109 protein-coding genes, 3 tRNA genes, 1 other RNA gene and 1 pseudogene (2 of these 114 only partly in view) are annotated in these 112,312 nt (G+C 67.2%); 63 read left to right on the top strand and 51 right to left on the bottom strand.

Annotation, left to right across the window (positions count from 1 at the left end; genetic code table 11):
* Positions 1-306: the 5' end (the start) of an aminopeptidase P family protein gene (locus tag ACYVDN_RS06945; protein WP_460569767.1), read on the bottom strand. The gene continues 1,245 nt to the left of window position 1, outside the view; 306 of the gene's 1,551 nt are visible here — the first part of the coding sequence; the start codon lies at positions 304-306; its stop codon lies off the left edge, out of view.
* A 72-nt stretch (positions 307-378) separates the two neighbouring features.
* On the opposite strand from ACYVDN_RS06945, the gene ACYVDN_RS06940 reads away from it, so the two are divergent.
* Positions 379-1,257 (top strand): PHP domain-containing protein, encoded by an 879-nt coding sequence (locus ACYVDN_RS06940; protein ID WP_460569765.1) that lies wholly within the window; start codon positions 379-381, stop codon positions 1,255-1,257.
* On the opposite strand, the gene ACYVDN_RS06935 is transcribed toward ACYVDN_RS06940, so the two are convergent.
* Positions 1,254-2,708: a DEAD/DEAH box helicase gene (locus ACYVDN_RS06935; protein ID WP_460569763.1), complete on the bottom strand. Its 1,455-nt coding sequence runs from the start codon at positions 2,706-2,708 to the stop codon at positions 1,254-1,256. The genes ACYVDN_RS06940 and ACYVDN_RS06935 overlap by 4 nt on opposite strands.
* A 142-nt stretch (positions 2,709-2,850) precedes the next feature.
* On the opposite strand from ACYVDN_RS06935, the gene ACYVDN_RS06930 reads away from it, so the two are divergent.
* Positions 2,851-3,567, top strand: a complete 717-nt coding sequence (locus ACYVDN_RS06930; protein WP_460569761.1) for a ferritin family protein — start codon at positions 2,851-2,853, stop codon at positions 3,565-3,567.
* Positions 3,568-3,745: 178 nt separating this feature from the next.
* On the opposite strand, the gene ACYVDN_RS06925 is transcribed toward ACYVDN_RS06930, so the two are convergent.
* Complete coding sequence (locus ACYVDN_RS06925) at positions 3,746-4,057, bottom strand: hypothetical protein (protein ID WP_460569759.1); 312 nt, start codon at positions 4,055-4,057, stop codon at positions 3,746-3,748.
* Positions 4,058-4,138: 81 nt separating this feature from the next.
* Positions 4,139-4,363, bottom strand: a complete 225-nt coding sequence (locus tag ACYVDN_RS06920; protein ID WP_460569757.1) for a DUF3107 domain-containing protein — start codon at positions 4,361-4,363, stop codon at positions 4,139-4,141.
* A 243-nt stretch (positions 4,364-4,606) separates the two neighbouring features.
* Here ACYVDN_RS06920 and ACYVDN_RS06915 point away from each other — a divergent pair, with 243 nt between their 5' ends.
* Positions 4,607-7,681, top strand: a complete 3,075-nt coding sequence (locus tag ACYVDN_RS06915; RefSeq protein ID WP_460569755.1) for a PD-(D/E)XK nuclease family protein — start codon at positions 4,607-4,609, stop codon at positions 7,679-7,681.
* Positions 7,674-10,991, top strand: coding sequence for a UvrD-helicase domain-containing protein (locus ACYVDN_RS06910; protein WP_460569753.1), 3,318 nt, complete (start codon positions 7,674-7,676; stop codon positions 10,989-10,991). The genes ACYVDN_RS06915 and ACYVDN_RS06910 overlap by 8 nt, the downstream gene beginning before the upstream one ends.
* Before the next feature lie 136 nt (positions 10,992-11,127).
* Here the strand turns inward: ACYVDN_RS06910 and ACYVDN_RS06905 are convergent, their stop codons facing one another.
* Positions 11,128-12,210: a protein kinase family protein gene (locus tag ACYVDN_RS06905; protein WP_460569751.1), complete on the bottom strand. Its 1,083-nt coding sequence runs from the start codon at positions 12,208-12,210 to the stop codon at positions 11,128-11,130.
* A 103-nt stretch (positions 12,211-12,313) separates the two neighbouring features.
* Between ACYVDN_RS06905 and nudC the strand changes: the two genes are divergently transcribed.
* The gene (gene nudC, locus ACYVDN_RS06900; protein ID WP_460569749.1) at positions 12,314-13,282 is read left to right on the top strand and encodes an NAD(+) diphosphatase; all 969 of its coding nucleotides are present in this window, start codon (positions 12,314-12,316) and stop codon (positions 13,280-13,282) included.
* A complete protein-coding gene (locus ACYVDN_RS06895; RefSeq protein WP_460569747.1) occupies positions 13,279-15,018 on the top strand; it encodes an ATP-dependent helicase in 1,740 nt (579 codons plus the stop codon). Before nudC ends, ACYVDN_RS06895 begins: the two co-directional genes overlap by 4 nt.
* An 849-nt stretch (positions 15,019-15,867) precedes the next feature.
* On the opposite strand, the gene ACYVDN_RS06890 is transcribed toward ACYVDN_RS06895, so the two are convergent.
* Positions 15,868-17,253 carry a zinc-dependent metalloprotease gene (locus ACYVDN_RS06890; RefSeq protein ID WP_460569745.1) on the bottom strand — a complete coding sequence of 462 codons (1,386 nt, stop codon included), beginning with the start codon at positions 17,251-17,253 and terminating at the stop codon, positions 15,868-15,870.
* A 177-nt stretch (positions 17,254-17,430) separates the two neighbouring features.
* Here ACYVDN_RS06890 and ACYVDN_RS06885 point away from each other — a divergent pair, with 177 nt between their 5' ends.
* The 3 genes from ACYVDN_RS06885 (at position 17,431) to ACYVDN_RS06875 (ending at position 22,526) form a co-directional block, all read left to right on the top strand.
* Positions 17,431-18,603 carry a YlbL family protein gene (locus ACYVDN_RS06885; RefSeq protein ID WP_460569743.1) on the top strand — a complete coding sequence of 391 codons (1,173 nt, stop codon included), beginning with the start codon at positions 17,431-17,433 and terminating at the stop codon, positions 18,601-18,603.
* Positions 18,604-18,772: 169 nt separating this feature from the next.
* Positions 18,773-21,742, top strand: coding sequence for a UPF0182 family membrane protein (locus ACYVDN_RS06880; RefSeq protein WP_460569741.1), 2,970 nt, complete (start codon positions 18,773-18,775; stop codon positions 21,740-21,742).
* A gap of 16 nt (positions 21,743-21,758) precedes the next feature.
* On the top strand, positions 21,759-22,526 hold the full coding sequence (locus ACYVDN_RS06875) for an SDR family NAD(P)-dependent oxidoreductase (RefSeq protein WP_460569739.1): 768 nt from the start codon (positions 21,759-21,761) through the stop codon (positions 22,524-22,526).
* Between the two features lie 6 nt (positions 22,527-22,532).
* Here ACYVDN_RS06875 and ACYVDN_RS06870 read toward each other — a convergent pair whose 3' ends face one another.
* The 3 genes from ACYVDN_RS06870 to helR all read right to left on the bottom strand — a co-directional run bounded on the left by ACYVDN_RS06870 (position 22,533) and on the right by helR (position 28,174).
* The gene (locus ACYVDN_RS06870; protein ID WP_460569737.1) at positions 22,533-23,480 is read right to left on the bottom strand and encodes a cytochrome b/b6 domain-containing protein; all 948 of its coding nucleotides are present in this window, start codon (positions 23,478-23,480) and stop codon (positions 22,533-22,535) included.
* A gap of 34 nt (positions 23,481-23,514) precedes the next feature.
* Positions 23,515-25,902 (bottom strand): excinuclease ABC subunit UvrA, encoded by a 2,388-nt coding sequence (locus ACYVDN_RS06865; RefSeq protein WP_460569735.1) that lies wholly within the window; start codon positions 25,900-25,902, stop codon positions 23,515-23,517.
* A gap of 94 nt (positions 25,903-25,996) precedes the next feature.
* Positions 25,997-28,174 (bottom strand): HelD family protein, encoded by a 2,178-nt coding sequence (helR, locus tag ACYVDN_RS06860; RefSeq protein ID WP_460569733.1) that lies wholly within the window; start codon positions 28,172-28,174, stop codon positions 25,997-25,999.
* Between the two features lie 120 nt (positions 28,175-28,294).
* Here helR and ACYVDN_RS06855 point away from each other — a divergent pair, with 120 nt between their 5' ends.
* Entirely contained in the window at positions 28,295-28,792 is a 498-nt protein-coding gene (locus tag ACYVDN_RS06855; RefSeq protein WP_460569731.1) for a hypothetical protein, read from the top strand.
* Between the two features lie 66 nt (positions 28,793-28,858).
* Here ACYVDN_RS06855 and ACYVDN_RS06850 read toward each other — a convergent pair.
* The 3 genes from ACYVDN_RS06850 to ACYVDN_RS06840 form a co-directional block, all read right to left on the bottom strand.
* Positions 28,859-28,935 (bottom strand) — tRNA-Met (locus tag ACYVDN_RS06850).
* Positions 28,936-28,996: 61 nt separating this feature from the next.
* Positions 28,997-29,578, bottom strand: a complete 582-nt coding sequence (locus ACYVDN_RS06845; RefSeq protein WP_460569729.1) for an NADPH-dependent FMN reductase — start codon at positions 29,576-29,578, stop codon at positions 28,997-28,999.
* Positions 29,575-30,393, bottom strand: coding sequence for an IclR family transcriptional regulator domain-containing protein (locus ACYVDN_RS06840; protein ID WP_460569727.1), 819 nt, complete (start codon positions 30,391-30,393; stop codon positions 29,575-29,577). The genes ACYVDN_RS06845 and ACYVDN_RS06840 overlap by 4 nt, the downstream gene beginning before the upstream one ends.
* Before the next feature lie 154 nt (positions 30,394-30,547).
* Here ACYVDN_RS06840 and ACYVDN_RS06835 point away from each other — a divergent pair, with 154 nt between their 5' ends.
* From ACYVDN_RS06835 to ACYVDN_RS06810, 6 genes are all read left to right on the top strand, one after another.
* On the top strand, positions 30,548-31,765 hold the full coding sequence (locus tag ACYVDN_RS06835; protein ID WP_460569725.1) for a CaiB/BaiF CoA transferase family protein: 1,218 nt from the start codon (positions 30,548-30,550) through the stop codon (positions 31,763-31,765).
* Complete coding sequence (locus ACYVDN_RS06830; protein ID WP_460569723.1) at positions 31,762-32,577, top strand: citrate synthase family protein; 816 nt, start codon at positions 31,762-31,764, stop codon at positions 32,575-32,577. Before ACYVDN_RS06835 ends, ACYVDN_RS06830 begins: the two co-directional genes overlap by 4 nt.
* Positions 32,578-32,579: 2 nt before the next feature.
* The gene (locus ACYVDN_RS06825) at positions 32,580-33,443 is read left to right on the top strand and encodes a class III extradiol ring-cleavage dioxygenase family protein (RefSeq protein WP_460569721.1); all 864 of its coding nucleotides are present in this window, start codon (positions 32,580-32,582) and stop codon (positions 33,441-33,443) included.
* Between the two features lie 30 nt (positions 33,444-33,473).
* Positions 33,474-33,848, top strand: a complete 375-nt coding sequence (locus ACYVDN_RS06820; RefSeq protein ID WP_460569719.1) for a hypothetical protein — start codon at positions 33,474-33,476, stop codon at positions 33,846-33,848.
* A 76-nt stretch (positions 33,849-33,924) separates the two neighbouring features.
* Positions 33,925-35,388: an amidohydrolase family protein gene (locus tag ACYVDN_RS06815; protein ID WP_460569717.1), complete on the top strand. Its 1,464-nt coding sequence runs from the start codon at positions 33,925-33,927 to the stop codon at positions 35,386-35,388.
* A gap of 24 nt (positions 35,389-35,412) precedes the next feature.
* Positions 35,413-36,240 carry a carbon-nitrogen hydrolase family protein gene (locus ACYVDN_RS06810; protein WP_460569715.1) on the top strand — a complete coding sequence of 276 codons (828 nt, stop codon included), beginning with the start codon at positions 35,413-35,415 and terminating at the stop codon, positions 36,238-36,240.
* A gap of 4 nt (positions 36,241-36,244) precedes the next feature.
* On the opposite strand, the gene ACYVDN_RS06805 is transcribed toward ACYVDN_RS06810, so the two are convergent.
* A complete protein-coding gene (locus ACYVDN_RS06805) occupies positions 36,245-37,447 on the bottom strand; it encodes a pyridoxal phosphate-dependent aminotransferase (protein ID WP_460569713.1) in 1,203 nt (400 codons plus the stop codon).
* Between the two features lie 112 nt (positions 37,448-37,559).
* Here ACYVDN_RS06805 and ACYVDN_RS06800 point away from each other — a divergent pair, with 112 nt between their 5' ends.
* From ACYVDN_RS06800 to ACYVDN_RS06770, 7 genes are all read left to right on the top strand, one after another.
* Positions 37,560-38,063, top strand: a complete 504-nt coding sequence (locus ACYVDN_RS06800) for a hypothetical protein (RefSeq protein ID WP_460569711.1) — start codon at positions 37,560-37,562, stop codon at positions 38,061-38,063.
* Positions 38,064-38,127: 64 nt separating this feature from the next.
* Positions 38,128-38,667, top strand: a complete 540-nt coding sequence (locus tag ACYVDN_RS06795; protein ID WP_460569709.1) for a hypothetical protein — start codon at positions 38,128-38,130, stop codon at positions 38,665-38,667.
* A 281-nt stretch (positions 38,668-38,948) separates the two neighbouring features.
* Positions 38,949-39,422 (top strand): PKD domain-containing protein, encoded by a 474-nt coding sequence (locus ACYVDN_RS06790; protein ID WP_460569707.1) that lies wholly within the window; start codon positions 38,949-38,951, stop codon positions 39,420-39,422.
* A 121-nt stretch (positions 39,423-39,543) separates the two neighbouring features.
* Positions 39,544-41,355 (top strand): S1C family serine protease, encoded by a 1,812-nt coding sequence (locus tag ACYVDN_RS06785; protein WP_460569706.1) that lies wholly within the window; start codon positions 39,544-39,546, stop codon positions 41,353-41,355.
* A gap of 112 nt (positions 41,356-41,467) precedes the next feature.
* Entirely contained in the window at positions 41,468-42,523 is a 1,056-nt protein-coding gene (locus ACYVDN_RS06780) for a glycosyltransferase family 2 protein (RefSeq protein WP_460569704.1), read from the top strand.
* Between the two features lies 1 nt (position 42,524).
* Entirely contained in the window at positions 42,525-43,334 is an 810-nt protein-coding gene (locus tag ACYVDN_RS06775; protein WP_460569702.1) for a CDP-alcohol phosphatidyltransferase family protein, read from the top strand.
* Positions 43,331-44,209, top strand: a complete 879-nt coding sequence (locus ACYVDN_RS06770; RefSeq protein WP_460569700.1) for a glycosyltransferase family 2 protein — start codon at positions 43,331-43,333, stop codon at positions 44,207-44,209. Before ACYVDN_RS06775 ends, ACYVDN_RS06770 begins: the two co-directional genes overlap by 4 nt.
* Before the next feature lie 134 nt (positions 44,210-44,343).
* Here the strand turns inward: ACYVDN_RS06770 and ACYVDN_RS06765 are convergent, their stop codons facing one another.
* Positions 44,344-45,144 carry a hypothetical protein gene (locus ACYVDN_RS06765; RefSeq protein WP_460569698.1) on the bottom strand — a complete coding sequence of 267 codons (801 nt, stop codon included), beginning with the start codon at positions 45,142-45,144 and terminating at the stop codon, positions 44,344-44,346.
* 80 nt (positions 45,145-45,224) lie between these two features.
* Here ACYVDN_RS06765 and ACYVDN_RS06760 point away from each other — a divergent pair, with 80 nt between their 5' ends.
* The 3 genes from ACYVDN_RS06760 (at position 45,225) to ACYVDN_RS06750 (ending at position 46,746) form a co-directional block, all read left to right on the top strand.
* Positions 45,225-45,821: a tetratricopeptide repeat protein gene (locus ACYVDN_RS06760; RefSeq protein WP_460569696.1), complete on the top strand. Its 597-nt coding sequence runs from the start codon at positions 45,225-45,227 to the stop codon at positions 45,819-45,821.
* A gap of 229 nt (positions 45,822-46,050) precedes the next feature.
* Positions 46,051-46,356 carry a helix-turn-helix domain-containing protein gene (locus ACYVDN_RS06755; RefSeq protein WP_460569694.1) on the top strand — a complete coding sequence of 102 codons (306 nt, stop codon included), beginning with the start codon at positions 46,051-46,053 and terminating at the stop codon, positions 46,354-46,356.
* Positions 46,357-46,446: 90 nt separating this feature from the next.
* On the top strand, positions 46,447-46,746 hold the full coding sequence (locus ACYVDN_RS06750; RefSeq protein WP_460569692.1) for a helix-turn-helix domain-containing protein: 300 nt from the start codon (positions 46,447-46,449) through the stop codon (positions 46,744-46,746).
* Between the two features lie 8 nt (positions 46,747-46,754).
* On the opposite strand, the gene ACYVDN_RS06745 is transcribed toward ACYVDN_RS06750, so the two are convergent.
* The 4 genes from ACYVDN_RS06745 to ACYVDN_RS06730 form a co-directional block, all read right to left on the bottom strand.
* Positions 46,755-47,060 (bottom strand): hypothetical protein, encoded by a 306-nt coding sequence (locus ACYVDN_RS06745; protein ID WP_460569690.1) that lies wholly within the window; start codon positions 47,058-47,060, stop codon positions 46,755-46,757.
* A gap of 85 nt (positions 47,061-47,145) precedes the next feature.
* Positions 47,146-47,898, bottom strand: a complete 753-nt coding sequence (locus ACYVDN_RS06740; RefSeq protein WP_460569688.1) for an ABC transporter ATP-binding protein — start codon at positions 47,896-47,898, stop codon at positions 47,146-47,148.
* On the bottom strand, positions 47,898-48,710 hold the full coding sequence (locus ACYVDN_RS06735) for an ABC transporter permease (RefSeq protein WP_460569686.1): 813 nt from the start codon (positions 48,708-48,710) through the stop codon (positions 47,898-47,900). Before ACYVDN_RS06735 ends, ACYVDN_RS06740 begins: the two co-directional genes overlap by 1 nt.
* A gap of 114 nt (positions 48,711-48,824) precedes the next feature.
* Positions 48,825-49,523, bottom strand: a complete 699-nt coding sequence (locus ACYVDN_RS06730) for a phosphocholine cytidylyltransferase family protein (protein ID WP_460569684.1) — start codon at positions 49,521-49,523, stop codon at positions 48,825-48,827.
* Positions 49,524-50,182: 659 nt separating this feature from the next.
* On the opposite strand from ACYVDN_RS06730, the gene ACYVDN_RS06725 reads away from it, so the two are divergent.
* The 3 genes from ACYVDN_RS06725 (at position 50,183) to ACYVDN_RS06715 (ending at position 53,780) form a co-directional block, all read left to right on the top strand.
* A complete protein-coding gene (locus ACYVDN_RS06725; protein ID WP_460569682.1) occupies positions 50,183-51,850 on the top strand; it encodes an ABC transporter ATP-binding protein in 1,668 nt (555 codons plus the stop codon).
* Positions 51,826-53,409, top strand: a complete 1,584-nt coding sequence (locus ACYVDN_RS06720) for a hypothetical protein (protein ID WP_460569680.1) — start codon at positions 51,826-51,828, stop codon at positions 53,407-53,409. Before ACYVDN_RS06725 ends, ACYVDN_RS06720 begins: the two co-directional genes overlap by 25 nt.
* Positions 53,410-53,486: 77 nt before the next feature.
* The gene (locus ACYVDN_RS06715; RefSeq protein ID WP_460569678.1) at positions 53,487-53,780 is read left to right on the top strand and encodes a DUF3039 domain-containing protein; all 294 of its coding nucleotides are present in this window, start codon (positions 53,487-53,489) and stop codon (positions 53,778-53,780) included.
* Positions 53,781-53,804: 24 nt separating this feature from the next.
* Here ACYVDN_RS06715 and ACYVDN_RS06710 read toward each other — a convergent pair whose 3' ends face one another.
* A complete protein-coding gene (locus tag ACYVDN_RS06710; protein ID WP_460569676.1) occupies positions 53,805-55,145 on the bottom strand; it encodes a nicotinate phosphoribosyltransferase in 1,341 nt (446 codons plus the stop codon).
* Positions 55,146-55,200: 55 nt separating this feature from the next.
* Here ACYVDN_RS06710 and murI point away from each other — a divergent pair, with 55 nt between their 5' ends.
* The 4 genes from murI (at position 55,201) to ACYVDN_RS06690 (ending at position 58,442) form a co-directional block, all read left to right on the top strand.
* Positions 55,201-56,037: a glutamate racemase gene (murI, locus tag ACYVDN_RS06705; RefSeq protein WP_460569674.1), complete on the top strand. Its 837-nt coding sequence runs from the start codon at positions 55,201-55,203 to the stop codon at positions 56,035-56,037.
* A gap of 62 nt (positions 56,038-56,099) precedes the next feature.
* The gene (rph, locus tag ACYVDN_RS06700) at positions 56,100-56,852 is read left to right on the top strand and encodes a ribonuclease PH (RefSeq protein WP_460569672.1); all 753 of its coding nucleotides are present in this window, start codon (positions 56,100-56,102) and stop codon (positions 56,850-56,852) included.
* Positions 56,849-57,475: a non-canonical purine NTP pyrophosphatase gene (gene rdgB, locus ACYVDN_RS06695; protein WP_460569670.1), complete on the top strand. Its 627-nt coding sequence runs from the start codon at positions 56,849-56,851 to the stop codon at positions 57,473-57,475. Before rph ends, rdgB begins: the two co-directional genes overlap by 4 nt.
* A gap of 55 nt (positions 57,476-57,530) precedes the next feature.
* The gene (locus ACYVDN_RS06690) at positions 57,531-58,442 is read left to right on the top strand and encodes a cation diffusion facilitator family transporter (RefSeq protein ID WP_460569668.1); all 912 of its coding nucleotides are present in this window, start codon (positions 57,531-57,533) and stop codon (positions 58,440-58,442) included.
* A 15-nt stretch (positions 58,443-58,457) separates the two neighbouring features.
* Here ACYVDN_RS06690 and ACYVDN_RS06685 read toward each other — a convergent pair whose 3' ends face one another.
* A complete protein-coding gene (locus ACYVDN_RS06685) occupies positions 58,458-59,228 on the bottom strand; it encodes a DedA family protein (protein ID WP_460569666.1) in 771 nt (256 codons plus the stop codon).
* Positions 59,229-59,396: 168 nt separating this feature from the next.
* Positions 59,397-59,478: transfer RNA gene (locus tag ACYVDN_RS06680), tRNA-Leu, on the bottom strand.
* Between the two features lie 122 nt (positions 59,479-59,600).
* On the opposite strand from ACYVDN_RS06680, the gene ACYVDN_RS06675 reads away from it, so the two are divergent.
* From ACYVDN_RS06675 to ACYVDN_RS06645, 7 genes are all read left to right on the top strand, one after another.
* Positions 59,601-60,824, top strand: a complete 1,224-nt coding sequence (locus ACYVDN_RS06675; protein WP_460569664.1) for a CpaF family protein — start codon at positions 59,601-59,603, stop codon at positions 60,822-60,824.
* Complete coding sequence (locus ACYVDN_RS06670; RefSeq protein WP_460569662.1) at positions 60,821-61,684, top strand: type II secretion system F family protein; 864 nt, start codon at positions 60,821-60,823, stop codon at positions 61,682-61,684. The genes ACYVDN_RS06675 and ACYVDN_RS06670 overlap by 4 nt, the downstream gene beginning before the upstream one ends.
* Positions 61,681-62,619 (top strand): type II secretion system F family protein, encoded by a 939-nt coding sequence (locus ACYVDN_RS06665; RefSeq protein ID WP_460569660.1) that lies wholly within the window; start codon positions 61,681-61,683, stop codon positions 62,617-62,619. The genes ACYVDN_RS06670 and ACYVDN_RS06665 overlap by 4 nt, the downstream gene beginning before the upstream one ends.
* A gap of 82 nt (positions 62,620-62,701) precedes the next feature.
* Positions 62,702-62,884 carry a hypothetical protein gene (locus ACYVDN_RS06660; protein WP_460569658.1) on the top strand — a complete coding sequence of 61 codons (183 nt, stop codon included), beginning with the start codon at positions 62,702-62,704 and terminating at the stop codon, positions 62,882-62,884.
* 1 nt (position 62,885) lies between these two features.
* A complete protein-coding gene (locus tag ACYVDN_RS06655) occupies positions 62,886-63,272 on the top strand; it encodes a TadE/TadG family type IV pilus assembly protein (RefSeq protein ID WP_460569656.1) in 387 nt (128 codons plus the stop codon).
* On the top strand, positions 63,247-63,711 hold the full coding sequence (locus ACYVDN_RS06650) for a hypothetical protein (protein WP_460569654.1): 465 nt from the start codon (positions 63,247-63,249) through the stop codon (positions 63,709-63,711). Before ACYVDN_RS06655 ends, ACYVDN_RS06650 begins: the two co-directional genes overlap by 26 nt.
* Positions 63,708-64,169: a pilus assembly protein TadG-related protein gene (locus ACYVDN_RS06645; protein WP_460569652.1), complete on the top strand. Its 462-nt coding sequence runs from the start codon at positions 63,708-63,710 to the stop codon at positions 64,167-64,169. Before ACYVDN_RS06650 ends, ACYVDN_RS06645 begins: the two co-directional genes overlap by 4 nt.
* Positions 64,170-64,185: 16 nt before the next feature.
* On the opposite strand, the gene ACYVDN_RS06640 is transcribed toward ACYVDN_RS06645, so the two are convergent.
* Together ACYVDN_RS06640 and ACYVDN_RS06635 are read right to left on the bottom strand one after the other, a co-directional pair.
* Positions 64,186-65,592, bottom strand: a complete 1,407-nt coding sequence (locus ACYVDN_RS06640) for a right-handed parallel beta-helix repeat-containing protein (RefSeq protein WP_460572268.1) — start codon at positions 65,590-65,592, stop codon at positions 64,186-64,188.
* Between the two features lie 81 nt (positions 65,593-65,673).
* Positions 65,674-66,945, bottom strand: a complete 1,272-nt coding sequence (locus tag ACYVDN_RS06635) for an MFS transporter (protein WP_460569650.1) — start codon at positions 66,943-66,945, stop codon at positions 65,674-65,676.
* Positions 66,946-67,193: 248 nt separating this feature from the next.
* Between ACYVDN_RS06635 and prfB the strand changes: the two genes are divergently transcribed.
* The 4 genes from prfB to smpB all read left to right on the top strand — a co-directional run bounded on the left by prfB (position 67,194) and on the right by smpB (position 71,026).
* Positions 67,194-68,300 carry a PCRF domain-containing protein gene (prfB, locus tag ACYVDN_RS06630; protein WP_460569648.1) on the top strand — a complete coding sequence of 369 codons (1,107 nt, stop codon included), beginning with the start codon at positions 67,194-67,196 and terminating at the stop codon, positions 68,298-68,300.
* A 75-nt stretch (positions 68,301-68,375) separates the two neighbouring features.
* The gene (gene ftsE, locus ACYVDN_RS06625; RefSeq protein ID WP_460569646.1) at positions 68,376-69,482 is read left to right on the top strand and encodes a cell division ATP-binding protein FtsE; all 1,107 of its coding nucleotides are present in this window, start codon (positions 68,376-68,378) and stop codon (positions 69,480-69,482) included.
* Positions 69,479-70,393, top strand: coding sequence for a permease-like cell division protein FtsX (gene ftsX / locus ACYVDN_RS06620; protein WP_460569644.1), 915 nt, complete (start codon positions 69,479-69,481; stop codon positions 70,391-70,393). The genes ftsE and ftsX overlap by 4 nt, the downstream gene beginning before the upstream one ends.
* Before the next feature lie 156 nt (positions 70,394-70,549).
* Positions 70,550-71,026 (top strand): SsrA-binding protein, encoded by a 477-nt coding sequence (smpB, locus tag ACYVDN_RS06615; protein WP_460569642.1) that lies wholly within the window; start codon positions 70,550-70,552, stop codon positions 71,024-71,026.
* 111 nt (positions 71,027-71,137) lie between these two features.
* On the opposite strand, the gene ACYVDN_RS06610 is transcribed toward smpB, so the two are convergent.
* Positions 71,138-71,674: a DUF2017 family protein gene (locus ACYVDN_RS06610; protein ID WP_460569640.1), complete on the bottom strand. Its 537-nt coding sequence runs from the start codon at positions 71,672-71,674 to the stop codon at positions 71,138-71,140.
* Positions 71,671-71,982, bottom strand: a complete 312-nt coding sequence (clpS, locus tag ACYVDN_RS06605) for an ATP-dependent Clp protease adaptor ClpS (protein ID WP_460569638.1) — start codon at positions 71,980-71,982, stop codon at positions 71,671-71,673. Before clpS ends, ACYVDN_RS06610 begins: the two co-directional genes overlap by 4 nt.
* Positions 71,983-72,115: 133 nt before the next feature.
* Between clpS and ssrA the strand changes: the two genes are divergently transcribed.
* Positions 72,116-72,509: a transfer-messenger RNA gene (gene ssrA, locus ACYVDN_RS06600) on the top strand.
* 109 nt (positions 72,510-72,618) lie between these two features.
* Here ssrA and ACYVDN_RS06595 read toward each other — a convergent pair.
* Positions 72,619-74,748 (bottom strand): AAA family ATPase, encoded by a 2,130-nt coding sequence (locus ACYVDN_RS06595; RefSeq protein ID WP_460569636.1) that lies wholly within the window; start codon positions 74,746-74,748, stop codon positions 72,619-72,621.
* A gap of 257 nt (positions 74,749-75,005) precedes the next feature.
* Positions 75,006-76,025, bottom strand: a complete 1,020-nt coding sequence (locus tag ACYVDN_RS06590; RefSeq protein ID WP_460569634.1) for an aldo/keto reductase — start codon at positions 76,023-76,025, stop codon at positions 75,006-75,008.
* Between the two features lie 133 nt (positions 76,026-76,158).
* Between ACYVDN_RS06590 and ACYVDN_RS06585 the strand changes: the two genes are divergently transcribed.
* Positions 76,159-77,046: a helix-turn-helix transcriptional regulator gene (locus ACYVDN_RS06585; RefSeq protein ID WP_460569632.1), complete on the top strand. Its 888-nt coding sequence runs from the start codon at positions 76,159-76,161 to the stop codon at positions 77,044-77,046.
* 4 nt (positions 77,047-77,050) lie between these two features.
* Here ACYVDN_RS06585 and sigJ read toward each other — a convergent pair whose 3' ends face one another.
* The 3 genes from sigJ to ACYVDN_RS06570 are packed head-to-tail and all read right to left on the bottom strand — an operon-like array spanning position 77,051 to position 80,249.
* On the bottom strand, positions 77,051-78,061 hold the full coding sequence (sigJ, locus tag ACYVDN_RS06580; RefSeq protein ID WP_460569630.1) for a sigma-70 family RNA polymerase sigma factor family protein: 1,011 nt from the start codon (positions 78,059-78,061) through the stop codon (positions 77,051-77,053).
* Positions 78,058-79,239: an NAD(P)/FAD-dependent oxidoreductase gene (locus tag ACYVDN_RS06575; protein WP_460569628.1), complete on the bottom strand. Its 1,182-nt coding sequence runs from the start codon at positions 79,237-79,239 to the stop codon at positions 78,058-78,060. Before ACYVDN_RS06575 ends, sigJ begins: the two co-directional genes overlap by 4 nt.
* Before the next feature lie 44 nt (positions 79,240-79,283).
* Entirely contained in the window at positions 79,284-80,249 is a 966-nt protein-coding gene (locus ACYVDN_RS06570; protein WP_460569626.1) for an ion transporter, read from the bottom strand.
* A gap of 130 nt (positions 80,250-80,379) precedes the next feature.
* Here ACYVDN_RS06570 and ACYVDN_RS06565 point away from each other — a divergent pair, with 130 nt between their 5' ends.
* The 4 genes from ACYVDN_RS06565 to ACYVDN_RS06550 all read left to right on the top strand — a co-directional run bounded on the left by ACYVDN_RS06565 (position 80,380) and on the right by ACYVDN_RS06550 (position 82,967).
* On the top strand, positions 80,380-80,835 hold the full coding sequence (locus tag ACYVDN_RS06565) for a DUF6325 family protein (RefSeq protein WP_460569624.1): 456 nt from the start codon (positions 80,380-80,382) through the stop codon (positions 80,833-80,835).
* Positions 80,836-80,837: 2 nt separating this feature from the next.
* Positions 80,838-80,987, top strand: coding sequence for a hypothetical protein (locus ACYVDN_RS06560; protein ID WP_460569622.1), 150 nt, complete (start codon positions 80,838-80,840; stop codon positions 80,985-80,987).
* Positions 80,988-81,099: 112 nt separating this feature from the next.
* Positions 81,100-82,560, top strand: a complete 1,461-nt coding sequence (locus tag ACYVDN_RS06555; protein WP_460569620.1) for a DUF1254 domain-containing protein — start codon at positions 81,100-81,102, stop codon at positions 82,558-82,560.
* Positions 82,561-82,655: 95 nt separating this feature from the next.
* Positions 82,656-82,967, top strand: a complete 312-nt coding sequence (locus ACYVDN_RS06550) for a YciI family protein (RefSeq protein WP_460569618.1) — start codon at positions 82,656-82,658, stop codon at positions 82,965-82,967.
* Positions 82,968-83,037: 70 nt separating this feature from the next.
* Here the strand turns inward: ACYVDN_RS06550 and ACYVDN_RS06545 are convergent, their stop codons facing one another.
* The 4 genes from ACYVDN_RS06545 to ACYVDN_RS06530 all read right to left on the bottom strand — a co-directional run bounded on the left by ACYVDN_RS06545 (position 83,038) and on the right by ACYVDN_RS06530 (position 86,228).
* On the bottom strand, positions 83,038-83,412 hold the full coding sequence (locus ACYVDN_RS06545) for an SHOCT domain-containing protein (RefSeq protein ID WP_460569616.1): 375 nt from the start codon (positions 83,410-83,412) through the stop codon (positions 83,038-83,040).
* Between the two features lie 2 nt (positions 83,413-83,414).
* Positions 83,415-83,921 carry a DUF6325 family protein gene (locus ACYVDN_RS06540; protein WP_460569614.1) on the bottom strand — a complete coding sequence of 169 codons (507 nt, stop codon included), beginning with the start codon at positions 83,919-83,921 and terminating at the stop codon, positions 83,415-83,417.
* 21 nt (positions 83,922-83,942) lie between these two features.
* Positions 83,943-84,317 (bottom strand): SHOCT domain-containing protein, encoded by a 375-nt coding sequence (locus ACYVDN_RS06535; protein WP_460569612.1) that lies wholly within the window; start codon positions 84,315-84,317, stop codon positions 83,943-83,945.
* Positions 84,318-84,386: 69 nt separating this feature from the next.
* Positions 84,387-86,228 carry an alkyl/aryl-sulfatase gene (locus ACYVDN_RS06530; protein ID WP_460569610.1) on the bottom strand — a complete coding sequence of 614 codons (1,842 nt, stop codon included), beginning with the start codon at positions 86,226-86,228 and terminating at the stop codon, positions 84,387-84,389.
* A 175-nt stretch (positions 86,229-86,403) separates the two neighbouring features.
* Here ACYVDN_RS06530 and ACYVDN_RS06525 point away from each other — a divergent pair, with 175 nt between their 5' ends.
* Positions 86,404-87,858, top strand: a complete 1,455-nt coding sequence (locus ACYVDN_RS06525) for a phytoene desaturase family protein (RefSeq protein WP_460569608.1) — start codon at positions 86,404-86,406, stop codon at positions 87,856-87,858.
* A gap of 26 nt (positions 87,859-87,884) precedes the next feature.
* On the opposite strand, the gene ACYVDN_RS06520 is transcribed toward ACYVDN_RS06525, so the two are convergent.
* From ACYVDN_RS06520 to ACYVDN_RS06505, 4 genes are all read right to left on the bottom strand, one after another.
* Entirely contained in the window at positions 87,885-88,271 is a 387-nt protein-coding gene (locus ACYVDN_RS06520; RefSeq protein WP_460569606.1) for a TraR/DksA family transcriptional regulator, read from the bottom strand.
* Positions 88,272-88,286: 15 nt separating this feature from the next.
* Positions 88,287-89,573, bottom strand: a complete 1,287-nt coding sequence (locus tag ACYVDN_RS06515; RefSeq protein ID WP_460569604.1) for an Nramp family divalent metal transporter — start codon at positions 89,571-89,573, stop codon at positions 88,287-88,289.
* Positions 89,574-89,722: 149 nt separating this feature from the next.
* Positions 89,723-90,103, bottom strand: coding sequence for a PLDc N-terminal domain-containing protein (locus ACYVDN_RS06510; RefSeq protein WP_460569602.1), 381 nt, complete (start codon positions 90,101-90,103; stop codon positions 89,723-89,725).
* Positions 90,104-90,117: 14 nt separating this feature from the next.
* Complete coding sequence (locus ACYVDN_RS06505) at positions 90,118-90,504, bottom strand: SHOCT domain-containing protein (protein ID WP_460569600.1); 387 nt, start codon at positions 90,502-90,504, stop codon at positions 90,118-90,120.
* 182 nt (positions 90,505-90,686) lie between these two features.
* Between ACYVDN_RS06505 and ACYVDN_RS06500 the strand changes: the two genes are divergently transcribed.
* A complete protein-coding gene (locus ACYVDN_RS06500; RefSeq protein ID WP_460569598.1) occupies positions 90,687-93,236 on the top strand; it encodes a helix-turn-helix transcriptional regulator in 2,550 nt (849 codons plus the stop codon).
* Between the two features lie 92 nt (positions 93,237-93,328).
* The gene (locus ACYVDN_RS06495) at positions 93,329-93,529 is read left to right on the top strand and encodes a hypothetical protein (RefSeq protein WP_460569596.1); all 201 of its coding nucleotides are present in this window, start codon (positions 93,329-93,331) and stop codon (positions 93,527-93,529) included.
* Between the two features lie 21 nt (positions 93,530-93,550).
* Here ACYVDN_RS06495 and ACYVDN_RS06490 read toward each other — a convergent pair whose 3' ends face one another.
* The 4 genes from ACYVDN_RS06490 to ACYVDN_RS06475 all read right to left on the bottom strand — a co-directional run bounded on the left by ACYVDN_RS06490 (position 93,551) and on the right by ACYVDN_RS06475 (position 96,988).
* Complete coding sequence (locus ACYVDN_RS06490; RefSeq protein WP_460569594.1) at positions 93,551-94,222, bottom strand: GAP family protein; 672 nt, start codon at positions 94,220-94,222, stop codon at positions 93,551-93,553.
* An 87-nt stretch (positions 94,223-94,309) separates the two neighbouring features.
* Complete coding sequence (locus ACYVDN_RS06485; RefSeq protein ID WP_460569592.1) at positions 94,310-95,107, bottom strand: FIG domain-containing protein; 798 nt, start codon at positions 95,105-95,107, stop codon at positions 94,310-94,312.
* A 137-nt stretch (positions 95,108-95,244) separates the two neighbouring features.
* Complete coding sequence (cspE, locus tag ACYVDN_RS06480; protein ID WP_460569590.1) at positions 95,245-95,448, bottom strand: cold-shock protein; 204 nt, start codon at positions 95,446-95,448, stop codon at positions 95,245-95,247.
* Between the two features lie 421 nt (positions 95,449-95,869).
* Entirely contained in the window at positions 95,870-96,988 is a 1,119-nt protein-coding gene (locus ACYVDN_RS06475) for a fatty acid desaturase family protein (RefSeq protein WP_460569588.1), read from the bottom strand.
* Positions 96,989-97,146: 158 nt separating this feature from the next.
* On the opposite strand from ACYVDN_RS06475, the gene ACYVDN_RS06470 reads away from it, so the two are divergent.
* Positions 97,147-97,323, top strand: a complete 177-nt coding sequence (locus ACYVDN_RS06470) for a hypothetical protein (protein WP_460569586.1) — start codon at positions 97,147-97,149, stop codon at positions 97,321-97,323.
* Between the two features lie 28 nt (positions 97,324-97,351).
* Here the strand turns inward: ACYVDN_RS06470 and ACYVDN_RS06465 are convergent, their stop codons facing one another.
* Positions 97,352-98,137, bottom strand: coding sequence for a nucleotidyltransferase domain-containing protein (locus ACYVDN_RS06465; RefSeq protein WP_460569584.1), 786 nt, complete (start codon positions 98,135-98,137; stop codon positions 97,352-97,354).
* Positions 98,138-98,186: 49 nt separating this feature from the next.
* On the opposite strand from ACYVDN_RS06465, the pseudogene ACYVDN_RS06460 reads away from it, so the two are divergent.
* From ACYVDN_RS06460 to ACYVDN_RS06450, 3 genes and pseudogenes are all read left to right on the top strand, one after another.
* Positions 98,187-98,252: pseudogene (locus tag ACYVDN_RS06460) on the top strand (DUF503 family protein); the annotation flags it as partial.
* A gap of 43 nt (positions 98,253-98,295) precedes the next feature.
* Positions 98,296-98,634 carry a hypothetical protein gene (locus tag ACYVDN_RS06455; RefSeq protein ID WP_460569582.1) on the top strand — a complete coding sequence of 113 codons (339 nt, stop codon included), beginning with the start codon at positions 98,296-98,298 and terminating at the stop codon, positions 98,632-98,634.
* Positions 98,621-99,202 carry a carboxymuconolactone decarboxylase family protein gene (locus ACYVDN_RS06450; RefSeq protein WP_460569580.1) on the top strand — a complete coding sequence of 194 codons (582 nt, stop codon included), beginning with the start codon at positions 98,621-98,623 and terminating at the stop codon, positions 99,200-99,202. The genes ACYVDN_RS06455 and ACYVDN_RS06450 overlap by 14 nt, the downstream gene beginning before the upstream one ends.
* Before the next feature lie 30 nt (positions 99,203-99,232).
* On the opposite strand, the gene ACYVDN_RS06445 is transcribed toward ACYVDN_RS06450, so the two are convergent.
* Entirely contained in the window at positions 99,233-99,394 is a 162-nt protein-coding gene (locus ACYVDN_RS06445; protein WP_460569578.1) for a hypothetical protein, read from the bottom strand.
* Between the two features lie 95 nt (positions 99,395-99,489).
* On the opposite strand from ACYVDN_RS06445, the gene ACYVDN_RS06440 reads away from it, so the two are divergent.
* The gene (locus tag ACYVDN_RS06440) at positions 99,490-100,164 is read left to right on the top strand and encodes a Rossmann-fold NAD(P)-binding domain-containing protein (RefSeq protein ID WP_460569576.1); all 675 of its coding nucleotides are present in this window, start codon (positions 99,490-99,492) and stop codon (positions 100,162-100,164) included.
* Between the two features lie 48 nt (positions 100,165-100,212).
* On the opposite strand, the gene ACYVDN_RS06435 is transcribed toward ACYVDN_RS06440, so the two are convergent.
* Together ACYVDN_RS06435 and ACYVDN_RS06430 are read right to left on the bottom strand one after the other, a co-directional pair.
* Positions 100,213-100,288: transfer RNA gene (locus ACYVDN_RS06435), tRNA-Lys, on the bottom strand.
* A gap of 147 nt (positions 100,289-100,435) precedes the next feature.
* Complete coding sequence (locus tag ACYVDN_RS06430) at positions 100,436-101,176, bottom strand: class I SAM-dependent methyltransferase (protein WP_460569574.1); 741 nt, start codon at positions 101,174-101,176, stop codon at positions 100,436-100,438.
* A 189-nt stretch (positions 101,177-101,365) separates the two neighbouring features.
* Between ACYVDN_RS06430 and ACYVDN_RS06425 the strand changes: the two genes are divergently transcribed.
* Both ACYVDN_RS06425 and ACYVDN_RS06420 read left to right on the top strand, forming a co-directional pair.
* Positions 101,366-101,950 (top strand): cysteine hydrolase family protein, encoded by a 585-nt coding sequence (locus ACYVDN_RS06425; protein WP_460569572.1) that lies wholly within the window; start codon positions 101,366-101,368, stop codon positions 101,948-101,950.
* Positions 101,951-102,086: 136 nt separating this feature from the next.
* The gene (locus tag ACYVDN_RS06420) at positions 102,087-103,181 is read left to right on the top strand and encodes a chitinase (RefSeq protein WP_460569571.1); all 1,095 of its coding nucleotides are present in this window, start codon (positions 102,087-102,089) and stop codon (positions 103,179-103,181) included.
* Positions 103,182-103,241: 60 nt separating this feature from the next.
* Here the strand turns inward: ACYVDN_RS06420 and ACYVDN_RS06415 are convergent, their stop codons facing one another.
* Both ACYVDN_RS06415 and ACYVDN_RS06410 read right to left on the bottom strand, forming a co-directional pair.
* Positions 103,242-103,970: a VIT1/CCC1 transporter family protein gene (locus tag ACYVDN_RS06415; RefSeq protein WP_460569569.1), complete on the bottom strand. Its 729-nt coding sequence runs from the start codon at positions 103,968-103,970 to the stop codon at positions 103,242-103,244.
* A 46-nt stretch (positions 103,971-104,016) separates the two neighbouring features.
* Positions 104,017-105,849, bottom strand: coding sequence for a glycoside hydrolase family 15 protein (locus ACYVDN_RS06410; protein ID WP_460569567.1), 1,833 nt, complete (start codon positions 105,847-105,849; stop codon positions 104,017-104,019).
* Positions 105,850-105,880: 31 nt separating this feature from the next.
* Between ACYVDN_RS06410 and ACYVDN_RS06405 the strand changes: the two genes are divergently transcribed.
* The gene (locus tag ACYVDN_RS06405; protein ID WP_460569565.1) at positions 105,881-107,257 is read left to right on the top strand and encodes a glucose-6-phosphate dehydrogenase; all 1,377 of its coding nucleotides are present in this window, start codon (positions 105,881-105,883) and stop codon (positions 107,255-107,257) included.
* 54 nt (positions 107,258-107,311) lie between these two features.
* Entirely contained in the window at positions 107,312-108,835 is a 1,524-nt protein-coding gene (locus ACYVDN_RS06400; RefSeq protein ID WP_460569563.1) for an ATP-dependent DNA ligase, read from the top strand.
* A 154-nt stretch (positions 108,836-108,989) separates the two neighbouring features.
* Here the strand turns inward: ACYVDN_RS06400 and ACYVDN_RS06395 are convergent, their stop codons facing one another.
* From ACYVDN_RS06395 to ACYVDN_RS06385, 3 genes are all read right to left on the bottom strand, one after another.
* Positions 108,990-109,640 carry a hypothetical protein gene (locus ACYVDN_RS06395; RefSeq protein ID WP_460569561.1) on the bottom strand — a complete coding sequence of 217 codons (651 nt, stop codon included), beginning with the start codon at positions 109,638-109,640 and terminating at the stop codon, positions 108,990-108,992.
* A gap of 134 nt (positions 109,641-109,774) precedes the next feature.
* Complete coding sequence (locus ACYVDN_RS06390; protein WP_460569559.1) at positions 109,775-109,960, bottom strand: hypothetical protein; 186 nt, start codon at positions 109,958-109,960, stop codon at positions 109,775-109,777.
* Between the two features lie 92 nt (positions 109,961-110,052).
* Complete coding sequence (locus ACYVDN_RS06385; RefSeq protein WP_460569557.1) at positions 110,053-110,892, bottom strand: sugar phosphate isomerase/epimerase family protein; 840 nt, start codon at positions 110,890-110,892, stop codon at positions 110,053-110,055.
* Between the two features lie 259 nt (positions 110,893-111,151).
* On the opposite strand from ACYVDN_RS06385, the gene ACYVDN_RS06380 reads away from it, so the two are divergent.
* Positions 111,152-112,312, top strand: the 5' portion of a protein-coding gene (locus tag ACYVDN_RS06380) for an alpha,alpha-trehalose-phosphate synthase (UDP-forming) (RefSeq protein WP_460572266.1). It continues 354 nt past the right edge of the window; only the first 1,161 of its 1,515 coding nucleotides appear in the window; its start codon is at positions 111,152-111,154; its stop codon lies off the right edge, out of view.

The following is a 112,312-nucleotide window of genomic DNA, read 5'->3' as shown; positions in this document are numbered from 1 at the left end:
GAACGGGTAGTCGGTGTCGTTCGAGCGCTGCTTCAGGCGACCGGCCGGCACGATGAGACGCTCGCCTGCGTGCTTCGCCGAGATCGCTGCCCTGTTGGCGGCGGCCGGTGCCGCGGCATCCCGGGCGGGGGGAACGGTGTCGGTGCGCTCGGCCCAGCCCGAGCCGATGTACTCGGCGAACGACGATGACGCCGGGGTGGTGGAGCGGTTCTGCGTCGCGCGCGGCTTCGGCTGTCCCGTCACGTCAGCGGCTGCTGCCGATCCCGACGCGGGCGATGCGGTGGCTGTGGAGTCGATGTCGTCCATGCGTTCCATTCTCTCCCGTTCCGCGGCCACGGTTCCCCATGGTCGAGTCGCGAGCGGCAATACGATGGAGGGATGTCCGATCCCCGCGCATTCCGTGCACCGATCGACCTGCATACGCACTCGAGCGTGTCGGACGGCACGGAGTCGCCCGCCGAGCTCGTGAGGGCTGCGGCCGGTGCGGGCCTCGGAACCGTCGCGCTCACGGATCACGACTCGACGGGCGGGTGGGAGGATGCCGCCGCCACCGCGTCGGAGGTCGGTCTCACGTTCATCCCCGGCATGGAGCTGTCGACCCGCTACGGGTGGAAGAGCGTGCACATGCTCGCCTATCTATTCGACCCCACCGACGAGCCGCTGACGGCGGAGCTCGAGCGCATCAGGGATGCCCGACGCAGCCGTGCAGAGACGATGGTCGCCCGGCTGGGAATGGACTACGACCTGTCGTGGGACGACGTTCTCGCACACACGGCGCCCGGCGCGACGGTGGGACGCCCGCACATCGCCGACGCCCTGGTGTCGCGCGGGGTGGTGCCGGACCGCTCCGCGGCGTTCGCCACCCTGTTGCATCCGCGTGGCGGGTACTACGAGCCGATCTACGCACCGACACCGCTCGACGGCGTGCGGCTCATCAGGGGAGCGGGCGGCGTTCCCGTGCTCGCTCACCCCGCTACCCGCGGGCGCGACGGCATCATTCACGACGTCTACTTCCGGAGGCTCGTCGACACCGGCCTCGCAGGCCTCGAGCTCGACCATCGTGAGAACACCGAGGACGGCAAGACGGCCATCCGGGAGCTCGCCGATCAGTACGGTCTTATCCTCACGGGATCGAGCGACTACCACGGCGCAGGCAAGCCCAACCGGCTCGGGGAGAACACGACGCCGCCGGAGTCGCTGGAGCGCATCCTCGACGAGTCGGCGTTCCTGGCGCACTCCGGCGCGTCGTCCGCCTAGCCCTGAGCCGGCGCGCTTCCGCTCGACGGGCGACGGCGACGCCGGCGACGCGGTGCGCTGTTGCCGTCGTGGTGCTGGTGTCCCTGGCCGTCGTGGGTGCCTGCGGCGACCTTTTCGGCCGAAGCTCCGGCATCCTGAGCGGGTGCCTGGCCAGTCGAGCCGGAGCCGCTGCGAGTACGCCGACGGTTGCGGCTGCTCGACGCGCCCGAGCCCTGTCGCTCTTCGGAACCACCATCTGATGCCTGGCGCTCGGCCTTGACGGCGGGCGTCGGCTTCAGGCGGCCCTTGGCATCGATCGGAATGTTCAGGTCGCTGTAGAGGTGCGGCGACGAGGAGTACGTCTCCGTCGGCTCCGGCTGGCCGAACTCGAGCGCGCGGTTGATCAGCGCCCACTTGTGCAGGTCGTCCCAGTCCACGAATGTGACGGCCGTGCCCTGCTTGCCGGCGCGTCCGGTACGGCCGACGCGGTGCAAGTAGGCCTTCTCATCCTCGGGAATGGTGTGGTTGATGACGTGGGTGACGTCGATCACGTCGATTCCGCGAGCTGCGACATCCGTGGCGATCAGCACGTCGCGTTTGCCGCTGCGGAACGCGTTCATGGCGCGCTCGCGCTGCTCCTGGCTGAGGTCGCCGTGCACGGCGGCTGCGTTGAAGCCGCGGTCGCCGAGCTCCTCGACGAGCTTGGCCGCCGCACGCTTGGTGCGGGTGAAGATCACCGTCTTGCCTCGCCCCTCGGCCTGCAGGATGCGCGCGATCACCTCGTCCTTGTCGAGAGCGTGTGCGCGGTAGATGACGTGGTTGATGTTCGCCTGCGTCAGACCCTCATCGGGCTCGGAGGCCCTGATGTGGATCGGACGCGTCATGAACCGCCTCGCCAGCGCGACGATCGGTGCGGGCATGGTGGCCGAGAACAGCATCGTGTGCCTGGTCGCAGGCGTGAGGGAGAACAGCTTCTCGACGTCGGGCAGGAAGCCGAGATCGAGCATGCGGTCGGCCTCGTCGAGCACCATCTCCCGCACGTGGGAGAGGTCGAGCAGTCGCTGGCCCGCGAGGTCGAGCAGACGTCCCGGCGTGCCGACGACGATCTGGGCGCCGGCCTTGAGCTGCTCGATCTGCCCGTCGTACGCCTTGCCGCCGTAGATGGAGACGATGGTCGTCGGTCGTCCGGAGGTGGCCAGCTCGAGGTCCTCGGCGACCTGGATCGCCAGCTCACGGGTGGGAGCGACGACGAGCGCCTGCACTCCGGGCTCCGGGTTCGGGCCGAGGCGCTGGATGAGCGGCAAGCCGAATCCGAAGGTCTTACCCGTTCCGGTCTTGGCCTGGCCGATGATGTCTTGGCCGCTCATGGCGAGCGGAATGGTCTGCTGCTGGATGGGGAAGGGGTCCGTGATGCCCTGGGCGGCGAGTGCCTGCACCATGTCGGCATCGATGTTCAGATCGGAGAACGTCACGTGGTCTGCCTGTCGAAAGAGATGCGGATCCGTTGAGGATCGCGGATGGCCGCGCCCGCACGGTCGTCACATCTTCCGGGGCGCAGGGCCGTCGATCCTGTGCCGACGGCACGCCCATTCTACCGGGATAGGCTTGCTTACCGTGGCATCCTGGTTCACCCGCAAGTCGGCCCCCGTCGATGCGCCGAAGCTCAAGCCGAGGCGAGAACAGCCATCCGCCGTCCGGGTGGATCTGCACGAGATCGCGCCCGACCTGCTTCCCTACCTCGGCCAGGTCGCATACCTGCAGCTGCAGGCCTTCGAGACCCTGTCGCGCGTCGTGCAGCAGGTGCCGTCGCTGACCAGCAAGGAATCGGTGGCGCTCGCCGCGGGTGCCGCGCTGAGCCGTCATCAGGCCGTGCTCGCGGAGATCCGCAGACACGACGCCGAGCCCGCCGCCGTCATGGCGCCGTTCGCGTTGGCCGTCGACGGCTTCCAGGCGATCACGATCGGGCGTGACTGGCAGGAGACCCTGCTCGGCGTCTACGTGACCGACGGCCTGCTCGGCGACTTCTTCATGCGCCTCGCGCAGGGGCTGCCGGGGGATGTCGGACCGCGGGCCGCCAGCCTGCTGGGCTCCCAGACCGGCACGGACCAGCTCGCGGCCATCCTCGCCGTAGAGATCGCTGAGGATGGCACGCTCGGCTCGCGCCTGGCGATGTGGGGTCGAAGGCTCGTGGGCGACACGCTGCTGGTCGCGCGTTCGGCGTTGAAGCTGTCGGGCAACCAGCGATCCGACGAGGAGCGCATCGACCCGGTCTTCACCGAGATCATCGGTGCGCACACGCGTCGAATGGACGCGCTGGGCCTCACAGCCTGATCGCCCCACGGCTTGTCCGCCTAGCGCCCCTGTCCGCCTCACGGCCTGATCGGCTGCCTGAGACTTCGACCTATCGAGTGAGACTTGGGCCACGCGATGAGACTTCGCGAATAGGCAGAAGTCTCATCTCATACCCGAAGTCTCAGGTTGATGAAATCAGGCGCAGTCCCGGCCAGGCTCAAGCTCCCGTGGAAGGAACGCCCGTGTGGGTGAGGCGGCGCAGTCGCGAATCGTCCGCGCGGTTGCGGAGTGTGCCGAACAGAAGATCGACGCCGACCGTGATGATCGCCGTACCGATGATGGTGATCCACCAGATCCAGCCGGCGTTCCACTTGAAGCCCGCCCAGGTCAGGCCGACCCAGAGCACCGCGGAGACCACGGCTCCTACCGCGGGAATCAGCACGCTGCCGTGCTCGTGCCGATACGGCAGGGTGTAGCGGGCGATCAGTCCGATGATCGCGCCGCCGAGGGTGATGAAGAGAAGCTCCATGGGCCGTGCCTTCGTGGTTCGCGGAATGTGCCGTCGGCGGGCCGCCGTGCCGTTGCCGGCAGTCTGGCCCGCCGGGCCAGGTTACGCGACGAAGCCGACGCGGCGCGATTCCTCGCTGCCGACCTGGATGTAGGCGATGCCGGCCGTCGGCACGATGTAGAGGCTGCCGTGCTCATCGCGCAGCTGAAGGGTGCTCTCGCCTCCGCCGAGAGCGGCGCTCACAGCCGCCTCGATCTCCGCGGCCGACTGGCCTGACTCGAAGCTGAGCTCACGGGGGGCGTTGACGATTCCGATGCGAATTTCCACGAAGGGCCTTCCGTTGTGTCGTGCGAGGGATGCCCGCCCCGTCGTCTTCTCTCGTCGGCGCCGGCTGAGCATCCGTCAGTCACACTACGGCAGGCGCTCGACACGGTCCGAGCAGTTCACTGACGGCAGAAAACGCCGATTCGGAACCGAACGCCGCCGGCATGATCGGCGGCCGCACACGGAGTGACGCGATGCCAGAGGGTCGCCCCCGCGATGTCGGAGGCCGCCCCTATCGTGAAATCCGTGCCACAGCAGCAACCCGAACTCGACGCATCGCAACGTGCGGTTCTCGCACTCGATGCCTCCGAATCGGCGCTGGTCGTCGGCGCACCGGGAACGGGAAAGACCACGACTCTTGTCGAGCTGGTTGCCGATCGAGTGCATCGCCTCGGATTTCCCGCAGAGTCGGTGCTCGCGCTCGCGTTCGACCGGGCGAGCGCGACCCGCTTGCGCGACCGACTGGGCCTGCGCGTCGGCGAAGCCGTCAACGGTCCACTCGCACGCACGGTGTCGTCGCTCGCGTTCGACATCGTCGCCCAGGCAGCCATCGAGGCCGGCGGCGAGCCTCCGACTCTGTTGACGGGTGCCGAGCAAGACGCGGACGTCGCGGCCCTCCTCGCCGGCCAGGTCGAAGACGGTGTCGGGCCCGGCTGGCCGGAGCCTCTGAACGAGGCGGTGCGCGGCCTCCGATCATTCCGCACCGAGCTGCGCGAGCTCATGATGCGGGCGACGGAGCACGAGATCACGCCGGAGCGCATGCGAGTGCTCGGCGTCGAGCACGGGCATCCCGAGTGGATCGCGGCGGCCGACTTCATCGACGACTACCTCGGCTCGATCACGAGCGCCCGGCCCGACCAGCTCGACGCGGCCGAGCTCGTGCGCTACGCCGTCGCCGCGGTCGAGCGGGGCGACGTGAGCGACGCCGTCGATCGCGTGCGGCTCGTCGTCGTCGACGACCTCCAAGAGGCGACGGAGCTGGGACTCGGCCTGTTGCGTGCCCTCGAATCCCGCGGCGTGTCCGTTGTGGCCTTCGGCGATCCGGATGTCGCGACGAGCGTCTTCCGCGGCGGCTCCGCTGACGTGGTCGCGCGCTTCGGCGGCAGGATGTCCGTGCACTTCCTGCGCGTCGCGCATCGACAGCCCGCCCCGCTCCGCGACCTCACACGCTCCATCACCGAGCGCATCGGTACGGCCGGAATCGTCGGACACCGGGGCGCACTGCCTGCTCCGGTCGACGGTGACGGCTTGTCTCCCCTTCTCACGATCGAGGCGCCGACGTCGGCGCGCGAGTGGTCGGCGATCGCTGGTCTGCTGCGCGAACGGCATCTGATCGACGGTATCCCGTGGTCGCGGCTGGCCGTGGTGGTGCGCTCGGGTTCGCTACTCGACGGCGTGACAAGGGCACTCTCCGCCGGAGAGGTGCCGACCCGCAGCACGTCGGCGGGAACTGCCCTGCGCGACGATCCGGCTGCGCGCGCGTTGCTCGAACTGGTCGATCTCGCGATCGGCCGTTCGGAACTCGACGTCGAGGGCGTCACGACACTGCTGCTCGGCCCGTTCGGCGGGCTCGACCGGCTGGCGCTCCGTCGGCTGCGCGTCGCCCTGCGCACAGAGGAGGTCGCCTCCGGCGGCGACCGTGCTGCCGATGCACTTCTCGTCGAGGCGATGGCTGCGCCGGGCCGACTGGCCACGATCGATCACCGCATCGCACGCGAGGCGGATCGACTTGCGCGGGTGCTCGACGCGGTGCGCATATCGTCCGCCGCGGGGGCGGGGATCGAAGAGCTGTTCTGGGCGGTGTGGGAGAAGTCGGCGGTCGGACCCCGATGGCGCCAGGCCGCCTCCGGAACCGGAATGGCGGCATCCGAGGCCAACCGCAACCTCGACGGAGTCGTGGCGTTGTTCACGGCAGCGAAGCGCTTCGGGGAACGCGAGCCCGACTCTCCGCCGTCGGTGTTCCTTGCGCGCATGCTCGACGCCGACGTTCCGGAAGACACGCTGTCGCCGACGGGCTCGACCGAGTCGGTGCTCATCGCCACGCCGTCCGGTGTGGTCGGCAGGGAGTTCGACGTGGTTGTGGTCGCTGGACTCCAGGAGGGCGTGTGGCCCGATCTCCGGGTTCGCGGCACGCTGCTCAACACCGACGCGCTGGTTCGCGCGGCGGCGGGGGAGCCACCGGTCGTCATCGACGCCCGCAAGCAGGTTCTGGCAGACGAACTGAGGATGTTCACGGTGGCGGTCTCGCGGGCGAGCAGGCAGGTCGTGCTTGCCTCGGTCTCCGACGACGACGAGCAGCCGAGCGTGCTCTTCGGCCTGGCACCACGCGGTACTCCCAGTGTGAGCGCCGCTGCTCCGCCCATGACACTCCGCGGTCTCACCGGGCTGTTGCGACGTGAGCTCACCAGCGACGTGGCGACGGACGGCAGCCGCAGCGCAGCAGCATCGGGGCTCGCGGAGCTTGCGGCGGCGGGTGTTCCGGGGGCGGACCCCGAACAGTGGCAGGGTCTGGCCGCCCCGTCGAGCACGGCAGAGCTGTTCGACGGTGACGAGACCGTTCCGGTGTCTCCGTCGCGCATCGAGGCCATCGAGGACTCGCCGCTCGACTGGTTCCTCGACGACATCGCCGGTTCGACCACGAGCACCGCCATGGGAATCGGAACCATCGTGCACTGGGCGATGGAGACCGCCGACGACCCTTCGGTCGACGCACTCTTCGCCGCGGTCGAGTCGCGTTGGAAGGAGCTCGTCTTCGAAGCGCCATGGATCGCTGCACGGGAGAAGCGCGCGGCACGTCGGCTGGTGAGCGGCGTCGCCGAATACCTCGCCGATGCCGAACGTGCGGGCACACGGGTGGTGGCCGCCGAGCAGCGGTTCACGCTCGACGTCGGTCGCGCCCAGGTTCACGGCATGATCGATCGCATCGAGGCCGACCCGTCCGGCGGTGTGACGATCGTCGACCTCAAAACGGGAACACCGCAGACAAGCCCTGCGAAGCTCGCGGCGATGCCCCAGCTTGGCGTCTATCAGCTCGCATATGCATCAGGGCAGCTCGATGAGCTGTGCGAGCCCTTCGCGCCGCACAGGGCCGCCGGGGCGAAGCTGCTGTTCGTGCGCGAGGGGGTTCGCGGTAAGTCGTACCGGGAGGGCGAGCAGGCGGTGCTCGACGACGAAGGCCTCGAGGGATTCAGGGAGCGCATCCGCCAGGCCGCGACCGCCATTGCCGTCGCGGAGTTCGAGGGCCGCGCAGAGGTCGCGGACCGCGGGCCGTTCGCGGCGGTGCGTCGCCTGCACAGGGTGAAGGCGGTGAGCAGTGACTGAGAAGGTCAGCGCGGATGCCATCGCCGACGCTCTCCGCAGCCATCGGCCCACCCCGCAGCAGCGGGCGGTCATCGAGTCGCCACTCGAACCCGCACTCGTCGTGGCGGGAGCGGGCAGCGGCAAGACGGAGACCATGGCGTTCCGGGTGCTCTGGCTCCTCGCCAATCGTCTGGTCGAGCCCGGCCAGGTGCTCGGGCTCACGTTCACGCGCAAGGCTGCGGGGGAGCTGAGGGAGCGCATCAGGGATCGCGTGGGGCGTCTCGCCGATGCCGGCCTGATCGACGAGCCCGATGTGTTCGATCCGCCGCAGGTGTCGACCTACAACGCGTTCGCGAACACCCTGTACCGCGACAACGCACTGCTCCTCGGCAGAGAGAGCGACGGCGCGGTGCTCGGCGAGCCGTCGGCGTGGCAGCTCGCGAGGAGCGTGGTCGTCGGCAGCGACGACTCCAGGCTTCACGAGCTCGACCAGTCTGTCGATGCCGTCACCCGCGCCGTGCTCGAGCTGGCGCACTCGCTGGGCGAGAACACGGCCGATCGACACCGCGTCGCGGCGATGGCGAAGGAGTTCGCCGCTCTCGAGGAGCTCCCGAACGGAGGGCGGGGCGCGTACGAGAAAGAGGTCGTGGAGCCTGCACGTGCGGTAGGGCACCTTCCGCTGCTCCTCGACCTCGCCGCGGAGTTCGACGCGGCGAAGACCCACCGCGGGCTGGTGGAGTACTCCGATCAGGTGGCACTCGCCCTGGAGATCGTGCGACGGTCGAGCGACGTTGCCGCCGGCATCCGCGGGCGACACCGGGTCGTACTTCTCGACGAGTATCAAGACACGTCGGTGGTGCAGACTCGACTGCTCGCCGAGCTCTTCGCAGGCACCGCCGTGATGGCCGTCGGCGATCCACATCAGTCGATCTACGGATGGCGCGGAGCAAGTGCTTCGAACCTCGACGACTTCGCCGCCACGTTCGGTGCGGGCGTCGCCCAGCGGTTCTCGCTGACGACGAGCTGGCGCAACGGTACGGGCATCCTCGACGCTGCAAACCTTCTGGTCGAGCAGCTGACCGCACGCTCACGGGTCGCCGTCGCCGCGCTGACTCCGTCGCAGGCAGCGAGTGAACGGCCCGTCGACGCGGTCTTCGCCGAGGCGGTCACCGACGAGGCTGACGCCGCCGCCCGCTGGCTGAAGGAGCGGCTTGCGGAGGGTTCGGGCGACCGCCGTGGTGTGGTGGAGGCGCCGCCCAGTGCCGCCATGCTGTTCCGCTCCAGGTCGACGCAGGCGGCGTTCACCGCGGCGCTCCGGCAGCACGGGGTTCGCTATCACGTGCTCGGCGTCGGCGGCCTTCTCGCCGAGCCCGAGATCGCCGACCTGGTCTGCGCCCTTCGCGTCGTGGACGACCCGACGGCCGGCTCGGAATTGCTGCGTCTGCTGGCAGGATCCCGATGGCGCATCGGCGTGCGCGACTTGCGAGGACTGCGGCAGGCTGCGAGGTGGCTCGCCGAGCACGACTACCGGCAGCAGCGCCTCGACGACGAGGTGCGGTCCGCTCTGCGTGCGAGCGTGATCGACAGCGAGCAGGCATCCATCGTCGACGCCCTGGACGCACTGGTGCACGCGCCGGACGGTCATCGCATGCTCGAAGGAATCTCGACGATCGGACTGTCGAGGATGCGCGAAGCCGGCCGCCTCTTCGCCCGCCTTCGCGCCCGCAGCGGTCTCGGGCTGCTCGACTTCGTCACGCTGGTGGAGCACGAGCTCGGTCTCGACATCGAGCTCGCGGCGAACGAGACGCTCACCGGCGGACGCGGGGCACTCGACGCCTTCTTCGACGCCCTCGGGGACTACCTGGCGGTCAGCGAGACCGCCGGTCTGCCCGGATTCCTCGGATGGCTGCGGGAGGCGGAACGACGCGACACGCTCACGCCCCGCAGCGAGAAGCCCGAGCCGGGAACGGTGCAGATCCTCACTGTGCACGGGTCGAAGGGACTCGAGTGGGACCACGTGGTGGTGCCGAGAATGGTCGAGGGTGAGCTTCCGTCGACGCCGGTGGAAGGCACCAACGCCTGGCTCGGGTTCGGACGACTGCCGTGGGAGTTCCGTGGTGACGCCGACGAGTTGCCCAGCTTCGATTGGCGCGGGGCGACCACGCGTAAAGAAGTGCGGGATGCCCGCGAGTCGTTCAAGCAGGACGTCGGAGACCACTACGAGCGTGAGGAGCGCCGCCTCGCCTACGTCGCCGTGACGCGGGCTCGGCACGGCCTCTTGCTCACCGGCTCGTTCTGGTCATCGCAGCTGCGGCCGCGCCGTCCGAGTCGCTATCTCGTCGAGCTCGCCGAGGCGGGTGTCGTGCCGGGGTTGCCGGAGGCTTCGGTCAGTGAGGAGAGCCCGTTCGGCGACGGCGAGGAGACGATCAGGTGGCCCCTCGACCCGCTGGGCGGGAGGCGCGACGCCGTCGAGCGTGCCGCCGATCTGGTTCGCGAGGCGGAGCCGGGGCGATCGGGACGCTGGGCCCGCGACCTGGAAGTGCTGCTCGCGGAGCGCGAGCGCATGCTCAGGGCGTCAACGGAGATCGCGCTGCCCACGCGCATCCCCGCGTCTCGGTTCAAGGACTACGTGTCGCGGCCCGAGGAGGTCGCCGAGGAGCTCCGGCGACCCATGCCGGAGCGACCGTATCGCGCGACCCGGCTCGGCACGCTGTTCCACGCCTGGGTCGAACGACGCGCGGGTGTCGCGGGCGGCACCGAGGTGATCGACGCGTTCGCGGCCGAGCTGGATGACGAGCCCGGCGCACTCGCCGCGGCGTTCTCGAACAGCGGCGACGCATCCTCGCGCGCCGCAGACGACTCGCGTAGCGCCGACGACTCGCGCAGCGCCGACGACTCGCCCGGCGCCGTCGAACGACTCGAACACGAACGCCTCTCGGCGCTGCAGCGCACGTTCGAGCGCTCACCATGGGCCGACCGCAAGCCGGTCGAGGTGGAACGGGAGATCCACCTTCCGTTCGACGGACACCTGGTGATCTGCAAGATCGACGCCGTCTACGAGCGCGATGGCCGGTACGAGATAGTCGACTGGAAGACCGGACGCCCGCCGAAAGACGCCGACGATCTCGCTCGCAAGCAGCTGCAGCTCGCGCTCTACCGCGTGGCGTTCGCCCGCTGGCGCGGCATCGACCCGGCGCTCGTGGATGCCGCGTTCTACTACGTTGCCGACGACCTCGTCATCCGTCCGACCGGTCTCGTCGACGAGCACGAGCTCCTCGAGCTGTGGCGAGCGAACACGGCAGCTTCGGGAAGCGGCTTCGCGGCGGCCTGAATGCCTCCGCCCGTCCGGCGGTCAGGCTGCGTTGCGAAGACTCGTGGGTTGAGGACCACGCCGCAGGCGTGCGCGCCCCCGTGGGTTGAGGAGCACGCGGCGTAGCCGCGCGCGTCTCGAAACCCGTAGCAGCGCTTCAGTCGTCGTCGCGGTCGAAGTCGTCCTCGGCGGGCGGCCGTTCCTCAGCGACCGGCAGGAGGCCTAGCGATGCATCGCCGGCGGCTCGCGCCACCGGAGTCGCGTCGAGCAGTGCTTCGACGTCGGTGATCGCCATGATCGGCCCGGTGGTCGGCGCAAGCGGATCTGCATCGTCGTCGTGCACCCGCTCCACCAGACCGTCGAGCATGGCAACAGCGTCGTCCACGATCAACTGATCGTGCAGCTGGATGCCGTGCATGAGCCACCGCGCAAGCTCCAGCTCCGCATAGAGGGTCGCTCGGAACAGCAGGTTCGGGTCCGAAGCCGCCCCTCGGGTCAGCGAGTACGCCTCGATGGCGGATTCGGCGGCATCCGCTCCCATGCCCAGGATCCAGTGCAGGTCGCGAGCCGGATCGCCGACCCTGAGCGCCGACCAGCCGAGCAGCCCGACCACGGACTCTTCGCGCACGATGAACGAGTCGATCGTCAGCGCACCGTTGATCACCGTCGGTTGGAAGCGCCACAGGTCATCGTCCGTGACAGCCTCCTTCCAGCGCTTGGAGAGCGCCGCCGGCACATGACCGGTGCCGTCTGCTGAGGCGATGAGGGTCTTCGTCGCCGCGAGGCAGTCGAGGGCGCTGAGGGCGGGAAGTCCGGCCTCAGCCACGAACGACGCCGGCAGCGAGTGAACAGCCGCGATGGCACGCCCGATAGAGGCGGCCAGACCGTCGCCGGGTTGCACGTTCTCGAGGGCGACCTTGTCGCCTGGAAGGAACGTGAACACCACGGCACGGGTGCCGCCGATGGGCGTCTGACCGACGTACTCCGGCACGTCGAACGGGAGCCTCGCGCGCACACCGGGGGTGAGCGAGCGCAGCGCGATCAGGTCGGCGCTCTGCTCGGTCTCGGCATCCTGCGACGCGGGAACCCGGATGATCAGCTCGGTTCCGTCCCTGCTGGTGAGCAGTGCCGACTCGAAATCGCCGTGCAGGTCGTAGCTGTAGCTGCGGGTGCCTGCGATGTCCAGGTCGGGCACGGCCGACGTGGCCAGCGCGGCTAGAGTGAGATGGGATCTGGCCATACCGTCAAGGGTAGGCGTGCCCTTCGTCGCCGAGGTCGTTCGCCACGCGCACGCGGCAAGCCCGGGTGGCCCCTACCATGCACCAGTCGTGAGGAGTCCATCGATGCCGAGCCCCGTCGGTCCGCTTCCCCTGTCGAGGTCCGCCGTCGATCGTGACGGCGTCAGACGAGGCAGAGAGGATCTCTTCGATGAGCTCCTTTCGGACCCTGCCACGCGCGTGCTGCCGCTCTGGCAGGGACGGGTGCTGACGACCGAGGTCGGAGAGAGCGATCGCCTTCGTCTCACGCTCTTCCGCACCGACGAGGTCACCTCTGCGCTGACCCGCGTCTACCTCGGGCGAACCCTCGAGGCGTCAGAGGGCGAGCCCGCAGGCACCCCGGTCATCCTCTCGGTGCTCACGGATGCCGCAGCAGGCGAGCTGCAGCCCGACGAGACCCGCTGGCGTGGCCTCCGCGACATCGCGACACGACTGAGCGACAGGGACGCCGGACTGGTCACGGAGTCCGTCGCCATCGCGAACTGGCACGTGTCGCACACGCACTGCCCGCGCTGCGGAACTCCCACCGTCGTCGAACTCGGCGGCTGGATGCGCCGCTGCTTCCTCGACAACAACGAGGTGTTCCCGCGCACCGACCCCGCCGTCATCATGCGCGTTCTCGACGAGGACGATCGCATCCTGCTCGGCTCGAACGCGCTGTGGGAGGCGAACCGCTGGTCGCTGCTCGCCGGGTTCGTCGAGGCGGGGGAGTCGTTCGAGTCCGCCGTCATGCGCGAAGTGGAGGAGGAGTCGGGCGTCATCGTCGCCGACCCGGTCTACCTCGGATCGCAGCCGTGGCCGTTCCCGGCATCCGTGATGATCGGCATGGAGGCGAGGGCGTTGTCAGGGCACACCGAGCTGCGGCCCGACGGTGAGGAGATCCTGGCCCTGCGCTGGTTCAGCCGTGACGACATCTGGCGGGAACGCGACGACATCCTGCTTCCCGGCGGGTCGTCGATCGCTCACGCCATCGTGCGCGACTGGTACGGCGGGCCGCTGGACGAGCCTCCCGCGCCGCGAGCGGGCGTCGCGTGACCGATTCCGCCCATGCCCTTCTCGAGGGCCTGGACGCCGCACAACGGGTGGCGGCCGAAGCACTGCTCGGCCCGGTCTGTGTACTGGCCGGCGCGGGAACCGGCAAGACCCGCGCGATCACCCATCGCATCGCCTACGGCGTCGCGACCGGCGTGTACGCACCGAACCGGGTGATGGCGCTGACGTTCACCGCCAGGGCGGCCTCGGAACTCCGCACCCGGCTGCGCGCACTCGGCGCAACGGGCGTCTCAGCTCGCACCTTCCACGCGTCGGCGCTCAGCCAGCTGAACTACTTCTGGCCGATCGTCGTCGGGGGTTCGCTGCCACGTGTGCTGGACGGCAAGGCGAGGCTGCTCGGCCAGGCCGCCGAGCGCATCAAGCTGAAGGTCGACACCGCCACCTTGCGAGACGTCGCCGCCGAGATCGAGTGGCGCAAAGTGAGCGAGCTGAGCATCGACGACTACGAGCGGATGCTCGTGCCCGACGCCGACGGCCGATCGGCACGAACCACCCCTGGCTCTCTCGGCGCTGCACAGGCCGTCGATCTGCAGCGTGCCTACGAGGCGCTGAAGGATGACCGCAGGCAGCTGGACTTCGAGGATGTTCTGCAGGCCTGCGCCGGCATGATCGAGACCGAGCCGGCTGTCGCCATGCACGTGCGCGAGCAGTACCGCTTCTTCGTCGTCGACGAGTATCAGGACGTCTCACCGCTGCAGCAGCGACTGCTCGACCTGTGGCTCGGCGACCGCTCAGACCTCTGCGTCGTGGGGGACGCGAGCCAGACGATCTACTCGTTCGCCGGGGCGTCCAGCGGGTTTCTCCTCGACTTCCCTCGCCGCTATCCGGATGCCTCGCTCGTGCGTCTCGAGCAGAACTATCGTTCGAGTGCGCCGATCGTCGAGGCCGCCAATCGCCTGATGCGTGGCCGACCGGGGGCGCTGACGCTCCACTCGCTCGCCTCGGAGGCGGAAGCCGATCCCGCTCCCTCGCCGACGATCGCCGGGTACGAGACCGACGCTGCGGAGGCGGCGGCCGTCGCCTCCCGGCTCGCGACGAGCATCCTGCAGGGTACGAAGCCGCAGGACCTCGCCGTGCTCTATCGGGTGAATGCGCAGGCGGCACCGCTCGAAGCCGCACTGACCGATGCCGGGGTGGCCTATCAAGTGCGTGGCGGCGCGCGGTTCTTCGATCTGCCCGAGGTGCGACAGGCCGTCATGACCCTGCGCGCCGCGTCTCTCACGGTCTCGGATGAGCCGCTCTTCCAATCGGTGAGCGATGTGCTGCGATCGCTGGGGTGGACCCTCGAGGCACCGCAGGGCGCTGGCAGCGTGCGCGATCGCTGGGAGGCGTTGAACGCCATCATGGGGCTTGTCGACGACGCCCCGGCAGGGACCACATTCCGCGAGTTCACCGACGACCTGCTGGCACGGCAGGCTGCGCAGCACGAGCCGCGCATCGCCGCCGTCACGCTGTGCACGCTGCACGCGGCCAAGGGTCTCGAGTGGGATGACGTGCACATCGTCGGCCTGGGCGACGGCCTCGTGCCGATCGGCTATGCGCGCACCCCTGAGGCGATCGAAGAGGAGCGCCGGCTGCTCTACGTCGGCGTCACACGCGCGAGGCGCCGGCTGGCGTTGAGCTGGGCTGCGAATGCGGCCGGCCCACGAGAGCCGTCACGTTTTCTGGCAGACCTCGGCATCCGCACAGACCGTGCGCCGAGTGCTGCAGCGAGCTGACACGTCCGTCCGACTCGATGCGCATGCTCGTCGATGCATGCGATCGATCACCGGTCCGTACCCTGGCATCCAGCCATCGCGCCGCGAGCGATGCGACGTGGGCGGAGAGCAAAACGGGCTCGGGCGCCGGCGCGTGCGTGTCGAGCTGTGCTGCGATCGCGGGCCACGCGGGGTCCGCGTCGGTGCGGGCGAGGGACAGGCAGCGCAGGCACGGCCCCTCCGCCTCGACGAAGGGGCCGATCTCGGCGCCCGCATCGCCGAACACGACGGGAAGGTGCGGGATGTCGCGCCGTAGCCACGGACCGTGCCGCCACGGTGGGATCACGAAGGAGCCGAAGATCACGACAGCGGCGACCTCGTCGGTCTCCCGCTCAACGCGATCGGCGGTGGTGACGGAGTGGCCCGACTCGCGCACAAGGCGCAGCAGCCGCTCCGCCGTCGGGCCGTTGCCGTCGATCACGATCGTCATCTGCCGGACGTCGGCCTCCGGCCCCGGCTGCAGCAGCGCCTCCGAGACGGAGGCGAGAAGCGCATCGACCTCGTTGCTGGCGGCATGTCCGAAACCGCCAACGGATGCCGTCACCTCGAGCAGTGAACGAGCCGCTCCGGTTCGCAGGGCGGCGAGCATCCGTTCGAGCACGGGCGTCACCTGGGGAAAGACGCACACCACCCGATCCACACCCAGCTGCAGCGTCTGCGGATCGCGCCACACCAGTGGAACAGCGGGATCGAGGCGATAGATCATGCCGCCATCATGCCGATGTGCGGCGCCGCGCACAGACGTTGTCCACAACCCCGCCGTCCTCACCGTGGGTTGAGGAGCACGCGGCGAAGCCAGCGGAAGTGGCCTCAGACCGGCCGCGGTCCCTGTTCGCCGTCGTCACCGGGTTCAGGGGGCACGTCGCCCTCGATGGCGTCACCACGCAGCAGGGCTGCGATCGCCTCGTCGAGCTCGTCGTACTCCGGCTCGGCGCCCGACGCAGATGCCGTCAGCCGTGCCACCAGTGCGCTCGGGTCGTCGACATCTTCGGACGTCGGCAGCAGGTCGGGGTGCGACCACAGGCGGTCCCGCTCGTCGTCCCCGACCGCATCCGTCACTTGCTTCCACATCGCCGCTGCCTCGCGCAGCCTTCTCGGCCGCAGCTCGAGGCCGACGAGCGTGCCGAAGGCCGACTCGGCAGGGCCACCGGCGGCGCGACGGCGTCGAACCGTCTCCGCCACGGCATCCGACTTCGGCAGCCTTGCTGTGGCCTTCGCGGTCACCACGTCGACCCAGCCCTCGATCAGCGCGAGAAGCGTCTCGAGCCGTGCGAGCGCGGCCTCCTGGGCTTCGGTCTTCGGCGGAATGAGCGCGCCGCTCACCATCGCCTGCCGCAGCTCCTCGGGGTTCGAGGGGTCGAAGCCCTCCGCGAGCTCCTGCATGCGGTCGATGTCGATCGTCACCCCGCGCGCGAACTCCGTGATCGACGTGATGAGCTGCAGACGCAGCCACTTGGCGTGGCGGAACAGCCTGGCGTGCGCCAGCTCGCGAACCGCGAGATAGAGCGCAACCTGGTCGCTCGGGATGTCGAGCCCTTCGCCGAACGCGGCAACGTTCTGCGGCAGCAGCGCGGCCGTGCCGTCCTTCAGCAGCGGGATGCCGACGTCTCCTCCCGACACCACCTCGCTGGAGAGCTGACCCACCACCTGCCCGAGCTGAACGGCGAACAGCGTGCCGCCGACAGCGCGCACGATGTGCCCGGCGTTCTGCAGCATGCCCTTCATCTCCTCGGGCGCCTGCTCCTGCATCACCTGAGTGAGGGCATCCGAGATGCTGGTCGCGACGGGCTCCGCGAGCTGCGTCCACACCGGCATGGTGTCCTTCACCCACTGCCTGCGGCTGAGCAGCGTCGGGGTCGAGGTCAGCTCGGAGATGCTGGTCACCTCGTCGAGCCACAGCGCCGCAACGTTGAAGGCCTGGTCGAGCTCGACCCGCTCAGCCGGCGTGACCTCGACGGCGTCCTTCGACGCGATCGAGGTGCCCTGCTCGAGCGCGACATCCCAGTTGATGCCGTCGCCCGAGGAGCGCAGGGCGCTCTGCAGCTGGCTCATCAGCGCTTGGATGCTCGCAGCGTCCGCGGGGATTCCCGCGGCTCCTGCCAGTTGCTCTGGGTCCAACGATCCGTTTCCCGACAGGAACTGGCGCAGCATGTCGCGGAACTCGTCTTCTGGATCGTTCCGGTCGTCATCGGACACGCGATGCCTCTTCTCGTCGATTCCACGGGATCGTCGATCCCGGCACGGGGGCGCGCCCGGCGGCCTTCGCCGCAGACGCACCATCAACGCTAGCCCCGCACACAGCGGCCGCGGGTGGGAATTCCCCTATGCTGTCGTGGTCCATCGTCCGCCCGTCGCGAACACGAGGAGAGCACCGTGACCCTTTTCTCTGATGATGCGCACGCGCGGAACACTCCGGACCCCGCCGGGCCCGAGCAGGATGCGGACGAGGAGGGCGAGCAACCGCGTCTCTCTCGCAGACGCGCCATTGGCACGGCGCTCATCGTCGTCGCTTTCGTGCTTCTCATGGTGATGGCGCTGTCGCCCGCCCCCTACGTGATCGAGGCGCCCGGCCCGGTGTTCAACACGCTGGGCTACAACCACCCGGTGGGGCAGACCCCGACCACGGCCGACGAGAAGAAGCCCCTCATCGTCGTCAGCGGGCATCCGACCTATCCGACGAAGGGCTCGCTCGACCTGCTCACGGTGTCGGAGATCGGAACGCCTCAGCAGCTTCCCAACTGGGGGCAGGTCATCCAGGCGTGGCTGTCGCCGTCCCACGAGGTCATCCCGGTCGGCGTGGCCTTCCCTCCTGGCGCGAACGTGCAGCAGCAGAACACCGAGAACGCCCAGCTGATGACGGACTCGCAGAAGGATGCCGTCGCCGCCGCTCTCAACGAACTGGGCTACGACTTTCCGCAGCACGTCGTGGTCGCCCAGGTGCTCGACGGCCCTGCGAAGGGCGTCGTCGAGGTAGGGGACGAGATCCTCACCGTCAACGGGGTCGCGGTGAAGAGCGTGCAGGGGCTGCGTGACGAGCTGAAGAAGAACGGCACGGACAAGCCCGCGAGCATCGTGGTGCTTCGTGACGGCAAGGAGAAGACGCTCAGCGTTACCCCTGAGAAGTTGGCGGGGCAGGTCGTGGTCGGAATCGGCGCCGGCATGAAGTACGACTTTCCGTTCGAGGTGAGCATCCAGCTCGACAACGTCGGCGGCCCCAGCGCCGGCCAGATGTTCGCGCTGGGCATCATGGACAAGCTCACACCCGACTCTCTGAGCGGCGGCAAGCGCGTGGCAGGAACGGGCACCATCGACAACGTCGGCAATGTCGGCGCCATCGGAGGCATCAGGCAGAAGATGTACGGGGCTCGCAGCGCGGGCGCCACCATCTTCCTCGCACCTGCGTCGAACTGCGACGAGGTGACGGGTCATATCCCCGCTGGACTCCAGGTCTTCGCGGTCAAGACCCTGAGCGACTCGGTCAAGGTGCTGGATGCCGTGCGCACCGGCTCGAGCACCGCCGACCTGCCGACCTGCCCGACGTCGTAGCCGCCCGTGCGCGGCCAGTGGGCTCATACCAGACATCCAGATCACTCCCAGGCGGCCTCCGGCTGCCGTCATAGACGCTCGCCCTAGGATGGGGGTCTAGCGCCCGCAAGCGGGCCGTTCCTTCTTGACGGAGGGCAACAGCCCGCAAAGCCCCCGAAGAGGACTCTCAGTGACATCCGCAGCAGTAGGCCGCCCCCGTCGACGTCGCGCGGCCATCTGGATCACGCTCGGCATCGTCGTCGTGCTCGTCATCGCGTTCTTCATTTTCACGAGCCTTTACACCGACGTGCTCTGGTTCCAGCAGGTCGGCTATCTCAACGTGCTCACGACGCAGTGGCTCGCGGGCGGCGTGATGTTCCTCCTGGGGTTCCTCGCGATGGCCGTGCCGCTCTGGCTCTGCATGTTCCTCGCGTACCGGCTGCGTCCTGTCTACGCGAAGCTCGACTCAGGGGTCGGGCGCTACCAGCAGGTCGTCGAGCCGTTGCGCAGGCTCGCCACCTACGGCATCCCTATCGTCTTCGGCCTGTTCGCGGGGGCGGCGTCCGCGGGCAACTGGAAGTCCGCTGCTCTGTGGCTGAACGGCGTTCCCGCAGGCACGACAGACCCGCAGTTCCACCTCGACGTGTCGTTCTACATGTTCGCGCTGCCGTTCTACCGCAGCGTCGTCGCGTTCCTCTCCGCCGTCACGATCATCGCGCTGCTGGCAACCATGGCGACCAGCTACCTGTACGGCTCGGTAAGAATCTCGGGGCGCGAGGTGCGTATCTCGCGTGCCGCACGGGTGCAGATCGCCGTGCTCGCCGCGGTCTACCTGCTTCTGCAGGCCGTCAGCATCTGGCTCGACCGCTATGCGGCGGTCACCGACTCGGCCGTCGGCGGTCGCGTGAACGGCGCCGCGTACACCGACGTGCACGCCACGATCCCCGGCCGGGCCATCCTCGCGGGGATCGCGGTCGTGGTCGCGCTGCTCTTCGTGCTCACCGCCTTCATCGGCCGCTGGCGCTACCCTTTGGTCGGCACGGCGCTACTCATCGTCTCGGCGATCATCGTCGGCGCGATCTATCCGTGGGGCGTGCAGAAGCTCATCGTGGCGCCGAGCGAGAAGACGCTCGAATCGAGTTACATCAATCGATCCATCGACTCCACCAGAGATGCTTTCGACGTCTCCAACGTGAAGGTCAGCACGTACGACGCGAAGACGGATGCCAAAGCCGGAGCCCTGCGTAAGGATGCAGACACCACCGCGAGCATCCGCATCCTCGATCCCTCGGTGGTCTCCGGCGCCTTCGCCCAGCTGCAGCAGTTCCGGCAGTACTACGGCTTCGGGCAGGACCTCGACGTCGACCGCTACACGATCGACGGCAAGGAGCAAGACACCGTCGTCGCCGTCCGCGAACTGCAGCAGTCCGGACTCGGCGACTCCGGCAAGTACAACGAGACCTTCGTGTACACGCACGGCTACGGCCTGGTCGCCGCGTACGGCAACAAGCGGCAGAGCGATGGCGAGCCGGACTTCCTCGAGTCGGGCATCCCGACCTCCGGCGCCCTCGGCGACTATCAGCCGCGGGTCTACTTCGGCGAGGGTTCCCCGAAGTACTCCATCGTCGGAGCTCCCTCCGGCGCCAAGCCGATCGAGCTCGACTACCCGGCCGGTTCCGGCGGCCAGCAGGCCACCTACACCACGTACGACGGCAACGGCGGCCCGAAGCTCGACAACCTCTTCACGCGCCTCGCGTATGCGATCAAGTTCCAGGATGAGCAGATCGTGCTCTCCGACGCGGTGAACTCCGACTCCCAGATCCTCTACAACCGCAACCCGGCATCCCGTGTGGAGCAGGTCGCGCCCTACCTCACGCTCGACAGCGACCCGTATCCCTCCGTGGTGAACGGGCGCATCGTCTGGATCATCGACGGATACACCACCAGCGACCAGTACCCGTACTCGCAGGAGGTGTCGTACAGCGACGCCACCGCCGACTCGCAGACTTCGTCGACGCCGAGCTACGCGATGGATGACATCAACTACATCCGCAACTCGGTCAAGGCCACGGTCGACGCCTACACCGGCAAGGTGACGCTCTACGCGTGGGATTCGAGCGACCCCGTGCTGAAGACGTGGGAGAAGGTCTTCCCGAGCACCGTGAAGCCACTCAGCGACATGAGCGGGGCCCTGATGAGCCACGTGCGATACCCTGCCGACCTGTTCAAGGTGCAGCGCGACATCCTCTCTCGCTATCACGTGACCGATTCGGGATCGTTCTTCTCCAGCACCGACGCGTGGCAGGTGCCCGACGACCCGAGCACGACGGATGCCACCTCGCTGCAGCCGCCGTACTACTTGACGATGCAGATGCCGGGGCAGGCGTCTCCACAGTTCTCGCTGTACACGACGTTCATCCCTCAATCCACGAGTGCGTCCAACCGCAGCATCTTGAAGGGCTATCTGGCGGTCGACTCGAATGCGGGGGACAAGTCCGGGACGAAGTCGTCTGACTACGGAACCCTGAGACTGCTGCGCCTGCCGTCGCAAGACACGATTCCAGGGCCGGGCTCTGTCCAAAACAGCTTCGACTCAGACACGAACGTGTCCCAGGCGCTGAACCTGTTGCGCACCGGATCGACCAAGGTGATCAACGGCAACCTGCTGACCCTTCCCGTCGGCGGCGGTCTGCTCTACGTCGAACCCGTGTACATCCAGTCGAGCGGCTCGACGAGTTACCCGCTGCTGCAGAAGGTGCTGGTGTCGTTCGGAAACAAGATCGCCTTCGAGGACACGCTCGACGGCGCCCTCGACGTGCTGTTCGGCGGAGACTCCGGCGCCACGGCCGGTGATACCGGCGCCGGGTCGACCTCCGGCACGGGATCGGGCACGGGAGGTACCGGCTCGACCGGAACAGGCTCGGGTGGCTCGTCGACCGGTTCGAACACGTCGCAGCAGCAGGCGCTCCAGTCCGCGCTGAACGATGCGAAGCAGGCGCTCGCCGATCGCGACGCTGCGCTGAAGGCCGGCGATTGGACGGCATACGGTGCGGCGGATGCCCGGCTCACGAAGGACCTGGCCGACGCCCTCGCGGCCGAGCAGGCGATGTCGTCCAGCTCAGGTTCGTCCGGCTCCGGTTCGACCGGTTCGTCCAAGTAGCGCTCGGGAGCCCGCAATGGCATCGTCGCCCTTCGACCTCACCGGTTCCACCGTGCTCGTGACGGGCGCGCGTCGTGGTCTGGGGCGCGCCATCGCCCTGGAGTTCGCCCGAGCCGGGGCGGATGTCGCCATCGGGCTGCGTGACGTGACGGATGACGCGGGCCTGACATCCGAGATCGAATCGTTCGGCCGCAGGGCCCTCCCCGTGGAGCTCGACGTCACCGACCTCACCGGCGCGCGCGCCGCGATCGACGAGACGGTGCACGAGTTCGGGCGGCTCGATGCACTGGTGAACAATGCGGGCGGCGGCATCATGGGCCAGGCGATGGATGTCACCGAAGACGACTTCGATCGCGTCTGGGCGCTGAACACGAAGTCCACGTACTTCCTCTCCCAGCACGCGGCCAAGCACATGCGTCATGCCGGCGGGGGCTCGATCGTCAACATCGCCTCGCAGGCGGGGCTGATCGCGCTACCGGGGGAGTCGTCGTATTGCGTGGCCAAAGCCGCGGTCGTGCACATGACTCGGTGCCACGCCGTGGAGTGGGGCGAATACGGCATCAGAGTGAACGCGCTCGCGCCCACGTTCATCGAGACGGACGGCACAGAGGCGGCGCTGTCCGACCCGGAGTTCCGGGCAGACACCGTTGAGCGCATCGCGGCTCTTCATCGCATCGGCGTTCCCGCCGAGGTCTCCGGCGCCGCTGTGTTCCTCGCGTCGTCGGCAGCATCCCTGATCACCGCGCAGACCCTGGCGATCGATGGAGGATGGACCGCCCGCTGACCCGGTTCAGCGGCGCTTGACGCTCCCGGTGAGCTCCGCGATCGTGTCCAAGCGCGGCGGGCGCAGCAGAACCCACGCCACGGCGATCACGATCAGTGAGACGACGAACACGCCGAAGCCGACCCAGCTCGTGTCATCCTGCAGCCCGTAGAGGTGGTTGAGGTTGCGCAGCGGGGCGGTGATGAGCACGAGCCCGACGTGCACGGCCGTGAAGGCGACGAACCAGATCATCACGGTGAAGTGGATGACGCGCGCCACGCTCAGGGGGAAGAACTTGTCGAGTCGTCGCCATCGCACGGCGAGCCCCGGGGCGAGCCTGATGCCGGAGATCACGGCGAGCGGCGCCGCGATGAACACGGTGATGAAGTAGATCAGCTGCTGAAGTGCGTTGTAGGCGACCCAGCCGTCTTCGTACGGCCAGTTCAACGACACGTACTGCAGGCCGGCCGAGATGGCGTTCGGGATGACATCCCATCGTGTCGGCACGATGCGGATCCACTGCTCGGTGGTGAAGAGCAGGATGACGTAGATCACGCCGTTCAACACCCAGAGTGCGTCGACCGTGAGGTGCCACCACGACGTGAGGGTGATGCGGATCGGCGGGTTCTTCGTGCGGATCAGGTGGTCGTTGTCACGGATCCAGAATTCCTTGGGCCGCCGACCGCCCTTCCTCGTACGTCGGATCGACCAGCCGGAGAGCACGATGAACAGCAGGAACGTCGTGTTCAGAAAGTGCAGGATCGCCAGCCACAGCGGGAAGCCGACGGGAGCCCACGCAGGCAGGGGGCTCGTGCCGGGATAGGTGCGCAGGAAGTCCTGCATGGCAGGCAGCGTGAGCAGCCAGCGCACGAGCAGAACGATCAGAGCGGCGGCGACGATCCCCACCGGGATGGTCCAGGCGAGCGGACGCCATCTGCCGGTCTGTCTCGCCGGCGCCTGCTCCTGCGTTGTCATCGGCTTCAACGTATCGCACCGATGTGCGCGGGAGTCACGCGCCGACGTACTCCGCGAGGTGCTCGCCCGTCAGTGTGGATCGCGCGGTGACGAGGTCCGTCGGCGTGCCCTCGAAGACGATGCGTCCGCCGTCATGGCCTGCGCCCGGGCCGAGGTCGATGATCCAGTCGGCGTGCGCCATCACGGCCTGGTGATGCTCGACGACGATGACCGACTTGCCGCCGTCGACGAGCCTGTCGAGCAGTGCGAGCAGGTTGTCGACATCCGCGAGGTGCAGGCCTGCCGTCGGCTCGTCGAGCACCAGGATGCCCCCCTTCTCTCCCATGTGCGTCGCCAGCTTGAGGCGTTGCCGCTCGCCGCCGGACAGCGTGGTCAGCGGCTGCCCGATCGTGAGATAGCCGAGCCCGACGGCCGCGAGGCGGTCGAGCACCGTCGATGCGGCGGGGGTGCGGGCATCCGTCTCGGCGAAGAACGCCTGGGCTTCGATCACCGACATGCCGAGCACCTCGCTGATGTCGCGCCCAGCGAGCTTGTACTCCAGCACCGCCTGGTTGAACCGCTTGCCGCCGCACTCGTCGCACACCGTGGTGACGGAGGCCATCACGCCGAGGTCCGTCTCGATGACCCCGGCACCGTTGCAGACGGGGCATGCGCCTTCGGAGTTCGACGAGAACAGCGCAGGCTTCACCCCATTGGCCTTCGCGAAGGCCTTGCGGATCGGGTCGAGCAGGCCGGTGTAGGTGGCAGGGTTGCTCCGCCGCGACCCCTTGATCGGCGCCTGGTCCACCCAGACGACGCCGTCGCGTCCCGCGACCGAGCCGCTCACGAGCGAACTCTTGCCCGACCCGGCGACGCCGGTCATGACGACCAGCACGCCGAGCGGAATGTCGACATCCACATCTTTCAGGTTGTGAGTGGATGCCCCGCGCACCTCGAGTGCACCTGTGGCGCTCCGCACGGTCGATTTGAGCTGTGCACGGTCGCTGAGGTGCCGCCCGGTGATCGTGTCGCTGTCGCGCAGCTCGGCGACGGTGCCTTCGAAGCACACCTCGCCTCCGGCGGCGCCGGCACCCGGACCGAGGTCGACGACGTGGTCGCCGATCTCGATCACCTCCGGCTTGTGCTCGACGACAAGCACCGTGTTCCCCTTGTCGCGCAGCTGCTTGAGCAACCGGCTCATCCGCTTGATGTCGTGCGGATGCAGACCGACGCTCGGCTCGTCGAACACGTAGGTGACGTCGGTGAGCGCCGACCCGAGGTGCCTGATCATCTTGGTGCGCTGCGCCTCACCGCCCGACAGCGTGCCTGCCGACCGATCGAGTGAGAGGTATCCGAGCCCGATCTCGACGAAAGAGTCGAGCAGCTCCTGCAGCGCCTGCAGCAGAGGAGCGACCTGCGGATAGTCGAGGCCGCGCACCCAGGCGGCGAGGTCCGAGATCTGCATGGCACAGGCATCCGCGATGCTGATGCCTGCCACCTTGGATGACCGGGCAAGCGCGCTCAGCCGCGTGCCGTCGCACTCAGGGCAGGTGCCGAACGCGATGGCGCGCTCGACGAAGGCCCGGATGTGGGGCTGCATGGCGTCGACATCCTTCGACAGCATCGACTTCGTGATCTTGGGGATCAGCCCTTCGTAGGTCAGGTTGATGCCCTCGACCTTGATCTTCGTCGGTTCCTTGTAGAGCAGATCGTTCAGCTGCTTCTTCGTGAATTGGCGGATCGGCTTGTCGGGGTCGAAGAATCCGGACTCGCGCAGGATGCGGCCGAACCATCCGTCCATGCTGTACCCGGGAATCGTGAGCGCGCCCTCGTTGAGCGACTTCGAGTCGTCGTAGAGCGCCGTGAGGTCGAAGTCCTGCACGGTTCCGCGGCCCTCGCAGCGAGGGCACATTCCGCCGACGATCGCGAAGCTGCGGCGCTCCTTGATCTCGGCGCCGTTCTTCTGCACCGTCACGGCCCCGGCGCCGCTGATCGACGCGATGTTGAACGAGAACGCCTTGGGGCCGCCGATCTGCGGATCGCCGAGGCGGGCGAACAGGATGCGCAGCAGGGCGTTCGCGTCGGTCGCGGTCCCCACCGTCGAACGGGGATCCGACCCCATGCGCTCCTGGCTCACCGCGATCGCTGTGGTGAGGCCGTCGAGCACGTCGACATCCGGACGCGTGAGGGTCGGCATGAAGCTCTGCACGAAGGTGCTGTAGGTCTCGTTGATGAGCCGCTGCGACTCCGCGGCGATCGTGCCGAACACGAGGGAGCTCTTGCCCGAGCCCGAGAGGCCGGTGAACACGGTCAAGCGGCGCTTCGGAATCTCGAGGCTGACATCCTTCAGATTGTTCACCCGCGCACCGTGCACGCGGATCACCTCGTGGGCGTCCGCGCGATCCGCCGTCTGCTCCTGCAACGGTGCCGTGTCGATGCTCATCCTGTCCTCCTGTTGTGCCGAACGAGAACCAGGTTAACCGCGGCCCGAGGTGCAGGGCTTCTCCGATCGTGCTCGATCCGGCTCTGCGCCGTGTCTACCGGTCGACCGGGTCGACTGTCATTCCATCGCTGGTCAGGATGACGAGCCGTCCGGTTGCTCTCGTCATCGCCACGTACCGGTCGACCGCCCCCTCTATGCCGTCCCCGAATTCCTGTGGATCCACGAGCACCACCAGATCGAACTCCAGGCCCTTCACGTATTCGGGGGAGAGCGACCGTACCCGCGGCAGCGCCTTGAACCCCGGGTCGCCGACAACGCAGGCGATGCCCTCGTCGTGCGCGGCGAGCCAGGTGTCCACGACGAAGTCGAGTTCGGCCGTCGACCGGTGCACGACCGGCAGCCCGCTGCTGCGGATGGAGATCGGCACGTTCGCGTCGGGCAGCGCGGCGAGGATGACCGGCGCCGCTTCCGCCATCACTTCCTCCGGGGTGCGGTAGTTGATGCTCAGCGACGTCATCGTCACCTCCGAGAGACCGACGCGCTCCAGTCGCTCGCGCCAGGTCTCGGTGAAACCGTGCCGCGCCTGCGCCCGATCGCCGACGATCGTGAAGCTCCTCGACGGGCAGCGCAGCAGCAGCATCTGCCACTCGGCATCCGTGAGCTCCTGGGCTTCATCGACGATCACGTGGGCGAATGGTCCGGCCAGCAGGTCGGGGTCGACGCTCGGGAGCGCCGCGTCGTCGACCAGGGAGTTCTGCGCGTCCTGCTCGCGGAGCATCCGCATCAGCAGCATCTCGCTGTCGTCGGACTCGATGAGGTGATCGATGACGTTGGCTCGTTCTTCCCGCTCGGACGCGAGCGTCGCCTCGCGTCTGCGTGCTTGCCGAGCGGCTTGCGGGTCGCCGATGCGCTGGCGGGCGGCATCCAGGTACGGAAGGTCCGACACGGTCCAGGCTCGCGGCTCATCCCGCTGCAGCAGGCGGATGTCCGACGACGACAGCCACGGCGCGCAGAGTCTCAGGTACTGGGGGACCGACCACAGGTCGCCGATGACGCCTGCTGGGTCGAGCAATGGCCATGCCGTCGCGAACGCGCCGGTCAGCTCCTCGTTCCTGGAGAGCTCCCTGCGGATCAGGTGCGGAGGGGCATCCTCGTCGTCGAGCTGGTCGATCAGAGTCTCGAGCAGCGCTTCCCAGACCTGGTCGCGTGCCTCGTTGTGCGTGAGGGAGCCATCCGGTTCCCCGAACGCCCCTGCCCACTCCGTCGCGGTCAGCTCCAGATCGCCCCACTCGGTCTCGATCGTCAGTTCCGTGGTCGGCGGCTGTTCGTAATAGTCGACGGCCGCGGTCACGGCAGCGAGCAGGCGACCGGATGCCTTCGCCCTCGCCACCTCCTGGTCGCGCTCCGTCACCGCGGTCTCACCCTCTTGCACGAGGCCGCGCAGCGTACAGATCTGCACGCTTTCCTCTCCCAGGCTGGGCAGAACGTCGTCCACATAAGAGAGGTATGCGGGATTCGGGCCTATGAACAGCACTCCACCACCACCCTGGGTGATCCGTGGCTCCGAATAGAGAAGGTAGGCGGCGCGGTAGAGCGCGACGACGGTCTTGCCCGTTCCGGGGCCGCCGTCGACGACGAGCGCACCGCGCGATCCCGCGCGGATGATCGCGTCCTGGTCGGACTCGATCGTGCTGAGTACGTCGCGCATCCGCTCCGACCGGCTGCTCCCGAGACTCGCGATGAAGGCCGATTGGTCATCAAGCGCCGCGCGGCTCTCGAGCGCCTCAGCGGTGAACACCTCGTCCCAGTAGTCCGTGATGCGACCTCGCGTCCAGCGATACCTGCGACGGCTCACCAGTCCCATCGGGTTCGCGTGGGTGGCGGCGAAATAGGGCTCCGCGGCCGGCGCTCGCCAATCGACCATCAGCTGGCGGCCTTTGTCGTCCATGAGCCCGAGTCGTCCGATGTACAGCGGTTGCCCATCGCCCTCGCGCACCACTCGGCCGAGGCACAGATCGAGACCGTAGCGGCGCAGAACGCGCAGCTGAGAGGTGACGCGGTGGATCTCGATGTCCCGGTCCATCGCGGCCTGACCGCTGCCGCCTGCCTGCAGGCGAAGCTCCGCGAGCCGGTCGGCGAGGCCGTCGATCTGCTCCTGCAGGCTGTCGGCGATCGTTGCGAACTGCTGCCGGTCGCGCGCGATCAGGGCAGGGTCGGCCTTGGCCGAAAGCCGGTCGGGAAGGTTGAACGCATCAGTGTTCGTGAGGGTCAATGGGCTCCGATGTCGAGAGGGATGCCGCGGGAGGGGTGGCTGGCGCACGATTCTCCCTCGCAGATGGGGCCTTGTGGCAAGCCCCCTCTGCCGACGTATCCTGGAAATGCGAGGGGGATCATGGACGATTACGCCTGGGTGCTGAAGGATGCCGAACGAGACCTGATCCGCGAGGTCGAGCCGGACCGGCTGAACTCTCTGGACGAGGACGGACTCCTTGCGCTTCACAAGCGGGTGAGGCGAGCGCGCAACAAGCACGTGAGGAACGCGCGGCGCAAAGCTGCTGCGGATGTCGTCGCGACCGGGGATCGCGGGGAGGCCGGCAAGCGTGGTGCCAAGAGCCGAGTACGTGCCGAGGCGTTCGAAGAGGCGCTCTCGCTCGTCTCCGCGAGGCTCGCCGATGTCGCGCACGAGCAGGCCCAGCAGCTCAGGGAGGAGCGGCTCGCCCGTGCCCGCGAAGGACGGGGGACCGGACCGGAATCGACTCCGTCCGCCGCGGGCAAGGTGTCGGACGCCGGGCGCTCTCGCGAATACGAGCAGGGCCCTGGCAACCTCAAGCGCGACGCGTCGACGATCGCGGAGGGAGCCCGCAACCAGGCGAAGCGCGACTCGCGCTGAGCGCCTCTGCACCACCGCCCTAGGCGAGCAAAGGCCCGGTCAGAATTGCTTCTGACCGGGCCTTCTTGGTTGCGGGGACAGGATTTGAACCTGCGACCTCTGGGTTATGAGCCCAGCGAGCTACCGAGCTGCTCCACCCCGCGGCACAAGAAGATAGCCTAGCACGGGCTTGGTGCTCGCGTGAAATCGAGGTCGGAAACCGCGTCAGACGACCGCGTTGGATGTCGGCTGGTCGGGCATCCTGAGCCGCGCGACGGCGTCCTCGAGCTCGTCGAGCTGCTTCTCGAGGGTGGCGTCGAGCCGCTCGTCGGAACGGAAGCCGTCGGACTCGATCCGCTGCTCCACCCACGCGATCTCGACGTTGGAGCGCACGCCGAGCATGCCGAGGTTGGCCAGCACGGGTTGGAGAGCCACGACGGCGCGCGTGCCGCCGGCGAGGCCGCCGTAGCTCACGAGTCCGACGGGCTTGCCCGCCCACTCGTGGTAGAGGTAGTCGATCGCGTTCTTCAGTGGCGCCGTGAAGCTGTGGTTGTACTCCGGCATGACGAAGATGAAGGCGTCGGCGGCCTGCACTGCCTCGCTCCATCGCAGGGTGTGCTCGTTGGCGTAGTCGTGCGCCTTCGGATGCCTCGGCTCGTCCATCAGGGGAAGGCCCAGGTCGCGCAGGTCGGCGACGTGCACGTCGAACGCGGCACGCTCCCTGGCGTGGGAGATCGCCCACGAGCCCACGGCGCCTCCGACGCGGGACGGCCGGGTGCTCGCGATCAGGACGAGAAGCCGGCTCATCGTGCGCCCCCTGCCTCGGTCAGATCGACGACGTCCAACGGGCGGCCCTCCCAGCGCGCCCAGTCGTCGCTGAACGCGCTCGCCGCCATGAGGAGCTGGGGCAGCACGTCGTCGATCAGCGTCTCCATGCTGGTCTCCATGGCGTGGGCGTTCACGTTCATCGCGGCCACCACCTGACCATCGCTGCCTCGCACGGGAGCGGCGACCGAACGGATCGCCGGGGCCAACTGCTGGTCGGTGGCGGCCCATCCGCGAGCCCGCACCTCGCGCAGCGTCGCCACGATCTCCGCCTCGTCCGGCTGCCAGGCCGCTTTCACCGGCGAGAGTGACGGGATGGCGAGCGTTCGCGTCAGTTCGGCCTCAGGCAGTCCGGCCAGGAGTACCTTGCCGAGCGAGGTCTGAAGGGCCGGGAAGCGGGTTCCGATCGTCACCGAGAGCGTCACGAGCTTCGGAACCGCAACGCGCGCGACATAGACGATGTCGGAGCCGTCCAGTTGGGCGATCGAACACGATTCGTGCACGTTCTTCACCAACTCGACCAGATGCGGATGCGCGACATCCCACACGCTGCTCGACGAGATGTAGGCCATCCCGAGGTCGAGCACCTTGGCCGTCAGCTCGAAGCCGCCATCGCTTCCTCGCACGTAGCCGAGCTCGTCGAGCGTGACGAGGATGCGCCTGGCAGTCGGGCGAGCGAGTCCCGTTCGTGTCGCGACCTCGCTCAAGGTCAGCACCCTCTTGGAGGAGTCGAACGCGCGAAGCACGTCGAGACCGCGGGCGAGGGATTCGATGAAATCCGGTGCAGAGCCACGCATGAACGCGAGTATAGCCACGAAGCGGACGAGTGTCCGTAGATTCTCCACCGCGACATATACAACTTTGAGCTGCCTATTGACGGCCTGCCACCAATGGACGTTGAATGGCAAAGTCCGTACAGCGGACAGTTGTCCGACGAATCGATGGAGTTCGATGACCGTCTCATCAGCAGCCGATGTCGCCGCTACGCGGTCTTCACCGATCGACGATGCGATCGCGAGCGCTACCGGTCCGCTGGCCGGTCTGGTGGTCGCGGACCTCTCCCGCGTTCTCGCCGGGCCCTATGCCACCCAGTTGCTGGCCGACCTCGGCGCCACCGTCATCAAGGTGGAGGGTCCGGACGGCGACGAGACCAGGGCGTGGACACCCCCCGAGCACAACGGCGTCTCGACGTACTACCTGGGCATCAACCGCAACAAGTACGACATCGTGCTCGACTTCCGCGACGATGCCGATCGGGCCGTCGCGCGGTCGCTGACGGCCCGCGCGGACGTCGTGATCGAGAACTTCAAGCCGGGCGGGCTGGCCAAGTTCGGTCTCGACTACGAGAGCGTCGCCGCCGCGAACCCCTCAGTCGTCTACGTGTCGATCAGCGGCTTCGGTGCAGCCGGCGGGGCATCCCTACCGGGCTACGACCTCATCGTGCAGGCCACCTCGGGGCTGATGAGCCTCACCGGCCCGGCCGACGGCCCTGCCTACCGCAGCGGCGTCTCGGTCTTCGACATCATGACGGGGCTGCACGCGACGATCGGGATGCTCGCGGCCCTCCGCCATCGCGACGGCACGGGAGAGGGTCAGCACGTCGAAGTGAACCTGCTGTCGACTGCGCTCGCCGCGATGGCCAACCACAGCTCGACCTATGTGGCCGGGGGCCGGATCCCGTTCCGCATGGGCAACGCCCACCCCAGCCTGTTCCCGTACGAGCCGCTGCCCGCGAGCGACGGCGACATCATCGTCGTGGCGGCCAACAACGGGCAGTTCCGCAGGCTGGCCGCAGCACTCGCACGTCCTGAGTTGGCGGATGACCCCCGGTTCGCCGAGACCGAGCTCCGCAACATCAACCGGGAGCAGCTGCGGCCGCTGCTCGTCGATGCGCTCGCCCAACACACCGCTGGCGAGTGGTACGACATCCTGACCGCCGTCGGAGTGCCGTGCGGACCGATCAACACGATCGACGGTGGCGTCGCTCTTGCGGAGCGGCTGGGGCTCGATCCCGTCGTCGCCGTGGGGGAGGGTGATGACGCCGTTCCCATGGTCCGCAATCCGATCGGGTTCTCGCGCACGCCGGCGACCTACCGGTCCGCGGCGCCCACGCTGGGCCAGCACAGTCGCCAGGTGCGCGACTGGATCGCACGAGGAGGCACGAGATGACCGAGTACCCGACAGGCATCGGAACAAGCGATCGCGACTCGATCACGCTGCTCGGCCACGATCTCGCGGGCGAGCTGATGGGCAAGGTGGGCTTCGGTGAGCTGGCGTACTGGCTCGCGACCAAGCGTCGTCCCACTGCCGGGCAGCTGCGCGTGTTCGAGGCCGTGCTCGTCTCGCTCGCAGACCACGGGTTCACTCCCACCGCCATCGCGGCACGGCTCACGCTCTACAGCGCGCCCGACTCGCTGCAGGGAGCGATGGCCGCCGGCCTGCTGGGTGGCGGATCGCGGTTCCTCGGCGTCACCGAGGACACCGGCGCCTACCTCCACGCCATCGTCGAGACGTGCGGAGACACCTCGGAGTGGGATGACAGCGACTGGGACGCCATCGCCGCCGCGGTGCTCGTTCGCGCGAAGGAAGACGGTCGCAAGGTGCCCGGCCTCGGGCATCCCGTGCACAAGCACGGCGACCCGCGCACCCCCGTGATGATCGCGATCGCCGATGAGGAAGGGGTGACGGGACCGCACCTTCGGCTCTTCCAGGCGATCGGCCGCATGGCACCGGAGGTGCTCGGTCGAGCACTTCCGCTGAACGGCGCGGGCGTGGCGGGTGCGGCACTGGCCGACGCCGGCCTTCCGGTGCCGATGCTGCGCGGCTTCGCCCTTCTGGCGCGTGCGGCCGGCTTGATCGGCCAGCTCGCCGAAGAGCTCGAAGACCCGATCGGCCCGCTCGTGTACGACGAGGTCGACCGACACGCGCTGTACCGACCCGCGACATCCCGACCCGCGACATCCGACCGAGGAGACGACTGAGCATGGCAACACTGAGCGCGGTGCTCGCAACGACGCATCACCCGTTCTTCCTGAAGGCGACAGAGCTCACGCCGCAGGCGGAGCGCATCCCGCAGGCTGCGGAGTGGAAACGCAAGGTCGAGGCGTACCGCGCGACGCTCACCGCCGCGAAGCCCGACCTCCTGGTGATGGTGGGATCGGACCACTTCCACCAGTTCTTCCTCGACAACCTGCCCACCTTCCTCATCGGCAAGCAACCCGCCTACGACGCGACGTTCTACAACGAGGAACGTGAGTTCAGCATCCCGAAGTACACGCTGCAGGGTGATGAGGACCTCTCCGGCTACATGTTCCAAGGCCTGCTCGATCGCGGATTCGACTTCGCGATCAGCCACGAGCTCAAGCTCGACCACTCGATCATCTGCCCCATCATCACGACCAGGCCGCAGGCCGACCTCCCGGTCGTGCCGATCTACACGAACATCTTCGCGCCGCCCCTTCCGAGCGCCCGCCGCTACTACGACCTGGGGCGGGCCATCCGCTCGATCATCGACGAGTATCCGTCGGAGAAGCGCATCGCCGCGATCGGCAGCGGGCATCTGTCGCTCGAGCTGGGCGGCCCGAGGCAGTTCGGCGAGCACGGGCCCGACCCCGAGTGGGACCTGAAGGCGATCGACTGGCTCGCCAGAGGAGACGTGGATGCCGTGCTGAACGATGTCACGTTCGAGAAGCTCTCGGCGTCGGGCAACGCCACGCCCGGCTTCCTCGATCTCGTGCTCATGCTCGGCATCGCAGGACCGGAGAGGGCCGCCTACGTCGACGACCTCGATCTGTTCCACACCAGGGAGATGTATGTGACCTGGTACCCGAACGGTGATCCCCGGTGAGGAAGGCAGACCAGTGAGGAAGGCAGACCGGTGAGCAAGTACTACGTCGACAAGTTCCTCTACCAGGTCGATCGGGATCCCGAGCGGCTCGCGCAGTACAAGTCGGATCCGGCGGCGGCAGTCGATCGCTGGGAGCGGGAGCTCGGGGTGATGCTGGGAACCAGAGATGCCGTCGAGACGACGACCTGGCTCAGCCTGACCGACGAGGAGCGTACCGCCCTGATCGCGCACGACTACGTCGCTCTCTTCGAGCTCGGTGCGCACTACTTCCTCACGCTGACCATCTTCATCGCGCTCTACGACGAGGAGTACGCGGCCCGGTCTGGTCCCCTGTCGTTCCAGCGCGAGTATGCCGCCAAGCTCTCGCACTGGCTCGGCAGGCAGTACCCCTCGGTCGCACCCTGACCGGGACGACCGCACCGGCGGCCGCTCGCTCCGCGACATCATCAGCACCTCCATGAACCCGGCGAAGGAGCCAACCATGAACCCGAACCCGCAAGAATCCGTCCCTCAGCCCGCTGTCGGTCAGCCCATTGTGTTCCGAGGAGGCACGGTTCTGACGATGGATGACCGGCACACCGTGCTGCATGATGCCGACGTGCTCGTCGTCGACGACCGCATCGCCGCAGTCGGCCGGCACCTCGAGGTGCCGCTGGGGGCCTTCGAGATCGACGCGACCGGCGGCATCGTCATGCCGGGCATGGTCGACACCCACCGGCACATGTGGCAGACGGCGATGCGCGGCTACGGCGCGGACTGGACTCTGACCCAGTACTTCGTCTGGTACTACCTCGAACACGGAAGGGCGTTCCGCCCGGAGGACATGTACGCGGGCAACCTCGTCTCGGCCCTCGATGCTCTCGACGCGGGCGTGACCACGTCCGTCGACTGGTCGCACGGCCTGCAGACCGTCGATCACGCCGAGGCTGCGCTCGAGGCCCTCACGTCGACAGCCGGCCGGTTCGTCTTCGCCTACGGCGATATCTTCGACGGCCCGTGGGAGTGGTCGGTGCGCGAGGACGTGCAGCGGTTCATCCGCGATCACAACACCGGTGGAGACAAGCTGAGGTTCCAGCTCGCGTTCGACGTGACCGGCGACCCGTCCTTCCCCGAGCGCACGGCGTTCGAGGCGGCGAGAGAGCTCGGACTCACCGTCACCACCCACGCGGGAGTGTGGGGTGCGACGAACGACGACGGCATCCGCCTCATGTACGAGGGCGGCTTCATGACACCGGGCACTGTCTACGTGCACGCCGCCACCCTCAATGCCGACTCGTACCAGCGCATCGCGGCGACGGGCGGCACGGTGTCGCTGTCGACCGAGAGCGAGGAGAGCTGCGGCCAGGGCTACCCACCGTCGTGGGTTCTCCGCAGTCACGCCATCCCTGTGTCGCTCTCCGTCGACACCAGCGTGTGGTTCTCCAGCGACCTCTTCACGGCGATGCGCGCCACCCTCGGCGCCGACCGCGCCCACGAGCACCTCATCGCACACGAGAAGGGCGACACGGTGACGCACTCGCACCTGCGCGCAGAGCACGTCGTGGACTGGGCAACGCGCGGGGGTGCCAAGGCGCTCGGGCTCGACGACGTCGTCGGCAGCCTCGAGGAGGGCAAGAAGGCCGACGTCGTTCTGCTGAAGAACGATCAGTCGCCGACCATGTTCCCGATCGTCAACCCGTACGGACACGTCGCGCTCCAGGCAGGAAGGGGCGACGTGCACACCGTTCTCGTCGACGGCGCGGTCGTGAAGAGCGAGCACCGCCTGGTCGGAGCCGATCTGTCCCGTGCGCGATCGCTCGTGGAGTCCACCGTCGAGCACCTGCGCTCGACACTCGGAGAGGATGTCTGGCAGGCGGGCATGAACCCGGACATCCCCGAGACGAAGATCCTCGACAACCCGTACACGTACACGGAGTTCCGCACGGCGGCGACGCACTCGGCCTGAACGGCAACGGCCTAACCTGGAGTCATGCCGGCCCGTTCCCCCTCCAACGACTCCGTCGCGGTCGCCGTCGCCCAGTTCGCGCCGGGAGACGACCCTGCAGCGAATCTCGAGTCGATCCGCGAGCTGGCGGATGTCGCGGCCGGCCGCGGAGCGCGCCTCGTGGTCTTCCCCGAGTATTCGTCGTTCTTCGTGCATCCTGTCGACGCGCGGTTCCTCGATCACGCAGAGCCGCTCGACGGAACCTTCACCGCGACGCTCGCGACGATCGCCGACGAGCTGAACGTGACGATCGTCGCCGGTCTCGCCGAGCGGTCGGACGACGTCGGCCGCTTCTTCAACACCGTCGTCGCGGTGGGGCCGGGCTCGGGCATCCTCGCTGCGTATCGCAAGCAGCATCTCTACGACGCGTTCGGCGGCCGGGAGTCCGATGTGGTGCAGCCGGGCCCGCTCGCGCGACCGCAGCTGTTCGAGGTCGACGGTCTCGTCGTCGGGCTGCAGACGTGTTACGACCTGAGATTCCCCGAGGTGACCCGAACGATCGTGGATGCCGGTGCAGAGGTCATCCTCGTCCCGAGCGAGTGGGTGCGGGGTCCGCTCAAGGAGTACCACTGGCGCGCGCTCATCACGGCGAGGGCGATCGAGAACACGGCCTTCGTGGTGGCGGCGGACCACATCGGGCCGATCGGGGTCGGCTCGAGCATGATCGTCGACCCGATGGGCGTCGTCGTCGCGGATGCCGGTGACGAGCCCGGTGTCGCAATCGCGTGGCTCTCCCGCGGCCGCCTCGGACGAGTCAGGGAGATCAATCCCGCTCTCGCCCTCCGCCGCTACTCGGTCGTACCGAGGTCCTGACGCCCTAGCGTCGGAGTTGTGCGAGCTGTTCCGCCGCGCGCTCGAGCACGTCCACCCGCTTGCAGAACGCGAAGCGCACCAGCGAAGCCGCCTCCTCACGCATCCGCGGCCCGCAGAACGCGGTGATCGGCACGGCGACCACGCCGGCGAGGTGGGGGAGTTCGCGACAGAGGGCCATGGCATCCGCATAGCCGAGGGGAGCGGCATCCGCCACCACGAAGTACGAGCCGTGCGAGGCGAACACGTCGAAGCCTGCTGCGTCGAGGCCGGCGGAGAGCAGGTCGCGCTTCGCCGCCAGCGTCGCGGCCGCGTCGGTGAAGAAGGAGTCGGGCATCCTCAGTCCCGTCGCGATGGCCGGCTGAAAGGGCGCACCGTTCACGTACGTCAGGAACTGCTTCACTGCGGTGATCGCCGTGACGAGTTCAGGTCGGGCGGTGACCCAGCCGATCTTCCACCCCGTCATGCTGAACGTCTTGCCGCCCGACGAGATGGACACCGTGCGATCGGATGCCCCGGGAAGGGTTGCGATCGCAACGTGGGGCCGGTCGAACGTGAGGTGCTCGTACACCTCGTCGGTCACGATGATCGCGTCGTGACGGACGGCGAGCTCGACGATGGTCTCGAGGGTCTGACGATCGAACACCGCACCAGTCGGGTTGTGCGGATCGTTCACCAGGATGACCCGCGTGCGGTCCGTCACGGCGGCCCTCAGCTCGTCGAGGTCCGGCGCGAAGTGCGGCGCGCGCAGCGGCACCGTGCGATGCACACCTCCCGCCAGGGCGATCGTCGCGCCGTATGCGTCGTAGAAGGGCTCGAACGTGACCACTTCGTCGCCGGTCTCCACGAGCGCCAGAAGCGTCGCCGCGAGGGCCTCGGTGGCGCCGGCCGTGACGAGCACCTCGCGATCGGGGTCGACGGCGAGGCCGTAGAACCGCTGCTGGTGCTCGGCGATCGCCTCGCGCAGCACCGGCATTCCGATGCCCGGCGGGTACTGGTTGACGCCGTCGCGGATGCACCGCACTGCCGCCTCGAGCACCTCTGCGGGGCCGTCCTCGTCGGGGAACCCCTGGCCGAGGTTGACCGCGTCCGTTCTCGCAGCGAGGGCGCTCATCTCGGCGAAGATCGTGGCGGACACGGTGCCGTCATCACTCAGCAGGCCCGCACCGTGTGCCGCCCGCTGCCAGGGACCGGGGATCAACGTCGTCATCTCGCCTCCGTGTTTCGCACACCCAAACTATCGTCGCGCGCAACTGCTCATAACGGATGCCCACGGCCCCGGTCCAAAGCCCTACCGTTGTGACATGTCGTTGCGTCGACGGATGACCGCAGTAGCACTCGCGCTGCTCACCGCCCTGGCGCTCACCGGCTGCACCATGGTGTCGCCCGCGCCGATTCCCGCGCCGGCGATGACCTCCGATGCAGTGGCACTTGCCGCCGCGACGAAGACGTACGCGGCGTATCTCAAGGCCTCGGACGAGATCTACCACGATGGCGGAGCCGGCACGGATCGCATCCAGCCGTACATGACTCCGTCCGCCTACAAGAACGCCTCGTCGTCCTTCGGGCTGCTTCGAGATCGTGGCTGGCATACGACGGGCGCCTCCACCTTCACGGACTTCAGGCTTGAACACTTCACGTCGAAGACCGTCTCTGCCTTCCTGTGCTCCGACGTGTCCAAGGTGCGCGTTCTCGACAAGAAGGGAACGGACGTGACACCCGCCTCGCGATCAGAGGTGCTTCCGCTGCAGGTCACCTTCAAGGTGGACGGGTCTGCTCTCCAGCTCGACACGAGCGAGACCTGGGCGGGTGAAGACTTCTGCTGACCGTCGCGGGCACCCCTGTGGATAACGGATGCCCGCCGCCCGCGTTTGCCCTACCGTTGCGCCCATGTCCTTGCGCCGACGGATGACAGCAGCCGCACTCGCGCTGCTCACCGCTGCGGCGCTCGCCGGCTGCGCGACGCCGGAGCCGTCGCCGACCCCGACGACAAGGGCGACGTCGGCCCCGCTCTTCGCCTCGGACGCCGAGGCACTGGCCGCCGCCACGAAGGCCTACGCCGCGTACCTCAAGGTGTCGGACGAGATCTCCCACGATGGCGGAAGGAACCCAGAGCGCATCAAGCCGTACGTGACGAAAGCCGAATATGCCAACGAAAGCGCAAGCTTCACGTCGCTCGCCGAGAAGACTTGGCATGCCGCGGGTACTACCAGTTTTGACAAGCTCACGCTCGCAAAAGTAGGCCCACGATCGATCGACGCTTATGTCTGCGTAGATGTGAGTAAGGTTCGACTTCTAGATCCGTCGAATGCAGATGTGACGCCACAATCTACAAGCGAACGCCAACCCATTGACCTCGGCTTCGACTCAGTCGATGGGGTTCTAAGGGTGTCGAGGTCGAGGGTATGGGAATCCACCGGCTATTGCTGAGCGGACTCATCACGATGGGAGTCCTGTCGCCGCTCTTCGTGAGTGGAGCACAAGCGTCGAGTTCCTGCACTCCACTTGAGATCAGGATGGGTGGCTGCTCGACCTCTGGCAATATCTCGGGGGACCACGTCGACGTTGGCGGCCGCACCGGTGTGAGCGGCAGCGGCGACGATGCGAGCGGCGATGACTCAGCGAGTCCGGTCCAGACGGAGCCCTGTATGGGTCCTGTCGGCGCCTGTCTCGCTTCCGGAACGTTCGAGGCGACGTATCCTGCGGTCGCGATGTCCGACCTGGCCTCGTTCTATCCAGAAGCGCCGAGCGTGGTGGGGGAGCCCAACGGCTGGGCGGTGATCGGGCTCGACGCGAACTTCGTCGCCGGTGCGACGGTGCACACGACATCTGGTCCGCTGCTCGGAGTGCGGGCAGACGTGCGGTTCACGCCGTCGGGTTTCGACTGGACCTACGGCGACGGAGTCGGCTCCACAACGGACACCGGCGGACGCACCTGGGAGGCGCTCGGCGTGCCGGAGTTCAGCCCGACTGCGACCAGTCACGTGTATGCGACATCCGGAAAGTATGCTCTCGATCTCGCCGTCGCCTACACCGCAGAGTTCCGTGTCGGCGGGGGCGCGTGGCGCGGCATCCCGGGTACGCTGAGGCTGTCAGCGGCGACATCGACGATCGTCGCCGGCGACGCAGCGACCGTGCTGGTGCAGCGAAATTGCCAGATCGATCCGCGCGGGGCCGGATGCTGACGTCGAGCTTTCCTCGATGATCTGAGACCCATTGGATTGTTCTAGTCGGTTCACAGATTGCCCATAAGCCACGTCCAGCATGACCGCGGATGCTTGGAGTGCTTGGAAGGAGCACGACACAATGACCGACACACCGAAGGGCCCCGAGACTCCGGAGTCCATCCCGCAGCACCCCGCGCAGGATTCGGGTGCCGAAGCACCGGTTCAGCCCGGCGCGACCGCCCAGTCAGACGCAACGCCCCAGCCAGACACGACGGCACAGAACCCGGTGCCAGCACCGGCAGCCGAGCAGGACGGATACCAGCAGACGGCCCAGCAGCCGACGGCACCGCAGCCGCCCGCGCAGGCCGTGCAGCGCACCGCCGACTACGGCTCGGGTTCGTTCGGCGTTCCCAGCACCCAGACGCAGCCCACCGAGCCGCTGCAGCCCCAGCAGAACCAGGGCGCGGCGCAGAACCAGGGTGCTCCCAACCCGTACGCACCGCAGCAGCCGGGTTACAACTACGGCCAGCCGCAGCAGCCCTATGGCCAGCAGGGCTACCAGTACGCGGCGCAGCCCGGCCCCTACGCGCAGCAGGGCCAGCCGACCTACGCTCAGGCGCCCTACACGGGCCAGGCGCACCCGGGTCAGCCCGCGCAGCCGGTTCGCCCGCCGAAGGCCGCCAAGTCGAAGGACGGCAAGAACAACCGCGCCGGTCTCGTCATCACGGGATTCGTCCTCGCGGGCCTGCTCGGTGGGGCTGTCGGTGCCGGAGTCGTCGGCTACTACTCCGTGAACGCGAGCGGTACCAAGACCGTCACCTCGAACGGCGCGACCAGCGTGACCGTGAACGACCCGCAGAACGCGACGGATGTCACCGCTGTGGCGTCGAAGGCGTCGCCGAGTGTCGTGACCATCAACGCGACGGGCAGTCAGGAGGCCGGAACCGGTTCGGGCGTCATCCTGAGCGACGACGGCTACGTGCTGACCAACACCCACGTCGTCACCCTCGACGGTGCGACCGGCAGCGCCACCATCACGGTGAACACGAACGACGGCAAGATCTACAAGGCCAAGGTCGTCGCCACCGACCCGGTGCTCGACCTCGCCGTGATCAAGATGCAGGATGCCAGCGGCCTCACCCCCGCGACGTTCGCCGACTCCGACAAGGTCAACGTCGGTGACACCGCGATCGCCATCGGTGCTCCGCTTGGACTCTCCGGCACCGTCACCGACGGCATCGTGAGCGCACTGAACCGCAGCATCCAGATCGCCTCGTCCGCTGCTCCCAGCCAGGACCAGCAGGACAACGGCGGCCAGGGCAACGGCGGAAACGGAAGCGGCAACGGCGACAACAGCCCGTTCAACTTCTGGAACTTCGACCAGGGCAACGGCAGCGGTGGCAGCGGAAGCTCCGGCCAGTCCAGTGCTCAGAGCACGATCTCGCTCCCGGTCATCCAGACCGACGCCGCGATCAACCCCGGCAACTCCGGTGGTGCGCTGCTCAACGCGAAGGGCGAGGTGATCGGCATCAACGTCGCGATCGCCAGCGCCGGCTCGTCGAGCGACTCGAGCGGCCAGTCCGGCAGCATCGGCGTCGGCTTCGCGATCCCGTCGAACCTCGCTCAGCGCGTCGCGAACGACATCATCAAGAACGGCAAGGCGACCAGCGGTCTGCTGGGAGCCACGGTCGCCGACTCGGCAGCGTCCACCAACGCGACGACCGTCGGCGCGCAGATCAAGTCGGTCACCTCTGGTGGTGCAGCAGCTGCGGCGGGCCTGAAGGCGGATGACATCGTCACCAACTTCAACGGCAAGCCGATCACCGACGCCACGGACCTCACCGCTCAGGTGCGGGCGCTGCCCGGCGGCTCGAAGGCCACCATCACCTATGTGCGCGGCGGTCAGGACAAGACGACCACCGTCACCCTCGGTACCCTGTCCTCCAACTGACACGCGGGACAACGAAGGCCGGGCGCTCACGCGCCCGGCCTTCGCCATGCACACCTCCTGAAGCGTCCTCGCCCGCTGATAGGCTGAGCCGACGATTCGACGAGCGGATGTGATGGCTGAATCCAGCAGCGCGGGCGCAGGTGCGCTTCCCGGTGTCTCATACGTCATGCCTGTTCTGAACGAGGCCCCGTATGTGCGCGCCGCCGTCGAACGCCTCCTCGAGCAGGACTACCGCGGGCCGTATGACATCACGCTCGCCGTCGGTCCGAGCACCGACGGAACAGAAGAGGTGCTCGCCCAGCTCTCGCGCGAGCACCCGAACGTGCGGGTGGTGCCGAACCCTGCGGCGTCGACATCCGCAGGGCTGAACGCGGCGATCCGGGCATCCGCATACCCGGTCGTCATCAGGGTGGACGCGCACTCGCTTCTCCCATCCGACTACACACGCATCGCGGTCGAGACGCTGGTACGCACGGGGGCTGACAACGTCGGCGGACTCATGGATGCCCGCGGAACGACCCCCTTCGAGAAGGCCGTGGCCCGCGCGTACAAGTCGCGCATCGGCCTCGGCGGCACCCAGCACCACGTCGGCGGCAAGGAAGGCCCGGCGCAGACCGCTTACCTCGGGTCGTTCCGACGCGACAAGCTCCAAGCCGTCGGACTCTTCGACGAAGGCGTTCGTCGCGGACAGGACTGGGAGCTCAACCGTCGGCTGCGCGCCGCCGGCGGCACGGTGTGGTTCACTCCGCGACTTGTCGTCACCTACCAGCCGCGGTCGAGCATCCGATCTCTCGTCAACCAGTTCTTCGCAACGGGCATGTGGCGGGGGGAGCTCGTGCGCCGCTTCCCCTCCGGCAACTCGCTGCGATACCTTGCACCGCCCGCGCTCGTCGTGCTGCTGGTCGCCGCGATCATCGTCGGCCTGGTCGGACTGGCCGGCCTCATCATCGGTGCGCCGCTCGGATGGCTGACCGTGGCCTTCGTCGTACCCGTGCTGTACGCCGTGTTCGTGGTGATCGCATCGCTCGTCATCGGATCGCGGGACGGGTTCGCCGCAATGCTGAGGTTCATCATCGTTGTACCGACGATCCACCTCAGCTGGGGGGTCGGCTTCATCGGGGGTTTCTTCGAGCTCTCGCACGACCTGCACAGCCGATCGGGGAGGTAGCGTGTCGGCTTCTGATTCCTACCGCAGGCCGCAGTCCATCGCCGAGCTGCGCACTGTGACCCAGCCGCCAGAGGTGCGGCAGCGCCGCAACGCCGAGCACTGGACGGCTCACCTCTATCTGCGTGACATCTCGCCGTACCTCACCTGGACGCTACTCAAGACGCGCATCAGCGCGAACGGCGTCACCGGCTTCATGATCCTGTCTGGATGGCTCGCAGCGGCATCCCTCCTCATCCCTGGCATCGGCGGAGCGGCACTCGCCGTCGTCTTCGGCCAGCTGCAGATGCTGTTCGACTGCTGCGACGGTGAAGTCGCCCGCTGGCGACACAGCTCGTCGCCGGCCGGACACTTCCTGGATGCCGTCGGCCACTACTCGACGGAGACCCTGATCGCCGTGGCGCTCGGCTTTCGAGCCGCATCATGGCCGTTCCAAGCGCCCGACGACTACCTCTGGACGACGATCGGCTTCGCGCTCGCCCTCGTGCTCGTGCTGAACAAGGCGCTGAACGACCTCACACGAGTCGCTCGTGCCTACGCAGGCTTGCCGCGCCTCGGCAACGAGGAGTCGCAGGCAGCGCCCCAGCAGCGGCTCATCGCCATCGCGCGACGAGCCGTGAAGTACTTCCCGTTCCACCGCATGTTCCACTCGGTCGAGCTCACCCTCCTCACCTTCGTGGTGGCGGTGATCGCCATCTTCACCGGCTCGCCGAACACCGAGCGGGTCTACGTGATGGTGCTGCTGGCCTTCGCGATCGTTGCTCTGATCGGCCACTTCGTCGCGATCATGAGCTCCAGGCGTCTGCGGGCATGACAGGGGGCGCGACTCCCACCGTCGGCGTCGTAGTGCTCACTCAGGGAACACGACCCGTCGAGCTGGCGCGCGCGCTGGCATCCGTTCTCGCGCAGCGCGACGTGGTCGTCGACATCGTCTGCGTCGGGAACGGCTGGCAGCCGACCGGGCTTCCCGAGGGCGTGCGGGTGCTCGGGCTACCGGAGAACCTAGGCATACCTGCCGGGCGCAACGCAGGGGTCCCCCTGACGACGGGGGAGTACCTCTTCTTCCTCGACGACGACGAGTACATCGAGAGCGAGACATTTCTGCTCGACTCGATCGCCCACTTCGACGAGGATGCCTCACTCGGCGTCCTGCAGCCGCGAGTGCGCACCATCGACGACTCGCCCGCCCCTCGGCGGTGGGTGCCGCGGTTGCGCAAGGGCGACCCGGCTACCCCGAGCGTCGTGTTCGCACTCATCGAAGGGGCGATCGTGATGCCGCGCTCGGTGTTCGAAGCGGCGGGAGGCTGGGCCGACCCGTTCTTCTATGCGCACGAGGGCATCGAGTTGGCTTGGCGGGTGTGGGACCAGGACAAGCGGGCCTGGTACGCGGGTGAGCTCGAGGCCCGTCATCCGAATGTGCCGACGACCAGGCACACCGACTTCTACTGGCGCAACGCCCGCAATCGCGTCTGGCTGGCCAGACGCAACCTCCCCGTCGTGCTGATACCGGTCTACGTCGCCACCTGGACAGCGGTGCAGGTGCTGCGCGGCCTGCGCTCCCCGGCCACGCTCAGACCCTGGTTCGCAGGCTGGGCGGCCGGCTGGCGGGAGAACCCCGGAGAGCGCCGACCGATCAGCTGGCGCACCGTCTGGCGCATGACGAAAGCCGGACGACCACCGCTGATCTAGTCTTGCGCGGCTGTTTTGGTCTTGCGCGCCGGTCCCTGCCCGGCGCGCCGCAGTCGGCGAGGTGCGGGGTTGCGTTCGGCGCCGGCACAGCCGCCGCCTTGCAGAGCGTGTGACGTACGGAGGTGGAGACCCGTTCAGCGGGCTTGGGTCTCGCCCTCGAAGCCGGAATCGGAGTCGGACGATGAGCCGGCCACAGTCAGGGACTCCGGGAAGGAGTCGGGGAGCGAGCCGAACATCAGGTGCGCCGCGTGCACCACGCGCGATCCCGTGATGCGGTTGCCAGCGCCACCGACGACCGCGCCCACGCCGAACGGGATCGCCTTCGCGAGGATGCTCGCCGAACCGGAGGTGGCCAGCCGCTTGGCGAACGCGGACTGCAGCTTCTCGACGAGAGGCCCGATCACGAGCCGTGGGATGCTGCTGGAGACCACCTGCCGCCAGTAGAGCTCGCGCGACACCTCCCTCTCCGTCACCTCGAGCCCCCACTGGGCAACCAGGGCAGAACCCTCCTTGCCGAGCATCAGCGCCAGCACGAGGGCGCGCGCTCGCTCAGGATCGCTGACCGGCAGCCCGTGCACCTCGGCGATCGACTGAGCGAAGAGTGCGGTCGCCTCCAAGAACGCAGCCGTCTCCACAGCAGACAGCGCGAGCGTCGTGATCGTGCCGACGGCGGGGATCACCGCCGTCGCCCCAACGGCCGCACCGCTCGCCGTGACCGCCAGCAGGTAGCGCTGGCCGACGAGGTACGCGACGTCGTCAGGCGACGCCTCCGGATACTTGCGACGGATGCCCCGCAGATGCGCCAGCACGACGGGACGCTGCACCGAGAGGAACCGGTCGACGCCCCGGTTCACCCGAGACGGAATCGGCACGCCGCGAGCCGTGCTCGTTCCGGTGACCCCGACGATCGGTCTGACCTTCTTCGCGCGCGCCATGCGTTCGAGTCTACGGAGCACCGTATTCCGCTACGGGATGACCGGGGTCGGGCATCCCGTCGGTCTCGTATGCTTTCACAGTGCCTCGCCTCATCACGCTGAACGACTTCGACAACATCCGTGACCGCGCCTTCCGCGGCGAGGACCAGGACAGCACCATCGCCGAGACCCTGCGCTCCTGGGCACTGGAGCCGGGGCGCTACGAGCTGGCGGCGGATGTCTCGCGTGCGGCCGTTCTCGTCGAGGCGGGCGAGAACTTCGGCTACGCGGGCGATCATGCCGAGGCATTGCGCATGTTCGAAGCCGCGCGACTCGACGGCGGGCCGACCTACGCCGACACCCGCGCGCTCTCCGTGCAGGCCCTCTACCAGGGCGGTCAGAAGGAATCCGCACTCGAGCTCGCGAACGCACTGCGCAAGGAGAGCCCCGATCACGCCACCACCTATCTGTTGCTCGGCAGCTTCTTCGAGCTCGTCGACGAGTACCAACTCTCTCAGCGCTGGTACTCGATGGGCATTCGCGCGATGGACAGCGGCAACGCGCCCGGCTCCGAGCAGCAGTACGAGTCGATGCTGATCGGCCGCGCGCGTGTGCGCAGCGAACTGCAGCTGGCTCCCGACACCCTCGATGAGGCGGCGAAGATCATCGTCGAGCGGTACGCAGCGACGCAGGACTGAGTTCCGCCCCCACCCCGCCTGCACCTCATCCCACACATCGCCCCCGCCGCCCATCCCAACCGAAGTCGACGCCACTTTCTGCGGGTTCACCACCGCGGAATCCACGCGAAGTGGCGACGATTCGCGGTGAGGTGCGGGTAATCTCATCTAGGGCAAATACACCTTAGATGAAAACGCATCACGTGTCACTGTCCTGGTCACAACCACCGGTTCTCGGTAGGCATGAGGGATGGCCGAACCGATGTCCCTTGCGACCGAAGAGCTCGGTCGTCGCATTCGGGACTGGCGTACTGGCCAGGGCTTGACGCAGGAGGAGCTCGCCAGTGGCTCGGGCGTCGACTCGACGACGATCGGCAAGATCGAGCGAGGCGAACGCAACCCGAACGTGCACAACCTCATCCGCATCGCCGTCGCCCTCGGTGTCGACCCTGGCCAGCTGCTGAGGGGCATGAAAGGCGACATGGTTCCCTCGACCGAGACGCGTCCCACCCCTGCCGAACGGTTCCAGCGAAAGACCCACCGCGGTCGCCGTTAGCGGACGCCAGGCGGCGTCTGCGTCCGTTCTTCAGGGACCGGGTACAAACACTCTGGTCTCGAACACTGCCCGCCTCCTAGACAAGAGTCTATGGTTGAGCCGTTCTCACTTGCCGCTGGTGCGGTCGGTGAGCGATTGCGGGTCATCCGCACGGGACTCGGCCTCAGCCAGGAGGAGGTCGCGCATCTCGCCGACATCCATCCGACCAACTACGGCAAGATCGAGCGCGGCCGAGCCAATCCGAGCCTGAGCACGATCATCCGCATCGCGACGGTTCTCGACACCGATGCCGGCGACCTGGTGACAGGACTCACGATCGCCGATCTACCGGGGCGCCATCGCCTCTACACGGCGAAGGACTTCATTCTCGAACGCGAGCGCATGCGCTGACCCTGTGGTCAGAAGCTGGCCCGCCACAGGTACTCGTCTCCGTTCGCGCGGTGCCAGCGCACGACCAGCACCGTTGCTCGCGCGAGGTCGTTGCCGTGGATGCGGATCTCGGTGGTCTGGCCGGGCTCGAGCGTGACGGGCGCCTGCACCGGCATGCTGCCCGCGCCGAGCAGCGAGAACCGCACGCCGGTAAGAGTCTCGAGGCTGGCGTTGCGCAGCCGATAGCGAGGGGGAGTTCCGCGGTCGAAGACGAAGGGAACGGGGTAGGCCAGCTGTCTGCCGGCGACTGTCTCATCGGGTCGAGTTGTGGTCATGCAGGCACGTTAGGTCGGGCATCCGACGCCTGGACCAGAACTGTTGAAAACGGTGCTGCCGTAGCAGCTGGGGACGGAGAGCCGGTTACACGCCGTAGTCGGTGTTGTACCGGTCGAGCACGCTACCGATGTCCGAGTCGAGCGCGAGAACCCCGCCCTCCAGGTACAGTCCGCGGGTGCAGAACCGGCGCAGGTCCTTCTCGTTGTGCGAGACGAAGAAGAGGGTGCGGCCCTGTGCCAGCATGTCTTCGATGCGCCGGTAGCACTTCTCCCTGAAGCCCTTGTCGCCGACGGCGAGCACCTCGTCCACGATGAGGATGGGCTCGTCGAGCTGCGTGATCACAGCGAATGCGATGCGCACCTTCATGCCGCTCGACAGGTGCTTGTAGGGGGTGTCGAGAAAGTCGCCGATATCGGCGAAGCCGATGATGTCGTCGAACCGCGCGTCGATCTGACGCTTGGTCATGCCGTGCAGGCCCGCCGTGAGATACACGTTGTCGCGCACGCTGAGATCGTCGACGAAGCCTCCGGTGATCTCGATGAGCGGCGCAGTGCCCGCCTTCACGTCAACGGTTCCCTCGTCGGCGAGGATGACGCCCGCTACCAGCTTCAGCAGTGTCGACTTGCCCTGGCCGTTGCGTCCGACCACTCCGATCGCCTCTCCGGCGTTCACGGTGAACGAGACGTGCCGCAGCGCCCAGAACTCGTCGGGACGAGCACGTCGAGCGCGGGAGGAGAAGAGATCCTTGAAGCTGCGGTGCGAACGTCGGTTGCGCTTGAACCGGATTCCGACATCCGTCACCTCGATCATCGAGGTCGTCGTCACGGTGTCGGTCATCACATTTCCTTCAGCACGCTGCGAATGGTGCGCGAGTACACGAACCAGCCGATCACGAGGAAGATCAGGCTGCCGAGCGCGGAGATCAGCACGAGGTCCCAGTGCAGGTCCTGCGGGAAGAACCCTGCGCGATAGACGCCGAACATTCCGACGAGCGGGTTGATGTCGATGAAGTACCGGAACAAGCTGCCCTTCGGCACCTCGCTGGCCGGGTAGAGCACGGCGGATGCATAGAACAGCAGTCGAAGAAGCAGCTTGATCGCACGCTCGAGGTCCTTGAAGAACACCACCAACGGCGCGACGATGAGCCCGATCCCCACCAGCAGCACGGCTTCGATCGCCACACCGATCGGGTAGTACACGATCTGCCAGTGCACATGCGCAGCCGAGAAGATGACGAAGAGGGCGAGCACCGGCAGCGACAGCCCGAACTCGATGCCCTTGCTGAGCACGATGCGGTTGATCCAGATGGACCGCGGGATTGCCGTCGATCGGATGAGCTTCGCCTCACGGCTGAATGCGCGCGTGAAGTCGGAGACGGCACCGTTGAACCACGTCCACGGCAGCAGGCCGGAGAGCAGGAACACGATGTACGGTGACTCGTTCGGGCTGTTGCCGCGGTGGAACACCACGACGAACACGAGGTAGTAGATGCCCGCCATCAGGAGCGGGTCGAGGATGGACCACACATAGCCCAGCACGTTCGTGGTGTAACGAACGTGCAGGTCGCGCTTGGTGAGCAACCACAGCGAATGCCGGTATCGGGCGAACGGTGTGCGCTCGGCTGGGCGCGCATCGGCGTAGGTGGTCACCCGTAGATCGTACCGGCGCGCCGGCGCAGAACCCTGAGGCGGCCACGGCGGGAGGCTCAGATGACGGATGCCACCGACCTACGCGGTCGATGGCATCCGTTGCTGAGCGGGTCCTCACATGAAGAGGTTCGCGCGCTCCAGGTCTTCGGCGAAGTCCACCTCGACCGCGTAGAGATCGGAGATGTCGACCGGCTCGACGAGCATGCCGTCGTTCTGGATGGCGAGCTCGATGCCGCGCTCGAAGTAGTCCTGGTCGTCGACGTGCTGCAGGTGGTACAGCAGCGCAGCCTTGTCGCGGCTCGACACGTAGTTGATGCCGACCGCCTCGCCAAGCCCGTCTTTCACGGTCTTCGACAACTTCTCGATGAAGCCCTCAGCGCCGGTGGTGTACTTGACCTCTTCGTCCGACACCTTCGCCGTGTTCACAGTGACGAACGACTGGTCGCGAGTGATCGCCGCTGCGGCGCGCACCAGCACGCCCGGATCGAAGACGACGTCGCCGTTCATCCACAGAACGCCGCCGTTGCCGCTGGACTTGAGGGCGCGCATGAGGCTCTTCGACGTGTTCGTCTGGTCGTACTGCTCGTTGTAGACGAACGACGCGTCGGGGAACGCCTCGACGATGTGCTCGAGCTTGTAGCCGACCACGATGGTGACCTTGACCTTGGGGCCGAACGCCGCGTAGATGTTGTCGAACTGCTGCTGCATGATCGTGCGGCCGTCGCCGAGTTCCGTCAACGGCTTCGGCAGCGTACGTCCGAGACGGCTGCCCATGCCCGCCGCCAGGATCACAACCTGTGGTGCGGTGGTCACGTTTCGTCTCCTGTCATTCGTGCGCATAGTCGACCCCCCAAATGAAGTTGAACTGTGTGACTGCGGATGACTGTCGATCGGCGATGATGCGGCCGACGTGCCAGCACCGACGGCTTGCGTTAACCGAGCTGTCACTGATGCGTAGGTACAAAGACACCGCGTCGTGCCGTTCACGAATCTACCGGAGCAGTGGCCCATGCATGGTGGACGTTGCCGTTTCGTGATCGTTTTATGGGAGTGCTCTTAGAAACAGGGAACGAAAGACACAGACTGGCGTCTAGGCCGGGTCTGTGCACGAAGCGATTGGTAAGTTAGCGTAGGGATCTCGATGGTTCCGTTGGGGAGGGGAATTCGCGTCGGCAGGGGCTGGTGCGAAGGACGCACCCATCGGTTTCCGACGGTGAGGCGGGTCGATCAAGGTCGATCCCGATTCGAAGTTCGAGACGGCCACGGTTTCGGGGGTATGGCGCGTGCAAGATGAGCCGCAAGGGTCCGTCGGGGAAAGCGTCGGTGTGTCGACAGGCGCCGACGGTGCTGGCGAGAAGCCGGTGACCGCGGATTCGTCTGCACCCGTCGTCCGCGTACGTGCGGGTAGGGCGACGGATGGCAGACGCGGGTCTCGGCCGCGCGCGACGGGCGCAGTCGTCTACGCGGCGGTTGTGACCGAGCCGGCGGAGGACGCCAGGGTCACGGTGGCCACCGCTCCGCGCGGCACTCGTGGTGGAACGCGGGCGAGGGCGACGAAGGGCGCGGGCGTCGTCGACCGCGCGAACGCCATCGTGCAGGCGGACACCGTCGCCGCTCAAGACGCCGCCGCTGCTCAGGACACCGTGATCACCAAAGCCGCCGCACGTGAGGCCACTGTCTCAGAAGCCACTGCCCCTGAGGCGGTTCAGGTCGACACGACGGTTGACGCTCCGACGCGAGCGGATGCTCCCGCAGCGTCTCCGTCAGCGGCAGCGACCGCCGCGGAGACGACCGACGATGCGGTCGCGGAGTCGGGGGCGGACGCCGCAGTCGGCGCCGCAGAGAACCAGAGCGCGGAGACCCAGAGCGCGGAGACCCAGAGCACAGAGACCCAGCGCACAGAGACCCAGCGCACAGAGACCGCGCCTGCGGAGGTCGAGGCCTCTGAGACCGCGGACGACGAGACTCCGGTGATCGAGGACGAGGACGTCGACACCGGTGAGATGCCCGCCCAGTCCGCGCCGGTCGACGAACACACCGGATCGCGCCAGCGCATCACCCTGTTCGGCCGCAGGCGTCGTGCATCGCAGGCGGCAGCAGCCGCGGCAGCTGCGGCCGCTGCCGAGCAGCAGAACGGTCAGGGATCCGAACTGCTTGCCGAGCTGGTGCGCGAGACGGAGTCGGCCGAACACAACACGTCGTCCCTCGCCGAACCGGCGGTCGACGACCAGGCCATCGCCGAAGAGACCGTCGATCGGGTGACCATCGATCGGGTGACCGTCGAACAGGAGACGGTCGAACAGGAGACACTTCCGCGCGCACGACGCGCCGCCACCACCAGGGTCTTTCCGCCGGCGAGGCCTGCGCCCGCCGCCACGGCTCCGGTCGTTCTGGCGGTGAGCGGGCTGCACAAGCGGTACGGAGACGTCGTCGCGGTGGACGGCGTGAGCCTGAACATCCGTGCCGGCTCGATGTACGGCATCGTCGGACCGAACGGTGCAGGCAAGACGACGACGCTCTCGATCATCACCGGTCTGCTCAGAGCGGACTCGGGGACCGTGCTGGTCAACGGCGTGGATGCCCGCAAGCACCCGCGCGACGCGAAGCGTGCGATCGGCGTGCTGCCCGATCACCTGCGCACGTTCGACAGGCTGACGGGGGCACAGCTGCTCTACTACGCGGGCACGCTGCGCGGTCTGGATGCCACGACGACACGTCAGCGCTCTGCCGACCTCGCCACGGCCTTCGGCATCGAGGACGCCATGGGCCGCCTGGTCGCCGACTACTCGGCAGGCATGACCAAGAAGGTGTCGCTCGCGGCCGCGATGATCCACTCGCCGCGACTGCTGGTGCTCGACGAACCGTTCGAGGGTGTTGATCCGGTGTCCGCGGCGACCGTCACCGGCATCCTGCAGCGATATGTGGATGCCGGCGGCACCGTTCTGCTGTCCAGCCACGGCATGGACCTGGTGCAGCGCATCTGCGACAGCGTCGCCATCATCATCGGAGGCGTTGTGCTCGACGCCGGCCCGGTCGATCAGGTGCGCGGCGAGAAGACCCTGGAAGAACACTTCGTGGAACTCGCGGGCGGGCGCAAGGCTGCGGAGGGGCTGGAATGGTTGCACAGCTTCTCGGACTGAGGGTCGCCTCCCTCGGCAGCGGATTCCGTAGGGGCGGATGGCACGGCTTCGGCCTCGTCGTCGCCCTGCTCTACACGGCGGCGGTCACCGTCATCCTGTGCTGGGTGCTCGCCGCGGCGCGCACTGCGAGCGACGGTGTACTGGTGGGCGACATCCTCGTGCTCGCGGGTGCTGCCGTGGCCCTCTGCTTCGTGATCGTTCCGTTGTTCGGGCGGCATGACGGCACGTTCGATCCTCGGTCGTATGCGGCGATGGGCCTCGACCACCGAGAGGTCGCGACCGGGCTCGGCGTGGTCTCGCTGGTGTCTGTGCCCGCGCTGGTGCTCGCTCTGTGCGCACTGTTCACGGTCGTCACCTGGTCTGGGCATCCGGGTGCCGCCGTGCTGGCTTTCATCGCTGCCGTCGTGTGCGTTCCGACCTGGATGCTCGCGGCGCGGCTCACCTCGTCGTTGGCCGCGTTCGCCCTTTCCACCCGGCGAGCCAGGGAGTTCAGCGCGACGATCGCTGTGCTGATCCTTGTGATGCTCTCGCCGTTCGTGTTCTTCCTCACGACGCTCGACTGGAGCAAAGAAGGCCTCAAGGTCGTTCACACCGTGGCGGACTGGGTCAGCTGGACGCCGTTCGGTGCCGTGTGGGCGGTCGGCGGCGACGCCGCATCGGGCAACTGGGGCGGGGCATTCGCGAAGCTGCTCATCGCTCTGCTCACGCTCGCGGTCATCGTCGTGGCGTGGTGGGGGCTCACCGCGCACATGATGGTGACGCCCGAGCGTCAGGTGTCGGTGCGCAACTACGTGGGACTCGGATGGTTCGGGAGGCTGCCTGCGAAGCCGATGGGTGTCATCGCCGCGCGAAGCCTGACCTACTGGGGTCGCGACTCTCGGTACTGGGTGCAGCTTGCTCTTGTGCCGCTGTTCCCCTTGATCATGGTCGTGGCTCTCTTGATCTCCGGTGCAGTGAAGGCGCAGACCGTCGCGCTCATTCCGCTGCCCGTGCTGTGTCTCTTCGTCGGCTGGGTCGCGCACAACGACGTGGCCTACGACGGCACGGCGATCTGGCTGCACATCGCGTCGGGCACCCGTGGCCTGTCCGATCGCATCGGGCGGCTCGCTCCGGTGGTGCTGATCGCGATCCCGCTGGTGGCGGTCGGCAGCATCGTCACCGTTCTCGCCTATGGCGACTGGGATGTGCTTCCCGCAGTCACGGGCGTCAGCGTCTGCATCGTGCTCAGCGGCCTCGGGCTGTCGAGCATCTCGTCCGCCCTGACGCCGTACGCCGCGCCGCGGCCGGGAGACAGCGCCTTCGCACAGCCGCAGCACACCGGCGGAGCCGCGACCTTCGCCCAGATCGTGAGCCTCCTTCTGACGGTGATCTTCGCGGGCATCCCCGTGGCGATGCTCGTGCTCGGCCTGGTGCAACACGATCCGATCTGGTTCAACAGGTGCCTTTGGGCGGGGCTCGGCATCGGCGTCGGTGTTCTGGTATTCGGCGTCTGGCTCGGCGCGGTCGCATACAACCGCCGGGGGCCCGAGATCATGTCGTTCGCCCTGCGCAACGCCTGACACGAGCGGCGTTCTCCTCGGTCGTGGGACGGGACAGGGCCTCGGCCGGCGTCTGGGCCACGAGTTACACTCGGGGGATGGTCGACAACAGCATCGCGGAGCCCGGCGGACCCGACGACGCGCCTCAGGGCGGCGGCGTCGCGACCCTCGATCGCGAGCTCGAGGAGCTTCTGCAGAACGAGCAGATGGATCCGGGGGACCACGAGCGGTTCTCGCACTATGTGCGCAAGGAGCAGATCGTGGAATCCGCCGTGACGGGCAAGCCGGTGATCGCGCTGTGCGGCAAGAAGTGGACGCCGAACCGCGACCCCCAGAAGTTCCCGATCTGCCCCGAGTGCAAGAAGATCTACGAGGGCCTCAGCGACGACTGACGTGGTTCAGACGACTGGCGTGGTTCAGACGAACTCCGTCGGAATGGCGGGCTCACCGCGTCCGAGGCGGAGCGCCGACTCCGAGAGTTCGCTGCGCACCGCGGCGTGATGGGCACGTGCGGCCTCGACCCCTGCGGCTCCGAGGTACTCGTCCAACGCGTTGCCGTCCTCGATGAGCGGAACGTGCAGGGGCCTTCCAGCGGGCAGCGGACCACCGTGCTGCACGATGTGCACCTCCTCCGATACCGCGATGCCCTCCCCGTCGAGCACACGCACCGGAACCTTGGTGCCGCCGACTGAGGCCTTGCCCGTCGAGGTCTTCGCGACGGGGATCCATGCGCCGCCGTCATCCTTGCGTGCGACGAGCTTGTAGACCATGCCGGCAGTCGGTGCGCCCGACCCGGTCACCAGCGACGTACCGACCCCGTAGGAGTCGACGGGGGATGCGCGCAGGGCGGCGATCGCGAACTCGTCGAGGTCGTTGGTCACCGTGATGCGGGTGTTGGTCGCGCCCAGTGAGTCGAGCTGTTCACGCACGGAGGCGACGAGCACGGGAAGGTCGCCCGAGTCGAGTCGGACTGCGCCGAGCTCGGGTCCCGCGACGCGCACGGCGGTCTCGATGCCCTTGTGCACATCGTAGGTGTCGACCAGCAGCGTGGTGCCAGGGCCGAGCGAGCGCACCTGGGCAGTGAAAGCATCCTCTTCGCTGTCGTGCAGCAGGGTGAACGCGTGCGCCGCAGTGCCCATGGTCGGGATGCCCCACGCGCGGCCTGCCTCGAGACTGGAGGTGGCGCTGAAGCCGGCGATGTACGCGGCCCGTGCCGCTGCTACGGCGGCGTGCTCTTCGGCACGGCGCGAGCCCATCTCGACGAGCGGCCGGCCGGCCGCGGCCGAGACCATGCGTGCCGCCGCGCTCGCGATCGCGGAGTCGTGGTTGAGCACGCTCAGCACGAGAGTCTCGAGGATGACGCCCTCGCCAAACGGAGCATCGACGATCAGCACGGGTGAGCCGGGGAAATAGAGTTCGCCCTCCCGGTAGCCGCGGATCGTGCCGTTGAACCGGTAGTCGGCCAGCCAATCGAGGGTCTCGTCGCGCACGACGTGGTTGTCGCGCAACCACCCGAGTTCGTCATCCCCGAATCGGAACCTGTTGATGAGCTCGAGCAGGCGACCGGTGCCCGCCACGACGCCGTACCGGCGTCCGCCGGGGAGCGAGCGGGCGAACACCTCGAAGACGCACTCGCGTTCATGGGTGCCGGAGAGCATGGCGGCGTCGAGCATCGTGAGCTCGTAACGGTCCGTGAGAAGCGCCGAGGATTCGCGCTCGCGTGGTGGCGTCACGTCGGCCAGCCTATGGCGTGGCATCGTTCGACGCATCGCTGCGCGGCCCCGGAGGTGGCGCGTCGTAGGCTTGAAGACTGTGACGAACGCAGCACCGATCGGGATCTTCGACTCGGGGGTCGGCGGGCTCACGGTGGCGAGGGCGGTGCGCGATCAGCTGCCGAACGAGTCGATCCTCTACGTCGGCGACACCGCGAACTCGCCGTACGGTCCCAAGCCGATCGCTCAGGTGCGTGCGCTGGCGCTCGAGGCGCTCGACTTCCTCGTCGACCAGGGCGTCAAGATGCTCGTGATCGCGTGCAACACCGCGTCGTCCGCTATGCTGCGCGACGCCAGGGAGCGCTACGACGTGCCCGTCATCGAGGTCATCCAGCCGGCCGTGCGGCGCGCAGTCGCGACGACCAGGACCGGCAGAGTCGGCGTGATCGGAACGCTCGGAACGGTGAACTCCGGAGCATACGAAGACGCCTTCGCCGCTGCGCCGAACCTGCGACTGTTCACCCAGGCGTGCCCCCGGTTCGTGGAGTTCGTCGAGAACGGCGTCACGAGCGGCGCGGAGCTTCTCGACGTGGCCGCCGGGTACCTGCGTCCGTTGCAGGATGCGCAGATCGACACGCTCGTGCTCGGTTGCACTCATTACCCCTTCCTGAAGGGCGCCATCTCGTACGTGATGGGCGAGGGTGTCTCGCTGGTCTCCAGCGACGTGGAGACGGCGAACGACGTGTATCGAGTGCTGGTGTCTCGGGGGCTGGAGCGTACGGCGACGGGGGAGCCCAGCATCCGCTACGAGACGACGGGCGACGATACCGATGCCTTCGTCCGCCTCGCCCACCGCATGATCGGAACCGATGTCGCCTCCGTCGACGTGGTGCGGACCGGCTCCATCGACTTGCGCGAGCTGCGGGGCATCCGCTGACCGTTGTTCGGGTGTCTGCGGCCGGGCGAACCTGCGCCTGAGAGACCGCATAGGCTGTGACCGTGACCGACACGATCCGCGCCGACGGAAGAACACCCGACCAGCTTCGACCGATCACCATCGAGCGGGCATGGAGCGAGCAGGCTGAGGGCAGTGCTCTCATCTCGTTCGGCCGCACGCGCGTGTTGTGCACCGCGTCGTTCACCAACGGCGTGCCGCGCTGGCTGGCGGGCAAGGGCAGAGGTTGGGTCACCGCTGAGTACTCGATGCTGCCGCGCTCGACCAACGAGCGCACCGATCGCGAGTCGGTGAAGGGTCGCATCGGTGGGCGCACCCATGAGATCAGCAGGCTGATCGGCCGCAGTCTTCGCGCCGTCGTCGACACGAAAGCGCTCGGGGAGAACACCATCGTGCTCGACTGCGACGTGCTGCAGGCGGACGGTGGGACTCGTACCGCTGCCATCACGGGTGCCTACGTCGCACTCGCCGACGCTCTCGCGTGGGGCAAGCAGCGCAAGTTCATCGGGCAGAAGGCCACTCCGCTCATCGACAGCGTCTCCGCCGTCTCGGTCGGGATCATCGACGGCGAGCCCATGCTCGATCTGGCATATGTCGAAGACGTGCGCGCCGAGACGGACATGAACGTCGTGATGACCGGCCGCGGACTCTTCGTCGAGGTGCAGGGCACCGCGGAAGGCGCCCCGTTCGACCGGCGTGAGCTCGGTTCACTGCTTGATCTCGCCGAGGGCGGATGCCGTGACCTGGCGACGTTCCAGTCCACGGCGCTCGCCGACGACGAGCCCGCCGCGTCGTGACCGCGTCAGACGCCCGCGTTCGGGTCGTCCTCGCCACCCACAACAAGCACAAGCTCGAAGAGTTCGCGGCGATCATCGCACAGCGGATGCCCCAGGTGGACCTCGTCGAGTACGACGGGCCAGAGCCGGTCGAAGACGGTGTCACGTTCGAGGAGAATGCGCTGATCAAGGCGCGTGTCGCCGCCCAGCACACCGGACATGTCGCGCTGGCGGACGACTCCGGCATCTGCGTCGACGTGCTCGGCGGTGCGCCCGGCGTCTTCTCCGCCCGCTGGAGTGGCGGCCACGGTGACGATGCGGGCAACCTCTCGCTGCTGCTCGCGCAGGTGAGCGACGTTCCCGACCGGCACCGGGGTGCTCACTACACGTGCGCGATCGCGCTGGTTCGGCCCGGCGACGGTGTGGCGAGCGCCGAGCGCACCGTTGTGGGGGAGTGGGGCGGAAGCCTGGCGCGCGAGCCGCGCGGAGCGGGCGGCTTCGGATACGACCCGGCCTTCGTTCCGGACCGTTCGCCGCTGACGGCGGCTGAAATGACCCCAGAGGCGAAGAACGCGGACAGCCACAGGGCGCGCGCGTTCCGTGCGATGGTGCCTGCGCTGCAGGAGCTGCTCGAAGGGGAGTAGGCAGTGGCCGTCATCCCTATGCACCCGGCGTCAGCACGCCTACCGTTGAGGTGAGATGTCACACGAACACGATCACGGTGCCCACGGCGCGAGCAGGCGACGACTCGTCGCGGTCATCGCGATCGTGGTCGTCGTGCTGGCGCTCGAGATCGGCGGTTCGGCACTCAGCGGTTCGCTGACCCTTCTCGCCGACGCGGGTCACCTGCTGAGCGACCTCATCGGCCTCATCGTCGCGCTCGTCGCGGCGACCGTTGCGGCCCGCCCCGCCACCGATCGTCAGACGTTCGGCTTCCAGCGCTTCGAGGTCTTCGGCGCTTTGGTGAACGCGCTCATCCTGATCGGAGTGGCCATCTCCGTCGCCGTCGGCGCGGTGTTCCGGCTGACCGGCGGGCATCCGCACGTCGAGGCCGGCTGGATGCTCGCGGTCGCCGTGGTCGGTCTGATCGGCAATGTGGCCGGTCTGCTGATCCTGCGCGGGTCCGCGCAGCGGTCGATCAACATGCGCGGCGCCTATCTCGAGGTGCTGGGCGACACGCTCGGGTCGCTGGCGGCGATCGCCGCCGCCGTGGTCATCCTGACGACCGGGTACGCGCAGGCGGATGCCGTGGCTTCGCTTCTCATCGCCGCGATGATCGTTCCGCGCGCCGTCTCGCTGCTGCGCGAGGTGGTGCGGGTGCTGAGCGAGTCGGCTCCGGCGTCGACCGACGTTGCGGAGATCAGGCAGCACATTCTCGGCACCGCCGGTGTCGTCGCCGTGCACGACGTGCACGTGTGGGCGATCACGTCCGGTGCCCCGGTGTTCTCGGCGCACGTCGTCGTCTCGCCCGACGTCTTCTCGCAGGGACGAGCCGGCGCGTTGCTCGACGAACTTGGTGGATGTCTCGCCCATCACTTCGACGTCGAACACTCGACGTTCCAGTTGGAGCCGGCCGAGCACGCCGCCCACGAGGGTGACACGCACCGCTGACCGCGGGAACCGGCGCTACTTGGCGCTGTGCTTCGCCCCGCCGAACACGTCAGGCTCGGTGGACAGGCGCTCGGCGACATCCGTCGCCTCGTGCGCGTCCGATTCGGCTCGAGCAGGGTCGGCCGCCTCGGCTTGCGCCCGCTTGCGCGCCTTTCGAGCACTCGTGAAGTAGTGGATGGCGGCGGGGATCACCGTGATCAGCACGGCGCCGATGAGGATCAGGTCGATATAGCTCTCGACGAAGTGCGCGACCGGCTTGATGAACCCGATGAGGTACGCGAAGAAGGTGAGGCCCGCACCCCAGAGAACCGCGCCGATCGCGTTGTACAGCGTGTAGCGGCGATAACTCATGTGTCCTACGCCGGCCGCGACAGGCGCGAACGTGCGCACGACGGGAACGAACCGAGCCAGGATGACCGCGAGCGGGCCGAACCGCTCGAAGAACGCGTTCGTGCGCTTGACGTTCTCCACGCTGAACAGACCGGTCTCTTTGCGTTCGAAGACCCGTGGACCTGCCTTGTGGCCGATCAGATAGCCGACCTCGCCGCCTGCGAACGCCGCGATGGCGATGAACAGGCACACCCACCAGATCTGCAGACCGAACACCAGGTTGGTCGCGGTCAGGATGCCGCTGATCACCAGCAGAGTGTCACCGGGGAAGATGAACCCGACAAGCAGACCCGTCTCGGCGAAGATGATGGCGCACACCACGAGCAAGGCCCATGGCCCCACGGAGTTGATGATCACGCTGGGGTCGAGCCAAGGAATGAGTGCGGTGTGGAACACGGATCTCCTGTCGTCGGCGTTCCGCCGGGGCGGCAGCCGGCCTTCCGCGATATCTGAGGGACATGACGGCGAGCCATGCGTCGATGACGCATTTCCCATGAGTCTATCGATCGCGTTGCGCGCGGAACCGTGTGTCAGCCGCATGCCGCGTGGTCGGCAGGTGTGAAGTGCGGGAGAGGGGACTTGAACCCCCACGCTCGAAAGCACAGGAACCTAAATCCTGCGTGTCTGCCAATTTCACCACTCCCGCGAGGGCGCAATCAGCATAACCGGCGCGTGAGCGGTGGCTCGGCGTCTTGGCCTGCTCGTCGCGCTCGACACGGTTGTGGATAACTCGAGCGGCTCATCCCGGGGCATGGGCATCATGTCGGCATGACCGATCCCGTTCGCCTCATCACCGACCGCGTGCGCGATCGGGTGCGGCGCGACGGGGTCGATCTCGGTGACGACGGACGCCGGGCGGCGGCATACGTGCACGATGAGGTGCGGCGCTACTCGGAGCGTGCGCTCGGCGGTTCGTTGCCGCTGGTGGATGACGAGCGTTCGGCCGAACGCGACGTCGTGGCATCCCTCACCGGGTTCGGACCGCTGCAGCCCTACCTGGACGATCCGGAGATCGAGGAGATCTGGCTGAACGCGCCGGACAGGGTGTTCGTGGCGCGCGGCGGCAGGTCCGAGCGAGTCGAGCTGGCTCTGACCGGGGCCCAGGTGCGCGACCTGGTCGAGCGCATGCTGCAGGCATCCGGTCGCCGCGTCGACGTGAGTTCGCCGTTCGTGGATGCTTCGCTTCCCGACGGCTCGCGGCTGCATGTGGTCATCCCCGACGTCACGAGGTCGCACTGGGCCGTGAACGTGCGCAAGTTCTCACGGCGCATCCGCGATCTAGGCTCTCTGGTCGGGCTCGGCACCCTGACCCGCCAAGCCGCCGAGTTCCTGAGCATATGCGTCAGGGCGGACCAGAACATTCTGATCGCCGGCGCGACGCAGAGCGGCAAGACCACGCTGCTCGGCGCGCTGCTTGCGGCCGCGCGGTCGACCGAACGCATCGTCACCGTCGAGGAGACGTTCGAGCTCGACCTGAAGTCGCCTGATGTCGTCGCGATGCAGTGCAGACAGCCGAGTCTCGAGGGCAGCGGCGAGATCACGCTGCGCAGGCTCATCAAAGAGGCGCTGCGCATGCGGCCGGATCGTCTCGTCGTCGGCGAGGTTCGCGAGGCGGAGAGTCTCGACCTGCTGTTGGCGCTCAACTCCGGTCTGCCCGGCGCGTGCTCCATCCACGCAAATAGTGCCCGGGAGGCGCTCGGCAAACTCTGCACGTTGCCCCTGCTCGCCGGGCGCAACATCGACGCGTCGTTCGTCGTGCCCACCGTTGCGACGTGCGTCGACATCGTGGTGTTCTGCGTCATGGATCGTGCGGGGCGACGGCGAGTGACCGAGATCCTCGCTCCTTCCGGAGTGGTCTCCGGCGGGGTGATCGAGGCGAGCCCGATCTTCGCCCTCAGGGGCGGCGAGCTCGCTGCCACCGGCGGGTTCCCTGCCAAGCGCGCGAAGTTCGACGCGGTCGGCCTTGATCCGGCAACGGTGCTCGCGCGATGACCGTCCCTGTCACTCTCGGCGCAGCGCTCGGCCTCGGCCTGGTGCTCGCGGTGTCGCCGTTCCTGTGGCCGCGGAAGACGCGTGCACGTCATCCGAGCCTCACCGAGCCACTGCGTCGAAAGCTCACCCTGGCCGGGATGCCTGGCTTGGCTCCGCTGGTGTTCATCGCCGTGTGCGCGCTGACTGCGGCGGTGTCGTTCGCGGTCGCCCAGGCAGTGTTCGGCCTGATCGCTCTCTCCGTCGCTCTCGCGATCGTCGGGGGATGGCTTCCGTACGGTGTCGTCTCGTGGCGGGCTGCGGCCCGAGTGCGTGCCAACCGCACGATGTGGCCCGATCTCGTCGATCAGCTGGTGTCGGCCGTGCGCTCGGGGCTCGCGCTGCCCGATGGATTGGCTGCGATGGCCGTGACGGCGCCCGAATCAAGCCGCGCCGCATTCGCGGCGTTCGAACGGGATTACCGGTCATCCGGAATCTTCGCTCCGGCTGCCGACCGTCTGAAGGACGCCCTTGCCGATCCCGTCGCCGACCGCATCATCGAGACCCTGAAGATGGCGCGCGAGGTCGGCGGTGGCGAGCTGGTCAACGTCTTGCGTACGCTCGCCGCGTCGCTGCGAAGCGACGCAGCCGTGCGGTCGGAGATCGAGGCGCGACAGTCGTGGACAGTGGCGGCCGCCCGGCTGGGTGTCGCCGCTCCGTGGGTGGTGCTTGCTCTTCTCGCGACGCGGCCCGAAGCCACCGCCGCCTACAACACTCCGGTCGGCGCAATCGTGATCGTCATCGGTCTCGTGGTGTCGCTGCTCGCGTACCGAATCATGCTCGCAGTCGGGCGTCTCCCGCAGGAACGCAGGTGGTTCCGATGACGTCGACGATGGCTTGGGGCATGTTGTGCGGGCTCGGCCTGGGACTCGGGCTCTGGTCCCTGGTCGCGATGATGCCGCGGATGGCCCGGCCGCGGCTCGCCGACCGCGTTGCTCCCTACCTCGTCGACGTCTCCGACGCGGCGTGGGAGCTCGTGCAGCACTCTCGGTCGCGTCGCGTGCCCGTGGTCGGCGCGTTGCTCGACCCGGTTCTGAGAGGCCTGCGCTCGACCGCAGCTCGGGTGCTCGGGGGCACGGAGGTCGTCGCCGCGCGTCTGCGCCAGGCCGCGAGCCCGCTCGGAGTCGAGGAGTTCCGGCTGCGGCAGGTGGGATGGGCGTTCGGCGGCCTCGCGATCGGAACGACGATCGTGATCGTCACCTCCGCCTCGTCGCCTCTTGCACCTGCGATCGCCGTCGCCGCGCCGGTCGTGCTCGCAGCCTGTGGATTCGTGCTGCGGGATCAGCTCTTGTCGCGCGCCATCCGGCGCCGCCATGGGCGCATGGCCGAAGAGCTCTCGACGGTGTTGGAACTGCTCACGCTGTCTCTCAGCGCAGGGGAGGGCATCCACGACGCGTTGCGGCGAGTGGCGCGAACCGGGTCGGGAGAACTCGCAGGGGAGCTCGGGCGAGTAGTTGCGGAGACCGGCATGGGGGTGCCGTTGGCGACAGCGCTCGGTCAGGTGAGCCGCGACATCCGGCTGCCTCAGTTCACGCGCTGCGTCGACGCGGTGGTCACGGCGTTCCAGCGCGGGACCCCCGTCGTCGAGGTGCTGCGCGCGCAGGCCGACGACGCGCGTGAGACGGGCAAGCGGCAGCTGCTGGAGCAGGCGGGCAAGAAGGAGATCGGAATGCTGGTGCCTCTCGTGTTCCTGATCCTGCCGGTGACCGTACTCTTCGCGATCTTTCCCGGTGTCATCGTGCTCGAGAGCGGGTTCTGAGCATGCTCGCGAACGGACAACAGGCCACGGCGTGGCGGGAAGTTGCAGTCATGCTTCACCAGCGCAAGAGAGGAATCGGCACATGCGAAGAATGGATATGAGGGAGCCGGCGGCCCGGTGGGCGGCCGACGAGCGGGGCGACGTGCCGGGCTGGGTGTTGGTCACGCTGATGACGGCCGGCCTCGTGATCATCATCTGGGGCCTCGCGGGACCGGCCCTGAGCGGCGTGTTCCAGCAGGCAATCGAACGCGTCTCGTCGTTCTGAGATGCGGGCGTTGCGCGACGACCGCGGGTCGGCTCCCGCCGAGTTCGTCATGGTGGGCGCGCTGCTCACGGTACTGACCCTCACGGTGCTGCAGTTCGGTCTCGCGCTGCTCGTGCGAAACACCCTCATCGATGCAGCGGCCGAGGGTGCGCACGTGGCGGCGCTCGCCGACAACACCCTCGGCGATGGGCGCGACCGCACGCGAGAGCTGATCGGCACAGCGCTGGGCGACGACTATGCGCGTGATGTGTCGGCTCGGTACGAGACGTTCCGAGGGATGTCCGCGGTCACGGTCACCGTCCGCGCTCCGCTGCCGCTCCTCGGTCTGCTCGGACTCGACCGTGGGGTGGAGGTGAGCGGGCATGCGCCGGTCGAGGTCGCCGGGTGAGTGGCTGCGAAATGACGCCGGATCGGCGGCGCTCGAGTTCATCACGGCTGGCCTCATCCTGCTCGTGCCGACTGTATATCTCGTCGTGGCGCTCGCGAGCATCCAGGGTGCGCAGCTGGCTGCAGCGGGAGCGGCGCGGCAAGCGGCCAGGGTCTACGTGCAGGCGCACGACGACGAGGATGCCGCAGCTCGGGCATCCTCGGCCGTGCAGTTCGCGCTCGCCGACTTCGAGCTCCCTCTCGACGTCGCGACCGTGCGCGTCGCGTGCGAGCCCCGTCAGGATGCCTGCCTCACCCGTCGCGGGACCGTCACTGTGACCGTCAGCGTGCGGACGCCGCTGCCGCTCGTGCCCGACGTGCTCGACCTGCGCAAGGGCGCATCGGTGACCGTGGCTGCGGCGAGCACCCAGCGCGTGTCGCGTTTGTGGGGTGCGAGGTGATCGCGCGGCAGCACGGTGTGCGCACGAGCCGGTGGCGTTCCGACGACGGGTCGATCCTCCCACTCACGATCTTCTACGGTGTGCTCTGCATCGTGCTTGCGCTGCTGGTGAGCGCGGCGACCTCCCTCTACCTCGAACGCGAGCGGCTCTTCGCGCTCGCCGACGGCGCAGCGCTCGCAGGTGCAGAGGCCTTCGACCTCGACGAGGTCGCCGTCGTCGACGGACATCCGCGTCCGACGCTCGAATCGGCCGACGTCGGCGCCGCGGTCGCTGATTTTCTCGCATCGTCGGTGTCCGATGGGTTCGACGGACTCCTGGTGCAGCGAGCAGGCACCGGCGACGGCCGGAGCGCGATCGTCACGTTGTCGGCCGTGTGGCATCCGCCCGTCGTGTCGGTGTTGGCGCCCTCGGGCATCCGCATCGCGGTCACCTCGAGTGCGCGAAGCGTCTTCTGGTGACCGGGCTCTGCCGCCGTCAGTGCGCGTGCCTGCTGCGCCGCACGGCGTAGAGAACGCCGCCGGCGCAGGCCACCAGGAGGACCGACACCCCGACGGTGACGAGCGCCGAGCCGATGGCCGCCGGGATGCTCAGGCCGGTCGAGCCGTTCCCACCCTGGGTTCCGCCGCCCTGCGATCCACCCGACGAGTTCGAGCCCGAGGTGTCGGACCCGCCCGAGCCGCCACCGCCGAGCGTTCCCTGCGGACTCGCCTGAGCTGGAGCGCTGGTTGACGTGGTGGACGGCGCAGGCTGCGCGGTCGCCGGCGAGGCTGCCGCTGACGACACCGTGCACGTGCGGCTTTGATACGACACGACGTGCCCGGGATCGGTGATCAGAGTGCCACCGCCGTTGTAGCCGTGGTCTGGCGCTCGGGGTCCGCACTCGCCGAACGTGTTCCCGATGGACGCATCCACGGTGCCGCCGGTGTTCAGAGCGACATCGATGGCGGCGTTCGTCACGCCGGCGAAGTCGGTGCCGATGACGGTGACGGAATCGCTCAGGCTGTGGGCCGCGACCAGCAGCCCGGTGGCGAATCCCGCGAGGTCGGAGTTCTCGACGTTGATCACGGATGACGGCCCGTCGTCCCCGGTGACCTCGACACCTGCGCCGCGCCCACCATCTCCTCCTGACGCGTTGAGCCGGGAGATCTCCGCGCCGCGACTGCCGGACACGATCACCGCGGGCCCCGTGATGTCCAGCGCAAGAGTGTCGTCGATGATGGCGTTGGTCACCGCGCGCAACGAGATGCCTGTCCCACCTCCCGAGATCGTGGTCGAATCGAGCGCCGGGGTCGAGGTCGACGCGATCACCATGCCGACATCGTTGTCCTCGAAGGTGTTGCCGAGCATGGTCAGTCCGTCGGCGTGAGTGGACCACAGGCCGGCGGTGAGGCCCGACCGCCCGTGGCTGCCGAGCAGCGTGTCGCCTTGAAGGTAGGCATCCTGCGCTCCGTCGAGCACGATCCCGCGTTCGCAGCCGAGCGCCGTCGACGTGATGATGCGCGCTTGGTCGGCGCGAACCTGGATGCCGGTGGTCGCGCGCGTGCCGCTCGCGCAGGTCGCGATGATCGTGTCGAGTGTGACGCCGTTTGCGGTGACGATCACGGCTGCGCCGCCGCTGGGCGCCGAGATGCTCGCCTGCTGAGATGTCAGTGTGATGGCCTTGTCGACGCGCACCGGCCCCTGGTAGGTGCCCGGCTTCAGGAAGACCGAATCACCGGGCCTGGCCCGATCGATGGCCCGATTGACGTCGCTGCCGGGATACACCGTGATCGTGGTGGTCGCGGCCACTGCGGGCTCCGGGGCAGAGGTGAGCACCCCACCGGTCGCAAGACCGGCCACGGCGGCGATCACAATGCCGCTCGCGAACCACATCGGTCGCATCACCGGGCGACCTCCTGCCCGAGCTCCTCGCCTCAAGGATGCGCCGGTCTCCCGAGATCGACAAGGCCGGCCGAAGAACGCTCAGGCTGTCGCCGACCGCGCCTTCCTCGGCACATAGCGCGGAACGTACCGGATGAGCATCCCGGCCCCGATCAGCCCGATCACCCCCATGCCGATGCTCGCGGCAGCCAGGGAGAACAAAGCGGTGACCCCCGAGACGAAAAGCGGCGCGCCGGCTTGGCCGGCATCACCGGTGAACCGCCAGGCACCGAGGAACGGTGCCGGATCCGTTCGTGGCGCGAGGTCGGCGCCGAGAGTCATGAGGATGCCGCTGCCGACCCCGTTCGTGACCGCCATCGCGATCGCCACGATGGTGAACCAGGTCTGATCGACGACGAAGGCGAGCGCGATGTGCGTGATGCTGAGCCCCAGCATCGACGGCAGGGCTGACCACAGGCGACCGAACCTGTCCATGATCTGGCCGGACGTGTAGAACAGCGCGAAGTCGACGGCACCGGCGATACCGATGATGAACGCCGTGCTTGCGGGCGCGATGCCGATCGAGACCGCGAAGAGCGGCAGGATGACCGTGCGCGACGACCTCAGCGCGGAGATCAATGCAGCGCTCGTCCCCATCCGCAGCAGCACCGAGCGGTTGACCCAGATGGTGTGGAAGAGTCCCTCGGTGCGTTCGCGGGCCTCTTCCCTTCCGGCATCTTCGACGCCTTCCCGATGGGCGGACTTCGTGGTCAGTTCCTGGCCGCTGGCCGCGATGGTCTGCGCCGGGTCGGGCACGATCAGCAGCACCACGGTCGCTGCGACGCACATGATGATGTGCACCCAGAACACGGCGTGCGGATCTCCGAAGACCGCGATGACGGCGGATGCGATGAACGGCCCGACGAACCATCCGCCGCGGAAGACGCCGCCGAGGGTGGAGAGCGCGCGGGCGCGGTAGCGCTGCGGCACGTATCCGGTCATGAAGGCGTGACGGGCGAGGGCGAACACGCTCGTGGCGAGACCGATGAAGAAGACACCGATCGTCAGCATGAGGTCGTTGGGTGCGACAAGGCACACGACGAGGCCGACGATGCAGAGCATGGCCGATCCGATCATGGAGTTGCGCTCGCCGAAGCGTGAGACGACCCAGCCGCTGGGGATGTCGCCGACCATCTCACCGAGCATGATCATTCCGCCGATGAACCCTGCCATCGCGAGACCGGCGCCCAGATTGTGCGCGAGCACAGGGATGATCGGGATGACCGCGCCCTCGCCGATCGAGAACAGGGCCGTCGGAAGGAACGCAGCGAGTGCGACGTCACGGATGCTGAAGGGCGTGTCGATCGAACTCATGGCGCCTTCCACCCTAGGTGGTATACCGAAGCACCGCTTCCCAACTCCTCCTTGCATTCTCCGCCGCAGCCCTTCCGCCGCCGCCATCCGCTCGCGCGCGTGCTGGATTTCGGAGATCCGGGGCGACACGCCGATGGGCAGGCGCGACACGCCAGCGGCGACGGCAGATCTCCGAAATCCGGCAGCCCGGACATCACGGTGGATGACCCGCGCGGGCGTCTCGGGCAGGCAACTAAGCTTGAGCGGTCATGATCGAACTCGACCTGAGCGCGCAGATCGCCGACGTGCGCGCGACCTTTTCCGACATCCGCGCCGTCGTCGACCCGGATCGCCTGCGTGCCGACATCGCCAGACTCAGCGAGGAGGCCGGCGCGCCCGACCTCTGGGACGACCCGGAGAAGGCGCAGAAGGTCACCAGTGCGCTGAGCCACCGACAGGCCGAGCTGGCCAAGGTGACCGGCATCGAGCAGCGGCTCGACGACCTCGAGGTGCTGGTCGAACTGGCGAATTCGGAGGGCGACGACGAGTCCGCAGAAGAGGCGAAGAACGAACTTCAGTCACTGCAGACCACGGTCGGAGAGCTCGAGGTTCAGACCCTGCTCGACGGCGAGTACGACGAGCGTCCCGCGGTGGTCACCATCCGCGCCGGCGCAGGGGGAGTGGATGCCGCCGACTTCGCCGACATGCTGCTGCGCATGTACCTGCGCTGGGCCGAGCAGCACGGCTATCCCGTTCAGGTGATGGACACGAGCTATGCGGAAGAGGCGGGCATCAAGTCCGCGACCTTCGAGGTGGATGCCCCCTATGCTTTCGGCACCCTGTCGGTCGAGGCAGGCACGCACCGCCTGGTACGCATGAGCCCGTTCAACTCCGCGGGAAAACGACAGACGAGCTTCGCGGCCGTCGAGGTCATCCCGCTGATGGAGGAGGCGCAGGAGGTCGACATTCCGGAGACGGACATCCGCGTCGACGTCTTCCGCTCGTCGGGCCCCGGCGGCCAGTCCGTCAACACGACGGACTCAGCCGTTCGCATCACACACTTGCCGACCGGCATCGTCGTCTCGATGCAGAACGAGAAGTCGCAGATCCAGAACCGCGCAGCGGCGATGCGGGTTCTGCAGTCGCGACTGCTCCTGCTGCAGCGCGAGGCGGAGGCTGCCGCGAAGAAGGAACTCGCCGGCAACATCACCGCCAGCTGGGGCGATCAGATGCGTTCGTACGTGCTCGCGCCGTACCAGATGGTGAAAGACCTGCGCACCGAGCACGAGGTGAACAACCCGCAGGCCGTGTTCGACGGCGATCTCGACGGATTCATCGCGGCGGGCATCCGCTGGAGAAAGCGCAAAGTCGACTGAAGTTGCGAGTCGGGCCGAGAGGTTGGTGAGTCGCTCGGTCGCATCGGGCGGTCGTGTGCTTAGTCTGGGCGGGTCATGATTCGGTTCGACCACGTCAGCAAGAGCTACAAGGGCACCCCCCGACCCGCGCTCGACGACATCACCACTGAGGTTCTCCGTGGCGAGTTCGTCTTCGTGGTCGGTGCGTCCGGCTCCGGCAAGTCCACTTTCCTGCGTCTCGTGCTTCGGGAGGAGAAGGTCACGCGCGGCAAGCTGCACGTGCTCGGCCAAGATCTCGGAAACATCTCGAATCGCAAGGTCCCCTACTTCCGCCGCAACGTCGGAGTGGTGTTCCAGGATTTCCGCCTGCTCACCAACAAGACGGTCTTCGACAACGTCGCCTTCACCCTCAAGGTGATCGGCAAGTCGAAGGGGTTCATCCATGAAGCCGTGCCGGATGTCCTCGCCATGGTCGGCCTCGATGGCAAGGCTCAGCGCTTTCCGCACGAGCTCTCCGGTGGCGAGCAGCAGCGTGTCGCGATAGCCCGTGCTGTGGTGAACAAGCCGCAGATCCTGCTCGCCGACGAGCCGACCGGAAACCTCGACCCCGCGACGAGTGCCGGGATCATGGCGGTGCTCGAGCGCATCAACGCTGGCGGCACGACCGTCTTGATGGCCACACACGAGGCCGGCATCGTCGACCAGATGCAGAAGCGCGTGATCGAGCTGGTCGACGGCAAGCTGATCCGCGACGAGCGACACGGCGGCTACGGAGTGACGGCGGCTGTTCCGATCGTCGGAGCCGCCGACGCCGCACGACGTGCCGAGCCAGCGCATTCGTCCGAACCGGTGGCGCGTCCCGCCGCCCCGGTCGAGCGTCCTCAGCCCCTTACACGACCCCAGCCCGCTGCTCGGCCCGAGCCGGTTGCTGCGCCTGACGAGCCGATCGCGGCTCCGGCGGCGCCCACGCCTCTGCCACCCGTTCTGCCCGAGGAGCCGGCGATCGAGCGCGAGCCGGTCGCGGCATCCGTCGCGCGAGAGGCGGTGGACGGCCACTTCGCCAACCCACCGACCGCGCCGATCCGCAGACCTGACTCGCCCGGAGTGGCTGAGCTCACGCTGGCCGAGCGCCTCGGCCTGCGCGCGGCGGGCAGGCCCGATCACGACGAAGACTCGAACCAGGATGTGGGACCCGTCTCATGAGATTCGCACTCGTCATGTCGGAGGCAGGCAGCGGCCTCAAACGCAATCTCTCCATGGTCATCTCCGTGGTGCTGGTCACGTTCATCTCGCTCACCTTCGTGGGCGCCGCGATCCTGATGCAGATGCAGATCGGTCAGATGAAGACGTACTGGTACGACCGTGCGCAGGTCGCCGTGTACATGTGCACAGAGACCGATGTGAGCACCACCTGTCAGGGGCAGGATGCCACCGCTGCACAGATCACGGCGGTGAAGACCAAGCTGCAGTCATCCGCCCTGGCGCCCTTCATCTCCAAGTTCTATTTCGAGAACCACAAGCAGGCGTACGCGGACTTCAAGAAGCAGTTCAAGGGCAACCCCGTCGCCGACTACGTCACGCCCGAGCTGTTGAACCAGACCTTCTGGATCAAGCTCAAGAACCAGCAGCAGTCCGACGTGATCGCCCAGAGCCTGAGCGGTGTCGCCGGGGTGCAGTCCGTCACGGACCAGCGAAGTTATCTCGATCAGATCTTCCGCATCCTGAATGCGGCCAGCCTCACGGCCATCGCGATAGCCGCGGTGATGCTGGTCGCCGCCGCACTGCTGATCGCGACCACGATCCGACTCTCGGCGTTCTCGCGAAGACGGGAGCTCGGCATCATGCGGCTGGTGGGGGCATCCAACGGGTTCATCCAGACGCCGTTCGTGCTCGAGGGTGTGTTCGCCGCGCTGATCGGCTCCATTCTGGCGGTGGGAGCGGTGTTCGGCATCGTGCAGTTCTTCGTGCGCGGCTATCTTGCGCAGAAGATGCAGCTGACGTCGTTCGTCGGGCTGGACAGCGCTTGGATCGTCGCGCCGATTCTCATCCTGGTCGGCATCGGGCTGGCAGCCCTTGCGTCGAACGTGGCGATCTCGCGCTACCTCAAGGTCTGATCGCCTCCAGGACGTCGTTTCAGGTCGACAGGGAAGGGATGACCCGAGCAGGACACCCATCCGCCACGGTATGCTGGTGGGCTGTCGTGCCCGAGTTCGGGTGGCGACATGCGCGGCGAGAGCTCGCCGCGATCGCATCGAACGAGGAGAACCGCTGTGCCCAGGGAACGTGGTCAGAAGGTCGTGGCGACGAACCGCCGCGCCCGCCACGACTACCTGATCGAAGACACCTATGAGGCGGGTCTCGTGCTGACGGGCACCGAGGTGAAGTCGTTGCGCGAGGGACGCGCGTCGCTGGTCGACGGCTACGCGTTCGTCGACGGGGGAGAGGCGTGGCTCGACGCCGTCTACATTCCGGAATACCTCGACGGCACCTGGAACAACCACGCACCACGCCGCAAGCGCAAGCTGCTGCTGCACAAGCAGCAGATCGTGAAGATCGCCAACAAGATCAAGGACGGCGGCTACACGATCATCCCGCTGCAGCTCTACTTCGCCGACGGCCGGGCGAAGGTCGAGATCGGCGTCGCGAAGGGCAAGCGCGAGTACGACAAGCGGCAGGCGCTACGCGAACGGCAGGACAAGCGCGAGGCCGATCGCGCCATGGCGTCGAAGAACCACCTGGGCGAATAACGAAGTACCCCGCTGGTCGAGTAGCGCGCCGAAGGCACGCGTATCGAGACCCGTGGCTCCGGTCTCGATACGCGTCGACCTGCGGTCGGCGCTACTCCACCCGCGGGGGCGTCAGCGCGCCTTGAAGGATGCCGACAGCGCGGCGACCAGCCGTTCCTGCGTCTCGCCGAGCCACCAGTACCGTGCGAGGTCGACGGCGTGTTCGGCATCCCGATGCCCCTCATCGCCGTCGTTCTCGATGCCGAGGCGTTCGGCGAGGAGGAGTCGCAGATCGGTGAGGTTGCGCATGAACACGTGCGCTGCCTCGGAGTCGAACATGACGGTTCGCAGCTCGGACTGCCGCCAGGGCGCTCCGGACGACTCGGGATCGACTCCGGCGAACGCGTTCATGACCGATCGCGCCGCCTCGCTCTTCGCCGACACCAGGTCGACGTCGGTGAGCGCGTGGAACTCGGCGTTCGCCTCGCGGTCGTGCGGGTAGGCGTCCGGGAACAGCGGGCTCGTGTCGACGGCGCCGTCGACGACAGCGCTCAACCGGTCGGCCAGTGCTCCGAGCAGGTCGGCCTCGAGCGCGGTCAACGCGATGAACTCGTCGTCGAGCAGGGTGACGGTGAAGGCGCCGTCGCGCATGCGGCGGATGCGCGTCATGCGTCGATCCTGTCGACCGTTGCGGTGAGGCCGAAGCCGTGCATAGCGGTGACGTGGGCCTCCATGGCTTCTCTGCTGCCCGTCGCGACGATCGCGCGCCCGTCGTTGTGCACCTGGAGCATCAGTCGAGTGGCCTTCTCCTGACTGAAGCCGAAATAGCTGCGGAAGACGTACACGACATAGGACATGAGGTTGACCGGGTCGTTCCAGACGATCGCCCGCCACGGCGTGTCGAGGCTGTGTCGTGGCGTGAGGTCGACCTCTTCTTCGGTGCGCTCGATCGTGCTCGGCGAGGAAACGGATGCCACGCATCCAGAGTCGCACACTGTGCAGACCTTGCGCCGCAGTGACAGGGAGGTGGTCGGGGGTGTATTCTGGAGGGCCGTCCTCGGGCGGGTGCTCCTTCAGAACTCAACAGCGTGTGACAGCGGCCTGCCTCATGGGGATGATCGGTTTCGACATCGTCTGCGAGATTACGAGAAGCGGGTCGAGGATGCAGGGTTATCTCGCTAACGCTCCCTGCAAAAAATAAGTGCCAATTCCAACAGCACTGTCTCCGCTAAGGCCCAGGTCGCTCTCGCGGCCTGATCGTTCCCTAGCGATCTAAGAGACCGTCAGACCGGGAATGCTCTCTACCCGGATCCTGGCGTCAGCTAGAGAGATTGCTTCTACGTTTCGTCATGGGGCGTAGAGGGACTCCAACCGTGACTGGGTTCGTCGGATCAGCTGCCAGTGGCAAGTTCCGGAACCGAGTAAAGCGTCTTCACTGGATACGCCCGTAGAAGGCGTATGACCACAGCGATGGACGGGGGTTCAATTCCCCCCATCTCCACCCATGGTCTTGTTCGAACCCCGCCCAGCGCGGAGGGGGTTGTGAACGATGCCCAGGCTGCTGTCGCACGTTGTGAGTTGCGAAGACCGTCCCTCGGGGCGGTCTTCTGTTTTTACGCGCCGAGGAGTCCGAGCTTTGTCGCTCGCTCGACGGCTCCGCTGCGAGATTGAACGCCGAGCTTGCGATAGATCGAGCCGACCTGAGAGCTTGCCGTGTTGCGTGAGACGAACAGTCGATGGCCGATCTCGGCGATGGTGAGATGCGTCTGCAGGTATGGCAAGAGCCTCAGCTCGGCCGGAGTGAGCGGGGCTGCTCCGGCGGCGGCGGGGGCTTCGGCCAACGAGTCGCGGAACTCCTGGATGCGAGCGGTCAGGGTGCCGACGTCTGGGCGATGGCGCAGGATGTCTGTCATCTCGTGCACGAGGTGGTTCGCACCCGCCCGATCTCCGATGGCGAGATGAGCACCGGCCAGCTGGAGTCGCGCACGCAACGTGACGATCGGCAGCAGGTACGTTCCGCCGATGCGGGCCCGCATCCCGCGAGCGAGCAGTCGTTTGCCTCGCTCGATGTCGCCGAAGTGAAACGCGGTCCTGGCGCCCACGGCCAGTGCCATCGCGCTCGAGCTGTATCCCTCCTGGTGGCTCCCATCGACAGCGGCTACACCGCGCCGGGCGTGCACGGATGCCTCCTTCCAACGTCCCGCCTCCAGTGCGAGCAAGGCGAGCTCCGGCTCGCTGAGGATCACCGGTCCAATTCTGCCGGTCTCCGTCGCAAGGGTGACGGCCTGTTCGAACGCCTCACGGGCGCCATGCAGATCGTCGCGTAGAAGGCACGCCAACCCCCAGAGGTGCATGGCCTGAGGACGCCACGGACTCTGGTCGGGTTCATGCGCCAGCGTGTATGCGGCGTCGGCCCCCATCTGTTCGGTCCCCTTGGGGCACATTGCCGCCAACACCAGAGAACGGGAAGACTCGAACTGCTCGCGTTCGGCATCCGAGCGCCCGAAACCGTCGATCTCGTTCAGAGCCCGTATCCACTTGGTCCCGTTCGCGAGTTCTCCAAGGAGTGCGGCAGCCCAGGTCATGAGCACGACAAGGGGCGGATGACCCCGCACGATCTCGTCGCCGAGCTCCGCGAGCCAGCGCCGCACGGTGTTGACCCTGCCTGTCTGATACATCGTCAGCGCGAGAGCCGTCACCAACTGCACGGCACGGGTTGTCTCGCCGGCAAGCAAGAAGTGCTCCACCGCCACGACCGGAGCACCATTCTCCTGGTGCCATACGCCTGCCCGACGATGCAGTTCTCTGACCGCGTCGGCGCCCTCGGTGCGTTCCAGCTCGGTTTGCAGGAAGTCGCGGAAGAGCGTGTGGTAGCGGAACCAGCCGCGATCGCGATCCGTCCCGATCAGGAAGAGGTTCGCTGATTCGATCCGTCCGAGCATCGCGCGCGAATCTTCTCGATCCAGCAGAGCGTTGCACGAGGTCGCAGAGAGCTCGTCGAGCACCGCCGTTCGCCGCAGGAACGATTGCAGTTCTCCGGGCAGGCGGGCTACGCATTCCCGGTACAGATAGTCGGCGACGAAACGATCGTCTCCGGTGATGGATGTCGCATCCTGGCCGTCGCGCGTGATCAGTGCGCAAAGGTATACGCCGGTCGGCCATCCCTCGCAACGCTCGACGATCTGGTCCAGATCGTCGTCGTGGATGCTGCCGACCCCTGCGTCGCTGAAGACGGTGCGAGCCCCTGCACGCTCGAGCACGAGTTCATCGACCCTGATCTCCGCGACGGCCCCGGTTGCTCGCAAGCGAGCCAGAAGAAGTGGTTCGTCGCGGCTCGCAAGGACCACCTGCGATCCGGCAGGCACACGGCTCAGCACCACCTCCAGAGCGTCCTCGCAATCGGGTGAGCCGGCCCATTGGAGGTCGTCGATGAACAGCACGAAGTGCGACGATGCAGCGGCGAGCACGCCCGCGAGCAAGGGTGCAGACCGGCCGAGCGCGGACTCACCGCCCCGTTGTACGTCGGCGAGAACGTGTGCCATTGATGGCCAGAGCCGTGATGCCGCCGCCGCGATCACGGCGAGGAGCGCGCCAGGATCATCGTCGGTGGGGTCCAGCGACACCCAGCCGACGTCGCGCGTCTCTGTCGCGGCCCATTCCGCGAGCAGAGTCGACTTCCCGTAGCCGGCGGGCGCGATCACGCTGACGACCCGCGCGTCACGGTCACGTACGCGATCGATCACAGGGCGCCGGCTCACCGAATTCCGACGGCATGGCGGAACGGTGACCTTTCTCTCGAAGAGCAAGGTCTGGAGGGGAATCCCGTGCGGTGAGGTGTCTGGGGGCATGATCGATTCGATCCGAAGCCTACCCATGGACCTGGGCGGTGCTGGCCCGGGCGCTGGAGAAGTGCCGGATGTCACCCTCACAGTGGGGCCATGAATACGTGCTCGCGTCCCGCTCAGACGATTCCCTCGCCTGAGCGGGGTAGCGGCACGTCTCAGCGGCGCCTCGAAGCCGGGATGAGCTCGGCGGCGCCGTAGCTGTTGTCCTCGGGATTCACGGTGACGCCCGGAGTCGCGATCTCGTCGATGCGGTCGAGCACGTCGTCGCTGAGATGCACGTCCAGGGCAGGAAGGTAGGACTCGAGCTGCTCCATCGTGCGCGGCCCGACAATGGCGGCCGTGACGGCGGGATGGCGGATCACGAAGGCGATCGCCAGCTCGATGAGAGTCATGTCGTTCCGCTCTGCGAGCACCGCAAGGTCCTCGACGATGTCGAGCTTGCGGTGGTTCGCGGGCTTGGACATGTCGAATCGGGCCTGCGGACGGCTCTTCGCGAAGGGTGTGCCCGGGGCATCCTTTCGCCACTTCCCGGAGAGCCACCCTCCAGCCAGAGGGCTGTAAGTGAGAGAGCCCATGCCGTGGCGCCCGATGGTGGGGAGCACGTCTTCCTCGATTCCCCGGACGAGCAGCGAGTACGGCGGTTGTTCTGTCACGAACCGAGCAAGATTGCGGTCGCGGGCAACGACCTGGGCTTCGACGATCTGGCTCGCGGCGTAGGACGAGGAACCGATGTAGCGAACCTTGCCCTGGCGGACGAGGTCGGTGAGGGCCGAGAGGGTCTCTTCAACGTCGGTCGTCGGACTGGGCCTGTGCACCTGATAAAGGTCGATGTAGTCGGTGTCGAGTCGGCGAAGCGAGTTCTCGACTTCGCGGATAATCCACTTGCGTGACCCGCCGGAGTGGTTCACTGCTCCGTCATCCATGGGCATGAAGAACTTGGTGGCGAGCACGACGTCGTCGCGGCGGCCTTGAAGCGCCTTGCCCACGATCTCTTCCGAGCGACCGGCGGAGTAGACATCGGCGGTGTCGACGAAGTTGATGCCACGGTCCAGCGCGGCGTGGATGATGCGGATGGAGTCCGTCTCGTCGTCATTTCCCCAAGGACCGAACATCATCGCCCCAAGACACAGCGGGCTGACCTGCACTCCGGTGCGGCCGAGCAGTCGGTATTCCATGTGGTGCTCCTTACTCGTCGGGCGTTCCTTGTCGCATCCATCACACGCCCCCAGAGGGTTCGTGGCCAGTGGCCAGCGATCCAGGTACTGGCAGAACACCCCGTGACGTCTCCTACCGCCGTACCGTGGAAGGATGACCACCCAGAGCGACGTCCGCGAGTTTCTCAGCTCACGTCGCGCCCGCATCACTCCCGAGCAGGCGGGCTTGCCGATCTTCGGAGGCAACCGCCGTGTGCCCGGGCTGCGACGTGAGGAGGTCGCGCTCCTCGCCGGTGTCAGCGTCGATTACTACAACCGCCTCGAGCGCGGAAACCTCAGTGGAGTCTCCGAAACGGTCCTCAATGCGATCGCCGATGCCCTGCGACTCGATGACGCTGAACGGGAGCACCTCAGCGACCTCGCACGAACCGCCAACGCCTCCTTGGCAAGCGCTCGACGAAGCCGCACACCGCCGGCGGCGATCCGCCCCAGCATTCAACGACTCCTCGACGCCGTCACAGAGGCTCCCGTCGTCATCCGCAACCAATACTTCGACTACGTCGCCGCGAACCGACTCGGTCGGGCTCTCTATGCTCCGGTTTTCGCGAGCTCCAAACCCAACAGTGCTCGGTTCGCGTTCCTCGATCCTGCCGCCCACGACTTCTACCGTGAATGGGAGACGACCGCTCGAGAGCTGGTCGCCACCATGCGCGGTGCGGCCGGTCGCAATCCCTACGACAAGGCACTCAGTGATCTCGTCGGAGAGCTGTCGACCCGATCCGACGCCTTCCGCACCTGGTGGGGTGCACACGACGTTCGCTATCACCGCTCGGGCATCAAGAAGATCCATCACCCGGTCGTAGGCGACCTCGATCTCGTCTACGAAGCGCTCGAGTTCCCCGGCGATCCGGGAATGTCCTTCAACACCTACACGGCGGAGCCGAACACCCCTTCGGCCGACGCGCTCCGGGTGCTCGCGAGCTGGGCCGCGACAGAAGAGCAGTCTGTCGGATCAGCGATCGCCGCTCCGCCCGAAGCCTGACCGGTCAGGAATCTCGCCCTGTCGCACGCTGCTTGAGTCGCCGACGTTCCTCCAGCACCACCCGCTGCACTGCGCCGAAGTCCGCCAGTGTTCCCAGCGTCGGCTCGAGGTGGCGAAGCTTGTCGGGATTGACGACACCGTTGATCGCGGCGACGCGGCCATCCCGAACATCGAGGGACAGCACTCCCATCACGCCGCCGCCGACGGGCAGGTCGGCCACCACGACGACACCCGGACCTCCGTTCACGATGTGTGGCTCCAGGTGCGCGGGGAACGTCGCGAGCCTGTGGAATGCGGCCAGGAGCTTCGCGACCGCGTCGAATCCGTACAGCGGGCGGGACACGGCGAACCCCGGTGGGACCTTTCCGCCACCATCGCCCGTGAACGAGACATCCGTCGTCAGCAGCGACACGAAATCGGCGACCTCACCGGCCTCCACCGCAGCGATGAAGCGCGACACCAGCTCGTGCTGCTCGGCGACGGAAGCCGGATACCGCGGCACCCGTCCGGAGATCCGCGCCCGTGCCCTCGACACCAGCTGTCGCGCGGCTTCCTGCGAAGGGCGGTCGAGCGCCGACGCGACCTCCGGGTACGAGAAGTCCAGTACGTCGTGAAGCAGAAACGCGGCACGTTCGCTCGGGGTCAGGGTCTCCAGCAGCACGAGGAACGCGAACGACAACTCGTCGGCCAGTTCCGCGTGGCGGGCGGCATCGAAGGCTGCCCCCGACCCGCGGTCGCCGGCAGCGTCGTAGGGGCCGCCGACGAGCGGCTCGGGAAGCCACTCGCCGACGTATTCTTCGCGTCGGGCACGCGCCGACCGCAGCTCATCGATCGCGATTCGCGTCGCGACCGTCGTGACCCAGGCCTCGGCGTTGGTCGGCTGGTCGGCGGGAGGGAGCCGCAGCAGCCGCTCGATGGCTGTCTGCGCGACATCCTCTGCGTCGGTGACAGAGCCGAGCATGCGATACGCCGCTGCGAAGGCGACGCGACGCAGCGACTCCGAGACTTCGGTCATGCTTCGATCATCTCGCGACGACCGCCGACCGTGTCGCGCACATGCCTGCGCCGCGTCGGTGCGTAGGGTCCGGGATGCCGGGCAGCAAGCTGAATGCCGCGCTGGATGCCCTCCTTGATCATCACCGCGAGACGGCCGGTGATGACGCGGTCGACAGGGTCACCCGTCGGCGACAGCCACTGCAACAGGGCTTCGTGCCTGCCGAGACTGATGCACTCGGCGAAGTAACGTCCCGAGAACGGTGTCGGAGTGTCGCCGGCAAGCTGCGCCGCCACCTTCTTCGGCGCGGTGATCGCCATGAACGCACCGGTACGGCAGCCCATCTTGAGCGGCACGCCGTCGCGGCCGGGAACGCGAGCTGCGTCGCCGACCACCCACACCTCGGGGTGAGACGGCGTGCGGAAGGTCGCATCGACATAGGCGCGTCCGACCTCGTCGACCTGAAGTCCGGATTCCTCCAGCAGGGGGTTCGCGCGGAACCCGCCGGCCCAGAGCGTCAGCGCGGACGGCAGCCCACGTCCGTCAGCCAGCGTCACGGCATCGTTTCCGATGTTCGCGGTGCGGCCGACGACCTGGTCGATCCCGAGGCGATCGAGGACTCCGTCGAGGTGACGGCGGCCGGGCCCGCTCAGCCAGTCGCCGGCGGGCCTGGAACTGGTGATCGTCACTCGCAGCCGCGGGTACGACTCTGCCACCTCCGTTGCGAGCTCGATGCCGGTCAGCCCGCCGCCGATGACGACGACCCTTGCTCCATCCGGCAGCGCGCGCAGATCCTGCGCCGTCGCCGTGACCGAGGCGGTGTCCGTCAGCCCCCGCGCGTGTTCGCGAGCGCCGGGAACGTCGCCGAAGTCGATCACGCTGCCGAGCGCGACCACAAGAGAGTCGAATGGCAGTGACTCGCCGTCGCTGAGAAGCACGGCGCGATGTTCGAGGTCGATCCGCTCGGCGCGGGCGATCCTCACCTTCGCTCCCGAACCCTCAACGGTTTCGGTGATCGGCAGGAGCCGGTACTGCTGGCCGGTCGCCAGCTGATGCCAGCGCATCCGCTCGTCACGTGTCTCGCTCTCGGTGACAAGGGTGACGGATGCCTCGCCCGACCGCATGCGCCGAGCAAGTTGCCCGACCACGGTGACCCCGACGTATCCGCCGCCCAGAACGATGATCTGATGCTTTCCCATACCAAGACGACGAGGGGAGGGGCATGAGTGTGACACGCCTTCGGCTACGTCGTCGTGTCGGCCAGGATGCGACGGAGCTCGGCGGCAGCCGCCTCCGACTGCTCGATCAGGGCACGGAGGCGTTCCGCGACGTCGGATGGAGCTTCGGCCGCAGAGGTGACGCCACCTGCGACATCCGGGGAGATGACCGCGGTCGGCGCGGCAGCGGGGGATGTCGAGGGGTGGTGCGCCGCTCCCGAGTCGTTCTCGACGGTGACATCGGGCGTGGTGTCACTCGCAGGGTCGGCGGCCGCCGCGCTCGTGTCGTCGCTCTTCTCGGCGTTCTTCGACGGCCCGAGGAAGAGATTTGCGAGATAGCCGGTGAACGTTCCGAAGATGCCGACGCCGACGACGATGATGAACGAGCCGATGATGCGCCCGGCGTTCGTGACGGGGTACTGGTCTCCGTAGCCGACGGTCGAGATCGTGACGATGACGTACCAGAGCGCGTCGGAGGCGGTCGTGATGTTGGCACCTTTGGCATGTTCCTCGACCCGGAGGATCCAGAGGCTCCCGAACTGCAGGACGAGGATGCCCATGAGGAGCAGCGTCATGAGCGCACTGTTCGCGCGGTCGTGGATCAGGGTGGCCCAGATGCGCCCGGGTCCCAGCTGCCGCATGAGTCGGAAGACCCGGATGAGGCGGAACACACGCAGCACTTTGAGCTGCGGGAAGGGGAGGCTGGCGAAGAGGTCGGCCCAACCGTATCCGATGAAGAAGTAGTGCGCCGCCGACGGAGCCGTGAAGATGCGGAAGAGGAAGTCGCCGAGGAAGATCATGCTGAACAGCGCGTTCATGACCCAGAGGATCTGCTGCAGCGACGGACTCGCATCGAAGACGTAGATCAGCACGAGGTTGAAGATCGACAGGATCGAGAGAACGCCGACGAAGATCTCGTAGGCGGTGTTCTTCAGTTCCGAACGTGGAGGCTTCGTTGCCCGCTCGCGGGCACGGTCGCGGGATCTTGCCATGATGAGAAGGCTCCCCTTGAAGCCCGACCGCCGGTTCACACGAATCGTATGAAGTGCTCGTGAGCGGTCGAAGGTTCAATGAGATGCGGAGCGTCGCACGAGGAGACGCGCCATACGAAAGGGAGCAGACATGACCGAAGCCGGCGACCTGGAGGACCAGGACGAAGAACTGGGGCCGATCGACTACATCGTGGTCGAGTTCCCGGCTGGCCAGAGCAAGTTCACGGGTGAGGCGGCGGCTGAGCTCGCTGCGCTGGTGGCAGACGGCACGGTGCGCGTTCTCGACCTTCTCATCGTCCACAAGGGCGAGGACGGATCGATCGACATCGACGAGATCGACGATCTGGATGGCCTTGGCGAGCTCGCTGCCGTCGAGGCGACGCTTGCAGAGGTTCTCGCGGAGCAGGACCTGATCGACATCGCCGCGGCGATGGAGCCGGGGAGCACAGCAGGCGTCCTGGTCTGGGAGAACACGTGGGCCGCGCCGTTCGCCGTCGCGGTGCGCCGCAACGGCGGTCAGCTGATCGCGTCGGGGCGCATCCCGACGCAGGCACTGATCGCCTCGATGACGAACGAAGGAGAGTAACGATGCCCATCGGAGTTGGACGCGTCGGCCGCGTCGGCATGATCGGACGTCCCGTCGCACGCACGGCCGCAGTGGTCGGAACGGCCAAGGTCGTGTCGAACGGCGTCGACCGTCGTCAGGACAGGCGTGAGGATCGGCGCGACCGCCGCTGATCGATGAGAGACCGCTGAGGACCGCGCGCATCGGATGACGGTGCGTGCGGTCCTTTGCATTGCGAAGACATCAACAGGTCGTCGAAGACCGTAGGCAGGAGAAGAGGAAGACATGGCGAGCGACGTAGCCCCTGGATACAACACGCCGATTCCGGCGGAGATCACCACCCCTGACAGGGTGCAGACGCGGATCGGGGAACTGCAGTTCGCCGACGGAGTTCCGACGAACGAGACCACCGAGAAACTCTTCGACCACCTGGACTTCCTGCGCGGCGTCGAGACGTTCCTGAACTGCGTCCCGGCTGCGTCGCTCGAGGCCATCCGACGTGCGATGGTCGAGGTCGGGCGGGATGCCTGCCACAAGGGCGCCCTCACCGACCGCCTCCTCGATTCCAACCCGCTCTTCCTCACCGGCAACACCGACACCGTGTACGCGATCGCCATGCTCGATCTCGAGCGCGACGGCGCGACCGTGATCGAGGTGCCGCCGGGCTCCGGGCCTGGCACGGTCGACGATGCGTGGTTCCGGTTCGTCGTCGACCTGGGAGCTCCCGGCCCTGACCGCGGTGCGGGCGGCACGTACCTCATCGTTCCGCCCGGATACGACGGGGAGCGACCCGACGGTTGGTTCGTGGCCGAGTCGCCCAGCGCCATCAACCTGGTCATCCTGCGCGGTTTCCTCGTCGATGGAAAGCCGGACGCCGCTGTGGAGCTCTTCGAGACGGGCGTCAAGGTGTATCCGTTCTCGAAGCGAGACGATCCGCCGGCAATGGAGTGGTCGTCGGTGTCGGGTGCCGTGGTCAACACCGTGCACGCGAACGACTTCACCTTCTACGAGGAGGTCGCTCAGGTCATCCGCAAGGAACCCGTCGACGTCATCGATCCCGAGACCCGCGGTCTGCTGGCCTCGATCGGCATCACGAAGAACGCGCCGTTCGCGCCGGACGAGCGGATGCGGCGCATCCTGACCGAGGCAGCGGCGGTCGGTAATGGTACCGCGCGGGTTCTGGCGTTCCAGCCGCGCGATGCGGAGTTCCATCTGTATCCGGATCGCCGGTGGAACACCGCGTTCCCGGGCGGCGACTATCGGTGGCTCCGCAAGGGTGGCGAGGACGGTCGGTTCCTGGATGCCCGGACGACGTTCTTCTACCTCGCAACGGTCAACACGCCGGCCATGGCGCTGAAGATGGTGGGGGCAGGATCCCAGTACGCTTGCGCGGTCGTGGACGCGAACGGCGTGCCTCTCGACGGCTCGAAGACGTACCGACTGCGACTGCCTGCGGACGCACCGGCCAAGGACTTCTGGTCCGTGGTCGTCTACGACCCGCAGACCCGCTCGGAGTTGCAGACCGGGCAACCGCTACCCAGCCGCAACAGCAAGCGCGACGCGCTCGTCTACAACGACGACGGCTCGGTCGACATCGTATTCGGACCGGATGAGCCCACGACGCTCACTTCGAACTGGGTGCAGACCGTCGCAGGCAAAGGCTGGTTCGTGCTCCTCCGGCTCTACGGTCCGCTGCAGCCCTGGTTCGACGGCACCTGGAAGCCGGGTGACATCGAGGCCGACTGAACATTCCATCAGCGCTCTTCCGCGGTGGCCTCGTGGGACCGACAATGATGTCGCATGCGCACCGCATGCGACACCCACGAGGTCCGGAGGACATCATGGCCACCTATCTGTTGCTGTACCGCGTAGATCCCGCCGCCATGGCGGCGATGCCCGAGCCGACCCCTGAGCAGGGTGCGGAGATGATGAAAGCTTGGATGGACTGGTCGGGTCGTGCCGGAGACGCGATCGTCGATCTCGGCAATCCGACCGTCCCCGCGGCCTCAGGCGCTGCGGACGGCACGGTGGGTGGCTACTCGTTGCTGAACGCCGATTCGTACGACGAGGTCCTCGCTATTCTCGAGGGCCACCCGCACACCGCGATGGGCGGCACGATCGACGTCTACGAGGCACAGCCCTTCGGCGGCTGACGCCAGAGGCGAGAAAGGGCGGGAACGGTATTCCGTTCCCGCCCTTTCTCGTTGATTCGCGTGTCGACGCTCAGGCCAGCAGCTTCGCCTTCGCAGCCTCGAACTCGGCATCGTTGAGGATGCCCTGGTTCTTCAGATCCGCGAGCTTCTGCAGCTCTGCCACCACGTCGGTGCCGCCGCCAGCAGCAGGGGCCGGAGCGGCCGGCTGCGCGTACTGCTGCGGGGGTGCCTGCTGGGCGTACTGCGCGGCGGCAGCCTGCGCGGCCGCGTCGACCTGCGCCTGCTGCTGAGCGGCTTCGTACTGCTCCTGCTCGTACTGGGCCTGCGCCTTCTTCTCCTGGTGCGACGCGACGCCGCCGGCGACGGCGGTGGCGGTTCCCGCGACAACAGCGGTCCGTGCGGCCATTCCGACGAGGCCAGGACGGCCGAGTCTCCTCAAGGGCATGATTACTCTCCTTCTTTCACGAGGTTGGTTGAGGCATCCTCTGCCTGCGCCTCCGCGATGGCTTCGTCGACGACGGCTTCGGCGACGGCTTCTTCTGCCACGTCGATGAGAGCGTTCACGATCGGGGCGGGAATGCGGTCATCAGAGAGAACGACACCGCCGCCTGTCGCGACCTTCTCGGCGAGGGAGCGCAGGAATGCCAGCTCGAGCGCCACGAAGGTCGCTGAAGTGCCGGGTTGCACGAGCTCGGCCACTCCGGCGATGTCTTCTTCTGAGATGAGACCGGCGACGAGAAGCTCGGCGCCGAAGTCGTACTCGTTGTCCTCGTCCTCGATCTCCGCGATCGTGAGCTCGCCGCTCTCGTCCTTGGAGATGATGACGATGTCGAGAACGCGCAGCTGGCCGCCCTCGACCAGGTTCGCGAGCTCGGCGAGCGACGCTGTGTCGGGTCGCTCGGCTTCGTACCCGACGAGCAGCAGCTCGACCGGGCCATATCTGAAGTCAGCCATGGTGATTCTCCCTTTCGATGGTCAGCTCAGGGCCTTGGCCTTGAGCTTCTCGTATTCTTCGGTCGTGATGGTGCCTGCGGCCAGAAGCTTCGCCGCATCCGAGATCTCTTCGGTCGGGCTCTTGCCGGCCACCTGCTGGATGTATGCGTCGGTCTGCTGCCTGGCGCTCGCGGCGGCCGCGGCGCTCCGTTCCGACATCCCTCTGCCTCGCGCGATCAGGTAGATCAGTGCGGTGAGGAAGGGCACGAAGATCAGGAAGAGGATCCAGAGTGCCTTCCACCAGCCGTTGAGCTTGTGGTCACGGAAGAGGTCGCCGATGATGCCGAACAATACGAACAGGTAGGCGACGAAGAAGAACACCCACACGATGTCCCAAAAGACGTCCCAGAAGTTCATGCGATTCCTTTCTTGGATGAACCCGGGTCGATGTGCCGCTTGCCGGGTGGTTACTGAGTCGTTCAGGACTCAGGGTTCGATGATGTTGAAGTCCGGGTCACCGGGGTCGAGCACCGCAAGCACCTGCTGCAGCACGGACGCATCGCCGACGAACGTCGCGCCGGCGGCGATGGTGCCATCGACGGACCCCGTGGCCAGCGCGGGGATAGCGGCCTTAGGAACCGTCACCGTCAGGGTGGCGTCGCCTTTGCCGTTCGGCACCGCGGTGAGCACGCCGTTGCGCAGAGTCACGCGGAAGGTCTGGTCGGTCTCGGGGAAGACCCATCGGGTCGCGATGTCGAGGTCCCACGCCTCCGGGCCGTTGACCTGGATGGCGAGGGCGTCGAAGAACAGCTCAGGCGGCAGAGAACCGAGGATGTCCGCCGAGGCTGCGACGGTCGGAGAGCCGAATCCGCCGGAGCGCAGCTCCATCGCACCTGACAGGTAGGCCGAACGCCAGGTGCCGTTCTCGGCGCCGAAGCCGAGCTGCTCCAACGTGTCGGCGAGCAGCGCCGACGCTCCGGGATGCCCCGGCTCGGCGAAGACGACATGATCGAGCACCTGGGCCGTCCAGCGGTAGTCGCCTGCATCGAACGATGCCCGCGCCTTCTCAACGACGGCGTCGGCCCCTCCCATGAAGTCCACGTACCGCTTCGCGGCTTCGACCGGCGTGTGCTGCCAGAGGCGCGCCGGGTTGCCGTCGTACCAGCCCATGTAGCGCTGGTAGATCGCCTTGACGTTGTGGCTCACGGAGCCGTAGTAGCCGTGGGTGCTCCAGGCGGCTTCGAGTGCGGGCGGCAACTCGAACTGCTCAGCGATCTCGATGCCCGTGTAGCCCTTGTTCAACAGCCGCAGCGTCTGGTCGTGGAGGTAGGCGTACAGGTCGCGCTGAATACCGAGGAACTCGACGATGTCGTCGTTGCCCCAGGTCGGCCAGTGGTGGGACGCGAAGGCGACCTCGGCCTCACCCGCGAACGTCTCGATCGCCTCACTCAGGTAGGCGGCCCAGATGTGGGGGTCGCGCACGAGTGCGCCGCGGAGCGTCAGCAGGTTGTGCATGGTGTGCGTGGCGTTCTCGGCCATGCACAGCGCCTTGCGGTCGGGGAAGTAGAAGTGCATCTCGGAGGGCGCCTCGGTGCCCGGAGCCATCTGGAAGACGATGCGCACGCCATCCACGACCCGCTCCTCGCCGGTGGTCGTGATGAGATCGGTCGGCACGATCAGCGAGACGGTGCCCGTCGACGTGGTCTGACCGAGCCCGGCCCCGACCCCGCCGCGCGGGCCGCGCTCGAGCGCTGCTCCGTACATGTATCCGGCACGTCGCGCCATCGCGGTGCCCGCGTAGACGTTCTCCGCGATCGCGTGCTCGAGGAACCCGTCGGGCGCGATCACGGGGACCTTGCCGGCATCCACGTCTTCCTGTGAGGTGACGCCTTTGACGCCGCCGAAGTGGTCGACGTGGCTGTGGGTGTAGATGACGCCCGTGACGGCGCGATCGCCACGGTGCTCGCGGTACAGAGCGATGGCCGCGGCAGCCGTCTCCGTAGAGATCAGCGGGTCGATCACGATGACGCCGGTCTCGCCCTCGATGAACGTCACATTGGAGAGGTCGAGGCCGCGTACCTGGTAGATGCCCTCGACGACCTCGAACAGGCCCGCCGTCGCCACGAGTGTGGACTGCCGCCAGAGGCTCGGATGCACGGTCGCGGGCGCTTCGCCTGAGAGGAACGAGTAGGAGTCGCCGTCCCAGACGACGTCGCCCTGATCGTTGTGCACGACGTTCGGCTCGACCTTGGCGATGAGTCCGCGCGCGACATCATCGAAGTCCCGGGTGTCTTCGAAGGGGAAGCCGTCGACGGTTCCAGCGGACATAGAAGACTCCTTCGCTTCGCGCGTTTGGTCGCGACGCTAGCAGAGCGAGGTAGCCCGATGGATGCCTCTTCCGAACGCTTCACACGGAAGGGATGAGGCCGCGGTTCGAACGCGCGGTCGGCGAGAAGTCGACTAGAACGGAAGGGACGGGAGTGCGACTCGCGGGGAGGAAGCGATGCAGGATGCCGTGGTGGTCGGATCCGGCCCCAATGGCCTCGCCGCCGCGGTGACACTCGCAAGGGCCGGGCTGTCCGTCACGGTGTACGAAGGGGCGGATCGCATCGGCGGAGGTGTCTCCTCGACAGAGCTCATCGAACCCGGTGTGACCAACGACGTGTGCTCCGCGGTGCATCCCATGGTCTTTCCGAGCGAGTTCTTCCGCAGATTCGAGCTAGGTCGGCGGGTCGAGCTGCTGGTTCCCGAGATCTCGTACGGGCATCCGCTCGAAGACGGGCCGGCCGCGATCGCATACCGCGACCTGGATCGCACGGCGAGCGAACTGGGTGCGGATGGCGCAGCATGGCGACGGCTGTTCGCGCCGTTCGTCCACGATGACGGGCGCACCCTCGGCCAGACGATCGGCGGCTCGCTGCTGGCGGTTCCGCGACATCCCATCACCCTGATGAGATTCGGACTTCGCGCGTTGTGGCACGGCAGCGCCCTTAGCGGTGGCACCTTCTCGGGTGAGGAGGCGAAGGCGCTGCTGACGGGGGTCTTCGCGCACACCATCCAGCGGATGCCATCCCTCGGCTCCGCTGCCGCCGGCCTCGCGCTCGCCGCGTTCGGACACGCGGAGGGATGGCCGATCCCGCGCGGCGGAAGCGGTGCGATCGCTACGGCGCTCGCCGACGACCTCGTCGCACACGGCGGCCGTATCGAGACGTGTGCGTGGATCACCGACCTCGACGATCTGCCGCCTGCGCGTGCGACGCTGCTCGACGTCACCCCTCGAGCGTTCGTGCAACTCGCCGGGGAGCGGCTGCGCTCGCCGGGCCGTTACCGCCGGTTCCGCTACGGAAACGCCGCGGCCAAGGTCGACATGGTCCTGTCGGATCCGGTGCCGTGGGCCGACCCTCGTCTTCGTGAGGCGGTCACGGTGCACGTCGGCGGATCGCGTGCCGAGATGCTCGCCGCCGAAGCTGCCGTGGCATCGGGTCGTCACGCGCCATCGCCGTATGTTCTTGTCACCCAGCCGTCGGTGCTCGACGAGACCCGTGCACCAGGACGGCACGTACTGTGGGCGTACACCCACGTGCCCGCGGGTTCACAAGACGACCCCACGGAGGCGATCGTCTCGCGCATCGAGCAGTTCGCGCCCGGGTTCCGCGACACGATCCTCGCGAGCGTCTCCAGAAGCGCCCACGAAGTGGAAGCCCACAATCCGAACGACGTCGCAGGCGACATCGCGTCGGGAGCCGTGACCGGATGGCAGCTCATCGCCCGGCCGACTCTCGGCGCTCATCCGTGGAGCACTCCGCTCAACGGCGTCTACCTCTGCTCCGCGTCCACGGTGCCCGGCCCGGGGGTGCACGGGCTCTCGGGATGGAATGCTGCGCGCCTCGCGCTGCGCACGGAGTTCGGCATCACGGAGCCTCCCGATCTGTCGTACCAGCCATCGGACGCGCGCTGATCAGTGCCCGAGATCAGGGCTGAAGATCAGTGCGCTTCGAGCGCCCTTGCGCAGTCGATGCACAACTCGGCATACGGCCGGGCGCGCAGCCGGGCGACTCCGATCGGCTTGCCGCACTTGGCGCAGAGTCCGTACTTGCCGGCGTCGATGCGCGCGAGAGCGTGGTCGATCTCTGCCAGCTCCAGATCGAGATCATCGTGCAGTCCGGTCAGCTGCGACCAGGTCGCAGCCATCGTCGGGCCTTCGGGATCGTGCTCGTCGTCGGCCTGACCACCGGATCTCGCTTCACGTGCGTCGCTGAGCGACGCGTCGAGACGGCCCTGTCTGGCCAGCACTTCATTGCGGCGCGCACCGAGCGCATCGTGGAACTCGCTGCGCTGCGCGGCCGTCAGGCTTCTTCGCACGGAAGGCACCCGCCGAGTGTACGACTACTCGAGCCCCATCGCTGTGAGGATGACCAGCGCGCCGTTCAGCGCGACGATGGCGACCACGGTGACGATGCCGGCGATGCGCAGAGGCGTTCGGTTGACGAAATCGCCCATCATCGTTCGACGCGACGTGAACCAGACCAGCGGGATGATCGCGAACGGGATGCCGACACTGAGCACCACCTGGCTGATGACGAGCGCCCAGGTGGGGTCGATTCCCACGGCGAGCACGATCAGGGCGGGCACCAGCGTGATCGCCCTTCGTGCGAGTAGAGGCATGCGCACGTGCAACAAGCCTGACATCACGGCGGCGCCCGCATAGCTCCCGACCGATGTCGAAGCAAGGCTGGATGCGAGAAGACCGATTCCGAAGACCACCCCGATGGCGGGACCGAGCGCCTGCGCGATGGCGACGTGCGCGCCTTCGATGCTGTCGGTGCCGTTCATCCCTGACAGGCTTGCCGCCGCGAGCAGCAGCATCGCGATGTTCACAGAACCGGCGATCGCGAGCGCGAAAACCACGTCGAGCTTGTTGGCCCGAAGAAGGCGGCGGACTCGTGCCGGATGCTCCGAAGCTCCGTGCCGGTCGAGCGCGAGCGCCGAGTGCAGGTACACCGCGTGCGGCATGACCGTGGCGCCGAGCATGCTGGCTGCCAGGAGCACCGAGCGCGAGCCTTCGAACCGGGGCACAAGCCCTTGCGCGGCCGCGTGCCAGTCGACCGGGCTCACGATGAGCGATGCGATGAAGCCGATCGTGATCACGGCGAGCAGACCCATCATCACGAACTCGAACGTGCGCTGGCCCCGCTTGGACTGCACGGCGAGGATGCCCATCGAGACGACACCCACGATCACGCCCCCGAGCACGAGCGGCAGCCCGAAGAGGATCTGCAGCGCGATGGCCCCGCCGATGACCTCGGCCAGGTCGGTCGCCGCGGCGATCACTTCGGCCTGCGCCCAGTACAACAGGCGGCCCGTGCGGGGCATCCTGTCGCCGAGCAGCTCCGGCAGGCTCCTTCCGGTGACCAGACCGAGCTTCGCGGAGAGGTACTGAACCATCACAGCCATCACGTTCGCCGCGACGAGAACCCAGACCAACAGGTATTGGAATTGCGCGCCAGCAGTGAGGTTGGCCGCAACGTTACCGGGGTCGACGTAGGCGATGGCAGCGACGAAGGCCGGGCCGATCAGCCAGAGCAACCGTCGCTCGGCCGGCTTGCCGGGCTTCTGATCCCGTACGGCGCCGGTCGCAGGCTCCTGCGTCGTGATCTCCGGCACGCCTGTCATCCCCAAAGTTAGCAGCGTCTAACTCAATAGCTACATCAGGCTAACACCGCTGGTCGATCCTCCACGACCCCGAGAACGGGGAGGGCGCATGACGAAAGGGGCGGGCGGAACCCGTTCGGTTCCGCCCGCCCCTTTCGCAGCGTGTGCGCTCAGTAACGCCCGGTGAGCGCCTTGCTCTTGATCGCGTCGAACTCGCCCTGCGAGATCGCGCCCGAGTCGAGTAGCTCTTGCGCTCTCGCTATGTCGCTGGCCGGATTGGTCGACGCTTGCGGACGATACGAGTCGTCTTCGGCCACGACGCCATGGCGCCGCGCCGCAGCCCTTTCGGCCATCCCGCGTCCGCGTGCGATCACGTACACCAGCGCGGTGAGGAAGGGCACGAAGATCAGGAAGATGATCCAGAGTGCCTTCCACCAGCCGCTCAGCTTGTGGTCGGAGAACAGGTCGAAAAGGATGTAGAAGACGACGAAGAGATAGGCGATGAAGAAGAAGATGTCCAAGAACATCCACATGAAGCCCCAGAAATTCATCTCAGCGTCTCCTATCAGGCGAGGATCTTGGACTTGAGCGAGTCGTATTCGTCTTGCGTGATCGTGCCGGCGTCGAGCAGAGCCTTCGCCTTTGCGATCTCATCGGAGGGCGACGAGTTGGCCACCTGCTTGATGTAGGCGTCGGTCGCCTGCTGCACCTGTCGCTGTTCCCGTGCGCCGCGTTCGGCCATGCCGCGTCCGCGTGCGATCAGGTAGATGAGCACGGTGAGGAACGGCACGAAGATCAGGAAGATGATCCAGAGCGCCTTCCACCAGCCGTTCAGCTTGTGGTCGCGGAACAGATCCACGATGACCGAGAACAGGGCGAAGAGGTACGCGACGAACGCGAAGCTCCAGAAAATGACCCAGATGATGTTCCAGAAGTTGTCCCAGAAACCCATGGGGGTGTTCCTCCTTTATATGCCGCAGAGCGCGACACTGCTTCGACCGCGAGTCTGCGGTCCTCGCAAACCTAGAGGTTTTCGGGCGACATGGCGACACCTAATTTGGGTGATAGTCCCTCTGTCAAGGGCTTGACTTCGCGGATAGTCTGACCCTTGTCAGGCAGTAGCGGGGGAGTCGCATGTCAGCACTGGGGGCAACATCGGCTGGATCGCAGCCGATCACTCGCGACCTTCGCGAGTCGAATAGCGCAGCACGCGCGTCCGAGATTCCGGCCTCGGCGGCGCTCGAGATCGAGCGTGAGCTCCTCGATGCTCCACTCGAACAATTGCGCGCCGGCGGGGTCGGCGCCGTCACGATCTGGGCGGCTGCTGGTGCGGGTAAGAGCATCCTCATCGCCCGATGGGCCCGTGTACTCGCCGACCGTGGAGAGATCGTGCTGTGGGCGCGAGGCACGGAACTCTTGCAGAAGCTGGCCGAGGCGGAGGCGGCTGAGGGCCAGGCATACCTGTTCGTCGACGACGCCCATGTGTTGACGTCGTCGCGCGCGAAAGCCGCGCTGTCCCAGGCACTGGAAGACTCGTCCGATGGCGTGCGGCTCGTCGTCGCCGGGCGCTATCAGCCGGTGAGCGGAATGGCTCATCTGCTGGCCTCCGGGCAAGTGATCGAGCTGCGCACCGAAGACCTTGCATTCGATGCCGCGGCAGTCATGAAGCTCGCCGAGCATCATCGACTCGATCTCGCCGACGATGCAGCTGTGGCGCTCGCAAGACGCACCGGGGGATGGGCCACGGCTGTCGCCCTTGCCATGCCCTGGCTGGCGCGAAGCGACGACGCTGCGGCGGCCGTGCATGAATTCAGCGGTGACAACGGTGCTGTGGCCGACTTTCTCATCTCCGAGGTGCTCGCGGCCTTCGACGAGCACACGCGATCGGTCCTGACCGGCGTCGCGGTGAGCCGCTACGTTCCCATTGACCTTGCTGTGCTGCTCAGCGGCCACGATGACGCGGGCACCGTGCTTCACGGAGTCGCGCTCTCGAATGCTCTGCTCACTGAGGACTCGTACGGATTCCGCCTTCATCCGGTGCTTCTGGCCTTTCTGCAGGCAGAGGCTCGCAGGCTGAGTCGAGCGGATGCCGCCGCCAAGCACGCTGCTGCCGCCGAGTGGTTCGTGTCGCACGAGCAGCCGGCCGAGGCATTGCGGCAAGCGCTGAGCTCCACCGACGACGTGGTGGAAGAGGTGCTGGCGTCGGTGGGACTCGAGCTCGCGCTCATCGGACGCAGCCGACTTGTCGCTTCGGCACTGGCGCGTTTCGCCACGGAGGATTCTGCCTCGCTGCCGACGCTCGTGCTCCGTCTGCTGCTGGATGCTCCAGCCTTCTCCGATCCGCGCCGGGCCCACCACCTTCTCTCCCTTGCCGACAGAACCCTCGCGGCGACGCCGGGTCGATCGGATGCCTGGACCGTCGCACTCGATGCGGTGCGTTGCTTCGTCGAGGTGAAGGACCGTCGATCGTTCGCCGGCTCGTCACGACTGTCGGACAGCGACGCGATGGGAGCACGCGGCTCGAACCTCGGCCTTGATCTGCTCTGCGCGACAGCTGAGGGCTGGTCACTCGCGCGGGCGGGCGACACGGTCCAGGCGCATCAGGTCTTGAGGGATGTGCGGGTCGCGGCCCGTCGTGCCGGGCTCGACTGGCTGCTCCTGGTCGCGAGCGAGCTTGCGATCGGCGTGCTCAGCGATCTTGGACGTTGGGAGGAAGCGGTCGTTCTCGAGGACCGCCTCGTCGATGCCGCCGCCCTCTTCAGCGCGGCTCCGAGCGACCGCCTGCGGCGCCGAGTCGAGATCGTTGCGGCGACTCGTGCCTACCTCACCGGCGTCGACGCGGATGCCGACGCATTGGCGCGTCTCGTAGCATCCGACCCGCTGGGGCTCGACCCCGAGCTGAGCGTGACCGCTCGAGTGCTGCAGTTGCTGCCAGCCCTCGATTCGGAGCAGAACCCGCGTCTGGCTCTCGACGAGATTGAGAGGCTCATGCGGGAGGCCGGCGTATACGTGCCTCGCACGCTCGCTCTTTCCGCGCCGCGTCTGGTCGCTCTCCGATTGACTCTCGACGGCCGCGTGCGGGCGAAGGAGACTGCCGAGCTGGTGCTCGGCGTCCTTGGTCCTGACAGCCTCGAGGGCGCGATCGCGCGATTCCTGTTGAGCATGCCGACTCGCAATGCGGAGCCCGCGGTGCGTCAGCTCGTGAGTGCCGCGTCGGCCGGGCGGTCGTGGCATCCCGCCTCGATCGTGAGCGCCTGGATCCTGCTGGCACGCTTCGCAGAGGAGGGCGGTCGTTCCGCGGATGCAGACGGCCTCACGCTGCGCGCCCTTGAACTCGCGGTGCGCTATCGGGTGAGCCGACCCTTTCTCGCTCCGGTCGCCGACGGCATCGGATTGCTGACCAGTCGGCTTGGTCGCCTAGGGCACCTCGAATCAGACGGCAGGCGCGTCGTGGCGTCCGCACCCGCGACTGCCACGACGGTCAAGGTGATCGATTCGCTGACACCGAAGGAACGGGACATCCTGCTCGAGCTTCCCGTTCACCAGTCGGTCGCCGAGATCGCGCGACGGCACGTTCTGAGCGTCAACACCGTCAAGACGCATCTGCGGAACATCTATCAGAAGCTCGGTGTGACCGACCGAAGCGAGGCCGTCGCGACGGCACAGCGGCTGGGGCTCATCTAGGCTCAGCAGGCTCATAGAGCCGAATCACCCGCGCTAGGTGACGTGCTCTCAGACAGGATGCTCCAACCTTGTCGTGACGGGGGAGGTGGGGCGTGAAGCGTTACGAGATTCGGCTTCCTTACCCGTTGTCGGATCGGCTCGCTGCCGCGTTTCCCGAGATGGAGGCGGTGCAGATCGCGCCGGCCACGACCATCCTCATCGGCATCCTGCACGACCAGACGGAGCTGCACGGACTGCTGGCCAGGATCGCCGACATGGGGCTCGAGATCCTCGAGGTCAGACAGGACGCCTGAGCGTCGACACCGGCACGTAGATCAGAACTGAGCGATGCCCTTGCCGATGACCACGAATCCGATCACGAACATCAGCACGGCCATGATGGTGGCGTTGTTCGCCGCGAGCCAGCGGCGAAGGTTGTCGAGAGGCCCTCGCATCGCCTTGGACGCGAGGAGATAGGCCACGACCGGCACGACGATGGTGCACGACGCGATCAGCACGAAGATGATGATGGCGATCACCTGCTGCCAGGCGACGACGCTCGCCGACCCGATCGCAAGGCCGGCGGCCACCGCGAGCAGGAGGTTCTTCGGGTTCACAGCCGAAAGCACGAGCCCCAGCACGAATCCGCGGGCTGCGGTCATCGTATCGATCGCCTTCATCCAGGCAGGGAGCTTCGGCTCCTCGCCCGGCTCGGGACGACTCCGCCACTGACGGATTCCGATGAGCAGAAGCAGCACTCCGAGCACGATGTCGATGACGCCGATGATCGGCTTGGTGGCATCGGGATTGCTCGCCGGAAGAACCGACGACAGCAACGTGAAGACCACGACCGCGACCGTGATGCCGATCACCCAGCCGAGCAGGAAACCGACGCCGGTGCTCTTGGCCTTCGGAGAGAGGAGCATGAGAATCGCGGCGATCACGGGCACAGGGCTGATCGCGATGCCGATCGCGAGCGGCAACGTCGTTCCGATGAGCGGTCCCATTCCGGCCTCCGATCAGGCGTGTAGCTGGCCTCCAGGCTAGACCCAGGTGCGCCGCTGGGCCTCGTCTGATCTGAGTGATCGTGCCGGTCAGTCGCGCAACAGTGCCAGTAGCTGGTCGTGCACCTCGCCGTTGGTCGCGATGGCGGTGCCGGCCCAGAGCACGGGGCCGCCGTCGGCCGCGGTGAGACGTCCGCCGGCCTCCTGGACGATCGGGATGAGCGCGGCGATGTCGTACGGGTGGAGGCCGAACTCCGCGACGGCCTCGATGAGCCCTTCCGCGAGAAGGGTGTAGGCCCAGACATCCCCGTAGGCACGATCGCGCCATACCGTGCGCGAGAGTGCGATCAGGTGGTCGAGATGACCGGCGTCGTCCCACTGGGCGATGCTCTGGAAGCTGATCGCGGCATCCTCGAGCTTGCGGATGCCCGACACCTGCAGCGCGGTCGGGTCTGAGCCCGCCTCGGTCATCCACGCTCCCTCGCCCGTTGAGGCCCACCAGCGCTTGCCGAGAGCGGGGGAGCTGGCCACGCCGACGACGGGCTCGCCGTCGACGACGAGCGCGATGAGCGTGCCCCACATCGGAAGGCCTCGTTCGTAGCTGTGCGTGCCGTCGATGGGATCCACGATCCAGAGTCGCTCGGCATGTCGGACCTGGTCGGCGTCTGCCGAGCCGAACTCCTCGCCGAGGATTGAATCGTCGGGGCGTTCGGCGGCCAGCAGCTCGCGGATGGCCCGTTCGACCGATTGGTCGGCGTCGGTCACATGGGTGCGATCGGGCTTTGTGGTGATGTGCAGGTCGTTGGCGCGGAAGCGTGCCCCCGAGATGGCGTCCGCGGCGTCGGCGAGGCGGAGGGCGAGTTCGAGGTCGGCGTTCGCGTGCGTCACCCGGTCAGCCTATCGAGGGGCGAGCGTCGACCTTCGAGGTCATCCCGGATGCCCCGGCGCACAAAGACGCAGGCGACCGACCCGACGCGAGAGGATATCTCGCCCAGATCGGCCGCCTGCGTCAGCGGCGGTATCCGTCAGAGCGCCCGGATGTTGGCGGCCTGCGGACCCTTCTGGCCCTGCTCGAGGTCGTACTCGACCTTCTGGCCCTCGTCGAGGTTGCGGTAGCCGCTTCCCGAGATCGCCGAGAAGTGTGCGAAGACGTCGGCGGAGCCGTCGTCCGGTGCGATGAAGCCGAAGCCTTTTTCAGAGTTGAACCATTTCACGGTGCCGGTGGGCATAGTGTCATCTTTCCTTCGTTTTTTCGGGCCGTGGGTACGGCCGGGATCGCCGCGACGACTGCGCCGCCGCGGACGTTGACGGCGTGGCGGATGCCGCGCCGAAGCGTGAGAGAGCCCGTCGACGGCGAGTGGTGCGCCGAGAGGGCAGGGTCGAGGACGGCGTCAGCGCGCGTTGCGCTGCGTCGAGCGTTGCGAAGCGTCCGATGCGGACGGAATGCTGGTCGCGCAGCTCGTAGCAGTTGTCGTGAGACGCGACGAAGCCGGCGAACTCGCCTGAGACCGTCGCCACGTGTACGTCTTCTGCTGCCCGTCGCCATTCGACGGTGGGAGCGGGTAATGCGGGGAAGTAGATCGATGAGTCGTTTCGTCGGGCCGCTTGGTGAGCCGGCTCTGGCTTGTGCGGTGCATGAAGTGTAGCGGGCTATGCCCGCCGGTATTGGGCGACGACCGGGCAGGTGAAGGGATCTCGCGCCTGCAGACCGACCTTGTTGAGATAGGCGATGACGATGGCATAGGACTGCACCAACGTCGCCTCAGTGTACGGCACGCCGGTGTCGTGGCAATGCTCTCGCACGATTCGGCGCGCCTTCGACAGGTGAGGACGGGGCATGCTCGGGAACAGATGGTGTTCGACCTGGTGGTTCAGGCCGCCGAAGAGCGCCGTGGCCCACCACCCGCCCTTGATGTTGCGCGACGTGCGCACCTGCTTGCTGAAGAAGTCGAGCTTGACGTCTGCGGGAACGATCGGCATGCCCTTGTGGTTCGGGGCGAAGGATGCCCCCATGTACACGCCGAAGACGGCGAGCTGCACCCCGAGGAACGCAGCGGCCATGCCGGGCGGCAGAAGCCAGAAGAGTGCGCCCAGGTAGAGCGCGAAGCGCGCGGCGATGAGCGCGATCTCGGTCTTGCGTCGCTTCACCGGTGATTTACTCCAGAGCAGCCGGAACGACGTGAAGTGCAGATTGATCCCCTCGAGAGTCAGCAGCGGGAAGAACAGGTAGCCCTGGCGCCGTGTGACCCATGCCAGCAGGCCGCGTTGCGCTGCCGCATCCTCTTCGAGGAACGAGATGGTGTCTACCTCGATGTCGGGGTCCTTGCCGACTTGGTTCGGGTTCGCGTGGTGGCGGCTGTGCTTGTTCATCCACCACGCGTAGCTCATGCCGATCACGAAGGTTCCGACGAAGCGGCCGATCAGATCGTTCGCCGGTCCGGATGCCAGCACCTGCCTGTGCGCAGCCTCGTGAGCGAGGAACGCGAACTGGGTGAGGATCAGACCCAGCACCCCGGCGAGGATCAGCTGGAACCAGCTCGGGCCCATGACGACCATGCCGGCCACGACACCAGCCATCGCGGCGACGAGTCCGATCATGAGAGACACGTAGAACAGGCGAGTCCTGCCGAGGAGGCCGTGCGCCTTCACCTCGCGGGAGACCGCGGTGTACGAGACCGTGAGGTTCGGTTGCGCCTCGAGCCGCGCCGTTGCGGTTCGGATGGCGCCCAGTCGACCCTCCAGGAGTGTGACGGTAGAAGGTATCGACATCGACGGTGCCTGTCTGATCAGCGGCCCGGGGGCCAGATGTGTGCCAAGGGCAGACCGCCGATCGCTAGTCTTACGGTAACCGTGGAGCGGGCCGCGAAACCGGCAATCGCCTGGCAGAGCGGTCGTATGTCTGTGTGCGCGTCTTCTAGGCTCGAAGGGTGTCCCGGGTCGTGCTCATGAGCGATCCCGCCGTGACAAGCATCGCGGTGGCCGACATCGGCGAGCCGTTGGTCGATCTCGAGGCATCGGGCATCGTGCTCTTCTCCAATCGGAAGCGTGGCACCAACCCGCGCGTGGCGTTCGTGCGTCTGTACGGGCCGGTGGACACCGTCTAGGGGCTTGTGGTCGTCGACCCGGTTCAGGTCAGATGGTCGTCGTCGCCCTCGCCGAGCTGAGGGTCTTTTCGCATACGGCTCGGGCTCTGTCGACGACGTCGACGAGGACAGCGGGGTCTGAGGTCGCCTCGGCGAGGATGAGATCGATGTCGCCCAAGCCTGCACGCGCGAACAACTGCTTCTCGTTCGTGACCCAGACGCCCTTCGCGGCGAGGATGGCATGGGCTGCGCACGAAGCTGCGCGCGCGACGAGCCCGACGCATTGGGTCAGCCGGCCCGCCGCCGCGTGGTTGCTTCGTGCGTATCCAAGCTCCGCATCTGCCTGGTCCCACCACCGTGCAGGCGCCTTCTCTCGAAGCGCGTCAGGGTACTCCACCTCGGGAAGCTCGCCAACGATGACCCGCTTGGTGGCGAGTTCGGCGAGCACCAGGTAGGACGGGATGCCCGCGAGATGGAACCAGAGCGGTTCGACCTCGAACCGGCCTTCGCGCGCGGATGCGATGACCCGGTCGATGACATCCAGATCGCGGTAGTGCACGTCGCTGCGACGACCATCGATCTCGAGCCATGCGCCGCCGTTGAAGACGCCGTGCTCAACAGACGACCAGCCGCCGAGTTCGGAGACTTCGCCCGGCCAACCGAGGTCGCGCAGATCCTGCGGGTCGAAATGGCCGCGATAGTAAAGGGAGAAGTCCCAATCGCTGTCCGGGCGATTCGTGCCCTCAGCTCTCGACCCGCCGAGCGTCACAGCCTCGACGCCCGGCAGCCCCGCCAGACTATCGCCGACGTGCATCACGAAAGCCTCATCATCCATACGTTCACGCTAGCGATGCGCTAGCGCCCGGTCGGGCAGACTAGAGCGGATGTGGATCGGATGGATCGAGTTCGACCTGCTGCTCGGCGACGTGCACTCGTTGAAGGAGAAGCGTGAACCGTCTTTCGAGCGGTGGAGGCCCAGCGTAGAGTCGCCGCATGTCCCGAGACGTAGGGCGCGCGCACGCGCAGCTCGCCGCCGATCTTCGTTCGAGGGTGGAGCAGTCGGGCACCCTCGAACGTGATCTCAGGCTCGGCATCCTCGCCCGCGGCGCCGGCGACCCGACAGCAGTGCCTGAGCCGTATGACACGCTTGCGCGCCAGATTGGTGAGGACTCGTTTCGCGTCACGGATGTGCAGGTGGACGCCGTGCTTCGGGACGTCGGATCTGAACGTGATGCGTTCGAGGTGGTGCTGACCGCGTCGATCGGCGCGGGGTTGAGGCGGTGGGACGTCGCCGCGAAGGCGATTCGGGAGGCGGACGGTGCGACTTCCTGAGGTCGAGCGCGGCGACACGATGCGTCACCGCATGCTGATCGCAATGATCTCGCGCGTTTCCGGGATGCGGCTGCCCGATGCTGCACGCGTGGCGTTCTATCGCAACGACTTCGCGGGTCCCGCGCTCGGTGCGTGGACGCAGAAGACGATGCGGGGGCCCAGCGGCTGGTCGGTGTCGGAGCGCGAGCTGATGGCCGCGAGCGTCGCGACGTGGAACAGCTGTCCGTTCTGCATCGGCGCGCACGGTGCGATCGCGGTGCGAGGGACGGACAAGTCGGTGGTCGATGCCGTCTTGGCGGACTACCGCACGGCTCCGATCTCCGCGAAGCTCGCGGCGGCGCTGACGTTCATCGAGAAGATGACCCGTATCCCCGATGAGCTCAGCGCGGATGACGCACGAGCCGCGTTCGCCGCAGGGCTGACCCGTGACGACCTAGAAGACGCCGCAGCAGTCGCGAGCCTCTTCGCGGTCATCACCCGGTACGCGAATGCGCTCGACTTCGACATTCCATCAGCGAAGGACTTCGACACCGCGGCCGGAATGCTCCTGAAGCGCGGGTACTCGTAGGTCGGTGCCGAAGGCCTCCTGCCCGACCGGTCAGGGACGCTCGGGTGCGTCCTCGTGCGACACGGACGCCGGCTGCCGCTCGAGCGCGTCAGCGATGCGTTCGGTCGCCGACGCGATTCGACGGAGGTATGCCAGCACACTGATGGCAGCGAGCACCACGACCACGATCGCCGCGAGGATGAGCAGATCCATGGCTCACCACCCTAGGGGAGCAACGCCCGCCGGAGCGAAGTAACCCATCGTCGGCGAGTCTGAGAAGATCGTCCGGACGACGAAGGGAACAGCACATGACCACTATGGCGATCATCGGCGCAGGCCGTCAGCTCGGCGAGGCGCTCGCCCGCCGTTTCGGCTGCGAAGGCTTCAGCATCGCGCTCATCTCCCGCAGCCAGGAGAGGTTGGATGCCCTCGCCGAGGACCTCGCCGCGGATGGCATCGTCGCGAAGGGGTACGCCGCCAACGTGCGCACTCCCGACCAGCTTGTGCGGGCCCTTGACCTCGCGGCGCAGGATCTCGGCCCGATCGAGGTGTTGAGCTACAACCCGTTGCCCGCGAAGGACTTTCTGCGACCGCTGTTCGAGTCCACGGTGTACGACATCCAGGCCGCGTTCGAGTTCTCTGTACTGGGTCCGGTGGCCGCGGTACACCAAGTGCTGCAGGGCATGCGGGTGCTCGGCCGGGGCACGTTCCTCTTCGTCAACGGCGGCAGCGCCGTGCAGCCGGTGCAGCATTTCGCGGGCACGTCGATCGCCTTCGCGGCCGAGACGGCGTATGCGGAGATGCTCGATCAGGCACTGCGCGACACCGAGATCCACGTTGCCCAGCTGATCATCCCCGGCGGCATCATCCGCGGCGACGAGCAGAAAGATCCCGAAGTCCTCGCTGAACTGCTGTGGAAGATGCACACCGAACGTGATCGCTTCCGCACCTTCGCGACCGAGCTCGAGGTGCAGCCTTACTGAGACGCTACGAGGCCCCGTTCACCATGGTGCACGGGGCCTCGTTTACTCTGGTGCACCCCCAGGGACTTGAACCCTGAACCCACTGATTAAGAGTCAGTTGCTCTGCCGATTGAGCTAGAGGTGCATAGTGCGGCATCCACGAGGACTGCCGAACCGAAGCACAACGATAGCATCCGGTCGGGGGTCGGGTCGAATCCGCGCCGGTGTCGGTCCCTTGGTGAGGATGGTGCGCCGGGCTGTGCGGCGATCGTGCGATGAAACCAACCGTCAGCTATGCCGCGGTCGCGATCAACAGCCGGGTCGGGAACCACGGTCCGGTCCACCACATGCGCCATCCAAGGTCGCGTGATTCGTTGACGGCGAGGCCCCGATCGCGCACGACCGCGGTGCACTCGCGCACGCGCTGGATGTCGACGATGACGAGCCTTCCACCCGGGCGCAGCACGCGGAGCGCCTCGAGGATCGCACCCCGTCGGGCGTCGGCCGTTCGGAGGTTGTGCACGGCGAGGCTGGCCGTGACGAGGTCGAAGGACGCGTCGGCGTAGGGGAGGGATGTCATGTCGCCCGTCTCGAGGCCGACCCGGTCATCCACGCCGTTCGCGACCAGGTTGCGCGTCGCCGCCTCGATCGAGTTTGCCGACTGGTCGACGCTGCGCCAGAGGTCGATCCCCATGACCCGGCCGTTCGGCAGCTGCTGGGCGAGCAGAACGGAAACCGTGCCGTGTCCGCAGCCCAGGTCGAGCGCCCGCTCGTCGCCGCGCAACGCGAGCGCGGAGATCACCTCGCGCCAGATCTCGAACTTTCCGACCAGGGATGCCCGCAGGTAGAGCAACGTGCCGACGGCGGAGAGCAGGGCGAGCACCCCGAAGTAGGCCGAGAGCCAGATCGACCAGTCGGACCCCACCGGAGCGAACACGACGGCGAGCACCGCGCAGGCCACCGTGCTGGCTCCCCATCCCAGAGGGACGGCCGGAGCGTCGATGCCGTACTTTCCCTTCGGCCGCGCCGACATGATGGCCTCCTTCTCACCTCGGTACTCATCTTTCACCACCGCTGGGGACGATGAGGTTCGGCGGCTTCTCCGGCACTGCTGAAGAACTGGATCCACGCCCGTTGAGCCTCGTTCTCGTGCTCTTCGGGACGGGGGAGGAGGTGACAGTGCGCTCGGCACCACATCGGCGGCGGTGGTAACGTCCGGGCCGTGCCAGAACTGAACATCATGCCGAGTTCCACTGCGCTGCTGATCATGGACCTGCAGCCCTCCATCACCGCGAGCCTCCCGGATGCCGACGGCTTCATCGGCGGCCTGCTCTCCGCCCGCTCCGCCGCACGCGACGCCGGCATCACGGTCGGCTACGTGCGGGTGGCGATCACGCCGGAGGAGGCGGCCGAGGTTCCGGAGTCGAACCTCCGCTTCCACGCGGCAGCGGCATCCGGCCGTCTGGACGCGGACGCGTCGCACACGCAGGTCGATCCGCGCATCGCCCCCGCCGACGGCGAGATCGTCGTTCGCAAGCGCCGGGTCGGTGCTCTCGGCACGACCGACCTCGACGAGCAGTTGCGCGCGCGTGGCATCGACACGCTCGTACTCTCGGGCATAGCGACCAGCGGCGTCGTGCTGACCACGCTGCGCGACGCCTCCGACCGCGACTATCGGCTGATCGTGCTCGAGGACGGATGCTTCGACTCCGACGACGAGGTGCATCGCGTGCTCACGCAGAAGGTATTCCCCAAGCAGGCGATCGTTACCACGATCGACGACTTCGTCGGGGAGCTCCGCGCCTGACGTCTTGACCCTTGTACGGGTGGCAATGCTCTCAGTAGGCTGGATGCTCGAAGGTTTGTTAGGACTACTAACTAATCTGCCGGCCGCCGAAGCCATCCGTGCGTCATCGTGACGCGTTCATGCAAGGGAGCAGGAAATGAAACGAACAGTGCTTCTGGTGGCAACGGGGGTCGCCGTCGCGGCGGCCGCCGTTCTCGCCGTGGCGGGCCCCGCGTCGGCAGCCGGTTCGGGCGGACCGAACCCGTGGTTGCCGACCCCGCACTCGCACACGGTCGTGGTGCCGGGCCTTCCGTTGAGGGCACATGTCGCCGCGCCGTATGTCGATGTCACCAGCGTCGGCGACCTCGCGGACCTCTCGCAGCAATCGGGCTCGAAGTACCTCACGCTCGCGTTCCTCCAGACGGAGGCGCAGGGCTCGTGCACGCCCTACTGGGCAGGCAACACCGCGACGCCGGCCGCCCCTGACGTGTACGGCGCGCAGTTCGACCGCATCCGCGCGCGGGGAGGGGATGTCATCCCGTCGTTCGGCGGCTATTCGGCCGACACCACGAACACCGACATCGCGGACAGCTGTACCGATGTGCACAGCATCGCGCGCGCGTTCGAAAACGTCTTCGCCGCCTACAAGGTTCAGCGGATCGATCTCGACGTCGAGGCCGACTCGATCACGAACCAGGCGGGCGTCGATCGTCGCAACCAGGCCATCGCCGAGGTCGAGAAGTGGGGCAAGGCGAACCACTGGCCGGTGTCGTTCTCGTACACGCTGCCGTCGACTCCGCAGGGCCTGGCGCCCACCGGTGTCGCAGTCCTCCAGTCCGCAGCGAAGTACGGCGCGAAGATCGCCGACGTCAACGTCATGACGTTCGACTACTGGGACGGCGCAACGCACGACATGCTGACCGACGCCGAGTCCGCGGCGACCGCCCTCACGACGCAGCTGAAGCAGACGATCCTGCCCGGCGCATCCTCCCGCGTGCTGTGGAGCACTGTCGGCATCATCCAGATGAACGGCATCGACGATTACGGGCCCGAGGAGACGTTCCCGCTCGCGCAGGCGGCTCCACTGGTCTCGTGGGCGCAATCGCACGGCGTGCAGACGATGAGCTTCTGGGCTCTGCAGCGTGACAACGGTGGATGCCCCGGCACCAAGGGCGCCAACTCGTGCTCGGGCGTCGTTCAGCCGACGTGGGGCTTCAGCAAGGCGTACGCGGCGTTCAACGCCTGGTTCTGATGCTCATGCGGGATGACCTGCGCGATCGCTTGCGGTCGTGTGGGTCATCCCGTGCAGGCGTCAGCCCGCGCTGACGCCCAGCAGGTGGCCGACGAGATAGGTGGCTGCGACCGCGATGGCGCCGAAGAGCAACTGGCGCAGTGCGCCTCGCCACCACGCCTTGCCCGTGAAGTACGCGGCGAAGGCTCCGGCGACGAGCAGTCCGACGCCGCCGACCGCGAGCCCCAGCCAGAGCTCGGAGGAGCCGAACAGGAAGGAGAGCAGGGGGATCACCGCGCCGATCGCGAACATCACGAACGATGAGATCGCGGCGATCCACGGCGACGGCTTCGACTCGGGATCGACACCGAGCTCCTGCGTGACATGCACGCGCAGGGCACGGTCTGGGTTGTCATGCACTTCCTCGGCCGCCTTCGCGGCGGTGTCGGCCGACATGCCCATCTGCTGGAACATGCCGGAGAGCTCCTGCATCTCTCCGACCGGGTTGCGGTGCAGTGCGCCGCGCTCGACGGCGGCTTCTTTGTCGACCTGCTCGTTCTGGGTCGTGACCGATGTGTATTCGCCGAGCGCCATCGAGAAGGCACCGGCGACGAGGCCGGCGACGCCGGTCAGGATGATCGTGTCGCGCGACGCACCGGCGGCCCCGATTCCGGCGATCAGCGCGATGTTGGTGACGAGTCCGTCCATCGCGCCGAAGACGGCGGCTCGCAGCCATCCGCCAGAGACATCCGAGTGGCGGTGATCGTATTCGTGCGGGTCGCGATAAAGCGATACGGGCGATTCAGGCACCACGACAGCCTAAAGGTTCGGCATCGGCCGCTTTCGCCTTGCATGCCTACTGGTCGGTTTCTCCCAGCCGCCGCGACGGAGAGCCGCCGCCCACGATCACCTCGCCGTAACCCTCCGCGCTCGCGATCGCATCGGCCGCCCGCACCAACGCGAGGTGCGACAAAGCCTGCGGGGTGTTGCCCGCCTGCCGACCGGACGACGGCGAGTACTCCTCGCTGAGAAGTCCGACATCGTTCGCGACACCACAGAGCCTGTGCATGAGCTCGTTCGCGGCATCGATACGGCCCGAACGTGCGTACTGCTCGACCAGCCAGAACGAGCACGCCAGGAACGGATGCTCGCCGGCGGGCAACCCGTCGAGGTCGTGCGTCGAGCGGTAGCGAAGAAGGAATCCGTGGTCCATCAGGTCGTCCTCGATGGCTTGCACGGTGCCGAGCATTCGCGGATCGTCAGGGGCGACGAAGCCCACCTGCGAGAGCTGCAGCAGCGAAGCATCCACTTCTGCCGTCTCGAAGTGCTGAGTGAACGTGTTGCGACGCGGGTCGTAGCCGTGCCGTTCGATTTCGCGGCGCAGGGCGGCTCGTCGCTCCCGCCACTGGTCGACCGGACCCTCGAGTCCGAACTCCTCGACGGCGTGGATGGCGCGGTCGTACGCTGCCCACACCATGACGCGGGAGTGCGTGAAGTCGCGGGCGGGACCGCGGATCTCCCAGATGCCCTGATCGGGCTTGTGTGCGACCTTGTCGAGGCGTCCCATCAGGGCGCGTTGCAGCGACCAGGAGAAGTCGTTCTCCTTGATGCCGACGAGCCGCGCGTCATGGAGCGCGATCATCACCTCGCCGATCACGTCGGCCTGGAACTGCTTGGCGGCCTCGTTGCCGATGCGCACCGGCTTCGCCCCGTGGTACCCGGGGAAGGAGTCGAGTTCGTACTCGGGAAGGAACCGCTCGCCCGCGAGCCCGTACATGATCTGCACGTCGCTCGGGTCCCCGGCCAGAGACCGCAGCAGCCACATGCGCCACTGGTCGACCTCCTCGAGATATCCGTGCGCGAGCAGTGCGCTGAGCGTCTGGGACGCATCGCGCAACCAGACATAGCGGTAGTCCCAATTGCGGGTGCCGCCGAAGCTCTCAGGGAGCGACGTCGTGGCAGCCGCCGCGATGCCCCCTGTCTCCTCGTGGGTGAGGGCGCGCAGCACGAGCAGGGATCGGAGGACCTCAGCCCAGTAGGACCCGCGGTGCGTGAAAGTGGATGCCCAGTCATCCCAGAGCTTCTCGGTCGTGGCGATGGCCTTCGGCATATCGATCGGATCGGGTGCCGGCTTGTGCGACGCATACCACGTAAGCGTGTGGTCGATCACCTGGCCGGATCGCACCGTGAAGGTCGCCTCGTGCACATGGTCCGTCGGCGCCAGCTCGACCCCGCGGATGACCAGTGCGTCCGGCCCAGCCACCGCCTCGAGCGTGTGGTCCTTGTCCCGCAGCTGCTGTACCCAGGGAACTGCCGTCGCGTAGCTGAACCGCATGCGCAGCTCGACGTGCATCTCGACCTCGCCCGAGATGCCGCGGATGCGCCGCACGACGTTGGCGCAGTCGTCGCCGCGAGGCATGGCATCCGTCACCTCGACGACGCCGGACGACGTCGCCCAGGTCGTCACGAGCACGAAGGAGTCGCCCCGGTAGTGACGCTCCGCGGTGGCGGTCGGGTCGGATGGTGCGAGCAGCCAGCGTCCCTGGTCCTCCGTGCCGAGCAGGGCGCCGAACACCGAAGCCGAGTCGTAGCGAGGCATGCAGAGCCAGTCGATGCTGCCGTCCTTGCCGACGAGCGCACCCGTTCGACAGTCGCTGATCAGGGCATAATCTTCGATCGCCAACGCCATATCCGCCATCCTCCCAGGTAGCGTGAAAGACATGACCCAGGCCGTGCAGACTTTGATCATCTTCGGTGCGAGCGGCGATCTCACCTCACGCCTGCTCCTGCCGGCGCTCGGCCAGGTGCTGACGAAGGATCCCGGTCGGCGCGTCACGCTCATCGGAGCAGGCTCCGAGGACTGGACCGCCGCGCACTGGAAGCATGTCGTGCGTACCTCGTTCGCCCACTCGAAAGCCGACGGACCGGCGGTGGACGCGCTGCTGGCATCCACCGAGTACGTGTCGATGGATGTCACCGTGCCGGCCGATCTGAAGGCCTTGCTCGCACGGGCCGAAGGAACGCCCGCGCTGTACTTCGCGCTCCCGCCCGCTGTCACCAAGGTGACTGCCGCCGCTCTGGCCGACGTGGAGCTGCCGAAGGGTACCCGACTCGCGCTGGAGAAGCCGTTCGGCACCGATCGACGCAGCGCCGCGGCTCTGAATCGCAAGATCACCGCCCTGGTGCCGGAGAACCAGGTGCACCGCATCGACCACTTCCTCGGCAACTCGACGGTGCAGAACCTCTTCGGGCTCCGTTTCTCGAACCGCATCTTCGAGCCGCTGTGGAGCTCGCAGCACGTCGAGCGGGTGGACATCGTGTACGACGAGCTGCTCGGCCTCGAAGGTCGCGCCGGCTACTACGACCACGCGGGCGCGCTCGTCGACATGATCCAGAGCCACCTTCTGCAGGTGCTCGCCGTCACCGCGATGGAGGCACCGGCAACGCTCGGCGCCGACGACCTGCGTGACGCGAAGGCCATCCTGCTGAGGGCGACGCACGTGTGGGATGACGATCCCGTGGCATCCAGCCGTCGGGGCAGGTACACGAAGGGCAAGATCGGGCGCAGGCTGTTCCCGTCGTACGTCGACGAAGAGGGCGTGGACCCCGAGGCCGAGACGGAGACCCTTGCGCAGGTCACGCTGGCGATCGACAACTGGCGCTGGGCGGGCGTGCCATTCACGTTGCGTTCGGGGAAGGCGATCGGAGTGCCGCGGCACGAGATCGTGTTCACGTTCCGTGACGCGCAGCACGTTCCGACCGGGCTGCGCGGAGTCGTGCATCCGACACGTTTGCGCCTCAGACTCGGCCCGGACGAGATGGCTCTCGAGTTGAACACCAACGGACCTGGGGATCCGAAGTACCTCTCGCGTGCCAAGCTCGAGGCTGATTTCGGCCCTGGCGCCTTGCTCGCATACGGCGAGGTGATCGCGGACCTGCTCGACGGCGACCCGTCGCTCTCCGTGCGAGGGGATACAGCGGAGGAGTGCTGGCGCATCGTCGACCCGGTGATCGCGGCCTGGCGCAAGGACGACGTGCCGCTCGACGACTACGTTGCCGGGTCGATCGGACCCGCCGAGTGGCCGGCCATTCCGTAGTCGACTCCCGTCGGATGCAGGTCGGATGTCGTCGGCCTGGTACACACTGAAGACGTGCTGCTCGCCGAGTTGGTCTCGACCGTCGATGATGTGACCGCGACGCGGTCCCGGCTGGCAAAGGTGGACGCCATCGCCGGCCTTCTCTCACGCCTCGGCGACGACGAGTTCGTGCCCGTGATCGGGCTCCTCGTCGGCAAGCCGAGGCAGGGCAGGCTCGGAGTCGGATGGCGCGGACTCTCGACACTCGATGTGCCGCCGGCAGACGTGGGAACTCTCACGATCGGCGACGTCGATGAGCTCTTCGCGACCCTGGCGGCGATCTCCGGCGGGGGATCGGCAGCGACTCGCACGGCTCTGCTCGAGGGCGTGATGCGCCGAGCGACCGCGTCGGAGCAGTCCCTGCTGGTGCGCGTGCTGCTCGGCGAGGTGCGCACCGGGGCGCTCGAGGGAGTCGTCACCGACGCGATCGCGAAGGCTGCAGGGCGGCCGATCGAGCTCGTGCGCCGGGCGGCGATGCTCTCCGGAGACCTGGGCGGCACAGCACGACTGGCTCTCACCGGCACGGAAGAAGAGCTGGCAGAGGTCGGGCTCGTGGTGGGCAGGCCCGTGCTGCCGATGCTGGCGGCCTCCGCACCGACCGTGGCTGAGGCGCTCGCGGTCACCGGCGAAGCATCTGTCGAATACAAGCTCGACGGCGCGCGCATCCAGGTGCACCGTCACGGCGACGACGTGCGGGTGTTCACCCGCAGCCTGGCCGACGTGACGCATCGGCTTCCCGAGGTGGTCGAGCAGGTGCTGGCGTTGCCTGCCCGCGACGTCATCCTTGACGGCGAGACGCTGACGCTCGGCGAGGACGGCGCACCGCGCCCCTTCCAGGAGACCATGTCGCGCTTTGGAGCCGAGGTCGCACGCGAGACGGTGCTGCGACCGTGGTTCTTCGACGTGCTCCACGTCGACGGCCGAGACCTGCTCGACGAACCGCTGCACATCCGTCGCGCCGAGCTCGAGCGCATCGCACCTCACCTGCTGATGCCGGGAATCGTGACTGCCGACCCGGTCGAGGCCGAGCAGTTATCCACCGAAGCGCTCGCCAAGGGGCACGAAGGTGTCGTGGTCAAGGGCATCGATACGCTCTACGCCGCCGGGCGCCGGGGTTCCAGCTGGGTCAAGGTGAAGCCGGTGCACACGTACGACCTCGTCGTGCTGGCGTGCGAGTGGGGATCGGGGCGGCGACGCGGATGGCTGTCCAATCTGCATCTCGGCGCGCTGGACCCGGCGGGGGAGTTCGGTGAGCCTGGCGGCTTCGTCATGGTGGGAAAGACGTTCAAGGGGCTCACCGACGAGATTCTGCGGTGGCAGACCGAGCGCTTTCAGCAGATCGAGGTTCGTCGTACGCCGGGCACCGTGTGGGTGGCGCCCGTGACCGTCGTCGAGGTGGCGATCGACGGGGTGCAGGGGTCGTCGCGGTATCCGGGAGGCATCGCCCTGCGGTTCGCGAGGGTCAAGCGCTACCGGGAGGACAAGCTCCCTGAGCAGGCCGACACGATTCAGACGCTGCGCGCCATGCTGCGGTCGTAGGCGACTGCCGCACTCCGCTGGTCGAGTAGCGCGCCGGAGGCACGCGTATAGAGGCCCATTCGGCCGCACACACGGTCTCGATACGCGTGACGGCTCCGCCGCCGCGCTACTCGACCAGCGGTAGCGACTCAATCAACGGTAGGGGAGACGAGGCTCAGGCTACGAGGTCGCGCTTGAGGTTCTCGAGTGCGATCGGTCCGGTGACCGGGCGCTTCAGGTCTGTCCAGACGGTGATCGGCGCCGGCTCCCACTGGAGAGCGACCGCGTCTTCGTCGAGTTCGGCTTCGTCGTCCACGGCCGGCTCGTCGTGCCGGTGAGTCGGCACGTGCTCGGCTTCGGACGTCTGCTCCGGTGCGGCGGCGGCTTCGGGCGTCTCCATCACTGCAACCGGCGTGAGCTCGGGTTCGCCCTCGGCCGCTTCGACGGGGGCGGCAGTCTCCACGTTCGCGGGGACCGCAGCGGCCGCTCCCGCGAGAGAGGTGCCTGCCACGATCGGAATGGGGCCCGTTGCCAACGAGACCGTGATCGGCTCGCCGGCCTCAAGCTGCGACTGGGCGCTGCGCAGCGCAGCGGTCACGTCGATCGCTACCTGGTGCGCGAGCACGGAGCGGAAGATGTCGTCGGTGTCGTCATCCGTTCGCCTGCGTACGACCCAGTCGCCGCCCTCGCCGATCGCCGCAGCGATTCGGGTGTGCACGAGCTCGAAGATCTGCTCTTCCGCGAGGCGGGGGAGGGGAGCGGGGGTCGGAACGACCACAGCACTGGGGGCAGCCGGCGCTGCGGCATGCCTCCGACGACCGAACATGGTGGAACTCCATTCACTTCTGGCAGCGAAACCCCCGCCATGACAGTGTCACCGATACCGGCTCGCGGACGCCCGGGACACGCCGCCTTCAAAGGAGCATCACAGCGGGTCGGCGGTTGGAGCGGTTGGCGCGCCTAGTCAGTCTCGAGTTCCTTCGAACGATCGTGCACGCTCGTGATGACGACGGCCAACGAGAGCACCCAGCTGGCCCACGCGAGCACCACTCGCCAGTCCCTCGGCGAGTTCTTGGTCGTCTGGATGACCGAGATCACGCCGAGCACCGTGGTGACGACCCCCCAGTTCAGCAGGTACTTGCGCATTCGTGCCCCCTTGCCCAGCGTCACGCTGCCGATCGAATCATTCGGCCCCACGCTACACACCGGGCTCGCGCGGCGGCCAGGGGGTTGCGTTCTCAGCCCAGGGTGCCCAGTGCTGTCGGCTCGACCTCGCGTCTGCGGGTGCGGCCGCTGTGGAGGGCGGCGCGCGCGAACCAGACGGTGCGCGCCAGACGATCCGCACGCTCCTCGTCGGTTCTGCCGTGCGATGCCACCTCTGCCACCACGCTGCCGTGCCAATCGCGGTGTGCGAGGTATTCGAGAACCTCCGCAACCGGCTGCCGTCCTTCGCCCGGCGGCAGGTGCTCGTCGAAGACCCCGCCTTCGTACACCGACTTCGACCCGTCGCACAGGTGCAGATGCCGCAGGCGGTCGCCGAGACGGCGGGCGATCTCGGCACTGTTCTGTCCGGCCAGCGCCGCGTGCGAGAAGTCGAGGGTTGCGGAGTCGCAGTCGATCGTCACCGGGTCCCATCCTGGCGAGTACACGACACGTCGGCGTCCGGCGACGTTCAGCGGGAACATGTTCTCGACGGCAAGGTCGACTCCGGTGCGATTGCTGATCTCACGCACGATGGCGGTGAAGTGCGTCGCGTAGCGCCCCTGCCAGCGGAACGGCGGATGCACCACAACGGTCGGCGCGCCGACCGCCTGAGCCAGTTGTGCCGACCGTTCCAGCTTGACGACCGGGTCGAGACCCCAGACGAACTGCGTGAAGACCAGCACGGGTGCATGGATGGAGAGCACGGGCATCCCGTATCGCTCAGAATAGGTGTTCAAGACGTCGGCGTCTTGAGTGCGGCGATCTCGGGTGACCATCACCTCGATGCCGTCGAAGCCCAGCCGGGCTGCGAGTGCGAAGGCCTGTTCAGTGCCGTGCGGGTATGCGCACGCTGTGCTCATTCCGATCGCGATCATCGATGATGACGCTATGCGTGCGGTGTGAACGGGCGGTTTCGATCGTGCTGATCTCATGAGAGAGCCCCATGACCGACTGGTAACGTTTCTTCACGCCAAAAGGCATCCAGGTCAGGAGGCGCTCATTCCTTCGAAGTCCGCACACGACGAACCCGCGCGCAGCGATAACGGCTCGGCACCAGGCACGTCAGCCAAGGGCAATTCGCCAGGGGGCAAGTCGGCAAAGGATGCCGCTGCCAGAAAGTTCGATCTGGTGATCGTGTCGAACCGGCTGCCGGTCGATCACGTCTCCGGGGAGGGTGCCGACGCCGTCTGGCGCCCGTCGCCCGGCGGGCTGGTCGCCGCGCTGGAGCCGATCATGAAGCGCGAGGACGGCGTCTGGATCGGATGGGTGGGCATCCCCGACGCGGAGTTCGAGCCGTTCCGTGCCGACGACATCGACATCAGGCCGGTCTCCCTCAGCGCTCAGGAGATCGAGTACTACTACGAGGGGTTCTCGAACGACACGCTGTGGCCGCTCTACCACGACGTGATTGCGCCGCCGAGCTTCCACCGCGAGTGGTGGGACGCGTACGTGCAGGTGAATCGCCGGTTCGCGGACGCCGCCCTCGATTCGGCCGCGCCGGGTGCGGTCGTCTGGGTGCACGACTACCAGCTGCAGCTCGTGCCGAAGATGCTGCGCGATGCGCGCCCCGACCTCGTGATCGGATTCTTCGATCACATTCCGTTCCCCGCATACGGCATCTACGCCCAGCTGCCGTGGCGCAAGCAGGTCGTCGAGGGGCTGCTCGGCGCGGACGTCATCGGCTTCCAGCGCCTCGCGGATGCCGGCAACTTCTCGCGCGCCGTTCGCCGCCTTCTCGGGTACGAGAGCCGCGGATCGGTCATCGACGTTCCTCTCGCGGACGGCGAGGCGGTCGGCCACCGTCACGTGAAGACGAATCGCCGCGGTGTGCGTGTTCGTACCGTGCTGGCGAAGCAGTTCCCGATCTCCATCGACGCGGCGCACTATCAGGAGCTGGCGAATCGGCCGGACATCCAGGCGAGGGCCCGGCAGATCCGCGAGGAGCTCGGCAACCCGAAGACGATCATGCTCGGCGTCGACAGGCTCGACTACACGAAGGGCATCAGGCACAGGCTCAAGGCGTACGGCGAGCTCTTGCGTGACGGCTCTGTGGATGCCGACGACATCACTCTCGTGCAGGTGGCGAGTCCCTCGCGGGAACGCGTTGAGACGTACAAACAGCTGCGCGACGAGGTCGAGCTGATGGTCAGCCGCATCAACGGCGACTACTCGACGATCAGCCACACGGCGATCAGCTATCTTCACCAGGGCTATCCGCGTGAAGAGATGGTGGCGCTCTACCTCGCCGCCGATGTCATGCTCGTCACCGCGCTTCGCGACGGCATGAACCTCGTT

This window comes from Humibacter soli (genome assembly GCF_054779035.1).
The sequence above is the reverse complement of the archived record's forward strand: the minus strand, read 5'-3'. Positions and strand labels throughout refer to the sequence as shown.

Excerpts from the sequence above, each read along its gene's own strand:
- ACYVDN_RS06940 (WP_460569765.1), top strand. The coding sequence starts at position 379 with ATGTCCGATCCCCGCGCATTCCGTGCACCGATCGACCTGCATACGCAC.
- ACYVDN_RS06925 (WP_460569759.1), bottom strand. The coding sequence starts at position 4,057 with ATGGAGCTTCTCTTCATCACCCTCGGCGGCGCGATCATCGGACTGATC.
- ACYVDN_RS06905 (WP_460569751.1), bottom strand. The coding sequence starts at position 12,210 with ATGGCCAGATCCCATCTCACTCTAGCCGCGCTGGCCACGTCGGCCGTG.
- nudC (WP_460569749.1), top strand. The coding sequence starts at position 12,314 with ATGCCGAGCCCCGTCGGTCCGCTTCCCCTGTCGAGGTCCGCCGTCGAT.
- ACYVDN_RS06875 (WP_460569739.1), top strand. The coding sequence starts at position 21,759 with ATGGCATCGTCGCCCTTCGACCTCACCGGTTCCACCGTGCTCGTGACG.
- ACYVDN_RS06870 (WP_460569737.1), bottom strand. The coding sequence starts at position 23,480 with ATGACAACGCAGGAGCAGGCGCCGGCGAGACAGACCGGCAGATGGCGT.
- ACYVDN_RS06865 (WP_460569735.1), bottom strand. The coding sequence starts at position 25,902 with ATGAGCATCGACACGGCACCGTTGCAGGAGCAGACGGCGGATCGCGCG.
- ACYVDN_RS06855 (WP_460569731.1), top strand. The coding sequence starts at position 28,295 with ATGGACGATTACGCCTGGGTGCTGAAGGATGCCGAACGAGACCTGATC.
- ACYVDN_RS06845 (WP_460569729.1), bottom strand. The coding sequence starts at position 29,578 with ATGAGCCGGCTTCTCGTCCTGATCGCGAGCACCCGGCCGTCCCGCGTC.
- ACYVDN_RS06840 (WP_460569727.1), bottom strand. The coding sequence starts at position 30,393 with ATGCGTGGCTCTGCACCGGATTTCATCGAATCCCTCGCCCGCGGTCTC.
- ACYVDN_RS06835 (WP_460569725.1), top strand. The coding sequence starts at position 30,548 with ATGACCGTCTCATCAGCAGCCGATGTCGCCGCTACGCGGTCTTCACCG.
- ACYVDN_RS06830 (WP_460569723.1), top strand. The coding sequence starts at position 31,762 with ATGACCGAGTACCCGACAGGCATCGGAACAAGCGATCGCGACTCGATC.
- ACYVDN_RS06825 (WP_460569721.1), top strand. The coding sequence starts at position 32,580 with ATGGCAACACTGAGCGCGGTGCTCGCAACGACGCATCACCCGTTCTTC.
- ACYVDN_RS06815 (WP_460569717.1), top strand. The coding sequence starts at position 33,925 with ATGAACCCGAACCCGCAAGAATCCGTCCCTCAGCCCGCTGTCGGTCAG.
- ACYVDN_RS06810 (WP_460569715.1), top strand. The coding sequence starts at position 35,413 with ATGCCGGCCCGTTCCCCCTCCAACGACTCCGTCGCGGTCGCCGTCGCC.
- ACYVDN_RS06805 (WP_460569713.1), bottom strand. The coding sequence starts at position 37,447 with ATGACGACGTTGATCCCCGGTCCCTGGCAGCGGGCGGCACACGGTGCG.
- ACYVDN_RS06800 (WP_460569711.1), top strand. The coding sequence starts at position 37,560 with ATGACCGCAGTAGCACTCGCGCTGCTCACCGCCCTGGCGCTCACCGGC.
- ACYVDN_RS06795 (WP_460569709.1), top strand. The coding sequence starts at position 38,128 with ATGTCCTTGCGCCGACGGATGACAGCAGCCGCACTCGCGCTGCTCACC.
- ACYVDN_RS06790 (WP_460569707.1), top strand. The coding sequence starts at position 38,949 with ATGTCCGACCTGGCCTCGTTCTATCCAGAAGCGCCGAGCGTGGTGGGG.
- ACYVDN_RS06785 (WP_460569706.1), top strand. The coding sequence starts at position 39,544 with ATGACCGACACACCGAAGGGCCCCGAGACTCCGGAGTCCATCCCGCAG.
- ACYVDN_RS06780 (WP_460569704.1), top strand. The coding sequence starts at position 41,468 with ATGGCTGAATCCAGCAGCGCGGGCGCAGGTGCGCTTCCCGGTGTCTCA.
- ACYVDN_RS06770 (WP_460569700.1), top strand. The coding sequence starts at position 43,331 with ATGACAGGGGGCGCGACTCCCACCGTCGGCGTCGTAGTGCTCACTCAG.
- ACYVDN_RS06765 (WP_460569698.1), bottom strand. The coding sequence starts at position 45,144 with ATGGCGCGCGCGAAGAAGGTCAGACCGATCGTCGGGGTCACCGGAACG.
- ACYVDN_RS06755 (WP_460569694.1), top strand. The coding sequence starts at position 46,051 with ATGGCCGAACCGATGTCCCTTGCGACCGAAGAGCTCGGTCGTCGCATT.
- ACYVDN_RS06750 (WP_460569692.1), top strand. The coding sequence starts at position 46,447 with ATGGTTGAGCCGTTCTCACTTGCCGCTGGTGCGGTCGGTGAGCGATTG.
- ACYVDN_RS06745 (WP_460569690.1), bottom strand. The coding sequence starts at position 47,060 with ATGACCACAACTCGACCCGATGAGACAGTCGCCGGCAGACAGCTGGCC.
- ACYVDN_RS06740 (WP_460569688.1), bottom strand. The coding sequence starts at position 47,898 with ATGACCGACACCGTGACGACGACCTCGATGATCGAGGTGACGGATGTC.
- ACYVDN_RS06720 (WP_460569680.1), top strand. The coding sequence starts at position 51,826 with ATGGTTGCACAGCTTCTCGGACTGAGGGTCGCCTCCCTCGGCAGCGGA.
- ACYVDN_RS06715 (WP_460569678.1), top strand. The coding sequence starts at position 53,487 with ATGGTCGACAACAGCATCGCGGAGCCCGGCGGACCCGACGACGCGCCT.
- ACYVDN_RS06710 (WP_460569676.1), bottom strand. The coding sequence starts at position 55,145 with ATGCCACGCCATAGGCTGGCCGACGTGACGCCACCACGCGAGCGCGAA.
- ACYVDN_RS06690 (WP_460569668.1), top strand. The coding sequence starts at position 57,531 with ATGTCACACGAACACGATCACGGTGCCCACGGCGCGAGCAGGCGACGA.
- ACYVDN_RS06675 (WP_460569664.1), top strand. The coding sequence starts at position 59,601 with ATGACCGATCCCGTTCGCCTCATCACCGACCGCGTGCGCGATCGGGTG.
- ACYVDN_RS06670 (WP_460569662.1), top strand. The coding sequence starts at position 60,821 with ATGACCGTCCCTGTCACTCTCGGCGCAGCGCTCGGCCTCGGCCTGGTG.
- ACYVDN_RS06665 (WP_460569660.1), top strand. The coding sequence starts at position 61,681 with ATGACGTCGACGATGGCTTGGGGCATGTTGTGCGGGCTCGGCCTGGGA.
- ACYVDN_RS06660 (WP_460569658.1), top strand. The coding sequence starts at position 62,702 with ATGCGAAGAATGGATATGAGGGAGCCGGCGGCCCGGTGGGCGGCCGAC.
- ACYVDN_RS06655 (WP_460569656.1), top strand. The coding sequence starts at position 62,886 with ATGCGGGCGTTGCGCGACGACCGCGGGTCGGCTCCCGCCGAGTTCGTC.
- ACYVDN_RS06650 (WP_460569654.1), top strand. The coding sequence starts at position 63,247 with ATGCGCCGGTCGAGGTCGCCGGGTGAGTGGCTGCGAAATGACGCCGGA.
- ACYVDN_RS06640 (WP_460572268.1), bottom strand. The coding sequence starts at position 65,592 with ATGCGACCGATGTGGTTCGCGAGCGGCATTGTGATCGCCGCCGTGGCC.
- ACYVDN_RS06635 (WP_460569650.1), bottom strand. The coding sequence starts at position 66,945 with ATGAGTTCGATCGACACGCCCTTCAGCATCCGTGACGTCGCACTCGCT.
- prfB (WP_460569648.1), top strand. The coding sequence starts at position 67,194 with ATGATCGAACTCGACCTGAGCGCGCAGATCGCCGACGTGCGCGCGACC.
- ftsE (WP_460569646.1), top strand. The coding sequence starts at position 68,376 with ATGATTCGGTTCGACCACGTCAGCAAGAGCTACAAGGGCACCCCCCGA.
- ftsX (WP_460569644.1), top strand. The coding sequence starts at position 69,479 with ATGAGATTCGCACTCGTCATGTCGGAGGCAGGCAGCGGCCTCAAACGC.
- ACYVDN_RS06610 (WP_460569640.1), bottom strand. The coding sequence starts at position 71,674 with ATGACGCGCATCCGCCGCATGCGCGACGGCGCCTTCACCGTCACCCTG.
- ACYVDN_RS06590 (WP_460569634.1), bottom strand. The coding sequence starts at position 76,025 with ATGGAATACCGACTGCTCGGCCGCACCGGAGTGCAGGTCAGCCCGCTG.
- ACYVDN_RS06585 (WP_460569632.1), top strand. The coding sequence starts at position 76,159 with ATGACCACCCAGAGCGACGTCCGCGAGTTTCTCAGCTCACGTCGCGCC.
- sigJ (WP_460569630.1), bottom strand. The coding sequence starts at position 78,061 with ATGACCGAAGTCTCGGAGTCGCTGCGTCGCGTCGCCTTCGCAGCGGCG.
- ACYVDN_RS06575 (WP_460569628.1), bottom strand. The coding sequence starts at position 79,239 with ATGGGAAAGCATCAGATCATCGTTCTGGGCGGCGGATACGTCGGGGTC.
- ACYVDN_RS06570 (WP_460569626.1), bottom strand. The coding sequence starts at position 80,249 with ATGGCAAGATCCCGCGACCGTGCCCGCGAGCGGGCAACGAAGCCTCCA.
- ACYVDN_RS06565 (WP_460569624.1), top strand. The coding sequence starts at position 80,380 with ATGACCGAAGCCGGCGACCTGGAGGACCAGGACGAAGAACTGGGGCCG.
- ACYVDN_RS06560 (WP_460569622.1), top strand. The coding sequence starts at position 80,838 with ATGCCCATCGGAGTTGGACGCGTCGGCCGCGTCGGCATGATCGGACGT.
- ACYVDN_RS06555 (WP_460569620.1), top strand. The coding sequence starts at position 81,100 with ATGGCGAGCGACGTAGCCCCTGGATACAACACGCCGATTCCGGCGGAG.
- ACYVDN_RS06550 (WP_460569618.1), top strand. The coding sequence starts at position 82,656 with ATGGCCACCTATCTGTTGCTGTACCGCGTAGATCCCGCCGCCATGGCG.
- ACYVDN_RS06545 (WP_460569616.1), bottom strand. The coding sequence starts at position 83,412 with ATGCCCTTGAGGAGACTCGGCCGTCCTGGCCTCGTCGGAATGGCCGCA.
- ACYVDN_RS06540 (WP_460569614.1), bottom strand. The coding sequence starts at position 83,921 with ATGGCTGACTTCAGATATGGCCCGGTCGAGCTGCTGCTCGTCGGGTAC.
- ACYVDN_RS06535 (WP_460569612.1), bottom strand. The coding sequence starts at position 84,317 with ATGAACTTCTGGGACGTCTTTTGGGACATCGTGTGGGTGTTCTTCTTC.
- ACYVDN_RS06530 (WP_460569610.1), bottom strand. The coding sequence starts at position 86,228 with ATGTCCGCTGGAACCGTCGACGGCTTCCCCTTCGAAGACACCCGGGAC.
- ACYVDN_RS06525 (WP_460569608.1), top strand. The coding sequence starts at position 86,404 with ATGCAGGATGCCGTGGTGGTCGGATCCGGCCCCAATGGCCTCGCCGCC.
- ACYVDN_RS06515 (WP_460569604.1), bottom strand. The coding sequence starts at position 89,573 with ATGACAGGCGTGCCGGAGATCACGACGCAGGAGCCTGCGACCGGCGCC.
- ACYVDN_RS06510 (WP_460569602.1), bottom strand. The coding sequence starts at position 90,103 with ATGAATTTCTGGGGCTTCATGTGGATGTTCTTGGACATCTTCTTCTTC.
- ACYVDN_RS06505 (WP_460569600.1), bottom strand. The coding sequence starts at position 90,504 with ATGGGTTTCTGGGACAACTTCTGGAACATCATCTGGGTCATTTTCTGG.
- ACYVDN_RS06500 (WP_460569598.1), top strand. The coding sequence starts at position 90,687 with ATGTCAGCACTGGGGGCAACATCGGCTGGATCGCAGCCGATCACTCGC.
- ACYVDN_RS06490 (WP_460569594.1), bottom strand. The coding sequence starts at position 94,222 with ATGGGACCGCTCATCGGAACGACGTTGCCGCTCGCGATCGGCATCGCG.
- cspE (WP_460569590.1), bottom strand. The coding sequence starts at position 95,448 with ATGCCCACCGGCACCGTGAAATGGTTCAACTCTGAAAAAGGCTTCGGC.
- ACYVDN_RS06475 (WP_460569588.1), bottom strand. The coding sequence starts at position 96,988 with ATGTCGATACCTTCTACCGTCACACTCCTGGAGGGTCGACTGGGCGCC.
- ACYVDN_RS06465 (WP_460569584.1), bottom strand. The coding sequence starts at position 98,137 with ATGGATGATGAGGCTTTCGTGATGCACGTCGGCGATAGTCTGGCGGGG.
- ACYVDN_RS06455 (WP_460569582.1), top strand. The coding sequence starts at position 98,296 with ATGTCCCGAGACGTAGGGCGCGCGCACGCGCAGCTCGCCGCCGATCTT.
- ACYVDN_RS06445 (WP_460569578.1), bottom strand. The coding sequence starts at position 99,394 with ATGGATCTGCTCATCCTCGCGGCGATCGTGGTCGTGGTGCTCGCTGCC.
- ACYVDN_RS06440 (WP_460569576.1), top strand. The coding sequence starts at position 99,490 with ATGACCACTATGGCGATCATCGGCGCAGGCCGTCAGCTCGGCGAGGCG.
- ACYVDN_RS06430 (WP_460569574.1), bottom strand. The coding sequence starts at position 101,176 with ATGTCGGCGCGGCCGAAGGGAAAGTACGGCATCGACGCTCCGGCCGTC.
- ACYVDN_RS06420 (WP_460569571.1), top strand. The coding sequence starts at position 102,087 with ATGAAACGAACAGTGCTTCTGGTGGCAACGGGGGTCGCCGTCGCGGCG.
- ACYVDN_RS06410 (WP_460569567.1), bottom strand. The coding sequence starts at position 105,849 with ATGGCGTTGGCGATCGAAGATTATGCCCTGATCAGCGACTGTCGAACG.
- ACYVDN_RS06405 (WP_460569565.1), top strand. The coding sequence starts at position 105,881 with ATGACCCAGGCCGTGCAGACTTTGATCATCTTCGGTGCGAGCGGCGAT.
- ACYVDN_RS06395 (WP_460569561.1), bottom strand. The coding sequence starts at position 109,640 with ATGTTCGGTCGTCGGAGGCATGCCGCAGCGCCGGCTGCCCCCAGTGCT.
- ACYVDN_RS06390 (WP_460569559.1), bottom strand. The coding sequence starts at position 109,960 with ATGCGCAAGTACCTGCTGAACTGGGGGGTCGTCACCACGGTGCTCGGC.
- ACYVDN_RS06385 (WP_460569557.1), bottom strand. The coding sequence starts at position 110,892 with ATGATCGCGATCGGAATGAGCACAGCGTGCGCATACCCGCACGGCACT.